115 protein-coding genes and 2 pseudogenes (1 of these 117 running past the window's edge) are annotated in these 115,343 nt (G+C 50.7%); 58 read left to right on the top strand and 59 right to left on the bottom strand.

The window, feature by feature from the left end; all coding sequences use genetic code 11:
* Nucleotides 1-1,280: the 5' portion of an NBR1-Ig-like domain-containing protein gene (locus IPG80_RS03955; protein WP_345102955.1), read on the bottom strand. 799 nt of this gene lie to the left of the window's left edge; only the first 1,280 of its 2,079 coding nucleotides appear in the window; the start codon lies at nucleotides 1,278-1,280; the stop codon falls past the left edge of the window.
* Between the two features lie 241 nt (nucleotides 1,281-1,521).
* Here IPG80_RS03955 and dinB point away from each other — a divergent pair, with 241 nt between their 5' ends.
* From dinB to IPG80_RS03925, 6 genes are all read left to right on the top strand, one after another.
* Nucleotides 1,522-2,682 carry a DNA polymerase IV gene (gene dinB / locus IPG80_RS03950; RefSeq protein WP_345102953.1) on the top strand — a complete coding sequence of 387 codons (1,161 nt, stop codon included), beginning with the start codon at nucleotides 1,522-1,524 and terminating at the stop codon, nucleotides 2,680-2,682.
* Nucleotides 2,683-2,758: 76 nt separating this feature from the next.
* Nucleotides 2,759-3,715 (top strand): YafY family protein, encoded by a 957-nt coding sequence (locus IPG80_RS03945; RefSeq protein ID WP_345102951.1) that lies wholly within the window; start codon nucleotides 2,759-2,761, stop codon nucleotides 3,713-3,715.
* Entirely contained in the window at nucleotides 3,709-4,215 is a 507-nt protein-coding gene (locus IPG80_RS03940) for a ClbS/DfsB family four-helix bundle protein (RefSeq protein ID WP_345103251.1), read from the top strand. Before IPG80_RS03945 ends, IPG80_RS03940 begins: the two co-directional genes overlap by 7 nt.
* 15 nt (nucleotides 4,216-4,230) lie before the next feature.
* Complete coding sequence (locus IPG80_RS03935) at nucleotides 4,231-4,878, top strand: GyrI-like domain-containing protein (protein ID WP_345102949.1); 648 nt, start codon at nucleotides 4,231-4,233, stop codon at nucleotides 4,876-4,878.
* Nucleotides 4,879-5,055: 177 nt separating this feature from the next.
* A complete protein-coding gene (locus IPG80_RS03930) occupies nucleotides 5,056-6,309 on the top strand; it encodes a diguanylate cyclase (protein WP_345102948.1) in 1,254 nt (417 codons plus the stop codon).
* Between the two features lie 59 nt (nucleotides 6,310-6,368).
* Nucleotides 6,369-6,557 carry a PspC domain-containing protein gene (locus IPG80_RS03925; protein ID WP_345102946.1) on the top strand — a complete coding sequence of 63 codons (189 nt, stop codon included), beginning with the start codon at nucleotides 6,369-6,371 and terminating at the stop codon, nucleotides 6,555-6,557.
* A gap of 38 nt (nucleotides 6,558-6,595) precedes the next feature.
* On the opposite strand, the gene IPG80_RS03920 is transcribed toward IPG80_RS03925, so the two are convergent.
* From IPG80_RS03920 to IPG80_RS03895, 6 genes are all read right to left on the bottom strand, one after another.
* Nucleotides 6,596-7,501 carry an ABC transporter ATP-binding protein gene (locus IPG80_RS03920; protein ID WP_345102944.1) on the bottom strand — a complete coding sequence of 302 codons (906 nt, stop codon included), beginning with the start codon at nucleotides 7,499-7,501 and terminating at the stop codon, nucleotides 6,596-6,598.
* On the bottom strand, nucleotides 7,502-7,939 hold the full coding sequence (locus IPG80_RS03915) for an SRPBCC family protein (protein WP_345102942.1): 438 nt from the start codon (nucleotides 7,937-7,939) through the stop codon (nucleotides 7,502-7,504).
* Nucleotides 7,940-7,956: 17 nt separating this feature from the next.
* Nucleotides 7,957-8,895, bottom strand: a complete 939-nt coding sequence (locus IPG80_RS03910) for an ABC transporter ATP-binding protein (protein WP_345102940.1) — start codon at nucleotides 8,893-8,895, stop codon at nucleotides 7,957-7,959.
* Between the two features lie 66 nt (nucleotides 8,896-8,961).
* Entirely contained in the window at nucleotides 8,962-10,272 is a 1,311-nt protein-coding gene (locus tag IPG80_RS03905) for an efflux RND transporter periplasmic adaptor subunit (protein ID WP_345102938.1), read from the bottom strand.
* 36 nt (nucleotides 10,273-10,308) lie between these two features.
* Nucleotides 10,309-11,439: an ABC transporter permease gene (locus tag IPG80_RS03900; RefSeq protein ID WP_345102936.1), complete on the bottom strand. Its 1,131-nt coding sequence runs from the start codon at nucleotides 11,437-11,439 to the stop codon at nucleotides 10,309-10,311.
* A 3-nt stretch (nucleotides 11,440-11,442) separates the two neighbouring features.
* Nucleotides 11,443-12,051: a TetR/AcrR family transcriptional regulator gene (locus IPG80_RS03895; protein ID WP_345102934.1), complete on the bottom strand. Its 609-nt coding sequence runs from the start codon at nucleotides 12,049-12,051 to the stop codon at nucleotides 11,443-11,445.
* 95 nt (nucleotides 12,052-12,146) lie between these two features.
* On the opposite strand from IPG80_RS03895, the gene IPG80_RS03890 reads away from it, so the two are divergent.
* The 6 genes from IPG80_RS03890 to IPG80_RS03865 all read left to right on the top strand — a co-directional run bounded on the left by IPG80_RS03890 (nucleotide 12,147) and on the right by IPG80_RS03865 (nucleotide 18,294).
* Nucleotides 12,147-13,421, top strand: coding sequence for an MFS transporter (locus IPG80_RS03890; RefSeq protein ID WP_345102932.1), 1,275 nt, complete (start codon nucleotides 12,147-12,149; stop codon nucleotides 13,419-13,421).
* A 19-nt stretch (nucleotides 13,422-13,440) separates the two neighbouring features.
* The gene (locus IPG80_RS03885; RefSeq protein ID WP_345102930.1) at nucleotides 13,441-14,628 is read left to right on the top strand and encodes a Xaa-Pro peptidase family protein; all 1,188 of its coding nucleotides are present in this window, start codon (nucleotides 13,441-13,443) and stop codon (nucleotides 14,626-14,628) included.
* 162 nt (nucleotides 14,629-14,790) lie between these two features.
* Nucleotides 14,791-16,344 carry an acyl-CoA carboxylase subunit beta gene (locus IPG80_RS03880; RefSeq protein WP_345102928.1) on the top strand — a complete coding sequence of 518 codons (1,554 nt, stop codon included), beginning with the start codon at nucleotides 14,791-14,793 and terminating at the stop codon, nucleotides 16,342-16,344.
* 9 nt (nucleotides 16,345-16,353) lie between these two features.
* Entirely contained in the window at nucleotides 16,354-16,683 is a 330-nt protein-coding gene (locus tag IPG80_RS03875; RefSeq protein WP_345102926.1) for an OadG family protein, read from the top strand.
* A 52-nt stretch (nucleotides 16,684-16,735) separates the two neighbouring features.
* On the top strand, nucleotides 16,736-17,164 hold the full coding sequence (locus IPG80_RS03870; protein ID WP_345102924.1) for a biotin/lipoyl-containing protein: 429 nt from the start codon (nucleotides 16,736-16,738) through the stop codon (nucleotides 17,162-17,164).
* Nucleotides 17,161-18,294, top strand: a complete 1,134-nt coding sequence (locus IPG80_RS03865) for a sodium ion-translocating decarboxylase subunit beta (protein WP_345102922.1) — start codon at nucleotides 17,161-17,163, stop codon at nucleotides 18,292-18,294. The genes IPG80_RS03870 and IPG80_RS03865 overlap by 4 nt, the downstream gene beginning before the upstream one ends.
* Nucleotides 18,295-18,350: 56 nt before the next feature.
* Here IPG80_RS03865 and IPG80_RS03860 read toward each other — a convergent pair whose 3' ends face one another.
* Nucleotides 18,351-18,857 carry a DUF4231 domain-containing protein gene (locus tag IPG80_RS03860; protein WP_345102920.1) on the bottom strand — a complete coding sequence of 169 codons (507 nt, stop codon included), beginning with the start codon at nucleotides 18,855-18,857 and terminating at the stop codon, nucleotides 18,351-18,353.
* Nucleotides 18,858-18,950: 93 nt separating this feature from the next.
* Here IPG80_RS03860 and IPG80_RS03855 point away from each other — a divergent pair, with 93 nt between their 5' ends.
* From IPG80_RS03855 to IPG80_RS03830, 6 genes are all read left to right on the top strand, one after another.
* Entirely contained in the window at nucleotides 18,951-21,047 is a 2,097-nt protein-coding gene (locus tag IPG80_RS03855) for an acetate--CoA ligase family protein (protein ID WP_345102918.1), read from the top strand.
* Between the two features lie 35 nt (nucleotides 21,048-21,082).
* A complete protein-coding gene (locus IPG80_RS03850; RefSeq protein WP_345102916.1) occupies nucleotides 21,083-21,370 on the top strand; it encodes a DUF1330 domain-containing protein in 288 nt (95 codons plus the stop codon).
* Between the two features lie 109 nt (nucleotides 21,371-21,479).
* Nucleotides 21,480-22,304, top strand: a complete 825-nt coding sequence (locus IPG80_RS03845; RefSeq protein ID WP_345102914.1) for a serine hydrolase — start codon at nucleotides 21,480-21,482, stop codon at nucleotides 22,302-22,304.
* 59 nt (nucleotides 22,305-22,363) lie between these two features.
* Nucleotides 22,364-23,161 carry an MOSC N-terminal beta barrel domain-containing protein gene (locus IPG80_RS03840; RefSeq protein WP_345102912.1) on the top strand — a complete coding sequence of 266 codons (798 nt, stop codon included), beginning with the start codon at nucleotides 22,364-22,366 and terminating at the stop codon, nucleotides 23,159-23,161.
* Nucleotides 23,161-23,409, top strand: coding sequence for a hypothetical protein (locus IPG80_RS03835; protein WP_345102910.1), 249 nt, complete (start codon nucleotides 23,161-23,163; stop codon nucleotides 23,407-23,409). Before IPG80_RS03840 ends, IPG80_RS03835 begins: the two co-directional genes overlap by 1 nt.
* A 230-nt stretch (nucleotides 23,410-23,639) precedes the next feature.
* Entirely contained in the window at nucleotides 23,640-24,668 is a 1,029-nt protein-coding gene (locus IPG80_RS03830) for a hypothetical protein (protein ID WP_345102908.1), read from the top strand.
* Nucleotides 24,669-24,674: 6 nt separating this feature from the next.
* On the opposite strand, the gene IPG80_RS03825 is transcribed toward IPG80_RS03830, so the two are convergent.
* The 17 genes from IPG80_RS03825 to IPG80_RS03745 form a co-directional block, all read right to left on the bottom strand.
* Nucleotides 24,675-25,646 carry a D-cysteine desulfhydrase family protein gene (locus IPG80_RS03825; RefSeq protein WP_345102906.1) on the bottom strand — a complete coding sequence of 324 codons (972 nt, stop codon included), beginning with the start codon at nucleotides 25,644-25,646 and terminating at the stop codon, nucleotides 24,675-24,677.
* 48 nt (nucleotides 25,647-25,694) lie between these two features.
* The gene (locus tag IPG80_RS03820) at nucleotides 25,695-26,072 is read right to left on the bottom strand and encodes a GxxExxY protein (protein WP_345102904.1); all 378 of its coding nucleotides are present in this window, start codon (nucleotides 26,070-26,072) and stop codon (nucleotides 25,695-25,697) included.
* Nucleotides 26,073-26,115: 43 nt separating this feature from the next.
* Nucleotides 26,116-27,246 (bottom strand): peptidoglycan bridge formation glycyltransferase FemA/FemB family protein, encoded by a 1,131-nt coding sequence (locus tag IPG80_RS03815; protein WP_345102902.1) that lies wholly within the window; start codon nucleotides 27,244-27,246, stop codon nucleotides 26,116-26,118.
* The gene (locus IPG80_RS03810; RefSeq protein WP_345102900.1) at nucleotides 27,246-27,971 is read right to left on the bottom strand and encodes a peptidoglycan bridge formation glycyltransferase FemA/FemB family protein; all 726 of its coding nucleotides are present in this window, start codon (nucleotides 27,969-27,971) and stop codon (nucleotides 27,246-27,248) included. Before IPG80_RS03810 ends, IPG80_RS03815 begins: the two co-directional genes overlap by 1 nt.
* Nucleotides 27,944-28,231, bottom strand: coding sequence for a hypothetical protein (locus IPG80_RS03805; RefSeq protein ID WP_345102898.1), 288 nt, complete (start codon nucleotides 28,229-28,231; stop codon nucleotides 27,944-27,946). The genes IPG80_RS03810 and IPG80_RS03805 overlap by 28 nt, the downstream gene beginning before the upstream one ends.
* Nucleotides 28,228-30,078 carry a nucleoside-diphosphate sugar epimerase/dehydratase gene (locus tag IPG80_RS03800; RefSeq protein ID WP_345102896.1) on the bottom strand — a complete coding sequence of 617 codons (1,851 nt, stop codon included), beginning with the start codon at nucleotides 30,076-30,078 and terminating at the stop codon, nucleotides 28,228-28,230. Before IPG80_RS03800 ends, IPG80_RS03805 begins: the two co-directional genes overlap by 4 nt.
* Before the next feature lie 107 nt (nucleotides 30,079-30,185).
* The gene (locus IPG80_RS03795) at nucleotides 30,186-31,109 is read right to left on the bottom strand and encodes an NAD-dependent epimerase/dehydratase family protein (protein WP_345102894.1); all 924 of its coding nucleotides are present in this window, start codon (nucleotides 31,107-31,109) and stop codon (nucleotides 30,186-30,188) included.
* A complete protein-coding gene (locus IPG80_RS03790) occupies nucleotides 31,110-32,552 on the bottom strand; it encodes a sugar transferase (protein ID WP_345102892.1) in 1,443 nt (480 codons plus the stop codon).
* On the bottom strand, nucleotides 32,545-33,552 hold the full coding sequence (locus IPG80_RS03785) for a glycosyltransferase family 2 protein (RefSeq protein WP_345102890.1): 1,008 nt from the start codon (nucleotides 33,550-33,552) through the stop codon (nucleotides 32,545-32,547). The genes IPG80_RS03790 and IPG80_RS03785 overlap by 8 nt, the downstream gene beginning before the upstream one ends.
* 48 nt (nucleotides 33,553-33,600) lie before the next feature.
* A complete protein-coding gene (locus tag IPG80_RS03780; RefSeq protein WP_345102888.1) occupies nucleotides 33,601-35,007 on the bottom strand; it encodes a HAMP domain-containing sensor histidine kinase in 1,407 nt (468 codons plus the stop codon).
* Nucleotides 35,008-35,044: 37 nt separating this feature from the next.
* Nucleotides 35,045-35,725, bottom strand: coding sequence for a response regulator transcription factor (locus IPG80_RS03775; RefSeq protein WP_345102886.1), 681 nt, complete (start codon nucleotides 35,723-35,725; stop codon nucleotides 35,045-35,047).
* Nucleotides 35,726-35,728: 3 nt separating this feature from the next.
* A complete protein-coding gene (locus IPG80_RS03770) occupies nucleotides 35,729-36,109 on the bottom strand; it encodes a RidA family protein (RefSeq protein WP_345102884.1) in 381 nt (126 codons plus the stop codon).
* A gap of 145 nt (nucleotides 36,110-36,254) precedes the next feature.
* Complete coding sequence (locus IPG80_RS03765; protein WP_345102883.1) at nucleotides 36,255-36,779, bottom strand: hypothetical protein; 525 nt, start codon at nucleotides 36,777-36,779, stop codon at nucleotides 36,255-36,257.
* A 167-nt stretch (nucleotides 36,780-36,946) separates the two neighbouring features.
* Nucleotides 36,947-38,614: a CapA family protein gene (locus tag IPG80_RS03760; protein WP_345102881.1), complete on the bottom strand. Its 1,668-nt coding sequence runs from the start codon at nucleotides 38,612-38,614 to the stop codon at nucleotides 36,947-36,949.
* A 76-nt stretch (nucleotides 38,615-38,690) separates the two neighbouring features.
* Nucleotides 38,691-39,797 carry an o-succinylbenzoate synthase gene (gene menC / locus IPG80_RS03755; protein WP_345102879.1) on the bottom strand — a complete coding sequence of 369 codons (1,107 nt, stop codon included), beginning with the start codon at nucleotides 39,795-39,797 and terminating at the stop codon, nucleotides 38,691-38,693.
* A 55-nt stretch (nucleotides 39,798-39,852) separates the two neighbouring features.
* On the bottom strand, nucleotides 39,853-40,368 hold the full coding sequence (locus IPG80_RS03750) for a zinc ribbon domain-containing protein (RefSeq protein WP_345102877.1): 516 nt from the start codon (nucleotides 40,366-40,368) through the stop codon (nucleotides 39,853-39,855).
* Between the two features lie 50 nt (nucleotides 40,369-40,418).
* Complete coding sequence (locus tag IPG80_RS03745; RefSeq protein ID WP_345102875.1) at nucleotides 40,419-41,726, bottom strand: DUF3048 domain-containing protein; 1,308 nt, start codon at nucleotides 41,724-41,726, stop codon at nucleotides 40,419-40,421.
* Nucleotides 41,727-41,796: 70 nt separating this feature from the next.
* On the opposite strand from IPG80_RS03745, the gene IPG80_RS03740 reads away from it, so the two are divergent.
* The 9 genes from IPG80_RS03740 (at nucleotide 41,797) to IPG80_RS03700 (ending at nucleotide 53,816) form a co-directional block, all read left to right on the top strand.
* Nucleotides 41,797-43,338, top strand: coding sequence for a hypothetical protein (locus tag IPG80_RS03740; RefSeq protein ID WP_345102873.1), 1,542 nt, complete (start codon nucleotides 41,797-41,799; stop codon nucleotides 43,336-43,338).
* Nucleotides 43,339-43,953 (top strand): hypothetical protein, encoded by a 615-nt coding sequence (locus IPG80_RS03735; protein ID WP_345102871.1) that lies wholly within the window; start codon nucleotides 43,339-43,341, stop codon nucleotides 43,951-43,953. It begins immediately after the preceding gene.
* Nucleotides 43,950-45,350 carry a proton-conducting transporter membrane subunit gene (locus IPG80_RS03730; protein WP_345102869.1) on the top strand — a complete coding sequence of 467 codons (1,401 nt, stop codon included), beginning with the start codon at nucleotides 43,950-43,952 and terminating at the stop codon, nucleotides 45,348-45,350. The genes IPG80_RS03735 and IPG80_RS03730 overlap by 4 nt, the downstream gene beginning before the upstream one ends.
* A gap of 50 nt (nucleotides 45,351-45,400) precedes the next feature.
* Nucleotides 45,401-46,591, top strand: a complete 1,191-nt coding sequence (locus IPG80_RS03725; RefSeq protein WP_345102867.1) for a hypothetical protein — start codon at nucleotides 45,401-45,403, stop codon at nucleotides 46,589-46,591.
* Nucleotides 46,592-46,669: 78 nt separating this feature from the next.
* On the top strand, nucleotides 46,670-48,544 hold the full coding sequence (selB, locus tag IPG80_RS03720; protein ID WP_345102865.1) for a selenocysteine-specific translation elongation factor: 1,875 nt from the start codon (nucleotides 46,670-46,672) through the stop codon (nucleotides 48,542-48,544).
* Between the two features lie 6 nt (nucleotides 48,545-48,550).
* The gene (locus IPG80_RS03715; RefSeq protein WP_345102863.1) at nucleotides 48,551-50,608 is read left to right on the top strand and encodes a PAS domain S-box protein; all 2,058 of its coding nucleotides are present in this window, start codon (nucleotides 48,551-48,553) and stop codon (nucleotides 50,606-50,608) included.
* 10 nt (nucleotides 50,609-50,618) lie between these two features.
* Complete coding sequence (locus IPG80_RS03710) at nucleotides 50,619-51,290, top strand: SOS response-associated peptidase (RefSeq protein ID WP_345102861.1); 672 nt, start codon at nucleotides 50,619-50,621, stop codon at nucleotides 51,288-51,290.
* A 1-nt stretch (nucleotide 51,291) separates the two neighbouring features.
* Entirely contained in the window at nucleotides 51,292-52,566 is a 1,275-nt protein-coding gene (locus IPG80_RS03705) for an MFS transporter (RefSeq protein WP_345102859.1), read from the top strand.
* A 53-nt stretch (nucleotides 52,567-52,619) separates the two neighbouring features.
* Nucleotides 52,620-53,816, top strand: coding sequence for a M23 family metallopeptidase (locus IPG80_RS03700; protein WP_345102857.1), 1,197 nt, complete (start codon nucleotides 52,620-52,622; stop codon nucleotides 53,814-53,816).
* Between the two features lie 123 nt (nucleotides 53,817-53,939).
* Here IPG80_RS03700 and IPG80_RS03695 read toward each other — a convergent pair whose 3' ends face one another.
* Nucleotides 53,940-54,884 carry a kelch repeat-containing protein gene (locus IPG80_RS03695; protein ID WP_345102855.1) on the bottom strand — a complete coding sequence of 315 codons (945 nt, stop codon included), beginning with the start codon at nucleotides 54,882-54,884 and terminating at the stop codon, nucleotides 53,940-53,942.
* Between the two features lie 371 nt (nucleotides 54,885-55,255).
* Between IPG80_RS03695 and IPG80_RS03690 the strand changes: the two genes are divergently transcribed.
* Nucleotides 55,256-56,155, top strand: a complete 900-nt coding sequence (locus tag IPG80_RS03690; RefSeq protein ID WP_345102853.1) for a site-specific integrase — start codon at nucleotides 55,256-55,258, stop codon at nucleotides 56,153-56,155.
* Between the two features lie 19 nt (nucleotides 56,156-56,174).
* On the opposite strand, the gene tilS is transcribed toward IPG80_RS03690, so the two are convergent.
* The 4 genes from tilS to IPG80_RS03670 form a co-directional block, all read right to left on the bottom strand.
* Nucleotides 56,175-57,635, bottom strand: coding sequence for a tRNA lysidine(34) synthetase TilS (gene tilS, locus IPG80_RS03685; RefSeq protein ID WP_345102851.1), 1,461 nt, complete (start codon nucleotides 57,633-57,635; stop codon nucleotides 56,175-56,177).
* Nucleotides 57,635-58,039: a methylmalonyl-CoA epimerase gene (mce, locus tag IPG80_RS03680; protein ID WP_345102849.1), complete on the bottom strand. Its 405-nt coding sequence runs from the start codon at nucleotides 58,037-58,039 to the stop codon at nucleotides 57,635-57,637. The genes tilS and mce overlap by 1 nt, the downstream gene beginning before the upstream one ends.
* Before the next feature lie 28 nt (nucleotides 58,040-58,067).
* On the bottom strand, nucleotides 58,068-58,667 hold the full coding sequence (locus IPG80_RS03675) for an SGNH/GDSL hydrolase family protein (protein ID WP_345102847.1): 600 nt from the start codon (nucleotides 58,665-58,667) through the stop codon (nucleotides 58,068-58,070).
* 201 nt (nucleotides 58,668-58,868) lie between these two features.
* Nucleotides 58,869-59,816 (bottom strand): phytoene/squalene synthase family protein, encoded by a 948-nt coding sequence (locus IPG80_RS03670; protein WP_345102845.1) that lies wholly within the window; start codon nucleotides 59,814-59,816, stop codon nucleotides 58,869-58,871.
* A 145-nt stretch (nucleotides 59,817-59,961) separates the two neighbouring features.
* Here IPG80_RS03670 and crtI point away from each other — a divergent pair, with 145 nt between their 5' ends.
* From crtI to IPG80_RS03615, 11 genes are all read left to right on the top strand, one after another.
* Nucleotides 59,962-61,488 (top strand): phytoene desaturase family protein, encoded by a 1,527-nt coding sequence (crtI, locus tag IPG80_RS03665; RefSeq protein ID WP_345102843.1) that lies wholly within the window; start codon nucleotides 59,962-59,964, stop codon nucleotides 61,486-61,488.
* A gap of 13 nt (nucleotides 61,489-61,501) precedes the next feature.
* Entirely contained in the window at nucleotides 61,502-62,821 is a 1,320-nt protein-coding gene (locus IPG80_RS03660; RefSeq protein ID WP_345102841.1) for a B12-binding domain-containing protein, read from the top strand.
* A 6-nt stretch (nucleotides 62,822-62,827) separates the two neighbouring features.
* Nucleotides 62,828-63,613 (top strand): DUF1295 domain-containing protein, encoded by a 786-nt coding sequence (locus tag IPG80_RS03655; protein WP_345102839.1) that lies wholly within the window; start codon nucleotides 62,828-62,830, stop codon nucleotides 63,611-63,613.
* Nucleotides 63,614-63,695: 82 nt separating this feature from the next.
* Nucleotides 63,696-64,976, top strand: coding sequence for an MFS transporter (locus tag IPG80_RS03650; RefSeq protein WP_345102837.1), 1,281 nt, complete (start codon nucleotides 63,696-63,698; stop codon nucleotides 64,974-64,976).
* A gap of 20 nt (nucleotides 64,977-64,996) precedes the next feature.
* Complete coding sequence (locus tag IPG80_RS03645; RefSeq protein WP_345102835.1) at nucleotides 64,997-66,472, top strand: NAD(P)/FAD-dependent oxidoreductase; 1,476 nt, start codon at nucleotides 64,997-64,999, stop codon at nucleotides 66,470-66,472.
* Nucleotides 66,462-67,130 (top strand): hypothetical protein, encoded by a 669-nt coding sequence (locus IPG80_RS03640; RefSeq protein ID WP_345102833.1) that lies wholly within the window; start codon nucleotides 66,462-66,464, stop codon nucleotides 67,128-67,130. Before IPG80_RS03645 ends, IPG80_RS03640 begins: the two co-directional genes overlap by 11 nt.
* Nucleotides 67,127-68,479 (top strand): deoxyribodipyrimidine photo-lyase, encoded by a 1,353-nt coding sequence (locus tag IPG80_RS03635; protein WP_345102831.1) that lies wholly within the window; start codon nucleotides 67,127-67,129, stop codon nucleotides 68,477-68,479. Before IPG80_RS03640 ends, IPG80_RS03635 begins: the two co-directional genes overlap by 4 nt.
* Nucleotides 68,479-69,441 carry an alpha/beta hydrolase gene (locus IPG80_RS03630; protein WP_345102828.1) on the top strand — a complete coding sequence of 321 codons (963 nt, stop codon included), beginning with the start codon at nucleotides 68,479-68,481 and terminating at the stop codon, nucleotides 69,439-69,441. Before IPG80_RS03635 ends, IPG80_RS03630 begins: the two co-directional genes overlap by 1 nt.
* Entirely contained in the window at nucleotides 69,438-70,727 is a 1,290-nt protein-coding gene (locus tag IPG80_RS03625) for a cytochrome P450 (protein ID WP_345102826.1), read from the top strand. The genes IPG80_RS03630 and IPG80_RS03625 overlap by 4 nt, the downstream gene beginning before the upstream one ends.
* 56 nt (nucleotides 70,728-70,783) lie before the next feature.
* Complete coding sequence (locus IPG80_RS03620; RefSeq protein WP_345102824.1) at nucleotides 70,784-71,578, top strand: lycopene cyclase domain-containing protein; 795 nt, start codon at nucleotides 70,784-70,786, stop codon at nucleotides 71,576-71,578.
* Entirely contained in the window at nucleotides 71,575-71,949 is a 375-nt protein-coding gene (locus IPG80_RS03615) for a PPOX class F420-dependent oxidoreductase (protein ID WP_345102823.1), read from the top strand. The genes IPG80_RS03620 and IPG80_RS03615 overlap by 4 nt, the downstream gene beginning before the upstream one ends.
* A gap of 242 nt (nucleotides 71,950-72,191) precedes the next feature.
* Here the strand turns inward: IPG80_RS03615 and IPG80_RS03610 are convergent, their stop codons facing one another.
* The 22 genes from IPG80_RS03610 to IPG80_RS03505 all read right to left on the bottom strand — a co-directional run bounded on the left by IPG80_RS03610 (nucleotide 72,192) and on the right by IPG80_RS03505 (nucleotide 94,755).
* The gene (locus IPG80_RS03610; RefSeq protein WP_345102820.1) at nucleotides 72,192-73,550 is read right to left on the bottom strand and encodes an MATE family efflux transporter; all 1,359 of its coding nucleotides are present in this window, start codon (nucleotides 73,548-73,550) and stop codon (nucleotides 72,192-72,194) included.
* A gap of 116 nt (nucleotides 73,551-73,666) precedes the next feature.
* Nucleotides 73,667-74,596 (bottom strand): glycosyltransferase family 2 protein, encoded by a 930-nt coding sequence (locus tag IPG80_RS03605; protein ID WP_345102818.1) that lies wholly within the window; start codon nucleotides 74,594-74,596, stop codon nucleotides 73,667-73,669.
* Nucleotides 74,593-75,651, bottom strand: a complete 1,059-nt coding sequence (locus IPG80_RS03600; protein ID WP_345102816.1) for an AI-2E family transporter — start codon at nucleotides 75,649-75,651, stop codon at nucleotides 74,593-74,595. Before IPG80_RS03600 ends, IPG80_RS03605 begins: the two co-directional genes overlap by 4 nt.
* Complete coding sequence (gene thrC / locus IPG80_RS03595) at nucleotides 75,614-77,026, bottom strand: threonine synthase (protein WP_345102814.1); 1,413 nt, start codon at nucleotides 77,024-77,026, stop codon at nucleotides 75,614-75,616. Before thrC ends, IPG80_RS03600 begins: the two co-directional genes overlap by 38 nt.
* Nucleotides 77,027-77,183: 157 nt before the next feature.
* The gene (locus IPG80_RS03590; protein ID WP_345102812.1) at nucleotides 77,184-79,979 is read right to left on the bottom strand and encodes a molybdopterin cofactor-binding domain-containing protein; all 2,796 of its coding nucleotides are present in this window, start codon (nucleotides 79,977-79,979) and stop codon (nucleotides 77,184-77,186) included.
* A gap of 88 nt (nucleotides 79,980-80,067) precedes the next feature.
* Nucleotides 80,068-80,937, bottom strand: a complete 870-nt coding sequence (locus IPG80_RS03585) for an FAD binding domain-containing protein (RefSeq protein ID WP_345102810.1) — start codon at nucleotides 80,935-80,937, stop codon at nucleotides 80,068-80,070.
* A 98-nt stretch (nucleotides 80,938-81,035) separates the two neighbouring features.
* Nucleotides 81,036-82,664, bottom strand: coding sequence for an ABC transporter ATP-binding protein (locus tag IPG80_RS03580; RefSeq protein ID WP_345102808.1), 1,629 nt, complete (start codon nucleotides 82,662-82,664; stop codon nucleotides 81,036-81,038).
* Nucleotides 82,665-82,678: 14 nt separating this feature from the next.
* Nucleotides 82,679-83,743, bottom strand: a complete 1,065-nt coding sequence (locus IPG80_RS03575; RefSeq protein WP_345102806.1) for a BMP family protein — start codon at nucleotides 83,741-83,743, stop codon at nucleotides 82,679-82,681.
* A 93-nt stretch (nucleotides 83,744-83,836) separates the two neighbouring features.
* Nucleotides 83,837-84,769, bottom strand: coding sequence for an ABC transporter permease (locus tag IPG80_RS03570; RefSeq protein ID WP_345102804.1), 933 nt, complete (start codon nucleotides 84,767-84,769; stop codon nucleotides 83,837-83,839).
* A complete protein-coding gene (locus IPG80_RS03565; RefSeq protein WP_345102802.1) occupies nucleotides 84,766-85,899 on the bottom strand; it encodes an ABC transporter permease in 1,134 nt (377 codons plus the stop codon). Before IPG80_RS03565 ends, IPG80_RS03570 begins: the two co-directional genes overlap by 4 nt.
* Before the next feature lie 54 nt (nucleotides 85,900-85,953).
* Entirely contained in the window at nucleotides 85,954-86,685 is a 732-nt protein-coding gene (locus tag IPG80_RS03560; RefSeq protein ID WP_345102799.1) for a GntR family transcriptional regulator, read from the bottom strand.
* 185 nt (nucleotides 86,686-86,870) lie between these two features.
* Nucleotides 86,871-87,869, bottom strand: a complete 999-nt coding sequence (locus IPG80_RS03555; RefSeq protein ID WP_345102797.1) for an ABC transporter permease — start codon at nucleotides 87,867-87,869, stop codon at nucleotides 86,871-86,873.
* Between the two features lie 7 nt (nucleotides 87,870-87,876).
* Entirely contained in the window at nucleotides 87,877-88,914 is a 1,038-nt protein-coding gene (locus IPG80_RS03550; protein WP_345102795.1) for an ABC transporter permease, read from the bottom strand.
* On the bottom strand, nucleotides 88,907-90,400 hold the full coding sequence (locus IPG80_RS03545) for an ATP-binding cassette domain-containing protein (RefSeq protein WP_345102793.1): 1,494 nt from the start codon (nucleotides 90,398-90,400) through the stop codon (nucleotides 88,907-88,909). The genes IPG80_RS03550 and IPG80_RS03545 overlap by 8 nt, the downstream gene beginning before the upstream one ends.
* 74 nt (nucleotides 90,401-90,474) lie before the next feature.
* The gene (locus IPG80_RS03540; RefSeq protein ID WP_345102791.1) at nucleotides 90,475-91,563 is read right to left on the bottom strand and encodes a BMP family ABC transporter substrate-binding protein; all 1,089 of its coding nucleotides are present in this window, start codon (nucleotides 91,561-91,563) and stop codon (nucleotides 90,475-90,477) included.
* 460 nt (nucleotides 91,564-92,023) lie between these two features.
* A complete protein-coding gene (locus IPG80_RS03535) occupies nucleotides 92,024-92,167 on the bottom strand; it encodes a hypothetical protein (protein ID WP_345102789.1) in 144 nt (47 codons plus the stop codon).
* A gap of 10 nt (nucleotides 92,168-92,177) precedes the next feature.
* Nucleotides 92,178-92,789: a hypothetical protein gene (locus tag IPG80_RS03530; RefSeq protein WP_345102787.1), complete on the bottom strand. Its 612-nt coding sequence runs from the start codon at nucleotides 92,787-92,789 to the stop codon at nucleotides 92,178-92,180.
* A 57-nt stretch (nucleotides 92,790-92,846) separates the two neighbouring features.
* Entirely contained in the window at nucleotides 92,847-93,068 is a 222-nt protein-coding gene (locus IPG80_RS03525; protein WP_345102786.1) for a hypothetical protein, read from the bottom strand.
* Between the two features lie 64 nt (nucleotides 93,069-93,132).
* Nucleotides 93,133-93,492 carry a hypothetical protein gene (locus IPG80_RS03520; RefSeq protein ID WP_345102784.1) on the bottom strand — a complete coding sequence of 120 codons (360 nt, stop codon included), beginning with the start codon at nucleotides 93,490-93,492 and terminating at the stop codon, nucleotides 93,133-93,135.
* Between the two features lie 173 nt (nucleotides 93,493-93,665).
* Nucleotides 93,666-93,878, bottom strand: coding sequence for a hypothetical protein (locus IPG80_RS03515; protein ID WP_345102782.1), 213 nt, complete (start codon nucleotides 93,876-93,878; stop codon nucleotides 93,666-93,668).
* 28 nt (nucleotides 93,879-93,906) lie between these two features.
* Nucleotides 93,907-94,428, bottom strand: a complete 522-nt coding sequence (locus IPG80_RS03510) for a hypothetical protein (RefSeq protein WP_345102780.1) — start codon at nucleotides 94,426-94,428, stop codon at nucleotides 93,907-93,909.
* 63 nt (nucleotides 94,429-94,491) lie between these two features.
* Nucleotides 94,492-94,755 carry a hypothetical protein gene (locus tag IPG80_RS03505; protein ID WP_345102778.1) on the bottom strand — a complete coding sequence of 88 codons (264 nt, stop codon included), beginning with the start codon at nucleotides 94,753-94,755 and terminating at the stop codon, nucleotides 94,492-94,494.
* Between the two features lie 971 nt (nucleotides 94,756-95,726).
* Between IPG80_RS03505 and IPG80_RS03500 the strand changes: the two genes are divergently transcribed.
* From IPG80_RS03500 to IPG80_RS03490, 3 genes are all read left to right on the top strand, one after another.
* Entirely contained in the window at nucleotides 95,727-96,182 is a 456-nt protein-coding gene (locus IPG80_RS03500) for a hypothetical protein (RefSeq protein ID WP_345102776.1), read from the top strand.
* Nucleotides 96,183-97,972: 1,790 nt separating this feature from the next.
* Entirely contained in the window at nucleotides 97,973-98,839 is an 867-nt protein-coding gene (locus IPG80_RS03495; protein WP_345102774.1) for a class I SAM-dependent methyltransferase, read from the top strand.
* Between the two features lie 316 nt (nucleotides 98,840-99,155).
* Nucleotides 99,156-99,503: a hypothetical protein gene (locus IPG80_RS03490; RefSeq protein WP_345102772.1), complete on the top strand. Its 348-nt coding sequence runs from the start codon at nucleotides 99,156-99,158 to the stop codon at nucleotides 99,501-99,503.
* Nucleotides 99,504-99,775: 272 nt separating this feature from the next.
* Here the strand turns inward: IPG80_RS03490 and IPG80_RS03485 are convergent, their stop codons facing one another.
* The 6 genes from IPG80_RS03485 to IPG80_RS03460 all read right to left on the bottom strand — a co-directional run bounded on the left by IPG80_RS03485 (nucleotide 99,776) and on the right by IPG80_RS03460 (nucleotide 102,863).
* The gene (locus IPG80_RS03485; RefSeq protein WP_345102770.1) at nucleotides 99,776-100,102 is read right to left on the bottom strand and encodes an AAA family ATPase; all 327 of its coding nucleotides are present in this window, start codon (nucleotides 100,100-100,102) and stop codon (nucleotides 99,776-99,778) included.
* 62 nt (nucleotides 100,103-100,164) lie between these two features.
* Nucleotides 100,165-100,449, bottom strand: coding sequence for a hypothetical protein (locus tag IPG80_RS03480; protein ID WP_345102768.1), 285 nt, complete (start codon nucleotides 100,447-100,449; stop codon nucleotides 100,165-100,167).
* A 9-nt stretch (nucleotides 100,450-100,458) separates the two neighbouring features.
* Entirely contained in the window at nucleotides 100,459-100,719 is a 261-nt protein-coding gene (locus IPG80_RS03475) for a hypothetical protein (protein ID WP_345102766.1), read from the bottom strand.
* A 31-nt stretch (nucleotides 100,720-100,750) separates the two neighbouring features.
* Nucleotides 100,751-101,089 (bottom strand): hypothetical protein, encoded by a 339-nt coding sequence (locus tag IPG80_RS03470; RefSeq protein ID WP_345102764.1) that lies wholly within the window; start codon nucleotides 101,087-101,089, stop codon nucleotides 100,751-100,753.
* A complete protein-coding gene (locus IPG80_RS03465) occupies nucleotides 101,086-101,718 on the bottom strand; it encodes a hypothetical protein (RefSeq protein WP_345102762.1) in 633 nt (210 codons plus the stop codon). The genes IPG80_RS03470 and IPG80_RS03465 overlap by 4 nt, the downstream gene beginning before the upstream one ends.
* Before the next feature lie 32 nt (nucleotides 101,719-101,750).
* A complete protein-coding gene (locus IPG80_RS03460; protein ID WP_345102760.1) occupies nucleotides 101,751-102,863 on the bottom strand; it encodes a hypothetical protein in 1,113 nt (370 codons plus the stop codon).
* A 40-nt stretch (nucleotides 102,864-102,903) separates the two neighbouring features.
* Here IPG80_RS03460 and mnmA point away from each other — a divergent pair, with 40 nt between their 5' ends.
* The 16 genes and pseudogenes from mnmA (at nucleotide 102,904) to IPG80_RS03380 (ending at nucleotide 114,776) form a co-directional block, all read left to right on the top strand.
* Nucleotides 102,904-103,695 carry a tRNA 2-thiouridine(34) synthase MnmA gene (mnmA, locus tag IPG80_RS03455; protein ID WP_345102758.1) on the top strand — a complete coding sequence of 264 codons (792 nt, stop codon included), beginning with the start codon at nucleotides 102,904-102,906 and terminating at the stop codon, nucleotides 103,693-103,695.
* A 740-nt stretch (nucleotides 103,696-104,435) separates the two neighbouring features.
* A pseudogene (gene lepA / locus IPG80_RS03450) lies at nucleotides 104,436-106,235 on the top strand (translation elongation factor 4).
* Between the two features lie 310 nt (nucleotides 106,236-106,545).
* On the top strand, nucleotides 106,546-107,394 hold the full coding sequence (locus IPG80_RS03445) for a DHH family phosphoesterase (RefSeq protein ID WP_345102756.1): 849 nt from the start codon (nucleotides 106,546-106,548) through the stop codon (nucleotides 107,392-107,394).
* A gap of 242 nt (nucleotides 107,395-107,636) precedes the next feature.
* Nucleotides 107,637-108,239, top strand: coding sequence for a hypothetical protein (locus tag IPG80_RS03440; RefSeq protein ID WP_345102754.1), 603 nt, complete (start codon nucleotides 107,637-107,639; stop codon nucleotides 108,237-108,239).
* 12 nt (nucleotides 108,240-108,251) lie between these two features.
* Entirely contained in the window at nucleotides 108,252-108,563 is a 312-nt protein-coding gene (locus IPG80_RS03435; protein WP_345102752.1) for a hypothetical protein, read from the top strand.
* A gap of 244 nt (nucleotides 108,564-108,807) precedes the next feature.
* A pseudogene (locus tag IPG80_RS03430) lies at nucleotides 108,808-109,098 on the top strand (ribonuclease HI family protein); the annotation flags it as partial.
* 11 nt (nucleotides 109,099-109,109) lie between these two features.
* Nucleotides 109,110-109,439: a pilus assembly protein PilM gene (gene pilM / locus IPG80_RS03425; RefSeq protein WP_345102750.1), complete on the top strand. Its 330-nt coding sequence runs from the start codon at nucleotides 109,110-109,112 to the stop codon at nucleotides 109,437-109,439.
* Complete coding sequence (gene pilM, locus IPG80_RS03420; RefSeq protein ID WP_345102748.1) at nucleotides 109,436-110,239, top strand: pilus assembly protein PilM; 804 nt, start codon at nucleotides 109,436-109,438, stop codon at nucleotides 110,237-110,239. The genes pilM (IPG80_RS03425) and pilM (IPG80_RS03420) overlap by 4 nt, the downstream gene beginning before the upstream one ends.
* Before the next feature lie 612 nt (nucleotides 110,240-110,851).
* Nucleotides 110,852-111,118 carry a hypothetical protein gene (locus tag IPG80_RS03415; protein ID WP_345102746.1) on the top strand — a complete coding sequence of 89 codons (267 nt, stop codon included), beginning with the start codon at nucleotides 110,852-110,854 and terminating at the stop codon, nucleotides 111,116-111,118.
* Nucleotides 111,119-111,337: 219 nt separating this feature from the next.
* The gene (locus IPG80_RS03410; protein WP_345102744.1) at nucleotides 111,338-111,913 is read left to right on the top strand and encodes a prepilin peptidase; all 576 of its coding nucleotides are present in this window, start codon (nucleotides 111,338-111,340) and stop codon (nucleotides 111,911-111,913) included.
* A 1-nt stretch (nucleotide 111,914) separates the two neighbouring features.
* Nucleotides 111,915-112,172 (top strand): hypothetical protein, encoded by a 258-nt coding sequence (locus IPG80_RS03405; protein WP_345102742.1) that lies wholly within the window; start codon nucleotides 111,915-111,917, stop codon nucleotides 112,170-112,172.
* Nucleotides 112,169-112,567, top strand: coding sequence for a hypothetical protein (locus tag IPG80_RS03400; protein WP_345102740.1), 399 nt, complete (start codon nucleotides 112,169-112,171; stop codon nucleotides 112,565-112,567). Before IPG80_RS03405 ends, IPG80_RS03400 begins: the two co-directional genes overlap by 4 nt.
* A gap of 46 nt (nucleotides 112,568-112,613) precedes the next feature.
* Nucleotides 112,614-112,880 (top strand): hypothetical protein, encoded by a 267-nt coding sequence (locus IPG80_RS03395; protein ID WP_345102738.1) that lies wholly within the window; start codon nucleotides 112,614-112,616, stop codon nucleotides 112,878-112,880.
* A gap of 42 nt (nucleotides 112,881-112,922) precedes the next feature.
* A complete protein-coding gene (locus IPG80_RS03390) occupies nucleotides 112,923-113,417 on the top strand; it encodes a hypothetical protein (protein ID WP_345102736.1) in 495 nt (164 codons plus the stop codon).
* Nucleotides 113,418-113,565: 148 nt separating this feature from the next.
* Entirely contained in the window at nucleotides 113,566-114,312 is a 747-nt protein-coding gene (locus IPG80_RS03385; RefSeq protein WP_345102734.1) for a hypothetical protein, read from the top strand.
* Complete coding sequence (locus IPG80_RS03380) at nucleotides 114,249-114,776, top strand: hypothetical protein (protein WP_345103250.1); 528 nt, start codon at nucleotides 114,249-114,251, stop codon at nucleotides 114,774-114,776. Before IPG80_RS03385 ends, IPG80_RS03380 begins: the two co-directional genes overlap by 64 nt.
* 236 nt (nucleotides 114,777-115,012) lie before the next feature.
* Here IPG80_RS03380 and IPG80_RS03375 read toward each other — a convergent pair.
* Nucleotides 115,013-115,343 (bottom strand): hypothetical protein (locus tag IPG80_RS03375; RefSeq protein ID WP_345102732.1); only part of this gene is annotated, 331 nt, incomplete at its 5' end.

The raw sequence follows: 115,343 nt of genomic DNA, 5'->3' as shown, positions 1-115,343 counted from the left end.
GGTACGCCGGTATTGCTCTTTAACTTCCAATAACCGCGGTAGGTTCCAGCGGTGGTGGGGGAAGTCAACTGCAGAGTGATATCCACGGTCTGACCCGGTGCAACGGTCGTAGGAATGAGCGCAGAGTCGGGTCCGCCCATCTTTTCGCCGGTATCAAACATGATGCTGTAATTCGTCCAGGTACAAGTACCGACATTTTTCAAACGCCAGGTCTTGTTGAAACCAACGCCCGGTGCAAAGGTTGTGCCATCGGGTACAGTGGCATCGGCTACAAATTGGGCACGGTCACAGGAATTCGGCTGTACGGTGCCGGTTTTGGTAGGAGTGGCGGTTGGCGGAGTACCGGTTACAGTAGGCACAGGTGTGGTTCCGCCTCCTGCACGCGAAATGATCGGGTTGACCCACAATGCACGGTCACCCGTTGGTGACCCATAAGCTGAAACCACAAGAATGAAGGAAACATCTTGATTGGCAAGTTTGCTGAGGTCAAGGCTGACATTGTAAGTCATGCCTTCGTATTTCTCGCGGAAGGTCCACAAGGTGGTTTCAGGTCCGCCGTTGGCTTTGTAATAAAGAGTGTACGCCACATAACAATTGGTGGCGCCGTTCTCACAACCAATGGTTGCCTGGAAGCGATCTCCCGACTGCACACGGAAGTTGGGGTAAACAGCCTTGACATAACCATTGGTTACGTTGTTCGGTGCGAAGAGCAAACCTGGCTGAGAAGAGGTCACGCCGGTTTCAAGTTTCGGAGCCGACTGACTCAACGCAAAGCCGTTGGCATTGCCGTCAGTACCTGGGAAGGTGAATGACCCTGCTCCACTCGACCATGCAGCCTTGGGGGCTTCAGCGGTGAAGTCATAAGCGGTCCCTGTGGTAGAAGATGTCACTTGAATTTCCACCCAGAATGATTTCTGGGCAGTGGCACCAATACCGAAAACACCGCCGCTATTGCTCTTGAATTTCCAGTAGCCAAAATAATGCCCGGCAGCGCTGGGTGCGGTCATATCCACAGTGATATCCACGGTCTGACCGGGGTTCACGGTGGTCGGCAAGGCAAGCGAGGCAGGTGCGCCCATGCGTTCGCCGCTATCGAAGATCAGCGAAACATCATTGCTATTCCATGCACAAGTGCCGATGTTCTTCAGCCGCCAGGTCTTTTTGAAAGTTGCACCTGCTGAAAAGTTCGTTCCATCTGGAACGGTAACATCCGCGACGAACTGCGCCCAATAACAGGTCGCAGCACTCGCGGTGGATGTCCCTCCTGGGGCCAAGGTCATTAGGACCGCCAGCAGGAGCAAAGTCGATATAATTCTTAAGACTGGTCTCATTTCTTCCTCCATCAAGTCAATTCGGTGTATGGACGTAAAGATTCAGCGAAAAGTTCCGTTTTGACTATACGCTCCACTAGTATAACTTTTCTTTAATAATTGTTCAATAATGAAATCAAAACAATTTCGTAGCCAATTATTCCCATTTTTCCGGCTCCTACCCAAAATCTGGCTGCCTTATAATGGGAGAATGTCCCGCACGATCCTGCACCTCGACCTGGACGCCTTCTATTGTTCCGTCGAAGAAATTCAAAACCCACAGTTACGCGGCAAACCTTTTGCCGTGGGCGGCAAGCCCGACGAACGCGGCGTTGTGGCATCCTGTTCGTATGCCGCCCGGGCACTTGGCATCCGCAGTGCCATGCCCATGTCGCGTGCGGTGAGGCTGTGCAGAGACTTGATTATTGTACCCGGCAGACATCATTTATACGGCGAATACTCTGAGAAAGTAATGGAGAAACTGCGGGATCTGACTGCGCTGGTCGAACAGATCTCCATTGATGAAGCCTTTCTCGACATCTCCGATATTCAAGCAGATAAAACCCGCATCGCCCAAACCCTGCAACTGTCCATACGTACCGAGCTACATCTCCCTTCAAGTGTTGGCATTGCTTCCAACAAACTTGTGGCAAAGATCGCCACTGAGGTTGGTAAGAAGTCAAGCAAAAAGAAGAATGAGCCGCCATTTGGGTTTACCGTTGTCCCTGTAGGTGACGAAGCTCAATTCCTCGCACCCCTGCCTGCGGATATGCTCTGGGGCGTGGGACCCAAAACAAATGCAAGACTCGCTGAACTAGGCATTCACACAATTGGTGATATTGCCTCGTGGCCAGAAAAAGAATTGGTCAGCCTCTTCGGCGAAAACGGACGCGACCTGTGGCAGCATGCCCATGGCATTGATAACCGTCCCGTCAGCACCGAATCAGAGACCAAATCCATCAGCCAGGAAACCACCTACAATGTGGATGTTAGTGATGAAAAGACTCTTGAAAAAACGCTGCGCGAACAAGCCAGAGATGTAGCACGCCAATTAAGAAAAAATGATCTGACAGGCAAAACCGTCAAAGTAAAACTACGCTGGTCTGACTTTACCACCATTACGCGCCAAACCACCCTGCCCACTTCCACGGATAATGAAGACGAGATCTTCCATGCTGCTGTGAAATTGATGAAAGCCGTCCGCAAGCCGAATCAGCCCGTGCGGTTGATCGGAGTCGGCGTCAGCGGAATTGGAGCTCCGGTACGTCAACTCAGCTTATGGGACGTGGGAAGCGAAAAATCCCGCAAGCTGCAAGAGGTGGTGGATCAACTTCAAGACAAGTACGGGAAAAGCATCATCAAAAAAGGGTAAAAACGTCGCTGGAATTCCCTGCGGGTATATGTCACAATATGACATATACCCGTTTTATATTTAACCAGGATGAACCATGACCAACGTCGCTACACGCCTACTCACACTGATTACTTTATTGCAAAACCAACCCAATCAAAAAGCCAATGAACTGGCAGATAAGTTGGGCGTCTCCCTGCGTACCGTCCACCGCTACTTTGCCATGCTTGATGAAATGGGCATCCCAGTCTACGCCGAGCGTGGACCGTACGGCGGGTTCTCGCTGGTACGCGGATATAAACTTCCGCCACTCACCTTTTCACTCGAAGAAGCCGTGGCAGTTTATCTCGGCACAGACTTGATCCGCGAAACCTGGGGTACGTTGTATCAAGATGCTGCACGCAGTGCGCTGGCAAAAGTTGAGAACATCCTGCCGGATGAACAACGCGCAGAGATCCAATGGGCGCGGCGATCATTGATCAGCACCAACCTCTACCGCGCCGAACTCGCCAGCCTCTCACCGGTGATGGAGAAACTGCGCCAAGCCACCCGCGAACGAGTGCAGATCTCCATGCAGTATCAGGGGCTTGTGAAGGAAAATCAGCAAAGACGAAAAGTAGACCCGTATGCTTTGGTGTTTCGTTCTGGCTGGTGGTACTTGGTAGGGCATTGCCATCTACGCAAGGCAATACGCACCTTCCGCGTCGACCGAATCCAAACGTTGAAAGTGCTCACCTCTGCCTTTGAATATCCCATAGATTTTGATGTACAGGTCTATCTGCAAACGGAGTTCAAGAATCAGCCTATCATCCGTGCCCATTTGCGCTTCGTGCCAGAAGCGGCGTTCATGGTCAAAAGCAATCTTTCCATGTGGGAATCAACACACGAGAACAAAGACGGCAGCATGGATGTAACCCTCACCGCACCCGACCTACCCTGGCTGGCATCCATGACCTTGAGTTTTGCCAATTGGGTCACGGTGCAAGAGCCGCCGGAATTGAAAAGTTTAGTACAGGAGTGGGCGCAAGCCACTCTGGAAAGATATAAATCATAGGAGGAATATATGCCCAAGCCAACAACCAAAAAGAACTGATCGAAAGCGCTCAACAAGAACGGGAGGCTCTGGAAGAACTGCTGGCGGCATTGACACCAGAACAATTGACTCAGCCCAATACGATCAGTGAATGGGCTGTCAAAGATGTAATGGCACATCTCATTGAATGGGAAGCCATGGTCATGCAGTGGTACGAGTCCGGTAAAAAGGGCAAAACTCCTGCAGTGCCTTCTGCTGAATACAACTGGGGACAACTACCCGCTCTGAACCATGCCATCTTCGTCAAACATCGTAATAAATCGTTGGCTGAAATTCAAAAGAGTTTCAAAGCATCTTACAAAAAGATTCTCAAAACCATCGAGAGCATCCCTGAAAAAGAATTGTTCACCCGCAAAATCTACTCGTGGACGAATAACAATCTGCTCGCGGCGTATTTCATCTCTGCCACCAGCAGTCACTACCGCTGGGCGCGGACCACGATCCGAATAGCAGTCAAATAACAAAAGGATAAGACCATGAAAATTCTAGACTTGAAAAAACAGTACAAATCGCTCTATCAACCCTCGGCAAAGAAAATTGAAACCGTGCAAGTGCCGAATCTGCAATTTGCCATGATCGATGGTGCCATTGAAAAAGGCTCAGAACCGGGCAAATCACCCTCGTTTGCTCAAGCTACAGAGACCTTGTACAGTCTGTCGTATACGCTCAAATTTATGTTCAAGAAACGCACGGCTAATGCCATCGACTATCCCGTCATGGCGCTGGAGGGATTGTGGTGGGTGGAAGACGGCTTCTTCGATATCACCGTCAAAGATAACTGGTTCTATACGTTGATGATCATGCAGCCGGAGATCGTCACACCGGAAATTTTCGAGGAAGCACGTGAGCAAGTCCGCAAGAAGAAAGGCGAAAGCGAAATGCTCACCCAAGCGCGGCTGACACACTTCGAGGAAGGCTTGTGCGTACAAACCATGCACATCGGACCATACGCGACCGAACCTGCTACCCTTGACCGCATGCACGAGTTTATGACAGAGAGCGGACTGAAAGATAGAGTGGGACCCCTTGGCGGAAAACATCATGAAATCTATATCAGTGATCCACGCAAAGCTGCGCCTGATAAAATGAGGACGATTTTGAGGCATCCTGTCTTGAAAATTTAACCACGAAGACCGCAAAGCTTTGCGGTCTTCGCATCAAAAGATTCTTATTATCTTGAAGGAAGAAAATACAAATAAAATATCATTCCAATAAACTGATTCCTCATCATAATCGTGTACAATAATTTAAACGTTAATTTATCGGTAAATGTTAGAAATGTGCGATTGAATGATTTATAAATGAATGAGTTCGAGAACTTCTTCAATCTCTCGCTAGATCCCATGACGATCGCCGATGTCAACGGGAAAATATTACACGCCAATTCCGTCTACACGGCCATCACAGGCTGGACGGTGGAAGAGCTAAAATCCAAATCTTATTGGGAACTGATTCACCCTGAAGATTTTGAGAAAGTGCGAGGCGCGATAAAGACGCTCACAGCGGGTCACCCTGTCTTTGCACTGGAATACCGTTTCTTGTGCAAGGAAGGCTCCTACAAGACCTTTATTGCCAATGTTAATCGCGATAAAAATAGCGGGTATCTGTATGCACTAAGCAGGCTCAAAGAAGGTCAGATCATTCCCTATATTATTGTGGCAAATACCGCTCCTGTAGCCGTGATCATCATCAACACAGCCGGGGTTATCTTCCACGCCAATCGCCTGGCAGAAACCATGTTCGAATATGAAGCGGGCGAACTGGCCGGAAAATCCATCGAGAATCTCATCCCGGCTCGTCTGCGTGAAAAGCATCAAGCCAATCGCCGTGAATATCAAGCCGCCCCAACCAACCGTCCCATGGGGTCGAGCCTGAATTTAAAAGGGTTGAAAAAAAATAATTTCGAGTTTCGGGTGGATATCTCCCTAAATCCACTGTTCGAATATGGAGACCTTTACATTGCTTGCTCCATCCTTGATGTTACTGAGAAATTCAATACAGCAAAACTGGCAAGCAACCTCGAACGGGAAAACCAACGGTTGGTGCGGCTAGCCCAACGCGACCCATTAACTCAGGCGTACAACCGTCGTGCAATGGAGGAACTTTTCCCAAAGATCGCCGAAGACTGTAGAGAGAACAGCCGGAGCATTTCTGCGATCATGCTGGATATTGATCATTTCAAAAAATTCAACGACTCATATGGGCACCAAACCGGTGACGAACTACTTAAACAACTTGCCAGTCTTGCCCAAAAATTTATACGAGAGAACGACATCCTTGTTCGGCTTGGCGGCGAGGAATTCTTAATCATCATGCCGTTCTGCGAGCAGACTCAGGCAGTGGAAGTGGCGGAACGCTTGCGTATATCACTTCCGAACAACGACCTTAGCCAACATACTTTTACTGCGAGCTTTGGTGTCAGTACCTATCGTTTCGATCACGGTCCACTGGCACCCCTTGAAATACTGGGCGAATTGCTCAAAGAAACAGACGAAGCCTTGTATCAGGCAAAAGCTTTAGGTAGAAATCGTACCCAGCATTTTTCAGATCTATGACCCTGCAACCCTTTTCGTTTTCATGCGTAAAACAAACAGACAAACGAAAGGAGCAAAAAATGAGCGACATAAAAACTCTCACGCGGAGCAGGTCCAATCGCATGGTCGCGGGTGTGTGTGCCGGTATTGGCGACTACCTAAAAATCGACCCGACCATCATCCGTCTGTTATTTGTACTGGGGTTCTTCACCTTCCACGGTGCCATGCTGCTGGTTTACCTCATTATGGCGATCGTCACGCCGGAATAATAAATCAGAAGGTCACGCTTGAAGCGTGACCTTCTGATTTAACGAGCCAGCGTGAGGAAGACATCTTCCAACGTTGCTTCGCCTTTTTCAATCCTTTCCACTTGGATCTTTTTCTTCTTTAGCAGGCTTAGCAATGCCTCTTCCTTGACGTTGGAACTGATCACGCGCAAGTGATCGCCAGCCAACCCGACGCGTTCCACACCGGGCACATCATGTAGTATCTCCAGCCCTTGTTCAAGCGGATGCGCAAACACTTCCCACACATCGCCTTTGATGATCGATCGTTTCAAATTAGTGGGCGTATCCATTGCCAATAACTTACCGTCACGCATCACGCCCACACGCTCGCAATATTCGGCTTCGTCCATGTAATGGGTAGTGACGAGGATGGTCACGCCGCTCTCGGCGAGTTGATAGATCAAGTCCCAAAAGGTGCGGCGCGCAGTAGGGTCTACGCCGGAAGTAGGCTCGTCAAGAAAAAGCAGTTGAGGTTTATGAACAAGCGCGATCCCAAGCGATAAACGCTGGCGCCACCCTGTGGAAAGGTCCCTTGTCAGCGTATGTTCATGCCCGGTGAGCCCGACCAATTCCAAGGTCTCCTTGATGCGGGTTTTATCCGTAATACCGTACACGCCGCCATAGAAGGTCAAGTTCTCATAGGTAGTCAGGTCATCATATATGGCAAACTTTTGCGACATGTACCCCACCCGCGAGCGGACTTCTTCACTCTGACGGTAAACATCGTAACCAAGGACAGTCGCTTCACCTTCACTGGGCGTAAGCAAACCAAGCAGCATACGAATGGTGGTGGTTTTGCCGGATCCGTTCGGACCGAGATAACCGACGATCTCGCCTTTATTTACTTCAAAGTTGATGTGATCGACTGCAACAAAATCACCAAAACGGCGCGTGAGATTTTCAACGTAAATAACCGGTAATGACATTTACGCTCCCTTTTCCAGTGCATCTTTCAAGCGGGCAAGGTTGCCTTCCATCATCGATTTGATTTGCCCCGTCATGACTCCTTCAGCAAGTTTGAAGATGCCACCAGGGTTCCCCTGTGCATTCAAACTGACCTTGGTGCCTGTGCCCACTGTTTTGAAAGACAATGTCAGGTTTACTTGCATCGGTCCGGCATTCACTTGAAAGCCGCATTTGGTATCTGGTTCATGGGCAGTGATCTGCATTTCGCCTTCGATACGGCGCCCCATCATTTCACCAACCGTTTTGAATTTCGAACCGACTCCCACCGCACCAGACGAAACCTGTTCCAAACTTACAACGGCAGAGTTCCACTTGGACATATTATTAGGGTTGGAAACGAAAGTAAAGACATCCTTCATGGGGCGGTCGATCAAAACACCAAAGTCTAGGTTGATCATAGGATTTTCCTTTTTTGTTACTGGTCAGACAAGGCGATGAATACATCTTCAAGCACAGGCGGAACAGAGCGAAGTTCATCCACATGCCCGCTTGCTTTTTTAATCTCGGTCTTCAAGCGTTTCAGGACAGCTTTCGATTTTCCGTCACTGACGCGAATATGCAGCCGGTCTCCAAAGGCTTGAACATCTTCCACATCCACATCCTGATGAGCCACACGCCGGAGTATGTTCAACGGCGAGCCGCGCAATTCAAGGATGCGCTCATTCAGAAGCGCGCGTAAATTGTAGGGCGTATCTTCAGCGATGATCCTGCCATTCTTCATAAACCCAACCCGATGGCAGCGTGAAGCTTCATCCATATAGGGAGTGGATATGATGACGGACACGCCTTCACCCACCCGTGAACCAACCAGCTTGATGACCAATTGCCAGAAATCCTGGCGTGTGACGGGGTCCACCCCGGTGGTGGGTTCATCGAGCAAGAGCAAGCGCGGGCGGGTCACCAAGGCTGATGCCAGCCCAAGTTTTTGCTTCATGCCGCCGGAAAGTTGACCGGCGCGGCGGTCTTTGAATTTTTCCAAGCCGACAAAATCCAGGATCTCCAAGGAGCGCGGCAGCCATTCTGAGGAGGAAAGACCACGGATCTCGGCGAAAAAACGAATATTCTCAAGGACGGTCAGATCTTCATACATGGAAAAACGCTGCGAAAGGTACCCGATGGTTGAGCGCGCCTGTTCGGTTTGTTTCAACACATCGTACCCGCAGACGTTGACCGCACCCGCATCAGGCAGCAATGCGCCCACGAGTAAGCGCAGCGTGGTCGTCTTGCCTGCTCCATCTGCGCCAACGAGTCCATAGATCTCACCGGCAGGGATATATAACGAGACTCCGTCTACAGCATGGTTGGCACCGTACGATTTTTTTAATCCAGTTGCATTAACTAGATAATCATCCATAATTTCTACCTTCAACTGGTGGTTTCGATACGCTCCGCAAAGAACGCGGAGCTACTTAACCACCGATTATTCACTAATAAAGATCACATCCGCAGGCATACCAGGTTTGAGGCGTCCTTCTGCATCTTGTACACTGAGCTTGATGGCGAACATGGTGGCGCTGCGTCCTTCCACGGTCTGCACATTGCGCGGGGTGAATTCAGCTTTGCCCGCGATCTGGATCACGCTAGCGGTAAAGGTCACGCCAGAGAAGGAATCCACGGTCACTTCGGCAGTCTGCCCAAGTGAAATCTCGCCATAACGATTTTCGGGGACATACACGGTAATGGTCAAATCGGAGAGATCGCCGATGGTAAGGGCAGCCGCACCCGGCTGGACAAATTCACCTGGTTCAACATTGCGAGTAAGGATGACGCCATCCATCGGAGCGTTGATGGTTAGCTTGGCAACCTGCGCATCGACCAACGCCAGACTGGCTTCTGCCTGTGCAAGCGCAGATTTCGCCTTATCCAATTCTTTTGCCAGAGCGACCACAACCGGAGATTGCTCACCGGTTTGCAGGGTCAGCAGGCGAGCATAGGCGGCATCGTATCGTTGCTGGGCAACAAATACTTTTCCGCGGGCATATTCAACATCGGTTGCCTCATCGCTATTCATCAGATCGTTGTAGGCTTCTTCGGCATCGTCCAGGCGGGTAAGGGCATCATCGTAATAATCCTGCGCTGCATCACCCAAACCGCCGCTATCTGCTGCTTTGGAAGCCTGATCCTTTACCTGCTCGGCAACCACAAAGGCTGCGCGGGCATCCGCAAGGTCTTGCTCGGCTTGAAGGTAATCGGAGTTCTTTAAGTCGGTGATCACCTTTTCTAGATTGGCGTTGGCAGAGTCTATTTCTGCCTTGGCATCTTCGAGTTCCGCTTGAGCCGCAGTAATTTGCGCATCCTGTTCAATGTACCAGTTCGGCTGGTCGAATTCACTGGGAGCGCCCACCTGCCAATCTTTTGCTCGCTGTGCAGACTGGGCAGCAAGAGCCGCTTCGAGCGCCTGGTCGTATTTGGTTTGAGCAGCTGCGAGGGCGGCGTTGGCAGAGTCTACTGCGGCGGCGGCAACGGCTCGTTGGGCAGTCAGCAGGCTTGGGTCAAGGTTAAGAAGCGGTTGTCCTTTCGTCACCGATTCGCCTTCATCGGCATGGACATCGGTCACCTTGCCAGCTGTTTCCGGGGCAACGTTGACGATCGTGGCTTCAATGGTGCCAGAGGCAGTCAATACGCTAGTGTTGTCGCCCTTAAGGGAGCGAAAACCAAAATAGGAAAGGGTGCCAATAACAAGTACGGCAATGACAATTCGAACAGGAAGAGGGGGAAGTTTAGGTTGCATGAAAAGACTCCAGAGTTGAAAGTTACTAATTGAAGATTAATCGAGACGTTTTCTAAAGCGCAGTGCGGCAATACCCATGATGACAATGCCAAAGATGGTGAGGGAAATGATCTCACCTTGAACAGCGACAAAGCCGACTCCTTTGAGCATGAGCGCGCGGATCACAACGAGGTAATAACGAAGCGGAATGGCAAACGAAACGAACTGTAAAAATTTTGGCATCGCCTGCACCGGGAAGAAAAATCCGGAGAGGAAGATCATCGGCAAATTGAACATCATTACGGTCAACATGGCTTCCTGCTGGGTATTGGCGATCGTGGAAGCGAACAAACCAATGCCAAGGCTGGACATCAGGAACAACCCCGACGCCAAAGTGATCAGCCACAAGCTTCCGCGTACAGGCACATCAAACACCAGATGTCCAACAATAAGGATCTCAAAAGTTTCCACGAAAGCAAGGATGACGTAGGGAAGCAGCTTACCAACGATCAATTCCCACGAGCGGATCGGCGTAACGATGAGCTGCTCGATCGTACCGCGCTCACGCTCGCGGACGATAGTGGTCGCGGTGAGAATGGTTGTGATGAAGGAAAGGATCATACCGATCACACCGGGGATCATGAAGTATGCCGATTGAAAATCGGGGTTGTACCAAACCTGGGTGCGTACTTCCACTGGCGGAGTAGGTAGAGAAGCGGCGCCGCGCAAGGCAAATTGACTCTCCTGCACTTTGGTCGCATACGATTGACCGATGAGCCGCGCCGTGGAAAGCGCAGTTGCACCCACGCTGCCATCGGAACCATCCAGCACAAACAGGACTTGCGCTTTGCCGTCCAGAACCTGAACATCGTAATCAGGCGGAATGACCAACACAGCGCGAATAGCACCGGACTCGATCAGTCTTTGATATTCGTCTGTAGAACCGACGTAATAATCAATGCGGAAATAATCAGCGGCACGGAAGGCATCCAGCAGCTCGCGTGATTGAGCGCTCTGGCTTTGATCCAGTACAGCGATGGGCACATTCTTCACGTCAGTAGTAGCAGCATACCCAAGCAAAAACAACTGAATGATGGGCATGACGATGATCAGCGCCAGCGAGCGCGGGTCACGAAATATCTGCGTGAACTCTTTGCGGACAATAGAAACGATTCGGGTATTAAACATACATCAAGCCTCTGATTTAACAATGCCATGCATGTACACATCCACATAGGCATCGATGGGATTTTTCGGCATCAACTTATTTAGCGTGGAATTCGATATGAGCAAATCGGTGATCATGTACGAAACGACCATACCGATAAATGTTCGCATTAACAATACTGGGTTGGTCACACGCAGGTTTTTGCGGGTTTTAATAATACGCTCGAAGACCGGCAGTAATTTGGGTCCGATCTCCTTGATCAGAACAGCGCCGTGCGCGCCATTGAACTCGGCGATCTCGATCATCATCAATTTAATGTAATACGGCTGAGAGGCTAATTCCTTGATAACGACTCGCGCCGCATGACTGAGAAAATCCTCCAGTGTCTCCCCTTCTGCCTCAAGAATAAGGGGCAGGATCTTTTTATAGGGATGCTTATCAACAATAATAGCTTCAAAGATCTCTTCTTTACTTTTGAAGTGGTTATAGATACCTCCGAGTGCCAATTCAGCATGTTCCGCGATCTGCCGCATGGATGTGGCGTGATAGCCCTGCTCCATAAATAACTCGATGGCAGCATCTTCAATCGTAAGGCGGGTACGTTCACCCTTGGTGTGAGTTTCTTCGGTCATCAAATCTCCGTAAACGAACGAACGTTCGTTTTTATTTTAGACCAAGATGGGACTGTTTGTCAAGACCCAAACTTGCCATAAGGTAAAATCCTTTTATGCTCTCTCCACTCGAAAAAGATGTTCGTCAAAACCTGAAACACAATCTTATTGTTAACCTTTCAGATGGTGCGACTTTTGGTATCGCGCTTGGCTTTGCCTCTTTTGGCACGATCCTGCCACTTTTCGTCGCTACCATGACAAATTCCGCCACTCTAATTGGTCTGGTACCTGCAATTCATTCAGCAGGCTGGCTGCTCCCGCAACTGTTCACCGCCAGCCATGTTTCCCGCCTTCGAAAATACAAGCCTACCGTTCTAATGACAACCATTCATGAACGCGTCCCCTTCCTAGGGCTTGCGCTTGTGGCATTTCTCTTAAACCGCATTGGCACGAACGCAGGACTGCTGCTCACTTTTCTGTTACTCATCTGGCAGGGATTGGGCGGGGGTATTACTGCCAACGCCTGGACCTCCATGATCTCCAAGATCATCCCCCCCGACTCACGCGGCACGTTTTTTGGCATGCAGTCAGGGTTGGCAAACCTCTTCATCAGTATGTCTGCCATTGGAGCCGGATACCTCCTAAGCGCCTTCGCCTCACCGCTGGACTTTATCGCTTGTTTTCTTATTGCCAGCCTTTTCTTCACTGTCAGTTGGTTCGCCCTGGCTGCCACCCGCGAGCCGGAAGATACAGAGAAATTCATTCCCGAAGAAAAAACCCACTTTTGGGACGACGCAAAAAAAGTCCTCAACCGCGATACGAACTTCAACTGGTTCCTAAGCGCTCGCATCCTTTCGCAATTCGCCACCATGGGATTCTCGTTCTATATCATTTATGCCCTGCGTGAATTTAATATGACCGAGGTTGTAGCCGGTTATCTCACTGCCACACTGACGATCTCGCAGACCATTGCCAACATCGGCATGGGCTGGCTTGGTGATCGCATCGGGCACCGCATCATGCTCATCACTGGAGCAATTGCCGCTGTTCTAAGCGCCATTCTTGCATGGAATGCAACATCCATTCTCTGGTTCTATCCGATCTTCGTCCTGACCGGCTTGACGAACGTCTCACTATGGACCATCAGCATGACCATGACTGTGGATTTCGGCACCGAAGCCGAGCGTCCTATTTATATCGGTCTTGCACAAACTCTCACCGCTCCAGCCACCATTATCGCCCCCATCCTCGGCGGCTGGATCGTGGACAATGCAGGCTTCCAGCCCACTTTTGTTATCTCCACCGTCCTTTCGCTCGTAATGCTAGGCATTTTGCTCTTCCTCGTCAAAGACCCGCGTAAGATCAGACCAATCGTAAATCTACAATCGTAAATCGTAAATTGGAGTCCTCATGTCCCTCATTCAAGAAAAAGTTAATCAGGCTATCGAAATTCTCAAAGAGCAAGATACCGACCTCTGGCTTACTTTTGTCCGTGAGACCAGCGGCGTGCGCGACCCAGTACTGGATTTTCTCATCGGCGAAAACGACCTGACCTGGCATTCAGCCATTCTGCTAACCCGCAAAGGTGAAAAGATATTCATCCTCGGTAATCTCGAAAAAGATACAGCTGAACGAATGGGTGTTTATTCCGAAGTCATTGGCTACGATAAATCCGCAAAAGAATTACTGCGCGATACGATCATCCGCCTCGCTCCGCGACAAATAGCAGTTAACACCTCCCGTAACAATGTCCACGCGGACGGCTTGACCCACTCCATGCACGAAGAACTGCGAGATTATCTTGCGGGCACGCCCTACGCAGACCGTCTCATCAGCGCCGAACCAGTCATCAATGCTATGCGCGGACGGAAAACTCAAACCGAATTAGCCCGCATTCAAAAAGCGGTAGATATCACCAATAAGATTTATGAAAAAACCTTCGCCTTCATCAAAGTCGGCATGACCGAGATCGAAGTTGCCGATTACATGCATGCGCTCATGAAAGAATATGGCGTCGGCTATGCCTGGCCCCACGAGAACAATCCCGCCGTCAACTCCGGTCCCAACTCTCCCATTGGGCACAACGGACCGACGGACATCCGCATTGAGCCGGGTCATGTCATCCACTTTGACTTTGGCGTGAAATACGAAGGCTACTGTTCCGACATACAGCGTGTGGCATACGTCCTGCGCGAAGGTGAGACCGAGGCTCCACTCGAAGTGCAGCGCGGATTCATCACCGTCCGCACGGCGATTGAGCAATCTCGTGGTGCAATGAAGCCAGGCGTCACCGGTAATTCAATTGATGTTATTTCACGCGAAGTTTTAACCGACTCTGGTTACCCCGAATATATGTATGCGCTTGGTCATCAGCTTGGGCGTGTCGCCCACGATGGCGGCGCGTTGCTGGGTCCGTTGTGGGAGAAGTACGGCGACTCACCCAACCAAACATTGGAGATCGGGCAAGTCTATACGATTGAGCCGGGCTTGGCTGTCTCCCAGGGATATATCGGACTCGAAGAGGATGTCGTCCTCACGAAAGAAGGTGCGGTGTATATTGGTGAGCCACAAAGAGAGATTGTGCTTATCGGACGATAGCAGAATCAACTTACAGTGTAGCAAAAAGCCTGCAGCCCCGAAGCAACCCCAAACAAAAGAGGAGGCGGATTATCCTATTTCCTATATGACCTCCATCACTAGCTTGTCTGACATCCAATGTTATACTTTCGATTGTGAAATTTTTCACCTAAAGGATAAAACATGACCCAAGAAGACCCAAGAATTTTGGAATTGCGGCGAGTACGTGCGAAGGCGAAGGAAGGCGGCGGTGAAGATCGTAACGCCAAGCAGCGTGCCAAAGGAAAGATGACGGCACGCGAACGCGTTGAGGCATTGCTTGACCCCGGCACGTTTAACGAGATCGAACCGTTCATCACTCATCAAGGCGATGAACTGGGATTGCTAAAAGATAAGTTTTACGGGGATGGCGTCATCACAGGGTACGGACAGATCAACGGGCGGACAGTTTATCTATATTCACAAGATTTTACAATTTATGGCGGAACGCTAAGCGAGATGCAATCGCATAAGATCTGCCGCGTGATGGATTTAGCAGTTCGTAATGGCGTGCCATTCATTTCACTAATCGACTCAGGCGGCGCGCGTATTCAAGAAGGCGTGCGTTCGATGGGCGGTTATGCAGAAATTTTCCGACGCAATGCACAATACTCCGGCGTGGTGCCGCAAGTGAGTGTCATGCTCGGACCGTGTGCGGGCGGCGCAGCCTACTCCCCTGCTTTGACCGATCTGGTCATCATGGTGGAAAAACAATCGTTCATGTTTTTGACAGGACCCGATGTGATCAAAGCCGTGACAGGTGAAGTGATCGACGCTGAGTCGTTGGGCGGTTCGGTCGTGCATAACTCTGTCAGCGGAGTAGCACATTTGAGTGTAGTCAGTGAAATGGCAGCGTTGGAGATGGCGCGTAAATTCCTTTCCTATTTACCTTCTAACAATGTAGAGAATCCGCCCTATGTACAGCCCAGCGATGAACTCTCGCGTATGGATGAAGATCTGAATCACATCATTCCGCTCGAAGCGAATGAGCCGTATGTCATGCATCAAGTGATTGAGAAGATCATCGATAACGGAACTTTTCTCGAAATTCAACCCGATTGGGCTCGCAATGCAATTGTAGGTTTGGCTCGCATCGGCGGGCATAGTGTGGGTATTGTGGCACAGGAACCTGCAATCATGGCGGGCGTGATCGACATCGACGCGGCAGATAAGATGACGCGCTTCGTGCGCATGTGCGACTGCTTCAACATTCCGTTGGTCACCTTCGTTGATTCACCCGGCTTCCTGCCCGGCATCGCACAGGAACATGGTGGCATCATCCGGCATGGCGCGAAACTGCTATATGCCTACTCTGAAGCGACGGTGCCAAAAATCTGCGTGATCACTCGCAAGGCATATGGCGGCGCGTATGTGGTTATGTCTAGCAAGTATCTCGGAACCGATGTCACTTATGCCTGGCCCTCGGCAGAAATTGCAGTGATCGGCGCAGAAGGTGCTGCAAATATTCTGTATCGAAAACAGATCGAAAGCGCGGCTGACCCACTCGCCGAACGCAAACGCCTCGCCGATGAATATCGCGAGAAGTTCAACAATCCGTATTATTCCGCTTCCACAGGTTATGTGGATGACATTATTGAGCCACGCGAATCGCGCCCAAAGATCATCGCGTCGCTTTCTGCCTTACGCGACAAGTACGCACCCGCGCCGCCGAGAAAACATGGGAATATTCCGGTGTAAGTGAATCATATGAATGACTTCACGCTCTCCCTCCAAATCACCGCCCTCGGCATGGGACTCGTCTTTGGTGCCATCCTGCTGCTGTGGTTGATGATGGTTATCTTAACTGCACTCACTGCGGATAAAGAATCCGCTTCTGACTCAGCCGAAGTTGATTCGCCCACCCAAGCAGACTCGAAGCTGCAAGTGGCTTTGCTCGCTGTAGCGATGGCGTTGGCAGAACAAGATGCTTCGTCTGCGCATCCGTTGGAAGAACCGCCTACGGCGATCGTCTCGGCATGGCAATTGGGCATGCGTACCAGACAGATGTCTGAAAAAGGAAATTTCAGAAGGCACTAGCAAGGTAGACCTCCGAGGTCTTAAAGACCTCGGAGGTCTCTTCGGAGACTCAATGAAATATAAACTTAACGTCAATAACCAAAGCTATGAAGTTGAGATCGAAAATATCAACGCGCGCCCGGTCGTGGTGACGGTAGATGGGCAACGGTTTGAGGTCATGCCTGAAGCTGGCAACCAAGCCCAAGTCAAGCCAGAAGCGGATGTAAAAGTGGCGACCAAATCTGTTGCGCAGAGTCCGACTGCGGCGGTAAATCTGCCTGGTAGTGGGAATTCCCTCAGCGCACCTTTGCCGGGAACCATCGTTGAGTTATTTGTCAAAGATGGCGACACTGTGGCGGCAGGACAGGTGGTGTTGGTGATCGAAGCGATGAAGATGAAGAATAGCATCCGCTCGACGCGCGGCGGCACGATAGAAAAAGTATTGGTGAGCCAGGGACAAAGCGTGGCGCACAAACAAGCGTTGGTGGAGTTTGCAGGATGAACCTCGGCGAGCTATTACCAGAGTTGTTAAAAGGCTTTTCAAATTTCACCTTCGGCAATGGCGTGATGATCTTCGCTGCGTTGGTCTTGATCTATCTCGCTGTTTTCAAAGAGATCGAACCGGTATTGTTATTACCGATCGGCTTTGGCTGTTTGCTGGCAAATATTCCACTGGCAGGCATGACCGCCGCTGAAGGCATGACTAAAGTCATCTACGATGCGGGTATCAAAACAGAATTATTTCCCCTTTTAATTTTTATCGGCGTGGGTGCCATGATCGACTTCTCGCCTTTACTCGCGCAACCACGCATGGTCTTGCTCGGCGCGGCGGGACAGTTCGGCATCTTCGGCACGTTGATATTGGCAATCGCGTTGGGCTTTCCGCTCAACCAAGCCGCATCTATCGGCGTGATCGGCGCCATCGACGGACCGACTTCGATATTTGTGGCAAGCAAACTCTCACCCGAATTGCTCGCGCCGATTGCGGTGGCGGCGTATTCCTATATGAGTTTGATTCCCATCATCCAGCCGCCATTGATGCGATTGCTGACCACGAAAAAAGAACGCTTGATAAAAATGGACTATGCGCCCAAGCCCATCTCCAAACGAACATTGATCTTCTTCCCTGTCGTGTTGACTCTAACGGTCGGCTTACTCGTACCCGAAGCAACTCCGCTGATCTCGATGCTCATGTTGGGGAACTTATTGAAAGTCTCCGGCGTGGTGGATCGACTCAGCAATGCCGCGCAGAATGAGATCATCAATATCGCCACGCTTTTTCTTGGTCTTGCCATTGGCTCGACCATGAGTGCGGCAGCATTTTTAAATTTGGATACCGGCAAGATCATGATCCTCGGCTTATTCGCCTTTGCATTAGACACTGTCGCAGGCTTGCTATTTGGAAAATTGATGTCGGTTATCTCCGGTGGAAAGATTAATCCGCTCATCGGTGCGGCAGGCATCTCCGCCTTCCCTATGGCGGGACGTCTCGCCGCAAAAACCGCCAACGACGAAGACCCGGATAACTTCATCCTCATGCACGCTATGGGAGCGAATACAGCCGGTCAATTAGGCAGCGTCATCGCGGGTGGAATTTTGCTTTCGGTGGTCAGCAAGATACTTGGGTTGTGATCAATTCAGGGAAATAATCATTACGGGGCGGAAAACAGTCCGCCCCGTTGCTTTTTCTAACCAGAGGATGAGTTTTGATCCTTCGGTTTAACCTCGCTATCCAGCACTCGTTCGAAGAAGTTACTGGTTTCCTCAAGTACAAGATTATTCAGCGTATCCAATTCCTTTACCAGATCGCGTTCTTCAGGCTTGGTCGCCAGGAAACGGTCACGTTCCTTTTCGAGGCGTGTGCCGTTGAGAACCATATCCCGCCAGGTAGCACCCCAATGAAAGTTCTGCCCCAAGCCATTGATAACGGTCAATGTGGCAGCAATGGCAGGCGTTGCTACGGCAAACAAAATGCGCAGCCACGCCGGTTCCTGCACGAATTCCGCCGCAGAAATGGATGACACAAGCGTCACAAGAGCCCCAAGGATAATCGTCCATGCTCGATAACGTTTAAAGGAGTTTTTATTACTGCGGCTCGCACTCCAATAATATTGGATCTTGCTTTCATATAGGTCTAACACATATTTATCATCGATCCTGGTAACAGTCTCTTGTTTCGTTTCTAATTCAGCCATAGAAATCTCTCCTGTTGAGTATGTATTTATTATCGCACTTTTTTTCATAAATTGCGCCTGAAATTTTAGAACTGAGTGTGGTTTAATAACCATATGCAGTTGACACTTCTACCCTTCTTTCAGCCCAAAGGCGTGGTGATTATTGGTATCTCAACCTCGCCGGAGAAACTTGGCTACGGAGTTACCCGTAACCTCATCCAAAGCGGATACAAAGGCGCGATCCATCTCGTTGCCCAAAAGAGCGGCGAAGTTTTCGGCAAAAAGATCCACACCAGCCTGCAAGAAATTCCCGATCCTGTTGAGCTGGCCATTCTCATCATCCCCACCCAAGTCACCCCACAAGCCATCGAAGATTGCGGCAGACGCGGCATCCAAGCAGCAGTGATCGTTTCTGCAGGGTTCCGGGAAGCAGGCGAAGAAGGGGCAAAGCTCGAACAGGAATGTATTAAGGTTGCTCAAAAACATGGTGTACGCTTGCTGGGTCCCAACTGTATTGGCACCATCGATACGCATTCCCCTCTCGACACAACCTTTCTCCAACCGCCCATGCCTGAACAAGGCGGCATTGGTTTCATTTCACACTCCGGCGCTTTTGCCGCCGCCATCATCGACTGGGCACGCGGGCAGGGTTTTGGATTTTCACGCATTGTCAGCCTGGGTAACCAAGCCGACGTGAACGAGACCGATATGCTGCCCATGCTTTCAAACGATATCTCCACCAAAGTCATAGTGATGTACATGGAAAGCATTTCAAACGGCAAACGTTTCGTGCAAACCGCGAGTGAAATCACAAAACACAAACCAGTCATCGCACTGAAAGTTGGTCGTTTTGAAGCGGGGCAGAAAGCCGCCGCCTCTCACACTGGCGCGCTTGCCGCATCTGATACGGCATTTGATGCCGCCTTCGAAAAAGCAGGCGTTCTCCGTGCCGAAACCGCCGAGCAAATGTTCGATTGGGCACGAGCATTAGAAAATTGTCCATTGCCAAAGGGCAACAAGATCGGGATTCTCACCAACGCAGGCGGACCCGGCGTCATCGCCGCCGATTCGCTCGAGCACCACGGCTTGGTCCTTGCCCAACTGGCAGATACAACGCTACAAGCTTTATCTGCCATCCTCCCACCCGCAGCCAATATCCACAACCCAGTGGATATGCTCGCTTCGGCATCACCGAGCCAATACGCAGAATGTTTGAACATCCTTTTGCAAGATAAAGGCGTAGACGGTGTAATGGTAATCCTGCCTCCTCCGCCAATGTTCAAAGCCGAAGAAGTGGCAAAAACAGTTAACGAGGTCGTCAGTAAGTTTGAAAAACCAGTAGTGATTGCATTGATGGGTTTAACTCTGGTTGAGGATGCACGCAACAAATTCCAAGAAATGCTGATACCGACATATCCCTTCCCGGAACGAGCCGCGTCGGCATTGGCGGTATTGGTAAAAAGAGCTTTACACGATAGACGACCGACGATGGATGATGGTTTTCTGGTCAATGGTCTATCGTCTATCGTCGGGCTATCAACCGACGAGCTCATGCAAACCTACGGCATCCCCGCTGCACCCATCAAACTGGCACATGACGAATACGAAGCTATTCAAATCGCGAATGAATTTGGGTATCCCGTCGTGATGAAGATCGCATCACCAGATATTTTTCACAAGTCAGATGTGGGCGGGGTATTGTTGAATCTTAAAGATGCGCAGTCGGTCAGTGCCGGGTTTATACAAATGGTCAAAAATATCGCAACGCTGTTTCCACCCATCCGCATTGACGGAGTTCACATCCAGCGACAGATCCCCGAAGGGCAGGAAGTGATCGTGGGCATGGTGCGTGACCCACAGTTCGGTCCGCTGATGATGTTCGGCTCGGGCGGCGTGGAAGTGGAAGGGCTTAAGGATGTGGCATTCGCTTTGGGTCCGCTGGAGCAGGCTGAGGCGGAGGGGATGATGCGTAAAACATGGGCTGGGAGAAAGCTCAAGGGCTTCCGCAGCATCCCGCCAGTAGATGAGGAAGCGGTCAAGGATGTCCTCATCAAATTATCACAGCTGGCTAAAGACCATGAAGAGATCAAAGAGATCGAGATCAATCCACTGCGGGTGCTTGCAAAAGGTGCAGTGGCGGTGGATGTAAGAATTAAATTCGACGCTCGACCACCGACCATTGACCGCGGTCTACCGTCGGTGGTCGAGTAAAGTGTATTAATCAAAAACAAAAACAGGAGCATGACATGACAGCATTTGTGATCTTGGATATTGAAGTAACAGACCCGGTAAACTATGAAGGCTACAAACAACTCGCGGCTCCGACCGTGGCACAGTATGGTGGAACGTACGTGGTGCGCGGCGGACACGCGGAAAACCTCGAAGGTGACTGGGAGCCAAAACGGATCGTCGTTCTGCAATTTGAAAGCGTAGAGCGCGCCAAGGCATGGATCAACTCACCGGAGTATAGCGAAGCACGCGCCTTGCGACAAAAATATTCCATTTCTAAAGCCATTGTTGTAGAAGGGGCTTAAGAACTTTGTCACTCTGAGGTCGCGTTCTTTGCGACCGAAGAGTCTCTTAGTGCTGCGTAGAGATCCTCACCGCACTGCGGTGCGCGTGTCGCTACGCTCAGGATGACATATGAACCAAATTGAAAAATTCACTACAGGGTTCGAAGGCAAGACCATCAGTGTGGCAGTGCAAGACCTAGAAACGAGCAAAGAAATATTTATCAATGCCGACGTGAGCATGCACCCCGCCAGCACGATGAAAGTGCCTGTAATGATGGAGGTGTTACGTCAGGCAGAGGCGGGTTTGCTTTCGCTGGATGAACCGTTGAAAATTTTCAACTCGTTCAAAAGCATCGTAGATGGCAGTGAGTTTTCATTGGAAGAAGCAGACGACTCAGACAAAACGCTGTACGCAAGAATAGGCGAAAGTGAAACCATCCGCGAATTGAATCGACTGATGATCATCCGTTCGTCGAATCTTGCCACGAATTTATTGATGGAGCGAGTCACCTGCGCCCGGGTGGATGCTTTCATCAAAGAACTCGGCATTGATAACATGACCGTCATTCGCGGGCTGGAAGATAAAAAGGCATATCGGCTTGGCATGAACAATGCAGCCAGCGCGCGTAGTTCCACACAAATGATGACGTTGATCGCCGAGGGCAGGGTCGTTTCGCGCAAAGTCTGTGACGCGATGATCGAGGTGATGTTCGGGCAGGAGTTCAATGAGAGCATCCCCGCCCTGCTGCCCACCGATGTAAAGGTCGCTCACAAAACAGGCTGGACGGGCGACTTCTTCCACGATACGGGCATTGTCTTCCCGTCAAACCGCAAGCCGTACGCCATTTCGCTATTCACGCATGGCTTCCCTGAAGATAATGAAAATCAGGCACATGGGTGTATGGCAGAGGTGTCGCGGATGATTTATCAGGAACTAATCGACGATAGACCATAGACGATGGTTTTATGGTTTTATGGTCAATGGTCTATCGTCCATCGTCTAAAGGAATCTAAATGATCACAGTCTCCACTCTTACTTACTATCCCATCAAAGCCTGCCGCGGGTTCGACGTGCCTGCGAGCAATGTCCAACGTATGGGGCTTGAACATGACCGGCGCATGATGGTCGTCACACCAGACGGCGAGTTTCTGACTCAGCGTGAGTATCCGCGTCTGGCGCTGGTCACGCCTACCCTTAAGAATGAGGCGGTCACTTTATCCGCGCCTAATTTTGAATCCATTCAGTTCACGGTTCAATCTTCCGGCACGCCCTCGCCTGTCAATATCTGGTCAAGCAGCGGCGTGGATGCCATCGACCAGGGCGATGAAGCCGCGATATGGTTCTCCGATTGGCTCGACACCTCGGTGCGCCTCGTTCACATGGCAGATGGTTTCAAGCGCAAACTAAATCCGAGCTACGCAATCAATGCAGATGACCACACCGGATTTGCAGACGGCTATCCGATTCTGATCATCTCGGAAGAATCGCTTCAGGACTTAAACTCGCGGCTTGATTCAACGCTGCCGATGAATCGCTTCCGCCCGAACCTTGTGGTGAAAGGCTGTGAACCTTTCGCAGAAGATACGTGGAAGCGCATCCGCATCGGGGATGTGGAGATGGCGCTGGTCAAGCCGTGTCCGCGCTGCGTGGTGACAACAATTGACAAAGAAACGCTGGCGAAAAGCAAAGAACCGCTCAAGACCTTGAGCGGCTATCGCAATCACGAACTTGGCGCGATCTTTGGGATGAACACGATTCCCTTGAACGAAGGAAAAATTGAAACTGGAATGACCATGGAGATCTTGGAATAATGAATTTTATCGACATTCTCGGCTGGGTCGGTTCGGCAACGTACTTGATCGCCTTCGCACTAAACTCTGCTAAAAAAGTGACGAGCGACTCATTTACCTACCAGGGCATGAACATTGTGGCAGGCATAATCATGACGTATTACACCTTCAATCATGGCGCTTATTCAGCAACCGCGCTAAATTCCATTTGGGCGATCATTGGGGTTGGCACACTTGTTAATAAACATTGGAATAATAATCAATCTTAGTAATCAATTTCCTGTCGACCATGAGATATTCAATAAAAAATATATTCGGTGCGCCTTATCACTCTATTGATATTTGCGGCTTTTGCTTGGTTGAAATACTTTATCAGTCAACCAAACAATAAAAATATGCCGCCGATTTCCATCTGCAAAAACTTCATGCAGAGATCCGAGAATTGCAGTAAAAGTACAATACTTTTCAGTTTTACTGAAAACCTAGTCAAGGATCGACAATGGAAAACAACAAATATATTATTACTGTAGATCTTGATCTTCCCCCTTTGCAATCTGGGGCAGAACCTTATTTTGCTTATTCAAAATTCCCTGCGGGGCATAATTTCAAAGAAGAATTAATAACATCATATCGCCGTTTGCGTGCATTATTGAAATGGGCACGCCATGCTGAAGTTATGATATTAGACAGTGTGAGCGGTCGATTTCATCCAGACTTAATAGCTTGTATTTTCATGCATAACCTCAAAAAACGTCCACTTATTGTACTGACGGGTGACATGTGGAACAGAGGTGATACCCTAAAATACTTTATTCAAAAAACATTGATCCACTTGGCAGATCCACAAATCCAGAGATATGTAGTCCATTCACTTGGGGAGGAAAAAATCTTTGCCCAATTATGGGGCATTCCGAAATATAAAGTACGAACATGCATATACAATTACACACTCACTGACAAAGAAGTCAGTTCTATTTCCATAAAAACCAGCGGCTATATTTTCGCAGGTGGTGACCCAGCTAGAAACTATAATCAACTCCTGAGCTGCGCACGCCTATTACCACTTCGTCAATTTATTATTGCCACACACACACTAAACGGACGCAAAGATATCCCCTCCAACGTTAAAATTATTCAAGCGTCTCACGCGGACTTTATCCGATTAATGGGCGAATCTGATATGGTCGTAACACCTCTTGCTTCTGGAAGAACAAGGGCTGCCGGTCAACAGACTTATCTCAATGCCATGCGTTTGGGGAAAATCGGTATTGTAAACGGCAAAGATGTACTTGGTGTAACAGATTACATTCACGACCACATCAACGGGATCATCACTGATGACACACCAAAAGGACTTAGCGAAGCAATTGAATGGGTATACGATCCTTGCAACCTAGATGCAGTAAAGAAAATCAGGGAAAATGCGCAGAAATCAATGAAAAAGTTTTCATACGAACGTTACATCCGAACAATGGCTTCGATAATTGAAGAGTTAGTAACAAATGTTGGATCGAAAGAAATCGCTTAAAGGTCTTTAGATTTTTACTACATCCTGCGAATACTTATCTGCAAACAAAGCGGGTTGACCGCCAGTATGCCAGAACAGAATTGTCTCATCCTTCTTGAAAAATCCCTTGCGAATGAGGTCAATCATCCCCGCCGCGGCTCTACCCGTGTAGACGGGATCAAGCAATAAGCCTTCGTGCTTGGCAAAAAGATGAATCGCCTCGCGTTCGCCTTCCCCAAAGACACCATAGCCTGCCTGACAGTAATCTTCAGTCGCAAGCACATCATTGCGCGAGAAATTGATCCGCTCGCCGAGCTTTTCACTGGCGCGTGAAGCGAGATCTGAGACGTGTGATTTCAATTCTTCTTCGGGTTCATCAATGCTAATTCCCAGCACCTTACCTTTGTATCCAAACAAACGCTGACCCAACACCAACCCAGCATGAGTCCCACCGGAGGATGTGCCGAAGACGATCCAATCCGCGCGGACGTTTTGCTGCATGAATTCTTCCATCGCAAAGGTATACCCCATTGCACCAGTCGGGCTGGAACCGCCGTAAGGAACTAAATACGGTTTCTTCCCTGCGGCGAGGGCATCGTCAAAGGTCTTTTGCAGGGTTTGGTCGCGGAAGGCGCGATCTTCAACAGTGATGATCTCCGCACCGAAAAGCTGGTCGAGCAGGAAATTTGCCGTGGCTTGTTGCGGCTTGGTACCTGTCAACACCAATTTGCATTCAAAGCCATAGCGCGCCGCAGCGGCAGCCGTCTGACGGCAATGATTGGACTGCATCGCGCCGCCCGAAATGAGCAAGTCCGCGCCTTGTTCACGCGCTTCGGCAATCAGGAATTCCAATTTACGGGTCTTGTTCCCGCCGAATGCCAACCCGGTCTGGTCATCGCGCTTGACGAAGATACGCGGTCCATTTAGGGCTTTGGATAAGTTGGGCAGTTCTTCAATAGGGGTGGGAAGATGGGCGAAGTTTAAGCGAGGGGTTTGCATAGGGACTCCTTTTTATTTATCCACGAAGCACACAAAGTACACGAAGGGTTAGACAACAAATCGTTTCCATTCAAGTTTTGTATCGCTACCAAAGTTTATCAAGACACCTACTTTATAACCAGTAGCTTTTAGGTAGTTAATCACTTGAGAAGACTCTCTGCCTGTCAAGCTATCCAAGGCTTTGAATTCAACAATGATTTTCTCAAAGCAAATCATATCGGCAATGTATTCTTTTTTAAGGATATGCTGTTTATAGTGGACTTGCAAAATCTTTTGTGGAACAAATGGAATACTTCTGGATGCGCACTCAATTTCCATAGCTTCTTGATAAACTGGCTCCAAAAAGCCCGTCCCCAAAATAGTGTGTACTTCCATCGCCGCTCCAACAATTGCATACACTTCATCTTTGTAAATCAATTGAGACATAAAACCTCCCAAACTTCGTGTCCATTCGTGTTCTTCGTGGATTCTATTCTAATGCTTGCTTTGTCTTTTCCTTGCCACGAGAGCGCATGAAATTCAACACACGCGGCATGACATCTGAATACATCGAGTACCAGAATTTACTGGGAGCAAAATCATACGCGCCGAGCGTCCGCACCACTTCACCGCCCAAGCCTTCCTTGAAACGATACACGCCCCACATTGAGTCGCTTTCATCGAAGACATCCGGCGCACCCCATAGGTCGTAGGTCAGGCAGCCATGCGCCTTGGCGTGTTTCATCGCCGCCCACTGCAAAAGATAGGTCGGCATTTTTTCACGGTGCTTATCCCGCGACATGCCATAGACATAATATCCACGCCCGGCGAACATAAAGAGAAATATTGCCGCCACCGCTTCCCCATCCACTTCGGCAATGAGAGGGACCGCGGACGGCTGACCGTTGACCGCTTCTTGCATAAATAACTTCCAGACGGTCATGTAATATTCTTCATCGCGGATCACAAAGCCATCCCGAACTGATGTTTCGGCGTACATCTTATACAACGCGGGCAAATCCTCAACTGTGCCTACGCGCACAGTGACGCCTTTCTTCTCAGCCAGACGAACGTTGTAGCGTGTCTTCTGCTTCATGCGCATGAGAATATCTTCTTCGCTAGCAGATAGATCGACCATGACTGTATTGCGGAACTGGATCTGGTCGGATGACTCCACCCAACCCCTGCGCTTCAAATCGGACATCACAGCCTGTCCGCTGTTTTCTGTGACCTCATCCACGCTGGCAGGGACTCCGCGCCCCAGCACCACATCGGGGTCAAGTTTCAGGAAGATCGCACCCTGTTTCTTCGCAAAGGATTGCAGATCGTCCAAGACGCGCTTGCGAAGGGACTCATTCGTCCAATCCATGAGCGGACCTTTGGGAGCGTAGAAAATGGAAAAGCGACGGAAGGCGGTACGTTTTAGGATGAGAGCAGCGGCAACGACCTTGGTAACTAGTAATTGGTAATTGGAGGATACAGAAAACTTCCCATCTTCCGTCCAGATAGCATAATAGGGAACCCAGCCATACTTCGCTTTGACTTGTCCCCATTCAAAGGTTTGCAAGAAATGCGGATCGGGAAGTTTTGAAATGATCTCGTTCCAGATATTCCCAGTCACTATTCTCTATTCCCAATAAACTTCAAATATGCCCAATACAACAGCGGATTGTAAACTCGATCCAATGCCTGTGCCGCGCGTTTGAGCTGACCGCCAAAGCCGCGCTTGAAGCGATAGACGCCCCACAAGCCATCATGTCGCGACTCGAATTGTGCTTCGAGGGTCTCTTCGTTCTCGTCAGGGACGCCCCACAGGTCATACTCTGCACATCCACGCGCCTTTGCCCAGCGGATGGCTTCCCATTGCAAAAGATAGGTCGGCATACGGTTGCGTTCTTCGTTGTTTGACGCACCATACACATACCAGGCACGTTTGGCATTTGCAAAGACCATTAACGAAGCCAACGGTTTGCCTTCATATTCAGCGACGAGCAGTTCACATGTCCCTTTCGGGTTGAAGAGTTCATACGCACGTTGATAGTATTCTTTTGAATGCACGCCAAAGCCATCGCGCCCGCCGGTGACAGTCATCATCTCGTGAAAGGCGGCGACATCATTCCATGCGCGGACGGTCACGCCTTTTTTCTCCGCAAGGCGGATGTTGTAGCGGCACTTGGGTTTCATACGCGCCAAAATATTCTCTTCGCTATCGTTAATATCAAGTGTTATTGTGCGAGGAGGTTGGATGTTATGGGGAGAAATGCGGAATGCAGAATGCAGAATGCGGAATGCGGAATCCCATGAGTCGGGTTCGATTTTCAGAAATATGGCACGATTCTTTTGCAAATGAAATCCACTTCGCGCCAGAACTGGTCACTGCCTTCTGCCCACTGCTTACTGCCTACTGCTTTTGGCATATACCCGATCGTGAATCCCAGCGGCAAGTGGCGGAAAAGAATCTGCGCACCTGCATCCCCTGAAATAATGCGGACGGGTTTCCAGCCAAAATCCTTTTTCAGTTCGCCCCACTCGCCCATCTGTAGGAGATGTGCGTCGGGGAGCTTTGTCAGAAATTGATTCCATTCGGTAAGCGTGACTTCGGTCATTGTTGCACCGAGCCCGAGGGTAGGAAATGGTTGATGGTCTGGATCAGGTCATCGGTCCGAGAATGAAGCGCGAGGTCTGAGAGTTTATCCAAGGTTTGAGCGAGCGCAGCACCGTCCACATGTTCCTCTTTCGACATGCGGAAAATTTCCGAGTGTTGGGTGCGTTCAAAATCCACGCCGTCTTCGAGTAAATCCTCACGTAGTTTTTCGCCGGGGCGAATACCGGTAGTTTGAATATCGATATCGCGATAAGGTTCAAGACCGGAGAGACGAATGAGGTCTTCGGCGAGATCGAGGATGCGAACCTGCTCGCCCATGTTGAGCATGAAAACCTCGCCGCCCGTGCCCATGCAGGCGGCTTGCAAAACAAGATGCACAGCCTCGGGGATGATCATGAAATAACGATACATATCGGGATGTGTGATGGTGACGGGTCCGCCGCGCGCGATTTGATTTTTGAAGGTGCGCACGACACTGCCGCGACTGCCAAGCACATTACCAAAACGCACCACCGAATATGGCAGGTTGTTGCGCTGGGCTGTATCAAGGACAGCCATTTCAGCAAGACGTTTGGTGGCACCCATTACGCTTGCAGGACGAACGGCTTTATCGGTGGAGATGAGCACGAGTCTTTCCACGCCATGCCTGACCGCTGTTTCGACGACGTTCTTCGTGCCGAGCACATTGTTCGTGACCGCCTCTTCGACATTGGCTTCCATCAGCGGAACATGCTTGTGCGCCGCCGCGTGAAAGACAACTTGCGGCTTATGTTGGTTGAAAACTTTTTCAATACGATTCAACTCGCGGATATCTGCAATGACCGCCTGAATGTTGAGCGAAGGGAAATCGTTCTTGAGTTCCTGCAAAGCTTCGAAGATGCTATTCTCGCCGTGACCAAGCAAGACAAGTTCGGCAGGGTTCCAACGCGCGAGTTGACGGCAAAGTTCACTGCCGATCGAGCCACCCGCGCCAGTGACAAGAATCTGCTTACCACCGAGTGTCGCACCAATGAGATGGTCGTCAATTTTCGCGGGTTCGCGACGGAGCAGGTCAGTGATATCCACTTCACGCAGACGGTTGACGCTGACCTTGCCGCCGAGCAGTTCATAAAAGCCAGGGATAATGCGGGATGTAATTCCGCGCTTGCGGCATTCATCGTTGACGAGGCGGATGATATGCCCCGGCGCGGAGGGAATGGCGATGATAACCTCGTTCACCTGCTTGGTGTCGAGAGTCTTTGCGAGTTGATCGATCTTGCCGATGACAGTCACGCCATAGATGTTGTGATTCTGCTTGGCAGGGTCATCATCAAGAAAGCCAACGGGGATGAGATTCAATTGGGATGTCTTCTGCAATTCACGCACAACAAGTGCGCCCGCATCACCTGCACCAAGGATGAGAGCATGACGAGTCTTGGCATTTGCCTGCGCCGTAGATTGCTCGGCAAGAATGCGCAGGACAAAACGCGATCCGCCAATGAGAATAAGCGAGATGAGCCAGTCAATGCCGAGAGCGGAACGTGGCATGCCCGGCTGAATTAAGTTGAAGTAATACAGAACGACCATTACACCGGAGGTCAGCACCGAGGCGGTGGAAACAGCAATCGTGATGAGCCGCAATTCATTTGTGCTGGCGTAGACCCACAGGCGGCGATATAAACCAAAAAAATAATAAGTTGGAATTTTGACAAGCAACGCTACCGCACACATTACCAGCGCGGCGGGGAAATAGAACGGTAGCTCGCTCACATCCAGCCGTAACGCAAAACTGCCCAGCACCGAAACGATGGTGAGGGCAAGGTCGCCGATTAAGACGAAGCGGTTGCGAACGTGGGGACGGGAAGACATTTGGAATGTAGAAGGGTGAATGAGGAACTTGGTAATTGGTAATTAGTAATTGTCAAACACATTAATAACGAATTACCAATCTCTAATCTCTCTTTACTACTTGCCATTTACGAATTACGCATTACTTCTACAGCCTCTTTCAAGCCCTCTGCCAAAGTCACTTGCGGTTTGTAGCCGAGCATATCCATGATCTTCTTGGGTGTACCAATGGAGCGATAAATATCTCCAGCGCGTGGTTCGGCATGGACGTGCTTGGGGGCGTTCGGGAAGATTTGGTAGAGGATATCGAGCAAGTCGAGCAGACGAGTTTCGACACCCGTACAGACATTGAATATCTGTCCCGGCGCGGCGGGATGTTCGGCGGCGAGCAGATTGGCTTGCACCACATCGCGCACATTGACCAAGTCACGGCTCTGACCGCCATCGCCAAAGATGGTAATGGGCTTGTTATCCAGTATGCGGCGAATAAAGATCGGCACAGCGGCAGCGTACATCGAATCCGGTCGCTGGCGTGGACCGTAGACGTTGAAATAACGGAGAGCAACTACTTCAAAATTGAAAGATGAAGTGTAGAGTTGACCATAGAGCTCATCCACACGTTTGGAGGTGGCATACGGCGACAACTGTCGCAGAGGCGTATCTTCTGAAAGCGGATACGCTTCCGAGTCACCGTACACGGCAGCACTAGTGGCAAAAACGGCGCGTTTCACTCCTGCCTTGCGGGCGGCTTCGAACAAAATAGAAGTTCCGGTTACGTTGACATCAAAACATTCCTGCGGTTTTTCCATCGACTCGGGAACCGAAACAAATGCCGCCTCATGGAAGATGATATCCATGCCACTGACCGCTTTGGCGACTGCATCGGCGTCACGCAAGTCCCCTTCGATGAGTTCGACATCCAAACCTTTGAGGTTCTCGCGCTTGCCAGAAGAGAAGTTATCAAACACGCGGACGGTATCTCCGCGCTCAAGCAATGTACGTGAAATGTGCGAACCGATGAAGCCCGCACCGCCAGTGACTAAATATTTCATTTATCTACCTGTCCTTCTTAATACTGTGCCAATGGTTCGTAATACGATACTAAAGTCCATGTTCAATGTGCGATGCTTAATGTAATAAAGGTCATATTCAAGTTTTACGAATGTTTCCTTTACCGTTGCAACATACCCATAATTGATCTGCGCCCAGCCTGTGAGCCCCGGCTTTACCAGAAGTCGGGCTCGATAATATGGGATCTGTTTCTGATATTCAGCCACCAACTCAGGTCGTTCGGCACGCGGACCGACTAGACTCATCTCGCCGCGCAGCACCGTCCAAAACTGCGGCAGTTCATCCAGACGGGTCTTGCGTAGGAAGTTGCCCACTCGCGTCACTCGCGGGTCATTCTCAGCTGCCACTTTAGCCTGTCCATCTGCCTCGGCATTCTGGCTCATAGTACGAAACTTGAGAATATTAAAAAGGCTTGCACCTTTCCCCAACCGCGGCTGGGAATAAAATATAGGAAAACCCGTCTCAAGTACGATGGCAAGTGCAATGGGTGGAAGCAATAAAATGAAGATAAGCGTCCCCACAAAACCGCCGAGAATATCCATACTGCGTTTCAACAATTCATACAAACCATGCACACGGACCTGATCCACAAACGAACGGATGACCCAATCCGTCTCAAGGTGTTCAATTGGCACCCGCTGGGTCAGTTCTTCGTACATGATCGGCATACGCGTCACTTCAATGCCGCGTTCTTGAATATCCAAAACGGTTTGGAAGGTCTCACCCTTGATCTCCCCTGTGATCGCCACCACCACATCCGAGATACGGTATTCCTCGATAAGATCGAACAGATGCTCGCTGTCGCCAAGCACACCAAAGCCATGATAAGACTTATTCCGTTTGGCAGGGTCATCATCGATAAAACCAATAATTAGAAATGGAGGCGGGTTGAGCTTGCGATACGCCTCCACCAAAGTCCTTCCGGCTTTACCAGCTCCAACTACAAGTACACGGCGCATCAAGCCGGACGAGGTGTACAGTCGAATATAGACGGCACGCCAGCCCAGGGTCAGGAATGAAGCCAGCACGAGAAAAGCACCAATGGCAATACGAGGGAGTGAATTTGGGTCGGTGTTGATCGTAAAGAGGAGCGAATACCCCAATAAGCCAACCAAGGGGGCCACCGCAATCCCGCGCAGGGTTTTACGCCAGTTCGAGGCAGTATGGATCTCATACGAGTCGATCATCAAGAGCAGCCATACCAACGGCAGGACGTAGAACCAAAACGGTACTTCGATCTGAATGATGCGTTCGGCAACATTACGCTTGAGTCCGCTTTCGACCAGACGGAACAGGGAATATTGATACCAAAAAAAGATAGCGCCGCCCATCCCGGCAACGGATGCTATAAAATCCCCAAGCAACAAGACAGTGCGTTGTTCGCTGGGTCTTAAGCGTAGTGACGGACGATAAATATCAGCCATTCTTGAACATGCTCGTGATACCACTCCATAAGAAACCAGCCCCCCATGAGATGTGCATGGTCGTTATGGCAAGCGGTAACCCCCAGATCAAAAACCCTTTCCTTTTCTTTAGCGCCAGTCGCAAACCGGCAGCCCCCAAGACAAAATAATAAGCGAATACCTGCAAAGCAAGCAGGATTTGTGCGATCGTCAACCCCAAGGATAACACAATCAACGCCAGCAAAATGAGTACGAACACCGGAGGTAACGCCTGCCGCCAGCGCAATGTATGCGGATAGCGTTGCAGCATTTTAAATTTCCAAAACCCGTAACGCCAATATTGAGCTGCAAGTTTTCCAAGTGTGCTGCGCGAAAAATAAACAGAACGAATGGCAGGGTCAAGCCAGACTACTCCGCCCGCTTCACGCACGCGTGTATTGAATTCATAATCTTCATTGGAGAGCAGGGTTTCATCAAACCCACCGATCTTTTCGATCAGGCTGCGGCGAAAGGAACCGAACGGGACGGTGTCCACGGCTCCCGCCTTGGCATTGAGCCGATACATCGCATCGCCCACACCCAATGGATGCGCCGCCGCAAATGAGATCGATTCCGCGATCCACGTATCCGCGCCAGGGTGGATTTCCCAGACGCCGCCCACATTATCGCCTTTATCAGATTGATGTGCCTCAACACAGCGCTCCACATATTCGGGAATGGGCATGGAATGGGCATCCAGCCGGATGATGATCTCGCCTTTGGACTCACGAATCGCTTGATTTACCCCGGCAGGAATGGTCTTCGCCTGATTATCCACGACCCGAACCGCCAGATCAGCATGTTCCTTCTGAAACGATGCAATGACCGCACGCGTCCCATCACTGGAAAGACCATCCGAGATCACAACTTCCAGCTTATTCAATGGATAGGTCTGCGAGCGCAGAGCCGCCAACAGCTTGTAAATTGTGGCTTCTTCGTTATAACAGGGAATTATGATCGAAACAAAAGGATGATCTGGCATGGGTTGTACAAGATTTCGCCGCCATAAGAGGCGGCGATGGATTTTTAGTCATTTTTTACGTACGGTCTGGGTTTTTTCTGGCGGAGACAATGGAAGGAGAACTTCCATTGTAGTGCCTGCACCCTCGCGACTTCGGACAGTAATTCTACCACCATGTGCCGCCACGATCTCGTGCGCGATCGCCAATCCCAGCCCTGCACCGTGTGTTTCGCCCCCCTTACGTGCCGGGTCTACTTGATAGAACCGCCTAAAAATATAAGGCAGGTCTGCTTCAGGAATCCCGGCACCCGTGTCTGTTACAGTAATACACATTCCATCCATTTCAACCCGAGCGGCAAGAGACACCGTTCCGCCTCGCGGGGTGAACTTGAGCGCATTGTCGGTCAGGTTTGTGAAGACCTGCGCCATTCGGTCGCCATCGGCGATCAGCGGCGGCAGGTCAGCAGGTATCTGTAATTCGATCTTCACTTCTGCGCGCTGTGACTGGGGTGTGAATTTCTCTTGAATGGAAGTTAACAACACCCGCATGTTCACGGCAGACATTTTCAAGTCAGCTGTCCCGGCATCCAACTTGGCAAGGTCGAGTAGATCGAGCACCATACGGTGCATCCGTTCAGATTCGCCAAAGATGACCTGTGCCGCTTTTTGGCGGGACTCGTCTGTATCCGCTGTGCCGTCCAACAATGCCTGGGCAAAACCTTGAATGGAAGTGAGCGGCGTTTTCATTTCATGCGAGACATTTGCCACGAAATCGCGCTGCGACCGTCCGCTTGCCTGCACGCGTTCCAGCATTGAATTGAATGCCCGCGTCAACTCCTGGACCTCATGCGGACCCGCCACTTCAACAGGCTTTACCTCCGCCGAAGGCATTTCCCTCGCCGCATTAACAACCCGTTGCAATGGATTGGCGATCCATCCTGAAATGAGAAACGCCACAACCAGCGAAAGCAACAAGGCAATAATGCCGCCACTCCAAATGATGGGCATAAAATCGTCGCTGACAATATTCAAAATGGATATACGTGGACGAGGCGTGGTCACCATCAGGAACGTACCATCCGGCAGTTTCTCAATCGAATATAACCACGCGTTGCCATTTTCATCCCGCACAATGGGAAGAGTGCGCAGAACCCGTCGATTTTCAGGGAATGCCAAAGCCGTCTCACCGTTAAAAGCGCTATCAAAGGTAACTTCGCGGTTTTTCGAAAGCAAGATCACCCGTACATTAAAAGTGCGAGCACTGCGTTCAGCAAGAGTGGACAGCGGCGGAGACTGGTCTTCTTTTGAACGCTCCGTTATTACACTTTGGACAGCTTTCAATCTTTCCGTCGTTTGCCGGTAAAGCAATGGGTTTTGGAACAACGACACAAACAAAACAATCGTCACAACACTCAATGCTGTGACGACAATGAAAGCATAACTTAACCAAAGGCGCGAACGCAGGGACGAGATCATAAGGCAACGCGAATTTCACACGAGAAATACGGCATGGTCAAACGACAAACTTGTATCCAACACCAGTGACTGTTTCGATCTTCACACTGCCGCCTTCCAGCTTTTTGCGAAGGTGGGCAATATGTACATCCACAGTGCGAGTCTGTCCATAGTAATCAAAACCCCAGGCGATCTGCAACAATTGCTCGCGGGTGAATACGCGCCCGGGTTGCTCTGCCAGCGTGAACAAAAGGTCAAATTCTTGGGCACGTAAGTCGAGGGTCCGTTCAGCGAGGCGGACTTCCCTCGAAACAGGGTCGACCATCAGGTCACCGCGATGCAGCGGACTGGTATCTGTCGTCTTTTTGGGTTCGCTCCGGCGCAAGATCGCCTTGACACGCGCGGTCAATTCGCGGGGATTGAACGGCTTGGTCAGGTAATCGTCTGCGCCAAGTTCAAGCCCGAGAATCTTATCGATATCCTCATCACGTGCAGTGAGCATGATGATAGGAACTTGATCGCCAGCCGATCGCAGCCTGCGGCAAACGTCAAAACCATCCAGCCTGGGCAGCATCACATCCAACACAAGCAAAGCAGGCTTATGTTGTGCAACTGCCTCCAGGGCAGATTCGCCATCGCCAGCTTCGTGAACACGATAGCCTTCGCGCTCCAGATACATTCGTGCAAGTTGAGTGATGGAAGGCTCGTCATCCACGAGCAGGATCAATTCAGAAGGCATGAGTTACGCCAGAGCAACACACTCGATCTCAACCAGCGCGCCTTTGGGCAACCCTGCCGCTGCAATGGTCGTCCGCGCGGGCGGATTTTCATTGAATGCTTCGGCATAAATGGAATTCATCTTCGCAAAATCATTCATGTCTTTGAGAAAAACGGTGGTCTTTACCACCTTGCTTATATTGGAACCAGCGGCTTCCAAAACATTGGTCAGGTTGGCAAGCACCTGCCGGGTCTGCTCTTCAATGCCGCCGGAGACAAGTTCCATGGTTGCGGGGTCGAGACCCACCTGTCCGGCTGTGTACACCAGGGTGCCAATATGAATGGCTTGCGAATAGGGTCCGATTGCCTTGGGTGCCTTATCAGTATAAATAACACGCTTGTTCATGATTTCCTCGTTTCAAATGAATGGATGTAATCGTTGTATTTTAATACAGAATATCTCAATACCTGCGAGGAAACCGGGGCGATATATATTGGCACTTGCAGAGGTTGATCCCCTACAAGTGCCTGAAATTATAAAAAGCTGAAAATCAATCGTCTTTTGACTGCTCCGGCTTATTCGCATCACGGAAGGCTTTTATAGCTTCACTCAATGCCTTAAACGAGCCACCCATCGCATCCTTGACTACCTTCATCTGCGTGCGGACTTCCTTTAGGGTAGCTTGCGCCTGTTGTGCATCGGTGACCTTGCCATCCGCATCGAAACCGGCATGGGTGTTGATAGTACTTCCGATCGCATCGTATTGCGGCTTGGCAGCCAGCAGGGCAGTTTCATAGGCGTCCAATGCCGATTGTAAATTTGAAACATCCTTGCCGCTATCAGCAGCCTTATCGATCATGGATTGGAACTTGGCAATATGAGCCTCGGGGTCTGCAAACGCTTTGCCGGTACGGTCATACACTTTTAGCAAACGCGCCCAAGCCTCTTCCAGTTTTTCATTCGCAACAACCGGCGGGTTCTCATCCGCAGCAAACGCGCTGGTGGCAGGCAAAGCGGCAAAAGTGAGAGCAACGGCAAGCAACGCCATCATGATCTTTGAAATTGTATTTTTCATCGTAAGCCTCCTTTTAGGTTACGCTGAGATTTTAGGGTGTGGGAGTTAGAACAGTATGGCGTGGTTGTAAAAAAGTTGTAAATTCGACAAAATAAAAGGCACAGATAAACACGTAAAGATAGCGTTTATCTGTGCCTACGAGACTCTTATATCCGGGCTGATTGGAACTAGGGTTTAGGCAATGCGATCGGTGTCAAGGTCACGGTCGGTTCAGGAATGGGAGTCGCTAACAACTCCGTCCAACCGCTATATGAAAAATATTCCGAGAGGAACTGCGTGCGCTCACGCTCATTCATCGGGCGCGGACGGGAGAAATCTTCCAACATGGCAGTCAATAATTCCACGCCAAGGTATTTACCGTCGTAAAAAACATGCCGATCAATAAATTCGCGGCGGGTTTCATCGATCACTGAGCCATCGGATAATTCATACGTCATCTGGTCAAAGAATAGATTCCCCAGACCAAAATGAATGAAGGCGTCTCCACGGAATTCCATAAGGTGCGCATGATGGGCCTGACTGCCGCTCACAATGGTGGAGCCTGCATCTGCCACAGCATGAAAGCCCTCTTCGTGCTGATAGCATGGACCGTAGTGATAGCACTCTTCATGTTGAAAAGTGAAGATAACCATATAGCCTTGCGCCTTCACATCTTGAACCTGTTTCGTGAAGAACTCATAATCGCAATTCGCCGCACCTGGGCGGATGTCCGTAGCCTTTACGAAAGTATAGGAAACTTTTCCGTTACAACCCATGAACGCGATCTTGTTGCCGTTCACTTCCAGTAAAACTGGCTTGCGAGCTTCTGTTTCGTTCGCACCGCCACCGTAATAGGGGATTTTATTATCTGTATATGTCTTCAACGTATCAAGCATCGCTTGTGCACCGCGGTCGGCGAAATGATCACCGGTCAACTCCACAATGTCGGTACCTACATATTGAAGCAATTCAAAATACTTTGGGTCACTACAAAGGATGAAGTTCTTATATCCGGGTGTCGGGTAGGGGCAACTTGGATCAAATGCCACTTCGTTGCTGATATGCAGAACATCAGCATCATGCAGCCAGGTATAGACCAACTCACCTGGGCGTGTGACGCCTTTGGTCTCCATGGTGAAAGCCGTCGCACGCACCAACGCGGTCACTCCGGTTAAAACCACTGTGGCGAGCTTCGAAGCATCACGGTTCGATGCAGGCAGCGTGACCGTCGAGTTTGCAATACCAAACGTCACTTTCAACGGATATAAACCCGCATCAAATTCCTTGTGCAGCGGCGACTGCCCATCCACCGTCAACACTTTCCATTTGGGCTGAATCTCCTCGAACGGAATGATTGCCGGGCTAAACGGATTTTTCCATGCCTCATCCAATATCTGCCCGGAAGCCACGACTCGCACCGCGCCTGAAGCGGGCTGACCCCACAGGGCGGTCAACGCCTGCAAGGTGGATTCTGCCATGAGCAACGGCTGACCAGTTCCGGTTAAGGATGAACCGTCTTTCCAAGCGGCGGTCAGTTCTGCGGACGAGACGCCATCCATCACAGTTGGAAAAGGCACAACGAGTGCATAGATCCAGAGCGAACCATTGTCGAGGACTTCCAGTTTTTGAGTAGCAAGTTCAGGAGAATCAACAATCGGCAGCCCGATCTGTTTTGCGGTTTCGCGAAGAACATCGGGCACCGCAGGGCTCACCCACAGGGCGTCTGCAACAGGTGCTTGTGTAGAAGTTGGCGGGACAACAGAAGGCTCGACAGGTACGACTACGGGTGTTTCGGTGGCAGTTGTACACGCCGAGAGCAAAAGAGCAATAATGAAGAGAGTTGAAAGTTTTTTCATTCGATTTCCAAAACAAAAGTACGAAGCGGTGAGCGCCTCGTACTTATAAACTTAAAGGCTTAAACGGGCGTGAGCGCTAGTTTACTACTACTTTTGCCCGTGTGTAGGACTTGAGAGCATCCTCATCTACAGTGACACCCAAGCCAGGTCCGGTGGGAACGGTAATAGTGGAATCAGAGTTGAGCACGAAGCGTTCATGAGTGATGTCGCGGGTGTAATAGCGGTCAGAGGCGGAGACATCACCGGGAAGGATAAAGTTAGGCATGGAAGCCAAAGCGAGGTTCGAGGCGCGACCAATGCCGGTTTCCAACATACCGCCGCACCAAACGGGCATGTTGCTCTGCTGCGCGATATCATGCGTCATAACACCCTGGCTCAATCCTCCAAGTCTGCCTGCTTTGATGTTGATGATCTTGCAGGCTTTCATCTCGATGGCGTATCGTGCATGGCGCGGCGAGATGATGCTTTCATCGAGACAGACGGGCGTATTGAACTTTGCCTGAAATTTGTGATGATCCCAGATATCATCTTCAAACAGCGGCTGTTCGATCAACAGCAAGTTCAGATCATCCAGTGGTTTGAGGCGGTCAGCATCGTCCATAGAGTAGGCAGAGTTCGCATCCACTTGCAGGCGGATGTTCGGGAATGCCTTGCGAACGGCTTGTGAATCGGCAACGTCCTTGCCGGGTTTGATCTTGATCTTGACACGGGCATATCCATCATTAACAAAACCGGTGACAGTTTCGACAAGTTTTTCAGGCGTGGCTTGAATACCTACAGAGACGCCCACTTCCACCTTATCACGCACACCGCCAAATAACTGCTTGAGTGATTTGCCTTCACGCTTGCCGATCAGGTCCCAGAGCGCCATTTCCACGCCTGCCTTGGCAAGGTGATGCCCACGGATGCTGACCATGCGTTCTTGAAAATCGAGCGCATCCTTAATATCCTTGCCAAGGATGAGCGGGGTGATGAAATCCTTGAGAATGTGCATGGCAGTGGTGACTGTTTCATAGTTGTAGCCGGGATTATCCGAGGCAACACACTCGCCGTAACCGGTCAATCCTTCGGAACGGATCTCGATGATAACGGCTTCGCGCTCAACTGCACGCCCAAATGAAGTTTCGAACGGAGCGATGAGCGGCATGGAAATGTTGTGGAACGTGATGGATTCGATTTTCATGGGATCTCCTAATAATAGACCCGAAGGGTCTTGAAAACCTTTCGGGTCTGAGTCTTTAGTTGGGGTTGCCTTGTTCATCAGTGACCTTGATGCCGCGCAAGGCATCGTCGATACTGGTGGCTTCGAGGCGCACGCCGGGCGCGGGGGTCCCGCAATACGGGCAGATATTCCAGGGCAATTCCATCAACTTCGAGCAATTGTGGCAGGTCTTCTTTAGTTTGGTATGGCAGTTCGGGCAGATCTGCCAATCTTCCTTGACACGGCGCTCACAACCCGGGCAAAGCGGCAGGTCTTCCAGCGCTTGTAACAAGGCTTCTTCTTCCAGTGTGCGTTGATATTCCTCTTCCAACGTACGCGGCGGGCGAAGAATGAGATAAACCAGTACACCGGGTAAGTTTAATACCGCCACCAACAGCGCAGAGAGCGTCTGAACCAACGGGTCGCGGGCACGGGCGCGGATGTCACGATATGTCCACACCACAAGACTCACCCACAAAGCAACAAGAAACGCACCTGCAAAAGCAGTCAACACAAGGGTGAGGTTGGCAATAAAGACGGGATCAAAGGTCATGAGAGCTCCGGAGTGAGTTCATTTTAATGCATAAATACTCGTCAGGCGAGCTACGGTGTCGCAAATTCAAAACGCCATTCGCTGCCATTTTGAATTTGTTTTGAGGTAACGCCCATCACTTGATAGAAGGTCTGCCCGGGACGCATATAAATGGGAATGCCATCCAACGTAGTAAGTAAAATGGGTTGGTCAATGGCAGTGCGATTCCAACGCGCAGGGATAGCAACCCCGTCTCGAAAGACATAAGCATCGCCAAAATCGATCAGAGAAGGATTGTAAACCTCATCTTCAGCTTGATTCTGGTTGGTAAAAATATAAGGCACAAGCAAAACAACTACATTTTCAGCAGTGACAGGCTGCTTGGTGTAATCATCTGTGAGTGGTTCGTAAACTTCCACTTTGCGAGGCGGAACCAGGTCTTTAGATTCCTGATAGCGGACATAAACCCGGTTGACAGGATCATATTCCCAGTAATTGTAGTTATAGACTGAATAAAAGCTATAAATACGTGTAACGCTCAGCAGGCTTTGCGGGATCGCCTCCGAAAAGAAACCGCCGCTGATGGTCTGCGGGGAGTTGTCAAGTCCTTTTTTGTTGACACAGGCTTCCCATTTGGTTGGGTTGAAGAATACATTGTTATACGATTCGCGTTTGTAATGCCCAATGAAATACGGTGGGCAATTTCCGATCCCCACTGAGATGAGCAACGAACTGATATCCAATGTATTGAAATATCCCATTTCGCGCGGGTCGGCTCCTTTGAACATCAAAAATGAGTGATACATGCGGGCGATGTTTTCATCGAAATATCGTCCTGAACGAACAGGTCCAACCCGTTCGCTGACATAATCATTGCTATGAAAAACAGCGATAAAGCGGGTATCCCCCCATTCGATGTAGTATTCATACACCACATCGGCAAGGGTCAACGAAGATTGCGGGCGGACATAATCAGGCGAGTTCGCCACTTTGATGGCAAGCGGTCTACGTTGCAGGAAGGCAGGATCGGTCACAGGCAGACCCGTCAATGGATTATAGAGCGCTACTCCGTTCACATCGACGAGAGGAGCGGCGTCAACAGGCACAGAAATATCCTGAGAGTTAATCAACTTGGTTGGATAAGGCGTAAAAGTTGCAGCCACCTGAGGTGTGCTCAAAGCAAGGTAAGGATCAGGAGAAGCCACAGCTTGCGGTTGAAACGGCGTCGGGGTTGAAAAATATTGAGATTGAAGTGGAACAGTTGTCGGGTCTGGGGTGGAAGCGGGGGCTGCAGGAGCAGCACATGAAACGGCGAGGAAGAAAGTGAAAAAGTAAAAGGAGATTCCGTGCCGATGAAGTTGGTGGTTTTTATCCATCATGGCAGGGATTGTACCAAACACACGATGCAGAGGCACGTCAGTAATAATACTGATACAATTATGATCTCCCATGTTGATCTTGGTTACCTGTCTTTTGCTTTTTATCACGGCTCTGGTGCTGACAATTTTGCGTGCAACCCAACCAAACGCACGCTACGCCTGGCTTGTGGCTTTCAGCGGCGCAGTCGCTGCTTTTATCAGTGTTTTTTTCTGGCTGCTGCAAATGCCATTCCAGTTAGATCTGCCCGCCTGGCAGCCGAAAAGTTTATTCACCACATCTGTATTGTTCAGTGCAGATGGAATTTCCTGGGCGCTTGCACTAAGTGTTACTGCGTTAACTGTAGCGATCATGGCAACTTCTGTCACTCGCCCGGTCTTTACGAACTCACTCTCGTGGGCAGGTATTCTCACCTTGACCGGCACAGGTGTATTAGCGGTAACCGCCAATAATCTCCTAACCTTGTTATTAATGTGGGCATTCCTTGACCTGACAGAATTGTTCTCTCAAATCAGTTCAGTGAATGCAAAGAGTAGCGAGCGGGTTGTGATCTCCTTTGCAACGCGCATGCTGGGGCTTGAACTTTTGTTATGGTCTGCCATTGAAAGTTTCGCAAATGGCAGTGCCTTCTCGTTTCAATCCATGCCCTCCAATGCTGGAATTTACCTGGTCATCGCTGCCGGGCTGCGCCTTGGTGTATTACCGCTACACCTGCCTTATGCGCCTGATTCAAACCTAAGGCGCGGGCTTGGCACTGCACTGCGTCTGATCGGTGCCATATCCACTCTAAGTGTATTGGGGCGGGTACAAATCGCCCAAACCGGCGTCACCTCCATTTTGATGATCCTAACATCGGTCGCCGGCATCTATGGCGGTTGGATGTGGCTGCGCGCGCCCGAAGAACTAAACGGCAGACCCTATTGGATGATCGGCATTGCCTCACTGGCAGTGCTTTCCGCCGCAAGCGGGAATCCCATTGGTACAGTTGCTTGGGGATGCGCCATGATCCTCGTAGGCGGTGCACTCTTTCTCACTTCCATTCAGGATCATCGTTTGAACCGCGCCTTACTAATTGGAGTGTGGAGTCTTTCCACGTTGCCTTTCTCATTAACCGGCGGAGCCTGGCTGGGGAGACTGGGTTTTGTCACTCCATTCGCTATAGCAACACAAGCCTTGTTAATGGCGGGGTTGGTGCGGCATACATTACGCGCAGGCGGATCCGAAACATGGGATGAGCAACCCGGCTGGGCAAAAACAGTCTACCCGGCAGGCATTATCCTTCTACTAGTTACCCAGCTCTTATTAGGTTTCATTGGCTGGGATGGCGCTTTGCAAACCGGAAGCTGGCTGCAAGCCCTATTCGCTTCACTCCTGACGATGGGCTTGGTCTGGGGTGCCAGGCGTTTTCGCATCTTCAATCCGGTTCGCGCCCATTGGGTCACTGCAACAGGTGCAGGTGTGAACAGCTTGTATCAATGGCTCTGGTCCTTATATCGCGGTTTGGCAAGGCTGGCACAAACCATCAATATCTCACTAGAAGGTGAGGGCGGTGTGATGTGGACACTGCTCTTCCTAATCCTTTTTATCTCGATCATCGTCGAGGGGATTCGCTAAATGTTTGTAGAAATCGTTTCATGGGTGGCAGTCGGGCTATCTGTTCTAACCACTGCCACAATTCTAATCAGTCGTGACTGGCGCGTCAGCTTGGGCTTGCTGGCACTTCAATACCTCACCGTATTCTGGCTGGTCACCCGTCATCTACCATTCGCGATGGGCTCCGTCAAATTGATCTCGGGTTGGATGGTCGTTGCGATTCTCGGCATCACCCGCCTCGGTCTTACCGAACTCGAACAAAATGATGAAGATTCATTCTATCTTCGTAGCACTGCCTTTCGCATGATATTAATGAGCATTGTCCTAACCGTCGCCATTGGCGCAGCACCACGCATCGAAATCGCCATCCCCGGGCTGGGGTTACCCGTCATTGCTGGGGGGTTGATCTTAATCGGCGCAGGTACCGTACATCTTGGCATTACTGGCGATCTTTTACGCGTAGTACTTGGACTTCTAACCCTGCTTTCCGGTTTCGAGATTTTATATGCCGCTGTTGAAAGTGCGATCCTTGTCACTGGACTTCTGGCTGCGATCAACCTAGGACTGGGCATTCTCGGAGCATATCTACTCATGGCGGGCTCCGTTCCCTTGATAACGCCGGAGGATGAACTATGAGTGCTCCTGCAATTTGGATCATCCTGCCATTTATCGCTGGTGTACTGATCATCTTTCTACTTGGCGAAAAATACGCGGCGTATGTTGGCGGCGGAATATCCGTCATCCTTTCGTTAATTGCCCTGTTTATTCCAATCGACACCGCCCTACTCCTTGGGTCAGTTTCTTTAAAAATTGCCCCCGCCATTGAAGTCTTAGGTCGTAGTTTTGCGTTCTCAACCGCAGATGGTCCCTTGCTTGCCGTCATTTACGGACTGGCTGCCTTGTGGTTCTTCGGCACCGAAGCCTCCGGCACTGCCAATCGATTCGTCTCGCTGGGGTTGATGATCATCGCCCTGTTGACAGCTTCCATCGCTGTTGAACCCTTCCTTTACGCAGCACTTCTTCTGGAAATGGCAGCCATGCTGGTGGTGCCATTGCTCGTTCCGCTTTATCAAAAGCCAGGGCGTGGCGTGGTGCGTTTCATCATCTACCAGACCCTTGCCATGCCCTTTATTCTTTTTTCAGGGTGGATGCTTGCCGGTGTGGAAGCCAGCCCAGGAGACTTGGGCACGACTATTCAAGCAGGCGTGATGCTCAGCATGGGGTTTGCTTTCCTCTTTGCTATTTTCCCTTTATATAACTGGATCCCTCAATTAATGGAGGAGGCATCTCCTTACTCAACGGGCTTTCTGTTGTGGGCGTTGCCCACCTTCACGGTCATCTTTGCACTTGGATTTCTCGACCGTTACACTTGGTTAAAGAACACGCCCCAAATATCCAATGCCATTCTGTTCGCAGGTGTGATTATGACTGCCAGCAGCGGCATATTTGGAGCACTTCAGCGTCACTTGGGGCGTATCCTCGGGTATGCCGCCATTGCAGAGGCGGGCTTACTCCTGGTTGCTCTTGGCTTGCAATCTTTTGAACTTGTCAACATTGTTTTCCTCATCCTCATTCCACGTGGGTTGGAATTAAGTGTCTGGGCGCTTGCACTATCGATCATCAAACGCCATGCCTACCCTTTAAAATTCAGTGATATTCAGGGATTGGCGCGGAAATATCCTGTTGCAGTGTTTGCGCTGCTAATTGCACATTTTTCCATGGCAGGGTTTCCGTTGCTGGCGGGGTTTCCATCCCGACTGGCGGTCTGGCAGGAGCTATCATCGCAATCGCTGGCTGCCTCGTTTTGGGTTTTTCTAGGGCTGTTCGGATTGTTGATCGCAGCGGTCCGCACCATGGCAGCCTTTGTCATGGCTGATAAAGAAGATGTGAAATGGGAATGGAACGAATCCTGGGTTCAAACCGCCATGCTTGGGATCGGTACACTCGGATTGCTTATTCTGGGGCTTTTTCCGCAGGTGCTACAGCCATTCCTCACGAACCTCCCTGTTTTATTCGAACACCTCAGTCAATAATCCCATTTTGCAAGAGGGTATAATTTAACGCATTAGGATATGGAGCCCTTATGGAATTTGAACAGATCGTCAAACGCCTTGAATTTCTGGATAAACAACAACGCGAAACCAAGGAAACCCTTGCCTCCCTCAAAGAGAATCTAGCATCCTTTGAAACGACGGTAAATGCCGTCTCGAAACAGATCAAGACCCTTAGCAAGCAGGTCACTGATATCACACCTGCCTCAAAGCGTGTAGATCAATTCGAGACCATGCTTTCAAAACAACGCTCCGACCTGATCAAAATGATCGATGAGAATGAAAAAGCGCGGGTCAAGGAAGATAAAGAGACTGCAAAAAGATTGCAAAGCGAGCTTACCGAACTTAATAAAGCTGTCATTCAGTTACGTGCTGCCACCAACACAACTGAACTTAAGAAAATGATCAAGGAACGCGGCGATGAGATCCAGCGCGCACTCACCAATATTGCCGACCTGAAGCTCTCGGTGGATGAGACCCGCCGCTCAAATGAAGATGTTCGGCATACCATGCTCGCCAATGAAGAAACGCGCAAGAACGACCTTAAACGCATCGCAGACTTACAAGGCGAACTAACCTCCCTGCGCAAACGAATTGATGAGAACCGCGAAAAGTCAACCATTCAAGGCGATACCATCCGCAACATAGAAACCCGCATCACTGAACTGCTTGCCTCCGAACTCGAACGAAAACAAGCCCAATCCACCTTCCTCGACCAACAGCGTATCGCCCAGGTAGATCGGGAACGTGGATGGAAGGACTGGCAGGAAAAATTCGTCTCCTTCCAAAAAGAGGCGGAAGCACTGGATGTACAGATCCAGAAATTAGATGAAACCCTGCGCAATGCAAAGAAAGCGCAAGATACATACGTGGAACTCAACACCAAACTTGAGCGCCGCATCAATGAAGTAACCGAGATGCAGCGCCTCGCTGAGGAACGCCTGCGCCAGGAGTGGATCAGCTTCAAAGCAGATGACCAAAAACGCTGGACAGGATACAGCCTGTCTTCTGAAGAATCCTTCCGCGATATTCGCAAAGAAGTACAGAAATATGAAGGCAGCATCTCAACGATCAATGAAGTCACTCAGGTCATGCAAGATCAACTTCACCAAACCACCGATGTTTCAGAAAAGCAGCTTCAAGAAATGATGAATGTCGTCCATGAATGGATGACCTCCTACCAGCGCATCATGGGACACGGAAAAAAGACAACTAAAAAATAAGTAAAATAAAAATGGAGACCGTATGATCTCCATTTTTATTTTCTCGGTCTGCTATTAAAGTGTGGTTAAATTGAATATATGAGAGTTATCGGTACAGCAGGGCACGTAGATCACGGCAAATCCACGCTTATTGAAGCGCTGACAGGCACACACCCCGACCGTCTAAAAGAAGAGAAAGCCCGCGAGATGACCATTGAACTTGGCTTCGGCTGGCTTACCCTCCCCAACGGCGAGGAGCTTGGTATTGTGGATGTCCCCGGTCACCGCGACTTCATTGAGAATATGTTGTCCGGTGTCGGCGGAATTGATGCGGCAATGCTGGTCATCGCTGCAGATGAAGGCATCATGCCTCAGACCAAAGAGCATCTTGCCATTCTGGATCTTCTCCAGATCCCTGCCGGGTTGATCGTTCTGACCAAGACAGATCTCGCCTCCGACTCTGACTGGCTTGATCTTATCGAAGCAGACATTCGCACCGCCGTGAACAGCACCATCCTAAAAGATGCCCCGATATTACGCGTTTCAGCAAAAACCAATAAAGGTCTCACAGAACTCACTCTCGCACTCGAAAACCTTCTGAAAGACAAACCCTCACGCCCCGACCTTAACCGCCCGCGCCTGCCGATTGACCGTGTTTTCACCATCAGCGGGTTTGGAACTGTCGTCACTGGCACCTTGAGAGATGGAAGTTTTTCCGTTGGTGATGATATCGAGGTTTTGCCGAATAGCATACAGGGGCGCATCCGCGGGCTGCAAACCCACAAAAAGAAAGAAGAAAGCACCACACCTGGCTCACGTACGGCGGTCAACATCTCTGGTGTGGATATGGAACAGATCCGCCGCGGCGATGTACTTGTTCACCCGGGACAATATCAAGCCACCCGCCGGATCGATGCGCGTTTCAAATCATTAAAAGATATCCTTAAACCCCTGGCTCATGGGGACGAAGTAAAGTTCTTTGTTGGGGCGAGCGAGACGGTTGCCACTCTGCGTTTACTTGGCACAGAAGAACTTAAAGCAGGCGAAGAGGGTTGGATCCAACTGGAACTGCGCGACCCCATCGTCACTCTACGCGGCGACCGCTATATCCTGCGTAGACCTTCACCAGGTGAAACATTGGGTGGCGGCGCGGTGGTGGACCACCAACCGAAAGGCAGGCACAAACGATTTGATGCAAATGTGATCAAGTCGCTGGAGTCACTGGCTCAAGGCTCACCTGCCGAGATCTTATTTGAAGCAGCCCTGGCTTTGCAGATTGCACCAGTTAAAGAGATGTTCGCAAAATCTCGTTTGGAGGCAGCCATTGCAGAAACTGCCTGGCAGGAATTGTTACAAAATGGGCAGGTCCTTGTGCTGGACGATTCTACTCTGGCTGTTGCTCTGCCCTATTGGAACACCATCGAGAGTCTGGCTTTGAAACGGGTCGAAGAATATCACGGACAATTCCCACTGCGACGCGGCATTCCACGTGAAGAATTGAAGAGTAAATTAAAACTTGCGCCGAAGGTTTTCAACGCCGTCCTTACGTATCTCATTTCTCATAATACGGTCCTTGAAATACGCGGAGCAGTTTCCAAGCCGGAGCATGAGGTCCACTTTGATGGGCAGGATGCCCTCAAAGTCCAAGTATTGAGGCGGAAGTTCGAAGCAAATCCATTCAACACGCCCAGCGTTAAGGAATGTCAGGCAGAAGCAGGTGAAGAAGTCGTCAGCGCGCTCATCGAACTGGGCGAGTTATTGCCCGTCTCGCAGGAAGTTATCTTTCGCAAAACTGATTATGATGAAATGGTCAGACAGATCGTAATTGCCATTCAACAGAATGGGCAGATCACGCTGGGGGAAGTTCGTGACATGTTCAACACCTCCCGGAAATATGTGCAAGCATTGCTGGAATATTTGGATGCCACTGGCACCACCATGCGTGATGGAGATGCAAGGAAATTAAGGAAGTAAAACGAAATGATGGCATGGTTTGGCAGGTTTCTACACCCTCCCACTTTTGATGACGATCAATTGGATCATCAGGCATATTTGCTCAATGTCATCGTTTTGGGGCTGATCATAGTTCCCCTGCCATATTTGGCATACACCTTGTTTTTTTCACCGCAAGGCGCCGGACGGGCACTTGCCCAGGCAGGGGTCAGTGAGGCGATTAATCTTTTTCTCTTGTTCCTTTTACGACGCGGACACGTCCGCACTGCATCCATACTGCAAGTAAGTGCCTTCTGGCTCTTCTTCACAGTCTCGGCAGTGACAGGCATCGGAGTGCAAGGCGAGTCATACATGCTGGGGTATCCGCTCGTGATCATGATCGCTGGAATATTGCTGGGGTCAACGGCTGCCCTGACCACAACAGCGCTCTCGCTGGTCGCCGGGCTAGGGATGGTTTATGCCAGTGAAACCGGGCTGCTCAATTCAAACATCGTCCGTCCTGTATTTCTCACGTGGGTACTTAGTTTTGCTATCTTTCCCATGAGCGGGTTATTGCAATATCTTTCTTCACGCATAGTGAACAAAGCGCTAAAGCGCGCTCGCGTAAGCGAAGAAAAATATAGACTGATCTCAAAAGTCAGTTCAGATTATGCCTTTGAAAGCAAGGTTAACGAAAACGGGGAAGCAGAAACCATCTGGCTGGGGGGGGCTTTTGAAAAAATGACCGGATACACCTCAGAGGAGTATATTTCAGCTGGAGGTTGGTATGCACATATCCACCCGGATGATCTTGAAAAAGACTCTCAGGATATGCAAAACCTTTTTAACAATAAGGATGTTCTAGGGTCTGAGATCCGCACGTATACAAAGTCCGGCGAGATTCGCTGGGAACGGGTGTATGCCCACCCCATTTGGAATGCAGAAGAGAACCGCCTGACCGGCATTCTAGGGGCAGTACAAGATATCACCGAACAAAAAGTAGCCGAAGAAAAACTGAGAGAAACACTGCTTCGCCAGAACGCCATCCTAAACAATATTCCCGACATGGCATGGTTGAAGGATATCAACAGCCGCTATATTGCCGTGAATGAACAATTTCTGCGAGTATGCGAATTGAAAGAAGAGGATGTCGTTGGCAAAACCGATCATGAGATCTGGGATCCCAAATTCGCCGACCTGTATCGCATTGACGATCTCGAAGTCATTCAGAGTGGCATTCGCAAAACTGTGGAGGAATTTCAAAAAGACAGCAAAGGCAGGGAATACTGGGTTGAAACGACCAAAACGCCGATCCGCAATGAAAAAGGTGAAGTGATCGGTACCACCGGAATTGCCCGCGAAATCACCGAACGCAAATTGGCAGAGATCGAGCAGGAACACCTGATCACCGAACTTGGTGCAAAGAACGCAGAGTTGGAACGTTTCACCTATACCGTATCACACGACCTCAAATCGCCGCTGGTAACCATCACCGGCTTCCTCGGTTATATCGAACAGGATGCCCGTGCCGGAAAGTTTGACAGCTTCTCCCGCGATATCAATCGCATCCGGCACGCGGTAGACAAAATGCAGCATCTGCTCAACGATCTGCTTGAAATCTCCCGTATTGGGCGCATGGTCAATGAACCTGTGGAAACTGCCTTTGGTGAGATCGTGAGTGATGCGATCACGCTGCTTGATGGTTCGATCACGAAAAAACACGTTCAAGTTGATTTCGCCGATCAGGGTCTTATTGTTTATGGGGATCGTACCCGGTTGATGGAAGTACTTTTGAACCTCATCGAGAATGCCGTAAAATTCATGGGCGATCAACCCAAGCCCAGGATACGCATCGGCTCCAGCAAAAACCAACAAGGTTCGCCGGTCTTTTTTGTGGAAGACAATGGTATAGGCATCGAACCTCAGTATCAGGATCGCATCTTCGGGTTATTCAACAAGCTCGACGCCAACACGGAAGGCACCGGCATTGGGCTTACCCTCGTCAAACGGATCGTCGAGATCCATTATGGCAAGATCTGGCTAGAATCACATCCAGGCAAAGGCACCACTTTTTATTTCACAATCCCGGGTCCTGCCAAAAAATAAAGGAGAAAACATGTGCGGACGATTTACCCTTACAGTTGATCCTGCCGATATCTCAGATACGTTCGGCAATTACGAATTCCCGACGCAGTTCGCCCCGCGCTTTAATATCGCCCCCTCTCAACCTGTGCTAGCCATTCCAAACAATGCAAAAAATAAAGCCGATTTTTTCATTTGGGGTTTGATCCCATCGTGGTCCAAAGACCCCTCCATTGGAAATAACCTTATCAACGCACGCGGCGAAACCGTCGCAGAAAAACCGTCGTTTCGTGGCGGCTTCAAATACAAGCGTTGCCTGATCCTTGCCGATGGGTTCTACGAATGGAAAACCCAGCCAGGTGAAAAAAACAAGACCCCGTATTTTATCCACATGCAAGACCGGAAACCTTTCGCCTTTGCTGGTCTGTGGGACGAGTGGCAATCGCCCGATGGCGGCGCCCTGCGCACTTGCACCATCATCACCACCGAACCAAATGAGTTAATGTCATCACTTCACAACCGAATGCCAGTGATCTTGAATCCATCAGAATACGACCTCTGGCTGGACCCTGCGCCGCAGACTCCCGATAAGCTGCTTCACCTCATCAAGCCTTTCCCCACTGAACGCATGTCCGCTTACCCGGTTTCGACACTGGTCAACAAACCCGGCAATGACCGCCCTGAATGTGTTGTACCTGCATCATAGAATGTCTTCCATAAAGATCTGGCTCACCACCCGTTTCCCCGCCCTTGATTCACGTGATTATGTTCTCTTCCTCATCGGTCAATTCATCTCCGTCATCGGCACATGGATGCAAGCCACGGCACTGCCCTATCTTGCGTATCGCATCTCGGGTCGTCCGCTTGATCTGGGGTTGATCGGCTTCGCCAACACATTACCCACCTTGTTATTCGCTCTGCCCGCAGGCGTGCTGGTGGAGCGTTGGGACAAGCGTAAAGTAGTCATTCTCCTGCAAGCCGTCATGTCAGTCCAGGCATTTGGGTTAACTTACCTTGCCTTCACTGGTCACCTTGAGATCTGGCACATCCTGCTGCTGGCATTCATCTACGGGTCTGCCGTCTCAGTAGAAGTGACTGCACGCCAAGCCATGCTGATCGAACTCGCAGGAAAAGAAGCTTTGCCCAGTGCCATTGCCCTGCAAACCACAGCTTTCAACCTTGGTCGCGTCATCGGTCCGGTAGTGGCAGCCGGGTTGATCACTACCACCGGCAACGAAGGCACGGTCTTTTTGGCAAACGGAGTCAGTTATATTTTCGTTATCATCGGGTTATTTTTCGCGCGCACCCGTTTCAAAGTTGAAAAAGAAGCGGAATCGTCGGTGGGCATGCGCAATGAATTTAAGGAAGGTCTGCGCTACATCGGATCCAGTGCGCTGGTATTGTCTGCAATCCTGATGTCGGCATTGCTGGGTTTTTTCGGGATTCCGCTGATACAGCAGCTTCCCGCCATTGCACGTGACATCCTGCAACCCGGGTTGACTTCCGAGGCTTTGATCGCCGCACGCACCAGTAACTTATATATGGCACAAGGGATCGGCGCAGTGACCGCCGCGCTTATGATGGCATACTTTGCTTCGACAGATAAAAGCGCCACATTGCTTTGGGGGCAGGTACTTTTCATACTTCCGATCATTGCGCTGGGAATGACAGTCAACACAAAACTTGCCTTCTTTTTATTAATCTTTATCGGCTGGGGTACGGTCGTTCAACTTATCAGCATGAACATTATGATCCAGATCCGTGTTCCAAATGAACTTCGCGGACGGGTCTTCAGCGTTTACTTTTGGGGGCTGCAAGGCGTTGCCCCGTTTGGCAGTATTCTCATCGGGTGGGTCGCACAAACCTGGCAGGTTCAAACCGCAATTCTTGTTGGCGGGCTTGCCTGCCTGGCAGGCACGATCTTGATACGGGCGATTTTCATGCAAAAGAACAAAGCCGAACAGGGATTAGGAATGCCTTAGGGTTTTCACCCTCAACTTGACCATGTTTTTTTTACCATGTTATGATGATGCCCATGCAAAACGGATTTAAAGAAGAAGCACCCGCCCCTTCGGAAAACCAATCTGGGCAAATGCCCACACCAGCGCCGAAACGGGTATCGGTCATTACGAAATTCATGAACAGCCTTGTGAACATGGGGTTGGGCGAACCCTTGATCAAACTGGGGGTAAATTTATTTTCTGTGATCGCCATTACTTTGGTGGTGTTAATGGCGCGTACGTTCTACCGTCAAACTGAGAATACGCCCGAAGAGACAGATTCATCTCTCAGTCCGGTCGTAGAAGCGGCACAGGCAAATGCTCTCTCCAGCCTTGATATCCCCGTCACTGATGGCATCAATCGCTCTGCGCAACTACATACCACCATCCCGAACCGACCGCGCAATGAACTCACTCTATATACTGTGCAGGAAGGCGACACCGTTTTTGGTATCGCTGAAAAGTTCGGCTTGCAACCTCAAACGATCCTCTGGGGGAACTACAACATTCTTTTGGATGATCCACATTCTCTCAAAACCGGGCAGGAGTTGACCATCCTGCCAGTGGATGGTGTTTACTGGGAATGGCTTGGTGGAATTCCATTTGGCGAATGGGCGCAGTTCTATGGCGTTAGCGCAGCGGACGTGATCGAATATCCCGGCAACAATCTTGACCCGAATACCGTCGGCGATTACGAAAATGCGAACATCAAAGCCGGAACCTGGTTGATCATCCCGAACGGGAAGCGCGACTTTGTAAGCTGGAGCGCTCCATTAGGCGTGACTCGCGAAAACCCCGCCTCAGCACGCGTACTCGGAGCAGGCGCCTGTGACCCGGTCAGCGGCGGCGCTGTAGGCTACGGCTCGTTTATTTACCCCACCAATAAACATTACCTCTCTGGCTTCGATTTTTCGCCAAAGACCAATCACAATGGGCTGGATTTTGCAGGCAATACCGGAGAGGCAGTTTACGCATCCGATGCAGGCGTGATCGTATATGCAGGCTGGAATGACTACGGCTACGGCAATATGGTCATGATCGATCACGGCAACGGATTCCAGTCACTGTATGCCCACTTAAGCGCGCTAAATGTCGGTTGTGGGCAAAGTGTTGGGCAGGGCGAAGTGCTTGGAGCCGTGGGCTCCACCGGGCGATCTTCAGGATCCCATTTACATTTTGAGATCATGGCAGGTGTAAAGGTCAACCCATGGGATTACTTGCCGCCCCCTTAAATATCCCCGCGCGAACGAAATAAGAAATCCAAATATATAAGCGGATGCTGTTTTTTTACCAGCATCCGCTTATATATAACATCAAACAATGTGAGCAAAGAGGGGTTTCGGGGAAATAGGAAGCTACTCAAAACCACCACAACCCGGTTGCGAATATCGCAAGACGGACGCACTACCTACCGGCGAATGGCTATTTGCCGGGACTACGCTCCCCCCTACGATGTAAACCGAGTCTTTGAAGTTAACCGCACGGGCAAATTTTCGAGCAACAGGCATGGGGCTGACAATTTTCCAAACATTGCCATCCAGGTCCAGCCTGAACACATCTTCCAGGTTCTTCCTACGAGTTTGGGACTCGCCGCCAAATAAATAGATCCCATCACAATACAAAACTGCACCGGCTGTTCCACGCGGGTCAATCGCAGGACCAACACCCCAAGAGTCGTTCATTGGCTCATAGATATACACATCACCGAAATCTGAATACCCGCTGCGTCCACCGATCACAAATATCTTTCCATTCACATCCACGGCTGCCGGGCTGCCTTCGGCTCGCGGCAGTGGAGCAAGGTCGCGCCAGCTGTCTGTAGATGGGTTATATGCCGAATGATCAGCGAGGGTAGAGACAGAATTCCCGCCGCCAAATAAATGGATCTCGCCGTTCGAGACACTTGCAGCATGTCCTCCGCGCGGATTGAGAAGCGGCGCCGCCATACTCCAAGTTTTTGCAGCTATATCATAAACATATACCTCATTTGAGGGTGTGTTCGAAGTTGCAAAAAAGCCGCCAATTACGTAAAGTCTCTGCCCTACAACCGATGCAGTTGGGGCATTTAACCCTTCGCCAGGCAGGGTAGTTTCCAGTTTCCATTTGATTCCATCAAAAACTTCAACATCGAGAACTGGCGCGCCTTTATCATCCGTGCCAGCCAAAGCAAAAATAAGAGTATCTGAAGCAGCAACAGCATGAGCCGAACGCGGAGTTAACATGGCTGGAGCATCACTCCACTCTCCAAAAACTTCAGGTTGCGGGCTTGGGGTTCCAGATGGAGTCGCTACGCCGGACATGCTACTGCTCGTATGGGTTGAAGTGGAAGTTGACACTGCATTTGGAAGTTCCTCTGGAGAAACACACGAAAATAACGCGATGGATAATATTAATAGAAATTTGGGATATAACCGGGCTGGTGGAAAATTAACCATTATGATTTAAATGTATCATTAGTCCAGCCTGCAGGTATCCCACTTGAGAAGGGTTTAGAATAGTCGCCCGTTATTCTTTTAGACACTTGACTATTTCCGAAACATCTCAAGGTGTCAGTTTAATACAAAAGATGCTGGCTGCACAAACTTCAAGTTCGTTGGGTTGCCAGTTGACAAGCTTCCCTAAATTCGCTAAACTATACGCAAGAGTAAATACTACACGCAAGGTTAATCCTATGACAAAAAACGCCACACCCGCACACATCAGCGCAAAGACGCTGTTACCTGCCGCCATAAACGGCTGGGAAATGTTCCTGCTCGATCAGGGACGCTCCCCGAACACGGTCAAAGCATTCCTTTCAGATGTACGGTTGCTTACTCAATTCACGCCGCCCGAGCAAACCATTGGCGCCGTCACCACCGATGATCTCAATCGCTTCTTTGATTGGATGGAAAAAGGACGGGGCGTGGCATGCAGCCCCAAAACCCTTTCGCGGCGCATCACCTCCATTAAGTCCTTCTTCCGCTGGCTGCACCAACACGGCACACTTGCCATTGACCCGGCAGAGAAGGTTCTACAACGCTCGGCGATCAGTCCGCTGCCTCAGGTGCTCACCGAAGATGAATACGAATCTGTGCTGCTTATCGCAGACCGTCACCGCCGCAGCAAAAAGCCGGATTCCCGTCCTTACACCTTGGTCGCCTTGCTGCTAAGCACAGCCATTAAAAAAAGCGAGTGTCTCGGCATTCACGTCAACCACGTCGAACTGGAGAGTAAGAACGGACCTTATCTCTTTGTCCGCTACGCCAGCCCTGCCAATCGTTACAAAGAACGCAAGATCGAGCTTCAGGAAGATTGGGTGGCTTCCTATAATGAATATCTCGCCCAATACCAACCCGTCGATCAAGCATTCCCCTGGTCGCCGCGCCGGTTGGAATATCTACTGGAGGATATCGGTGAAGAAGCAGGACTCGAAAAACACCTTTCCTTTGATATGTGCCGCTGGACTTGTGCATTGCGTGATTATCAAAGCGGCATTGAGCCGGATAAGATCCGTCAAAAGCTCGGCGTATCCAAGATCCAATGGCGCGAGTTATTCATCAAACTAAAACAATTAAACGGTGAACTCAAATAGAAGAAAATCCCCAGTATTCTCAATGCTGGGGATTTTCTTCACTAGTGTTTTTTTCAGGTGGATGCTGTACCGAGAAATACAGAACTTCATTCGTATCCTCTTTTAGCCGGTGCCGGTGAGCCGGGCGGAAACCAGGTATCCAAATGATCTCATCCCCCACACACAACAGAGGCCATTGATCTCTCGCGCGTTGCGGCAATTTTTCATTCACAAAGAAATCCGAGAGCTTTTGCGAATGCCCATCCATGCCCAACGGCGAAAAATGATCGCCATGACGACGCGCCCGCAATTCAAAGGTCTCTGGCAATTCTCCCGCATCCAACCAGACTTGAAATGGATCATCGTTCTCTTCAGCTTGTTCCTTCGCCAGAGCCGTCAACCGCCAGCTTTCACATGTAAACTTCCAACCACCTGCCAGTGAAACCTGCCCGCCCAGTTGCATGAATATCGGTTCTGCGCCCGATATTTGGGGCCAGCGGTCAAAGGGAAGCTCAGCATGTGGCGCACAGATATGGATCATGCCTGATTCATGGTACATGCGCAGCCCTGCTTTCAAGTCTAGTCGTGGCGCTGCACCGGCCGAGTGAATATATTCCAGGGCACGTTTCAAGGTTTGAAAGCTGATATCCACACCCGGATAAAGATTCTGCATGGCGTGTTTGATCAGGTTGCGTTGAAGACCGACCGGCTGAGCGGTCAAGCGGCTGACATCAAAGGTGACAATCTCATCATTGGCTGAAGCCACCGTCTCCTGCCAGGCATGTTCCAATGTTTCCATGACGAATGAATAATCACCCTTAAGCGAGTGAGACATACGCAGCAAGGTCTCGCGAATCTTTGGATTGTATGTTTCGAGCGTGGGAATCAAAAGATGTCGAATACGGTTGCGCTGAAAGTTCAATGAATCATTGCTTGAATCATGTCGCGGGCGCAAGCTATTGACTGCACAATATAGAACAGTCTCCTCGCGCCACATCTCAAGCAACGGGCGCACCACGGGAATATCCGGGTCGAACGATTTGATCACCGAACGATACGACATACCTTTCAACCCAGACATGCCGCTGCCGCGCAAAAAGTGCATCAAGACCGTTTCCACTTGATCGTCGGCTGTATGCCCGACGGCAACCGCCTGTGCCTTACGCTTACGGGCAAGGTCGAACAGGAAGCGGTAACGCAATGTGCGTGCCGCATCTTCTATTGATATTTTTTTCTGCTCCGCATATGCACGCACATCTGCGCCATCAATGATACAGGCAAGTCCCAATCGGATCGCAGTTTTTTCCACCATGTGTGCGTCGCTGGAAGATTCAAAGCGGAGTTGATGGTCAAAGTAAGCGACAAGGATTGGATACCCCGCCTGCCTCAGGGTTTCCATCAGGCAAAGACTATCCGGACCGCCGGAAACACCGACGATAATCAGACGGTCTTTTTCAAGCCCGCATTCCTCCGCCAAGACTGCTTCGACCTTTGCGGACATTAGACCTGGTATAACTCCACTAGTACGCCGCCGGTCGATTCGGGATGAATGAATGCATATCGTTTCCCATCGGCTGCGGTACGCGGCTCTTCATTAATAAGACGGATGTTTTTTGATCGTAGTTGCATCATCATGCCTGCGATATCATCCACTTCCAGACAAAGGTGGTGCATACCCTGCCCGCGTTTGGCAAGGTATTTGGCAATTCCCGAGTCATCACTGGTTGGCATGACCAATTCAATCTCGGCACCAGCCAACGGCAAAAAAGCGACCTGTGATTTTTCGGCAGGGACATCGCGCAGTTCGTGTAATGTAAGTCCGAGCGCATCCCGCCAGAACGCGAGTGACTTTTCCATATCCTCAACAACAACAGCAACATGATTGATGGCTTTTATCTGTGGCATCCGTTCTCCAATTTGAGTTGAATGGATTCTACTTCAATATGCTTAATGCAACGGGTAAAGCTGATTTCGCCCATTCTGCGTACATTTTCCCAGAAGGGTGCAATCCGTCGGAAGCAATCAGGGATTTATCATTAAGTGCCATGCGCGATATGGGTGTGACATCCACATAATGAACCCCTGCTGTGTCGGCTTCCTCATGGTTAACCTTATTAAAAGCGTTAATTTCATCAGCGATCTGGGTGGTGTTTCTGCCGTACGCAAATGGCGTCACGCCCCAATCTGGGATGGAAAATACAATGACCCGCTTTGCATCCCCTCCCGCGTATTCGATGGCTTTCTGCAGTAAGAATATAAAGCCTTCGCGATATTCTTTGATATCACGCCCGCGGTATTGGTTGTTCACGCCGATCAATAAAGAGACCATATCATAGGGCGGTGTGACCGTCTCTGCCTGAATACCCTGCCAGAGTTCATCGGTCGTCCAACCGGTGCGGGCAATAATGGTGACCTCTACTGCCACCCCGTCATTGGCAAGCAAGGCGGCCAGTTGGTTGGGGAAACGTTCTGTTTCCTGCACACTTTCGCCAATGGTATAGGAATCGCCGAGGGCTAAATATCGAAAGCTCATTTGATTCTCCGGTGTGGGCTCTGGAATGGTAGAACAGCTAATGAGAAGTAAACAGAATAGGATCGCAAATTTCTTCACGAAAGTAAGTATATCAAAAGACCACGAGCCGCGACTCCATGGTTAATGGTCATATTAAATAGGCAAGGGCATGACTGCCCGGTCACGCCCTTGCGCACAAAAGAGGAGAATGATGTTAGCGTATTATAAGGAGCGGATCTTCATCCACAACGCAGGGAGTTTGGCAACTTTACCCATTGCACTGAGAGAAGCACGACGGGAAAAGACATCATAATCATGCTTTTCAATATCTTCTAATATGCCCATATAGAAAATTGAGGCAGCGCCGATCGCAAGTTGGCCTTCACGTTCAAGCATTTTTACACCTTCCCAGGAAGCTGCATATAGATGGCGGGTGCGGTCGATTTGGAAGCGCATGAACTGACGCCACGCATCGGTAACGCGCCCTTCGGCAATATCTTCTTCCCGGATTCCGTATGTGACCAATTCTTCTCGCGGGAGGTACAGACGACCATTCCGATAATCCTCCCCCACATCGCGCAAGATATTGGTCATTTGCAAAGCAACACCCAGTTTGATGGCATAGGAAACCGCTTCGTGACTTTTGAAACCGACGATGTACATGCTCATTAAACCGACTGTGGAAGCAACCCCATAACAATAAGTCGCAAGATCATCAAAGGTTTGGTAACGCGATTGGGTCAAGTCGCGGGCTACGCCGTCGATCAACTGCAGGGCATAGTGACGCGGGATATGGTATCGGGTCAGGGTATCTGCCCAAGCGGAGGCAACCAGATCGTCAGTGGAGGCAGAGGCGGTATTAACCACATTACGCCAGTATTCAAGTTCAAAGTCGCGGTCTTTCTTCAGCTCAACCTCATCCACAATATCATCCACGGTACGGCAAAAGGCATACAAAGCGCGAACAGCGGAGCGTTTTTCTTCGGGAAGCAAACCTGAGGCAAAATGGAAGGACTTGCTATGCTCGGCAGTAATAACCTCTGCCTGTTTGTAAGCTTGACGCAGGGAGGCGTTACCCGCCCAATAGGAAAAGAATGGGCGCGTGGATGAATGCGGGACATGCCCCGCGAGTGACAAGAGCTGATGCTCCCAGTTTGCATGTGCTTGCATAGGTCTCTCTCCTTATTTGGTTAAGTTATTCATATTTTACTGAAATTGTCCTTTTTGTCAAGGTTTTGCAAATAAATGTATAAAACCTTGACAAATTATAGACAGAGTGTACAATACAAATACTGACCAAACAAGGAGAAATTTTATGAAACCTATTGCAATCGTGATCGGTGCGGGCATTGGCGGTATTGCAACCGCTGCCCGCCTCGCTAAAAATGGATATGAAGTGACCGTGCTGGAAAAGGAAGCCACCCCCGGCGGTCGCTGTAATCAAATCATCCGTGACGGACATCGCTTCGATATTGGTCCAACCCTGTTTCTCATGCCCGAAATTTGGGAAGAAACCTTCGCCTCAATCGGCGAAAAAATGAGTGATCACCTCGAACTGAAACGTATTGACCCGACGTATAAAGTCCATTTTGACGACGGTCTGCGGTTGGAGCTCACTTCAGATATCGGCAAAATGCAGACCCAGCTTGAAGCTGTGGATAAAACTGCTTTTACAGGGTTTCTTGGCTATATTGCCGAAGGTGCGAAGCACTACAAAATATCGGTAGAAAAATTCGTAGGGCGCAACTTCTACAATATCTTTGAATATTTCAGCCTCAAGAATCTGCCGCTCATTTTCAGCCTCAAAGCATTGGACAAACACTATACCAACACCAGCCGCTTCTTCAAGGATGAACGCTTGAAGGCTGCTTTCACCTTCCAAAACATGTATCTGGGACTCAGTCCCTACGACGCGCCTGCCACCTACTCCCTCTTGCAATATACGGAGTTGGCAGAAGGCGTTTGGTATCCCATGGGCGGCATGTACGCCGGCATTCAAGCGCTTGTCAAAGTCGCTGAAAAGCTGGGCGTGAAGTTCATTTACAACTCGCCGGTCAAGAAGATCAACGTCGGCAAGACACAGGTCGAGAGCGTCATCACTGCTGATGGCAAGACCTACACCGCAGATATCTTCGTCGGCAATGCAGACCTGCCTTACATTTACAAAGAACTTTTGCCCGATGTAAAGGAAGCCAAAAAACTCGACGAAAAACTCTATACCTGCTCTACCATTATGTTCTATTGGGGTGTAGATAAGCAATACAAGCAGATCGCGCACCACAACGTTTTCCTCGGTGGTGATTACAAGGCTTCGTTCGACCAGATCTTTGAAGGTCACACCTTGCCCGAAGTGCCGTCGTTCTACGTCCATGCACCGGCTCGCACCGATGCAGCTGCCGCGCCGGAAGGACAGGAAACGCTTTACGTCCTTGTACCGGTTGGGCACCTCGATGCTCGCAGCGAACAAGATTGGGATGCACTGGTCAACCGCGCGCGTGAAACCGTCTTTACCCGCCTCGCCAAAGAGATGGGAGTCACAGACCTCAAAGAGCACATCAAGTTTGAGATCGTGTACCAGCCCAAAGTTTGGAAAGAGCGCTTTAATCTCGAAAAGGGAGCCGCGTTCGGGTTGAGTCACAACTTCTGGCAGGTCGGTTATCTCCGCCCGCAGAATCGTCATGTCACCTACAAGAACATGTACTTTGCCGGTGCATCCACACATCCTGGCACTGGGCTGCCCATAGTGCTGCTTTCGGCTCGTCTGACAACTGAGCGGATTCTTAAAGAAAAGGGTACAATAGCTGTGCAAAAGGTGGCTAAGCCATCTTTAAACCCTGCATAACCGAGGAAGTACTATGCTCAGCAAATCCCCTGCCTTTAACCTGAAAGCTGTTTTACGCGAAACGGGACTCGCCGCAGATACTCTGCGTGCCTGGGAACGCCGCTACGGACTCCCCACCCCGCAACGCACGGCGGGCGGTCATCGCTTGTATTCGCAGTACGATATCGAAACCATCAAGTGGCTGATCGCGCGTCAGGCAGAGGGACTTTCCATTTCCCGAGCTGTAGATCTGTGGAACGAACAGATCGCCTCCAATATTGACCCGTTAGCCGCCTTGGCACCGGTGGGCATGATCCTTGCCCAGAATGTTTCTACCAACTCATCCACTGACACAACATTGGACGCCATCCGCGCCGAATGGGTGACAGCATGCATGAACTTCAATGAGGTACAGGCAGAACAGGCATTGAACAAAGCCTTCTCCATCTTCCCTGTGGAAGCGGTTTGCGTCGAAGTATTGCAAAAGGGTATGTCTGAAATTGGGACATTATGGTACGAAAATCGCGCCAACGTCCAGCAGGAGCATTTCGCTTCGGGGCTTGCCATGCGCCGTTTGGATGCTCTATTAAGCGCATCTCCAACCCCCACACGTCCACAGACCGTGGTGGTTGGCTGTCCATCCAGTGAATGGCATACCTTCACCCCGTTATTGCTCGCTTTATTCCTGCGCCGCCGCGGGTTAAACATCATTTATCTTGGAGCCAACGTCCCGGCAGATCACTTCGCAGAATCTGCCATCAAAGTGAAAGCCAGCCTGGTAGTGTTGGTTGCCCAAACCCTGAGCAGCGCCGCCCACCTTCAACATGTTGCGCTTTCATTGAGTTCACAAAAGGTTCCGGTTGGGTTTGGTGGTCGTATTTTCAACCTGCGCCCCGGCATCGTGGACTATGTCCCTGGTCAGTTCCTGGGTCCGAGCCTGGAAGGCGCCATTCAGGAGATCGAGTCTATTCTCAAGGGCATCTCCAAACCATCCAAGACAAAAGCCGCAACGCAGGAATATCTCGCTGCCATGCAGGCATTCAACGCCAAACGTGTTCACATTGAAAGCACGCTGAAACTTAGCATGCCGCCGCTCTCCATTGGCACAGAGGAGCTGGATGCGAGTGTTCATCATCTTGGCAATAACGTATCAGCGGCGCTGCAATTCGGAGATATGGAACACCTCTCCGAAGAGATGGAATGGCTCAAAATGCTGCTTAATGCATACAACCGCCCCCGGAAAGAACTGGCAGCATTTATGGAAAGCTACTCGCACGCCATCGACACGCACATCAACGGTCAGGGTGACCCCATCAAGAAATGGCTGCGTACTTACGCACTCGAAAGAACCTAACCAATCATGTCTTTCATTGATCTTTGGCTGACCGTCGGTCTCCTCATTCTTGGTCTGATGATCTTACTTTGGCTTTACAGCCTAGCGATCAGAAATTCCAGCATTGTAGATATCTTCTGGGGAACCGGCTTTGTAATTACGTTCTGGTCAGCAATATGGATAGGCGCAACCGAACTCACGACCCGAGTCCTCCTGCTCGGGATCATGGTAACCATTTGGGGGTTGCGCCTATCCGGCCATATCTTTTTTCGTAATCATGGGCAGCCAGAAGACTTTCGCTACGCGGCTTGGCGGACAGAAGCCGGGTCAGCATGGTGGTGGCGCAGTTTTTTTAAAGTATTTCTTTTACAAGGCGTTATCCTGTGGATCGTGGCGGCTCCGCTTATCGCAGTCCAAGCCTTTACACCTGCGCCCTTCAAGTGTGAATGCACCACTTACACTGGCGCAGCTCTCTGGCTGGTCGGGTTCATCTTCGAAGCCGGCGGCGACTGGCAGTTATCACGCTTCAAGCAGAACCCCGCCAACAAAGGAAAATTACTCACAACTGGTTTGTGGAGTCTCACTCGGCACCCAAATTACTTCGGAGATGCCGCCCAATGGTGGGGTTTTTACCTCATCGCCTTCACCAGTGGCGCCTGGTGGACAGTTTTCAGTCCACTCATTATGACCTTTCTGTTGATGAAAGTCTCTGGTGTAGCAATGCTTGAACGAACCCTAACCAAGACCAAACCCGGATACGAAGATTACATCACCCGCACGAATGAATTCTTCCCGTGGTTCCCGAAAAAATAACATACCTATCTTTCAACGTGGAAGCTATTAACGCAAAGTTTATCTTTGTGTGGCTTCGTGTAACTTGTGACAAAAGGAAATCATGAACAAGCGCTTACTCTCCATTATCCTGATCGTCTTCATTGACCTGCTCGGCTTCAGCCTCATCCTGCCGTTGCTGCCTTACTACGCAGAAAAATACGGCGCCACACAATTAGTAACTGGCTTGCTGGTTGCCTCTTATGCCGTCATGCAGTTGATCGGCGCTCCCCTGTTAGGACGTCTCTCTGACCGCTACGGTCGCCGACCAGTCTTGCTGGCATCCGTGTTCGGAACATTCCTCGGCTTCCTTCTGCTCGGCTTCGCAGATAACATCGGCACCGCTCTGGCAGATATCTTCAACCCACAAGCCGCCAACATCTTTGTACTTGGAATCCTTTTTCTCAGCCGTATGATAGATGGACTCACAGGCGGCAACCTTAGTGTTGCCCAAGCCTACATCTCCGATGTAACCGATGCGCAAAACCGCTCCAAGGGATTAGGCATGATCGGTGCCGCATTCGGCATGGGCTTTATCATTGGACCCGCTACCGGCGGCATTCTCAGCCAATATGGCTATGCCGTTCCCGGATTTGTTGCTGCGGCGCTGTCCTTCGCCAATCTCGCACTGATCTATTTCTGGCTGCCCGAATCGTTAACAGAAGAAAAACGCGCAGAAATGCCCGAAAAGAAGCCTGCTGTCACCCTCTCGGCATTGACCAAAGCATTGACCCGCCCATTTACCGGCGCATTGCTCACCACCCGTTTCTTTTACGGACTGGCTTTCGCTGTCTTTCAAACCATCTTTGCTTTGTACGCTTTGCAGAAATTCAACTTCCAGGCTCGTGACACTGGTTTCGTCCTCACATATGTTGGTGTGCTCGCCGTGTTCGTACAAGGCTTTCTCATTGGTCGGCTTACCAAGCGTTTCCGTGAAGACACTCTCATCCTGATTGGATGTGTACTCATGACGGTCTCGCTCGCTGGCTGGGCAGTTGCTCCCAGTGTGTTCTGGCTGCTGGTAGTGCTCGCCCCCACTGCGATCTCCGGCGGCATCCTCAATACGCTGCTCTCCTCCACGTTGACCAAAGCCGTGCAACCGCAAGAGATCGGCGGCATCCTCGGTCTGGGTGCGGCAATTGAAAGCACCACACGAATTTTCGCACCCGTTATCGGCGGTTATTTACTACAAGCCTTCGGCACTTGGTCGCCCGGTCTTTTCGGCGCAGTACTAATGCTTGGCGTTACGATCTTCATTTTCTTCACCGTTTTTAATCACCCCATCGCTACCGAGATCCGCGCCCACTCAATGCAGCAGCCCATTCCGGCACCGAACGGCGATTAAGGGTTCGGCAAGGTTTTGAAATGCCACATATCCTGATCATCGGCGCAGGCATTGGCGGATTGACCACCGCAGCACTTTTACTTAAGCAAGGTTGGCGTGTGACCGTACTCGAAGCATCCACCTATCCCGGCGGCTGTGCAGGGACGTTCTTTCATCAAGGATATCGGTTCGATGCGGGTGCCACACTTGCTGGTGGGTTTGACGCAAACGGTCCGCATACACGGCTCGCAGAAATGCTTGAGCTTGAGTGGCGGGTTTCGCCCATCCAGGACGCAGCCTGGGTCGTCCACCTGCCTGATAAAACCATCCATCAATGGGTGAACCCAACCCAATGGCGCGATGAGTACCTTAAGAATTTTCCCTATTCTGAATCGTTCTGGCACAAGCAGGAACATTTGGCAAAGATCGCATGGGATATTTCCACCCGTGACTTCCCTTTCCCGCCTGCCAACATGGACGAAGCCCTGCGCCTCCCACTCGCAGTACGGCTGGCTACATTTTCCGCCGCGCCGCATCTCCTCCGAAAATTTCGCGGGCTGCTGCCCCAGGAAACTGACGCTGAGTTCAAAGCCTTTATTGATGCGCAACTGCTCATCTCAGCCCAAGCCATCAGCGACGCCGCCGATGCGCTCTATGGCGCAACCGTTTTAGACCTGCCCCGCCGCGGCGTCGTTCACGTTCACGGCGGAATGGGTGGCATCGCTGAAACCCTCGTGCAGTGGATCCGTTCGCAGGGAGGCGAAGTGTTATACCGCCAGCAAGTGACAGCTCTCGACGTAAAAGATGGTCGCGTCACGGCGGCACACACGAACAAAAAGCTACGCCTGGAAGCGGACTTCTTCGTCGGCAACCTTACGCCGTGGGCGTTGGAAAAACTTCTCGGCGAAGCCGCACCGGTCAGCCTTCAGCGCGAAGTGAAGCGGCGCGACCTCATGTGGGGCGCCTTCGTCATGTATGCAGGGCTGGACGCTGGCATTGTTAATCAATCCATTACACATCATCAAGTTGTGATGGATGTGAACAAAAAGCTCGGAGAAGGTAATTCAGTTTTCATCTCACTCTCACCGCTTGATGATCCAAAACGTGCGCCGCAAGGCTTTCGCACTGCCACACTTTCCACGCACACCAGCGTAACAGACTGGGACAAGCTTCACCGCGAAAACCCTGAAGCATACGAAGAACGTAAAGCAAAATATGCAGAAAAGTTATTAGATGCAGCGGAACACGCGCTGCCCGGTTTTCGTAAAGCGGCAAAGTTCATCATGCCGGGAACGCCGCATACATACGAGACATTTACGCGCCGCCCGCTCGGCATGGTGGGTGGATTTCCACAAACGTCGCTGCTGCGTGCGCGCAGTCCGCGTACCGGGCTGCAAAATCTATGGCTCGCAGGCGACAGCATCTTTCCGGGTCAATCCACCGCAGGCGTTACATTGGGCGCAATGCGGGTCGCAAAACTAGTGCAGAACGAATCAAGGAGGCAGCATGTTAATTGACACTCTCCGGTACGAACTTCCGCCGGAAGGCATTACGCTATTGGGATATGTGGTGCGCCGCATGCACAAGACAGATTGGCTCGCCAAGGCTGTTGATCTTCTTTCCAGACAAAAAACAGCCGATGCGCTTGAAGCCATCGCCATCTACGCAGTTGCGTCATCTACATCCTTCGGGCACGCATACTACCAGCCGCGCTTCAATGGCGTGGGCGAAGTCATTCAAGAACGCGACCCCATCACCGGCGCAACGGTTACAGCCAAACTTGAAAGTAGCACGCCACATTATCACATCACCTATCGCGCAACCCTCAACAGCGGCGAAACGTTTTCAGGTAGCGAAAACATCCTCGGCACCACCATCGGTCTGCGCGGACTCGGCATGCCTGCGCCATCCAAATTCATATTCAACGCAGGCACATATCAAGCCGAGTTCACAGGCACACTTACCAGCGAGCTTGCCCTTTCGCTTTTCGGTAACACCAAGATCCGCGCTTATGGCTCGCTTGATTTCAAAGACAATGTTGGCAATGCCGGTCACCTCAGACTTAACCGTCAGGGGGATGCCGCCGTCAAAATTAATGACCTGCCCACGATCACACACGCCCTCGTGCGCGTAATGTGGTTGGACGGACTGAAACTCTCGCCACAACCCCTATGACCAATATCTGGTGGATCCGCCGTGACCTGCGGCTAAATGATAATGCGGCGCTTCATTCCGCGCTTGAAGCCGGTTCGGTCCTGCCGGTCTTCATCCTGGACCCGGCATTCGAAAACCTATCGCCGCGCCGAAAGAGTTTTTTGTACGAAGGTCTATCTGCATTAGACAAAGACCTACGGAAGCGAAATTCGTATCTCGTCATCCGCAAGGGCAAACCCATTGACGCGCTGCGCCAGTTGTTCGACGAGATCAAAGCAGAAGCGATCCATACCGAAGAAGACTACACGCCGTATGCGCGTGAACGTGACGCGTTGATCCAGAAACTCCTGCCTTTGAAGCTTATCCAAGGGCAGACCGTCCATCACCCAAAAATAATACGAAAACAAGACGGCAGACCCTATACGGTCTACACGCCGTATTCCAAAGTGTGGAAGGCACAGCTCAGCAAGATCAAACTGCACCCCGCACCTGATCGCATCGACTCGCCCAAGGGCATCCGCTCTGAGCTGATACCGGCATTCGAAACCAACGCGTTCTTTCGAGCAGGTGAAGCAGAAGCCTTACGCCGTCTCAAGAAATTTACCGATTCCCCCATCAGCAACTACGCCGATGACCGCAACCGCATGGACCTGGACGGTACTTCAGCCCTATCGCCATATTTGCGTTTTGGAATGCTGGGAATGCACCAGGCAGTGAATGAAGCCTTGACCGCTCAGCGTTCAACCGCAAACGCCAAAGGCGCGGAAATCTGGCTCAATGAACTCATCTGGCGCGAGTTTTACATTCAGATCCTGTATCACTTCCCCCATGTTGCGAAGACTGCGTTTAACCCGTCACTGGCAAATATTCCGTGGCGCAATAAGGCATCAGAGTATGAAGCCTGGAAACGGGGCGAAACAGGCGTCCCTGTGGTGGATGCGGCGATGCGCCAACTCAAAGAAACTGGCTGGATGCACAACCGCGCACGCATGATCGTCGCTTCATTCCTCGTCAAAGACTTGCTGATCGACTGGCGCTGGGGTGAGGCTTGGTTCATGCAAAACCTGCTGGACGGCGACCTGGCTGCCAATAATGGCGGCTGGCAATGGACGGCGGGTACCGGCACCGATGCCGCACCATATTTTCGCATTTTCAACCCGGTTTTGCAAAGCGCAAAATTTGACCCAAATGGAGATTACATCCGTAAATGGGTGCCAGAATTACAAAAAATAAATGCCAAGCAGATCCATGCACCCTGGGAATACGAGTTAAACATTGCAGGGTATCCTTCTGAACCGATCGTAAACCGGGAGATCGTTAAAGATAGAACTCTTTCTGCTTACAACATTTCAAAGGAAAAAGTACGTTGATGAAAAAAATTTTACGTGGGCTGGGAATCGTACTGGCGGTTATTTTGATCCTGGCTCTCATCGTCCCATTTCTTATTCCAGTGCCGCCGCTGGAAAATACGGTCACCGTCGAAACACTTACAGATGAAGATAGCAAGTTCATGGATGTAAACGGTGTGAATGTGCATTACAAAACCTACGGCGAGGGGCAGAAAACATTCATCCTCCTGCACGGTTTTGGTGCAAGCATTTTTTCATGGCGCGAGGTAACAGCCCCCCTCGCAGAATTCGGTACTGTCATTGCGTATGACAGACCTGCGTTTGGCTTGACGGAACGCCCGCTTGCCTGGGAAGGCGAAAGTCCTTACAGCCAGGATGCTCAAGTGGAACTTGTGATCGGTTTGATGGATGCGCTCGGTATCGAAAAAGCGACACTGGTGGGTAATTCTGCCGGAGGAACGATCGCAATGTTGACCGCATTGCAACACCCCGAGCGTATTGAAAGTTTAATTCTGGTGGATCCGGCTGTGTATGCAGGCGGCGGCGCACCGGCATGGATCCGTCCATTGCTGGGTACGCCGCAGATGGACCATGTCGGTCCATTGATCGCGCGTCAACTTCAGGCACAAGGCACGGAGTTTCTCAAAACTGCATGGCATGCCCCAAACAAGATCACGCCTGAGATTTTCAAGGGATATCAAGAACCTTTACAGGTTGAAAATTGGGATAAGGCTTTGTGGGAGTTGACCGTCTCCAGCCGCGAAAGCGGGCTGAGCGAACGCTTGGGCGAATTCAACCTCCCAGTGCTCGTCATCACCGGTGATGACGACCGCATCGTACCTACCGAACAATCGCTGAAACTTGCAGGCGAAATTCCCAACGCCGACTTGGCTGTCATCCCACAATGCGGTCACCTGCCGCACGAAGAATGTCCCAGCGACTTCATGCAAGCTGTGAAAATTTTTCTAAACGAACAGCCATGAAAAAAGCGATCTCCCCCGAGCTTGGGCGTGAAGCCATGCTGGCGCTCTTAAAAACACGTTCTCCGCTGGGTCCACTGAAGGCGATGGCAAAACACGTTGGGCGCTTCTTTCAGATCCCCATCCCGGGGTTTCGTCCATATGTAGTTTTTGGACCCGAAGCAGCCCGAAAGGTATTGGTAACAGAACGAAATAAATTACGCTGGCGTAACACCGACCCAGTGACCGATCTGCTGCGTCGCGGTGTATTGGTGACCGATGGTGATGAGCATGACCACTACCGCGAATTGATGGAGATCCCTTTTCAGCCTGCGCAACTCTCCAAATATACCGACATGATGATCTCACAAACCGAGCGTGTCGCATCCACCTGGCAGAATGGTCAAATCGTGGACATGCTGGTGGAAGGGCGCAAGATCGCCTTACTCATCATCATGCAAACATTGTTCAGCAAAGACGCCTGGAACGACATCCCAAAAATTTGGGACCCGATACTTAAGACCATTCAGTATGTTTCGCCAGGGCTATGGATCCTTTGGCGTAAAATTCCACGCCTGGGGTATGGGAAGTCACTCAAGACGATCGATGATTATTTATATTCGATCATTGATGAAAGAAGAAAAGAAGGAAGAAAAGCAAACGATTTTCTTCAACATCTCATTGATGCCGGGCTGAACAATGACATTATCCGCGACCAGATGTTAACCATGCTCATCGCCGGTCATGATACCTCCACTGCTCTGCTGGCATGGACGTTCGCCTTGCTTGGAGAGCACCCCGAAATCCTCGCAGATGTGATCAAGGAAGTTGAACAAGCAGAAGGCAAGCCTCAACTTCTGGATAACGTTATTAAGGAATCACTGCGGCTGTATCCACCGATCCATATCGGCAATCGCCGTGTAGCCGAAGACATCGAGTTTACCGAGGGCACAGTCCCTGCGGGCGAGCGCATGTTCTATTCCATCTACCTGACCCACCGCGACCCCGAAATTTGGGAGAATGCCGAAGATTTCTGCCCCGAACGTTTCTCACATGGGCGCAAAACCCCGCCGATGAGCTACATTCCATTTGGCGGCGGACCGCGTGCATGTATCGGCGCGGCATTCGGTCAGGCAGAGGCTCGCATCGTTATCGCATACCTGCTTAAGAACTTCACGTTTGAATTCACCGGTCACCCAATCCATGCTCATATGGGAGCCACCCTCGAACCCAGACCGGGCGTGAGGATGCAAGTGAAGAGAAGAGAAATAATCAGTACTCAACAAGTGATCAGTAAAAGTAAAACGTAATTTTATATAAATAGCCATCTGACTTTCAAACTATTACAAAGCGACCCTAAACTAAAATGACATACTTCGGTTTTCTTCTACGCTTTCTTGTAATTCCCATCTTTGTTTTTCTCGTCATTACATGGTGGGACAATAAAAACAACCGTCCAACCCTGGGCTTCAACAATGGCAATGCAGTATGGATCGCCATCCTTGTGCATATCGTCCTGGCAGTGGTGTACACCACACCCTGGGACAATTATCTGGTTGCCACTGGCGTTTGGTATTACAACCCGGATCTTGTTACCGGCATCGTTATTGGCTATGTTCCCATCGAAGAATATACTTTCTTTGTGCTTGAGACGATCCTTGCCGGGTTGTGGTGGTGGTTTCTGGCAAGGCGCATTGCCGAACCCGCAAAGGATTTCAAACCGAACAAGGCTGTGCGCATCGTTTCGTTTGTTATTCTGTTGGTTCTCTGGGGTATTTTCACTTATTTATTCTTCCTCGGCAGCATTGAACTGACCTATCTCTCCATCATCCTTTTCTGGGCGTTGCCTGCCATCTTTCCGCAAATGCTTTACGGCGCAGATATTCTTTGGCATTACCGCAAACTGGTTTTCACCGCAATATTTGTGCCCGGCTTATACCTTTCCCTGATGGATATTATTGCACTGACCGACACCACCTGGTCTATTTCGAAGGAACAGACCACAGGGCTCCTGTTCTTCGGCATTCTTCCAGTAGAAGAGGTGCTGTTCTTCTTTATCACCAATGTCCTCATCGGCTTCGGCATGACGCTCCTGCTTTCCAGGCTGGGCACAAAGCGCTTTGAGGATTGGAAATCAAATCAATATAGAGGTCTGCCATGAAAGACATCAAGCAATTTGAAAATCAACAATACTTGAATATAGAAACCTTCCGCAAAAACGGGCAGGGAGTAAAAACGCCGGTCTGGTTCGCGCAGGATGGAGAAACGCTTCGTATCTGGACGCAAGCCGACGCTGGCAAAGCCAAACGCATCCGCCGCGACGGTAAAGTACGCATCGCTCCCTCCACAGCTTCTGGTGACCCCATCGGCGAATGGATCGATGCCCATGCCGCCGTGCTCGACTCGCCTGAAGAAGTCAAACATACAGCGGGGCTCTTCAAGAAAAAGTACGGCTTTATGTTCAATGTATTTGGAGTGATGGGGAAAATGCGCCGCGCACAGTACATCACCATACGCGTTCAAACTGGCTAAATCCAACTCCTTGCATCGTTAAGTAGGTGATCGAAATAAATTTTAAAAAGAGCATCGTCATTGCGAGGAGGGCGCTCTTCCCGACGAAGCAATCTTGCCCTCAAGCCATGGGATTGCTTCGCCGCAAAAGGCTCGGCTCGCAATGACGAAATTCTAATTATTTTTGACCGACCACTTAGGTAAAAGCAATTTATATCAAAAACGAGACAAGTACTTGTCTCGTTTTTGATATTCGTCATCTTCTATACATTCACCAGGTCGTGAATCCATTTTCTGGAATACACCCGCCATCCACTGACAAAGGCTTTGGCAACTTCTTCCAAGCCAACCATGAGGTAAACGTAATAGACCGGCAGGTGCAGTACAAAAGCACCGACATAAGCAGCGGGAACACCGATCAGCCAGATGGAGCAGATCTCCATCACGAGCGCAAAGCGTGTATCGCCACCTGCCCGCAAGGCGCCAATAAAGGTCGAAAAGTTGAACATGCGCACCCACAACACACAGGCCATCATCAGCATCAACATGCGGACGTTATATTCGCCGCTGGGCGAAAGATCGTATAAATTCACAACCGCATCGCGCATAAGGATGACTATAGCCCCAACAGTCCATGCAGAGAGAACAGAGAGAATAACCACACGGCGCACGGTCTCGAAGGCTTCTTCTTTCTTTCCGGCACCAATGCGGTTACCAACCATCACAGCACTAGCATTACCAAGTCCCATAAAAACGACAAAGCCAAGCTCTTCGATCGTCGCATTGACATTGATGGCAGCAATGGAATCAGTGCCAATGCGGGCGTAAATGGCGTTGTAGGTAGTGATGCCTAATGACCAGAACATTTCATTGGCAAGTGCTGGAAGGGTGGTCGTTAGAACACGCTTGAAAAATGGAAAGTCAAACGAGAAAAAGGTCAACGGGTTTGCTGCAAGCGGCGTTTTTTGAGTGTAGATAAGAACAAGGAGCAGGATCAGTTCGAGGGTCCAACCAGAGGCGGTTCCAATGGCAGCGCCACGCACCCCGAGAACAGGCAATCCAAACTTGCCGAAGATCAGGATATATCCAAGGATCGTTTTGAAAACCAGGGCAGAAATGGTGGCGATTACGGTCAGTTTGACGAGATGAATGCTGCGCATCGTGGCAATGTAAGAAGTAGCGATCGCAACAGGAATGTAGGACAAGCCAACGATGCGCAAGTAGGAAGCGCCGATATGGATGACCTCTGTATCTTTGGTATACAAACCGAGAACACCCGCAGGGATAAGCGTGGCAGCAAGCGTAAATACCAGTGCAATGCCTGATGTAATAAGGATGCTCATCCCAAGCACTTTGCGGATCGGGTCTATCTCCTGCTTCCCCCAAAATTGAGCCGTAAAGATCGCCATGCCGCTGGTAAGCCCAAAAAGCAGCAGGATGAATACAAAAAATACCTGATTGGACAATCCAAGCGCGGCAATGGAGGTCTCCCCCAACTGCCCCACCATGATGACATCGATCATGTTGAGTGAAGCGTTGATGAGTTGCTGGAAGGATATAGGCAGCGCGATAGTGAGCATTTCGCGCAGGAAGGCACGATCTTTGAGAAATGAAAGGGACATGGGAGATTTAGTCAACAGACGGTAAATGAATAATAACGAGAGGCAAAAACAGTCGCGGACGCCGGTCGCGTCAGCGACTATTCAGCTCATGGTGAAATGATCAGCAAGTTAAATGATTACTCTTCAGGAGCATCTCGGACGATGTAGAGTGGTCTGCCTTTGGCTTCATCATACAGGCGTCCCACGTATTCACCCAGAATGCCGAGTGAGATCAATTGCACACCACCCAAAAAGAGGACTGAAATAAGAGTGGTTGCCTGCCCTTCAAAAAAATGAGAACCTGCAAGGCGCAATACCGCCACCACAGGAATGGCGAGAATGGAAATACCTGCAGAAACAAAACCAAAGTAAGTCGCCACTTGTAATGGGAAATACGAGAAACCGGTAATGGCATTGACCGCCAGCCGCACCATTTTCTTGAAAGGGTATTTGGTAACACCAGCAAGGCGGGCAGCGCGTTTATAGGTAACACCAATCTGCTTGAAACCAACCCAGGCAGACATACCGCGCGGGAAGCGATGCCGCTCCTTCATTTGTTTGAGCACGTTCACAACTTTTCGATCCATCAGGCGGAAATCACCAGTATCGACGGGTATCTTCACGTCCGTAATTTGATAGATCAGGCGATAGAACATGGAAGCCGTCCACAACTTGAACCAGGATTCACCTTCACGCTCGCCGCGCACAGCGTACACGACCTCGTAGCCTTCCTTCCACTTCTTTGCCAGCTCGAGGATAACTTCCGGGGGGTCTTGCAGATCAGCATCGATGATGACCACAGCGTCGCCGCGGGCAAAATCCCAACCGGCAGTGATCGCCACTTGATGACCAAAGTTACGCGCAAAGATAACCGGTCGGATTGTCTTGTCCTTTTCAGCTAATTCGCGAATCTTCTCTGTGGAACCATCCGTTGAACCGTCATCAACAAGGATAAACTCCCATGGCTCACCATGAGAATCCATTACTTCCTTTACACGGCGGTAAAGTTCGGGGAGGTTATCGATCTCGTTATAAATGGGAGCAATGATCGAATACGTAATTTTCATAGGTCTTTTTTCCGTCTCTCTTTTTTAGGCAGCCGGATGGAACGGGGTTTAAATTTTCCCGCCGGGGCTTTGAATTGTTCATCCTCACCACCAGCAAAAGGCTCAAGCCCTAGAACACGGCGGCGGAAATACTCCATCAACACTGAAACTGAAGCCATCACTGGCACGATCAATAAAGCACCCATGATACCTTCAAGAAGGGTGGCGATAAAAATGGCTATAAAGATCAGCCCTTCATTCATATGCAAGCTGCGTCCCATAATGATCGGGCGAACAAAGAAATTCTTAATATTGATCAAAACAAGATACGTGATCGCAGTAATGATCGCCACCCAGCCGTTTGACAAGGGAATCCAAGTGGAGCCTTCCAGCAACGCAACACCCACGGCAAGCGCAGCCGCGATCAACGGACCAACATCTGGCACGAGAGTAAATAACCCGGCAACCACACCTAGAACAAGGGCACCAGGAATACCAATGAGGGTCCAGGCAACTGTGAAGGCAACTCCAACTACCAACATCAAAACGATCTGCCCGCGCAGATAGGCGATCCACACATTACGCAAGCGCTGGTAAAGCTCATTCATTTCTTCGTGGTATGGTTCTGGCGCGAGATGAATCAACCAGTGACGTATTTTGGGCCACTCACTCATGAACAAATGGACACTGACGAGAATGACCAAAAACCATAAGACATTTACGGAGGTTGTTTCGAGCAGAGCCAGCGCTTCTTCGGGCAGTGGCGTTAACAAATTCCCTTGAAGATTATCCAGGCTCTCACCCAACTGTTCAAGATGGATCACATAATTACCCACCTGTATCGGGTTGGATAGGAATTCGCTCGTCTGTTGAGAAAGGTCAAGTAGATCCTGCGCCACCAGCTTGATCTCATCAAAAAAGATCGGGGTCAACACACTGGGAATGCCCACCATCACGATCAACGCCGAAAAGTAGACGAGGTTGACCGCTACAGCGCGGGAGACATTTGTTCTCTCCATCACCAGCACAACAGCCGGGCTAATTAAGTACGCCACAAACGCAGAGATCACCAGCATTTTCACAGCCTCGTGGGCATAGATCAACAATGCCACAACAGCAATAAAAACAATGATCCCCATCGTATAACGAAAGGGCAGGCTCCATCCGTTCTTTGTATTTCTCATAAGAGTTTTTTTTCACAGCCTCTAAAGTCGGCTCAATAATAGGAGCAGACTGAACCGCCTGCAATGCCGCGCGGACATCTTTGAGACCACTGCCGGTATTCATTACCAGAACGGGGTCATCGCTTCCGACCACGCCCGAGGCTACTGCTTTAACCAACCCGGCATATGCCGTCGCCCCAGCCGGTTCGGCAAAGACACCAATGGTGCCAAGCTCTGCAATGGCTTTGATAATGTCTTCATCCTTCACGGTGATATATGTCCCACCGGTCTGGGCAGCTGCCCGCACCGCACGAACACCATCTCGTGGCAGATCCACCGAAATGCTGTCTGCAATGGTATTCGCAGAAACAGGGATGATCGTTTCAGTTCTTGCATGGAAGGCATTGGCAATCGCCGCCGAACCCTCGGCTTGGACACCAATAATGCGCGGCATGTTGGGAATCCAACCTAATGCCAGCAGATCCTTGAAGCCTTTGTGAATACCGGAGATGATATTGCCATCTCCCACTGAAACAAAAATGGTTAAGGGCGGGTGATCATCCAGATCGCTATCTTGTTTATGCCAATCGCGATGCGCTTCGATCCACCATTCCCAAATTTCAAAAGCGGCAGTCTTTTTCCCTTCCACTGTGAAGGGATTGTAGCCTGTGTTACGGCAATACCAACCGAACTCGTTCGCGGCTTTCACGGTCAGGTCAAAGGCATCGTCATAGGTTCCATCGACAAGGATGACCTTTGCGCCAAAGATAAGCAGTTGCGCCACCTTTGCCTGCGGAGCAGACTTGGGCGCAAAGATAACGGCTTTTTGACCAACCGCCGCCGCCATGCCTGCCAGCGCTGCCCCGGCATTCCCAGTAGAAGCTGTGACAACGACCTCAGATTTGATCTCACGCGCACGCGTAACCACAATAGCGCTCGCCCGGTCTTTAAAAGACGCAGTGGGGTTGCGAGACTCATCTTTGAGCCAAAGGTGCTTCAGGTGTAGTTTTTCTGCCAATCGCGGCAGGGCAAAGACCGGGGTCCAGCCTGCGGCGTGTAAGGGTGTGGAATTACCTGCGGGTTCATTAACTGGCAACAATGGCAGGTACTTCCAAAGCGATTGCTCTGTCCGCGAGGTTATATCCTCAGGTTGGAACTTCTTTTTAATGATCTCATAATCGAGGATAACGTCCAGATTCCCGCCGTCCGTTGGGCAGGTATACGTAACTTGCCCGGGCAGGTATTCACTCCCACAGATCGAACAACGATAGCCATTGAATGTATTCATTGAGTTCCTCTTATCGCCTGATTTTACCCGATATGCCCAAAGACCAGAAATGCGAGAGTTGACACTGTTTCATCTTGAAAGGATGGATAAACGAAGGGTTCAAAGGCAAATTGTCTTTGAACCCTTCAGTCACACCCGATCAAACCTCTGACCTTGCTTACTTTGCTTCCCGCTCCCACAGTTCTCTTGCAATGACCTCCTGGTCTACAGGAAGCTTATCGAAGCGCACACCGACCGCATTGTAGATGGCATTGGTGATGGCTGGTGTGGTTGGAATGCTGGAGATTTCACCAACCCCTTTGGCTCCGTATGGACCTGCGGCAATAGGGTGTTCAACAATAATGGCGGTGATCTCCGGAGTAAGCATGATACCCGGCACACGATAGCGCGCAAGACGGTCTGTAACCACATTGCCGTCTTCTACGATAAAGTCTTCAGTGAGACAGTTACCCAACCCCATCATCACGCCGCCTTCCACCTGCCCCTGCAACCCTAGTGGATTGATCGCCATGCCCACATCGTTGGCAGAGACCACTCGCAGCACGCGCACTTCACCGGTACGTTTGTTCACTTCCACTTCGGCGGCTTGTACTCCGAACGAGAAGGCAAAGTGCATGTCACCGCCTGTGCCGAGCGGCTGGGTCTTGGGCGCTTCATATTCATAACGGACACGCGGCTGCTGCCCCATTGCCAGCATTTCTTTGTACACTTGGGGATACGTTAACACATTCCCGTTGACTCGAACCACACCCTCTTCAAAGCGAATCTGCTCCGGGCGCACATCAAATTTTTCTGCCAAGGAAGCAGATATCTGATCACGTAAGGTTTTTGCCGCATAGCGGGAAGCATTGCCCGTCACGAACGTCTGGCGGGATGCAGTGGTGGGTCCGCCATTGGGCGTCAGGTCAGTATCCATCACCAACACACGGACTGCTTCCGGGCTGACACCTAATTCTTCGGCAACGGTCAAACGCATTACGGTCACCAGCCCCTGTCCCAGTTCAGCTGCCGAGCTGCGCACCTGGAAGGTGCCATCTTCATATAGTTCCACATCCGCGCCGGAAATATCAGGAGCACCGCCGCCCAAGCCGGTGTTCTTGTATGCCGATGCAAAGCCCCAGGCACGCACCAGGTTCGGGTTGGTCGCATCAACTTTCGGGGTGAAGGGAGCGGGGTCAAATATCCGCATTTGCGCATTGACACGGTCAATACATTCCGTCAAGCCGACCGACTCTTTCAATTCCTGTCCGGTGTTCGTTACACTCCCTACATGCAATGCGTTCATGCGGCGCAATTCAACCGGATCGATATTTAATGTTTCGGCGAGTTTATCCATCATGGTTTCAACGGCAAATGCAGATTGAGTCACGCCAAAACCGCGGAAGGCTCCCGCGGGTGGATTATTCGTGTACATGGCATAGCAATCGGCACGCACATTTTCAATATCATATGGACCGGCAGAATGCGTGGTGGCGCGGGTCATCACTTTCTCTCCAAGAGATGCGTATGCGCCGGTATCGCCATAGAGTTCAGTTTCTGCTGCAACCAGCCTGCCGTCTTTCATTGCGCCGAGCTTGACTCGAATCTGTGTGGCATGCCGTTTGGGATGGACAAGCAAACTTTCCTGGCGATCAAACAACAACTTGACCGGTCGCCCGGTAAGATTGGCAAGCATGGCAGTATGGATCTGTCCCATTACGTCTTCCTTGCCGCCAAAACCGCCGCCCATCAATTGACCGACAATTCGAATACGCGACTCGTCCCAGCCCAACACACGCGCAACCTGAGTCCGGTCTTGGTATGGGATCTGCGAACCGACATAGATCTCCATACGCCCATCTGCAAGCGGCACAGCAATGCTGCACTCCGGTTCGATAAAAGCATGGTCAGTGGTCTGTGTATGAAAAGTATGCTCAAGGATCACATCTGCCTTGGCAAAACCCGCATCCATATCACCTTTGCGAACCTTGATATGTTTCAGTAAATTTCCTTTTTCATGGATCTGGGGAACATCTGCCTGGCGCGCCATGACCGGGTTGGTAATGACCGGTTGAAGGTCGAACTCCGCCTCAATCAACGCCGCAGCCTGGTCGGCGATTTCCTGGCTTTCTGCCGCCACCACAGCGAGGGCATCACCAACGTAACGTACACGCTCCCCCACACCGACCATGACGGGCCAGTCGAAGATGACCAGCCCATGATTCTTTTCCGCGGGCACATCCTCAGCAGTGACCACTGCCGCTACGCCTTTCACCGCTTTGGCTTTGGAAACATCCAGTTTCTTCAAAAAACCATGCGGGATCATGGCACGTTTGACCTTGGCATATAACATGCCATCAAATTTCAAGTCGTCGGTATAAATGGCTTGCCCGGTAACCTTTTCCACGGCTTCAGGACGCAGATGCATACGACCGACCGTTTTATGTTCATGAACAGAGTCTGGAATATGAGTCGGTCTTTGCACAGGCTCGCCAGTGCGTAAAGCTTGGGCAGCTGCAATGATGGCGTTCTCGATGGAAGGATACCCCGCGCAACGGCAAAGTGTATCTTTCAATGCAAAACGAATATCTTCACTATTGGGGTTTGAGTTACGTTTGAGCAGAGCATATGCCGTCATGATCTGACCGGGAATGCAGAATCCGCATTGGACGGCGCCATGCTCTACAAAGGCTTCTTGCAAGGGATGTAATTTCATCTCTTCGTGAACACGCTGGGCAAGCCCTTCGATGGTGACAATGGTCTTGCCATCCGCGCGCGCAGCCGGGTAAACACAGGACATCATTGGCTCACCATCCACGAGGACGGTGCATGCGCCGCATTCGGCTTCTTCACAGCCGATCTTCGTACCGGTCAGCCGCAGCCGTTCTCGCAGGAGAGTAGATAAGGTTTCACCGGCAAGAGACTCAACTGAATATTGTTTGCCATTAACGTTAAGGGAGATTTGATTGGTCATGATTTAATTTTCCTGTGAGGTCAGGTAGTTTTTACAAAATGTACTACCTGTTCTTTTTCAATTCAGCAAATAGTGCGCCTTATAATAATTATGCCCTATCCCACGCAGTGTAAAGCACATCTTTGAACAAACCGCCAATGATGTGTCGGCGATACTCAGCGCTGGCTCTGCGGGCAGAGTCACGGAATTTGGCTTGCGCAAGCAAGGCATCAACACTTTTGTTGTAATTTTCTTCGGTTAGGGATTTTCCGCGCAAGGCGGCTTCGGCATTCGTGGCACGGAAGGGAGTAGAACCGCCCGGTCCGACAGCGATATGAATGTCTTTAACTTCATCTCCATTACGCTCAAGCCAGACACTGCAATTTAAAATAGGCAGGGCAACTCCCTGCGGTCGCATAATACGCTTGAAACAGGATGCTTGATGAGCAGCGGCAAGCGGCACATGAAACCCGACAATGATCTCTTTAGTCTTATCAATGGCAGATTTGCCAGGTCCGGCAAATAAAGAAGTGAAAGGAATTCGACGTATCCCCAAGTCGTTCGCTACTTCTGCAATGGCTTCCAAAGCGGTAAGAGCAATGGTCCCATCGGCAGCAGGCAGGGCATGTGCGACATTGCCGCCAAGAGTGGCGGTATTGCGGACTTGCGGTCCGGCGATCAAGTTACAGGCTTCGACCAGGGCTTGGGCGTGCGTTGCAGTGAGCGGGTCCAGCGCGACGCGGTTGACTGGGACGGCAGCACCGATGAAAAGGGAATTTTCCCTTATTTCCAGCGCAGTCATCTCATGGACAGAGGTCAGGTCAATTAGTGTGTGAACGGGAGAATGGCGTCCCTGTTTCAGGTCAAGTATCAGATCGGTGCCGCCTGCAATCGGCATGGCAGAACCGGGTGCTGACGTAAGGGCTTGCACAGCCTCCGCAACAGAGACGGGACGTTTGTATTCCTGCCAAAGGTTCATAGGTGGTGTCCTCTTTCTGCTGGACGGCGGCACTTTTCGATGAGCATTCGCTCAACGCCGCTGGTTTTACAGCGACCACCGAACCGATGGATATTTTTTTATTTTACAACAACGCTCTCATCCAGGTGAACACCCGCCATGAGCAAACCAAGTTTTTCAGGCGTGGCTTGATCGCGCGGGACGATATCCATAACACGCCCTTCATAAAGGACGGCGATACGATCAGAGAGAGCGAGAATTTCATCGAGGTCTTCAGAAATAAGCATGATGGCAACGCCTTTGCGGCGCTGTTCGAGCAATTGCTCACGGACGTATTCAGTTGCCCCGATATCCAGCCCGCGGGTGGGCTGGGCTGCAATGATCACACGCGGCGTGCGGTAAATCTCACGCGCAAGTACCACCTTTTGAATATTGCCCCCAGAGAGGTTCTTCGCCAGGGTTTCACGCGAAGGGGTTTTTACGTGGAAGTTCTTGATCAGTTCATCGGCATGCCGGGAGATTTCACCAAGGTTTAGAAACCCCGAACGGGAATAAGGTGTCTTTTCGTGTTCGCGCAAGATCATGTTCTCGGCGATGGTGAATTCCTTGATAACTCCATCGCGCATGCGTTCTTCAGGAATGTAGGAAAGCATCCGGTCGGTAAGAGCGGCAGGAGAAAGCCCGGTGACATCCTTGCCTTCGAGGAAGACCTGCCCACCAGTCACTTTCCGCAACCCTGCGATCGTTTCTGCCAGTTCACGCTGTCCGTTGCCAGATACACCTGCAACACCTAAAATTTCACCGGAATGAACGTCGAAGGTCACACCGCGTAAACCGGGTGTACCACGATCGCTGCCGCAAGATACGCCTTTTACCTCAAGACGCGCTTCGCCGCGCTCCACGTTGCCGCGATCTGGGGTGAAGCCGACTTCGCGTCCCACCATCCAGTTGGCAAGGTCTTGCTTGGTGATCTCTGAGGTTGGGCGAGTGCCGATCTTACGTCCATCACGCAGCACAGTCACGCGATGGCTGATCTCGACCACTTCATGTAATTTATGAGAAATGAAAATAAGTGCATGCCCATCCTTCACCATTTGCCGCATGATGACGAATAACTCGTCCACTTCCTGCGGGGTGAGCACAGCCGTCGGCTCGTCGAGGATGAGTAATGCCGCGCCGCGGTATAAGGCTTTGATGATCTCTACGCGCTGCTGCTGACCCACGGATAACTGCCAGACATATGCGTTCGGATCGATACGCAGACCATAGATATCTGCAAGTTCCACGATCCGCTTTGAGACCTGATCCAGATCGGTTAACAATCCCCGAGTAGACGGCAGACCGAGTGCCACATTTTCTGCCACGGTCAGGGTTGGCACCAGCATAAAGTGCTGATGGATCATCCCAATACCCAGATTAATCGAGTCATTGGGCGATGCAATAACAACGGGTTTACCATTCAAAAGGACTTCACCTTCATCCGGTTTATACAAGCCGTACAAGATCTTCATCAACGTGCTTTTTCCTGCTCCGTTCTCGCCCAATAGGGCATGAACTTCGCCGGAGCGCACATCAAAATCGATATGATCACTGGCTAACACACCGGGAAAGCGTTTGGTAATGCCGCGCATTTCCAGGCTGTCGATCCGGGTACGGCCCGAAGGGAGCTTGTTCGCTTGATCCGTCATAGCGTCATCCTCATGAAATTCCAGAATGGCTTCGGAAGCTGGTTCAGCTTCCGAAGCCATTATTTGATTACAGGTTACGGCAGGGTGATCGTGATGGTGCCGTCGATAATTCCCTGAATAGTGGACTCAGCCAAAGCCTTGGCATCATCGGGCAGGGCATAATCGGTGTTGAATTCGACAACTTCGCCGCCATTGGCGAGATCAGCCTTGAAGGACTGTCCGCCCAGGGTACCGGCATCGATCAACGCAAGCATTTCGTGGAGGGCAACTTCCCAATGATAGACCTGGCTGGCAACCACAATGGTCGGTGCAAGGGAGGTCTGATTGGATTGGGTACCAAACCACAAAGCACCAGCTTCTTCTGCTTTGCCGATCGCGCCTACAACCATCTGAGCAGAACCGGTCATTACATCTGCACCAGCGGAGATATGAGTCGTCGCCGCTTCAGAGGCAAGCGCCACGTCCGAGAAAGAGCCGATGTAGTTCACGTTCACAACGGCTGCCGGGTTGGTCGCCAACACACCAGCTTTGAATCCATCCACATAAAGTTTCGCATCGCCCACTTCGATGGGTCCTACAACGCCGATGGTTCCAGATTTGGAAAGGGTCGCAGCCAACACGCCGTTGACGTAGCCGCCTTCCTGTGAAGCCGCTTCATACGCGAAGATATTGGGTTGTCCAAAGGTTTCAGCGGTGGTGCCCCAGGCAAAGCTGGTTTCGGGGAAGTCAGGAGCGATCTCCTGCAATGAGGAGCCGTATTGTGAACCATGCGCGATCACAAGGTCGTAGCCCTGTGAAGCGTAATCGCGGATCGCCGCAGCGGCATCATCCACAACGAACATGTTCTCGGAGTACACGATCTCGAACATCTCAGGTCCGCCCATTTCTTCTTGAATGCGCATCAGGGCATCGTACATGCTCTGGCTGAACGCAAGATCATTGATGGCACTCGGCATCACCACAGCCACGCGGAAGGGTTCCGCAGGGGCAGCTTCGGTGGCTGCTTCAGTAGCAGCGGCTTCCGTCGCCGGAGCTTCAGTGGCTTCAGCGGGGGCTTCGGTAGCGGCGGGAGCACCACAAGCGCTCAGCACGAGTGAGAGCGCCACGATCAGGGTCAAAATCCAAGCAAACTTTTTCATCATCTTCTCCTATTGTTTATGGAACGAATTGATTTTCAATTTGAACACGGACGTTGAAGTACACTTTCGATTGAGCTGCCTCCTTACCGGGATTCAACTTTCCCGCTCAAAAGGTTTGGATAAAGCCGATGGAGAACGCACCCTGGAGACGGTCGCGACCAACACCAGAATTGTCAACACATACGGCATCATGACCGCAATATCAGATGGGATGGGGATACCCAGCACCTGGATCCACAACTGCAAAGAATTAACCATGCTGAAAAGCAATGCACCGCCCAACACACCAGCAGGTTTCCAGCCGCCAAAATAAACCAACGCCACGGCAATAAAACCAAGTCCGCTGGTCATGTTCTGTTGAAAAACATTTAGTAACGCGATCGAAAGCGAAGCCCCCGCAATACCTGAAAGAATGCCGCCCAGGGTTATCGTAAAGTAACGCACCCGCGCCACATTCACGCCGAGAGAGTCGGCTGCATCAGGATTCTCACCCACCGCGCGAATCTTCAAACCAAGCGTCGTCTTATTCAAAACGAACCACGCCAGCGGCACAAGCAAATATGCGCCATACACCAAAATATTCTGGTTGAAGAGGATTTCACCGATCCCTGGAATTTCACTCAAAACAGGGAAATAAAGCTTCGGGAACCCCTGCACGGTCTCCACTGTTCCCATCAAACGCTGGAAGAGTAATTCGCTCATTCCCAACCCGAAGAGATAAAACCCAATGCCGCTGATCCCCTGTTGGGCATGCAGGTTTACAGTCACGAATGCCATTGCCAGCCCCATTGCCGCACCGACAACAATGGCAGCCAACAACCCAAGCCATAAGTTTCCCGTTGTAAACGCCACGTAGAATGCCGCAAAACAACCAAGCAGCATCTGTCCTTCCACACCTAAATTCAACACGCCACTCTTTTGGCTGAACGTTTCACCAATGGCGGCATACAAATAAGGAGTTGCCAAACGGATACCCGACGCAAGAATGCCGATCAATACCGTGGTGGATAAGAGGTCTGTGATCATTGATTCGCCTCTTTCTGGACTTGATTCTGATCCTGTTTCGATGGTGCTTCCGCATCTGGAGCTGCCGCCATTCGGCGTCGCTGCCTGCGCCTTCGCCAGATCTCACTGCTCACCACAAAGACAACCACCAGACCGTTCAAGACTGTGATCAACGCCGAAGGAACCTGCACCATCCTCTGCATCTTATTCGCCCCTACCAACAATGCGCCAAACAAGATCGACGCCGGAATGGACCACAACGGATGAAGCTGCCCAAACAACGCCGCCACGATCCCATTGAAACCCGCTGACCCCGTAAAACCCGAAGCAGACCCGTCCGTGATCATGCGGTAGTTAACACCATACACTTGCACCGCACCAGCCAACCCAGCAAAAGCACCGCTCAACAACAAAGCCAACACCATATAGCGCGGAACCTTGATCCCCGCATAACGAGAGGCATGAGGGCTTTGTCCTACTGCACGGATGCGATACCCAAGTGTGGTACGCCATAACAGAATGTAAACCAAAACAGCCAGAATAACGGCGATCAATGCACCTGCATGTAACCGAGTAGGCGCCAAACGCGCCAGATGAAATGCATCTTCAAGCCGCGCCGTCTGTGGGATCTTGGAAGCCAACTCTGCCTGTGAAGGATCGATCATTGGTCCGCGCAGCAGGAAATTCATCAACTGCACAGCGATGGCATTCATCATCACCGTGCTCAAAATTTCATTAACGTTGAAGTACGCCTTGAGAACGCCCGGTATACCACCCCACACCGCGCCGCCCAAAAAACCAGCGAGCATTGCGAGGGTGATCACCAACCACCCGGGCAGACCGGTAAAGGTCAAACCGATCCATGTCGCCAGTACCGCACCAATAATCATCTGTCCTTCGCCGCCGATATTGATCACATCACCGCGGAAAGAGATACAAATACCCAATGCCACCAGGAGCAATGGTGTAGCCTTTACCAGAGTTTCGGCAAAAGCATTCGTACTGCCAAATGCCCCATCCCACAAAGCGGCGTATGCCTCAATAGGGTTAACCTTAAGGACAAGCAACATCAGTGCTCCCACCGCCAACGCCGCCAATGTGGCGAGGATCGGCAGTAGTGCGTCAATCAGAGTTTCAAATCGTAATCGCATCAAGATATTCCTCACAGGCGCTGGATTTTGGTTTAACCGGCACAGATCCGTGGATCAACTCCACGTCTGTACCAAACTCAAACGCAGGACTGAATCGTCAAAATTGTTCACACCATATGCAATCGGAAGATTGTTCATACCGTAAAAAGTCACATCCAATTGCAAGATCGCTCTTTCTGCCTTGCCCCCCAAATGCTTAAGTGCGTCTGCACCGATCAGTGTTGAACGAATATCGGTTATGGCAAACGCAATTTTCTGATGGAAATAATTATTGAAAATATCCCGAATGTGAAGTCCCCCATCCACCTTATCCAATGGCTCGCGCAGCAAGGTTGAAGGTATGGCATTATCCGCCAAAATGACCGCACGTTGGTCGGCACGAAAAACACGCTGAAAATGGATCAACTCATCGCCGGGCTCAAGTGCAAGCACAAGCGCTTCTTTTTCAGTGGCAGGTTTACGCTCGATCGAAATCAACTGAATGGACGATTTATACCCATTGCCCTCGATCAGCTGCACCAAATCCCACAGATTTCCAAATTGCGCACTAGCTTCCTTTATACGTGCATTGACAAAGGTACCATTCCCCTGTTTACGAAGGATCATGCCATTGGCAGCCAATTTGGCAAGCGCTGTCCGCACAGTGGCGCGGCTTACACCCAACTCGTCCGATAGTTCACTCTCCGAAGGAATGCGACTTCCAGGCGAATAGGTCCCGTCCCGAATGCGTTCCAGGAGGATCTCATCGACTTGATTGGATACGGTCCGTGTCTGAATGAGATTCATAAGTAGGTTTATGGTAAGAGGATAGTCGTCTGACGTTTTTGTACAATATTACACAAGGCTGTTCAAGTGACATTCATCCTAGTTTAGAAGTGCTCGGATGTGACAAAAGCGACGGACAAAAAAACACCCCGCAGGAAACCTTCCACGCGGGGTGTTACTTCATTCAACTGAGCGAAGCGCTGTATTTAATCCCTCTCGAAAGGAACGCCCAACGCTGCCGGGGGCGATGCCCGCATGGCTCGCAACACCTTGGCGGTAACCTTACGTGCATTCTCGGGCATGGCAGCCAGTGTACGTTCCACCCATTCCGCATTGCCAATGTTGACTAACAATAGGGTTAGGATCATCAATGGGAAAGGTGCAACCTGTAAAACCTGCGAAGGTATTGTGGTTAACACAGGCTGCAAAACCAGACCAAGCCATTGCAAGAAGGCGAATAAATAAGCGCCAAACGCTGCACGGGCAGGGTTCCAACCGCCAAAAATGGTGATGGAAAGGGCGATCCAGCCAATGCCATCCAAGCCGGAGATCGTACCCATCCACCCGGCACGGACGCCGAGAGAATAGGTTGGACCCGCCAGACCAATCAACGCACCGCCAACAACCGTATAAACATATCGCATCACATTGACGTTCGCGCCGCGGATATATGCCGCAGCCGGTTTCTCGCCAATGCCTTGCAGCATCAAACCGGGGCGGGTACGGTAGATCCATAACCAGGCAAGGAAAATGGCAATGTAACTGAGATAGGTACTAAATTCCTGGCGGAAAAATAATGGTCCCAGAACGGGAATATCACCGATGATCGGAATTGGAAGTGCCTGCAAACGTGGACCTGGGACCCCCATGAATGGATTTCCAAGGAAATAAGCCAGGTCGCGACAAGTCAACGCCAGCACAAAGCCGATCGCCACCTGCGATTGCTTAAGCGTGATGCTGGCAAATGCCACAATGAGAGCAACAAGCGCGCCAATGAACATTCCGGCAAGAAAGCCAAGCAGCAGGCTGTCTGTTTTATATGCCACGGCAAATCCGCTCATGGCGGTTAACAGAATGGTGCCATTCATGGAAAGGTTGATGACCCCTGCACGTTCTGAGAGGGTCTCCCCCATCACCGCAAAAACGATGGGAGCCGCCGCGGCAAGCACGCCCGCCAAACCAACAAGAAGGGTTTCCTGATTCATAAATGCCTCATGCCTTCTTCACGAATTTTTGACGAACGCCCTCGGTGAGCAACACAAAGAGCACTAAAATACCCTGTAACACGCCGGAAAGAGACGAGTCCAGTTTCAAAACAATCGGGAGTTGAATGCTACCGATGTTCAGCGCCGCAAAGAAAAGCGCCACGGGTACAGCCCAGATCGCCTGATAATTAACCAGCATCGCCACCATCAAACCAAGATAACCGTATCCACTGGAGATGGCAGGAATGAGGCGATGATAAACCGCCGTCACCTGCAATGCTCCGGCAGCCCCGGCAAGCGCACCGCAGATAAGGAAAGAGTATAGGGAGTATTGCCAGGTGGGAATGCCAAGCAGGTACGCTGCGCGGATATTTTTCCCCACTGCCTTGATCTTCAAGCCGAAGTATGTGCCTTGTAAGATGAAATATACGATCACAATGGCAACGATCGCAATGGCAAGCGCCCAAGGGCTGATGCGGAGATCTGGCAGTTGCGGCAGAGAGAAGGTGTCTGGAAAAGGTTCTGTTCCACTCATGGATGCAACCCCTTCCCGCTTCCACGGGCCAAAAATAAGATACAGTGTCAATGCGGTTGAAACAAAGTTCAAGCCCAATCCGCCAAAAATCTCATTGACACCGCCAAAGGTTTTCAACATTCCCGCCAATGACGCCCATAAAGCGCCAACGATCATTCCGCCTAAAATAGAAAGCGTGATGATGATCGCAGGTGATAATGTGCTATCCACAAATTGACGCAACACCCAGACGGAGCCGATGGCACCCAGCACGATCTGACCTTCCACGCCGATATTCCAGAGCCCTGCCGAAAACGTGACAAGCAATCCCGCCGTCACCAACAGCAATGGGACAAAAGAAACCAGCACTTCGGCGAACTTGCGCATTGAGCCGATGGAACCGGTCAACATATTCTTATACGCATCCACAGGAGAAGCGCCGACAGCCACAAGGATCAACGAGACGAAACCCAGAGCAAGCAGAAAGGCTGCCAGTTGGAAGATGAAACCTCCAGCTTTAGACTTAAGCATTCGAGCCTCCTTTTTGAGGCCAGCCCTTGCCGCCGATCAATTGTCCTAGTTGCTCCACAGTAGTAGTCGCCGCATCAATGGGTTCTGACACCTTGCCGCTGAAAAAGACCAGAAGACGATCACTATACTGCAAGACTTCCTCCAGGTCAGATGAGATAAAAATGATCGCCGCGCCGTCCTGTTTGCAGCGGTCTTTGAGTTTGCTCCAGATATAGATGACCGATTCAATATCCAAGCCGCGGGTGGGGTGTTCAAGCAAAACCAAAGAGAGCGGCGTTTGGAGTAATGCCAATTCTGCACGCTGTTGGTTGCCGCCCGAAAGAGACTCCACTGTACTCGTGGGTGTGCCGCGGATATTAAAGGATTTGATCCGGTCTTCTGCCAATTTTTGTCCGGCGGCCCGATCAATGAATACACCTTTCGGCTCTTCTGCAAGGACAAAGTGATCTGTCAGGCTCAAGCCTGGGACCAAACCTTCTTCTAACCTTGCGGCGGGCAGAAAGTTGACGCCATCGTGTTTGAAGGCATGGTAGGGTTTCCCGGTCAGGTCTTTTCCCTTTAGGAGAACCTTGCCACCCACCGGGCGGACAAGCCCTGCACATGCGCGGATGAACATGCCTTGACCGGAACCTTCCAACCCGGCGAGACCCACGACCTCACCAGCACGCAAGTCCAGACTCACATTCTTGATCTTCAAACGCACATCTTCAAGTGAAATATCTTGAAGAGAAAGTACAGTGTCCCCCGTCTTGGCAGGCTGACGCTCACCGAGCGTCACTACCTTGCCGAACATCATCTCGACCAGTTTGGCGGTATCGAATGGCGGCTTCATTTCGCCAACCAATTCGCCTGCCCGCAGCACAGCGACCTGATTGCAGAGGAATTCAACATCCTCCAGTTTGTGTGAGACGAAAATGATGGTCATGCCCTGCTCTGCAAGTTTTTTGAGCGTGGCAAATAGTTTTTGTTTTTGAGAAGCACTGATTCCCGTGGTGGGTTCATCCAAAATAAGCACACGCGCACCCATCCACAACAGACGGATGATCTCCAACTGTTGTCGTTCGCCCACGGTCAGGGCATCTACATAATTATCGGGGTCAAGGGAAAAATCGAACTGTGTGGCAAGATCTGTGAAATCCTGCCGGGCAGAGGCGCGATTCGGAAAAAGACCACCCGAACGCCCCAGCAAAAAATTATCAAGAACGCGCATGGGCGGAAAATCCAGCGGGTCTTGATGCAACATACCCACGCCAACATGGATCGCATCAGCGGGAGATTGAATGACGACGGATTTACGATCGAGGATAATCTCGCCGCCAGAGTCGGCTTGGATAAAGCCAGAGAGGACTTTCATCAACGTGCTTTTGCCTGCGCCATTCTCTCCCAGAATCCCCTGAATCGTGCCGGACTGAATGACGAGGTTGATACCCTTATTCGCGTACGTCTTGCCAAAGTGCTTGTGAATGTTCTTAAGTTCGACGTTCATGGTCGGTGCGGGTCCTCCATGATGATTAATGAATGTAGGGGCGAGGAAACCTCGCCCCTACAAAGGGAACTACGTTATTCGGAAGCGCTCAAGCCTTCCATGCCTTCGAGCAGTTGCGGCAGGTACCAAACTTGCTGGTCAGAGGCAACTTCACCGTCGGCGAGGTAGGCGGTGCCATCCTGCAAGTTGATGGGACCAGACCAGAGGTTCAGCCCACCAGCGAGTTCGGTGATGAATTCATCCAACACGGCGGCGTCATCTTCAGCCAATGCGGGACCCTTCTCAAAGCCAACAATGGAAGTATCGGGGTTGTTGATATCAGCCCAATCAGGACTTGCCCAAAGGAACTGAGAAGACCATGAACCATCCTGAGCGGAGGTAATTGCCTTCACGTACTCCGGACCCCAATTGAAGTACGGAACACCGATACAAACTTCGGGAGCGGCTTCACAAGCAGCTACATAGTCATAGGCAACGCCAGAGACATTCTTGCCTTCAGCCTTGAGTTTCGCGGCTTCGCCAAGGTTGACGGGGTTATCAATACCGGAGATAACCACATCGTAATCGGTGGTGTAGAAGTCATTGGAAACCTGAACGGGGTCGAGGGTCACGCCAGGGATGTTGAACCAGAAGCCGATCCAGGTAACTTTGAATTCGAGGGAAGCGGGATCACCACCAGCCTTCTCATGGCAATACTTCGCGCCAAGGTAGGCAGAGGCTGCCAAGCGGCGGGTTTCATCGTTGATCAACGGTCCAAGATAACCGATCTTATGGGTCTCGGAAGCGAGAGCGGCGGCACAACCAGCCATCATCTTGCCGTATTCCATGCGTCCCATGATATTGGTCAGGTTCGGCATGGCTTCAAACGCCTTGCCATCGGACCAGACCTGATCGCCGGAAGCCATGATGACATAAACATCAGGGTGAGCTTTGGCAAAAGTGGTGGAAGCATCTTTCATATCATCCGAGTTGAAGATGACGAGCTTCGCGCCCTGGGCAACCAGTTCTTCAGCGAGCTGGTCGGGGGTGGTGCCGGGGCGGTCGGCGGGGTTGACCTTGTCCAGATAAAGCATGGTCGCGCCGAGGTTTTCTTCCACATACTTGCCGGCTTCGTAGTGAGCCTGACTCCAGCCGTTGTCGTTGTACGGACCAACGAGCAGCATACCGAAAACGAAAGGTTCGGCAGCAGCAGCTTCAGTGGCGGCAGGTGCCTCAGTGGCAGCAGCGGGGCTTCAGTGGCGGCAGGCGCCTCTTCAGTCGCAGGCAGGCTGACCACCACAGGCGGAAAGAACGAGCATCAGTGCCAACGCCAAAACGGCGAGGCGGGCAAAAAATTACGCATATTTCTTCTCCTTTTGAAATATATTTGTCTTGACAAGCCAAGGGAGGTGAAATTCTACGAAACCTTCCTCTAAGTTGTCTAAACAATTTTACCAAACTAATTCATTCGTGAAGAAAGTAACAACGCATTTTTAAGGTAAGCATCCAAATTCGTTTTGAACATCACTTATCACAGAAATTTGCTCTTGCGTACCTTCGGTTTCACGCTCGATACGCGCCCATAAATTGCACAATAACGGACCAACATAATTCTTTGAGATCTTGTACGATGCTTCGACAATTCTACCGCTTTTTCCAATCACCTTTATGAGCGTACCCTTCGATGAAAACGAACCATTCCAGCGGGTCGTTAGGGTGATCGTTCAGGGCGAACGCCACATCGCCCAAACGGGTAACAGTTTCCCAATCCCTTTTTTGACGTGCCAACTCGGCCTGCTCAAAATAACACCAATCCGGCTCCTGCGCGCCTCGATAAAACTGACGAGGTAACTGGTTCTGTTTCTCGAACAGGATCACACTCTGATCTGAAGCCCAGGCCGCATCGCGCACCGCAGGCGGCAAGTAGACGATTATCCACTTCCACTTCCGGGTCGATTACGCGGAAACAACCCGGCGGCTCAAAATTGACAACGAGAATATTATCAGTGTTGCCATGAAAGGTCGGACCAATGTAATACAACTGGTGCGGCTGTCCAGGGTCCAAGCTGGGGAGGGTTTTGCCAACACGAATGGATGCAAAATAAAGCATCACATTCATTTCACCGGGCGGGCTATATATCCAGTTTAATGGTCCCGTCAATGAATTATCAGAGTAATATGTCACTGGAATGTCATTGGAAAGCAAGATCGTGCCCTTCGCCAAGCCCGGAATGCGCTCACTCATTTGTGTGAAGAGTTCCTGCTGCGTTAGCCAGTCACTGCGATACACCTCTTCAAGTTGGAAATGACGACTGCCAGCAAAGCCGACCAACAGTGCAACCAGGATCATTTGTGCACGCGGGGTCCTGATCAGTGCGATCATGCTTGCCAGCAAAATGCTTGGAGCCAAGCATAAAGGGCAGCATAAAACGATCCAATGAGAAATTGAACTGCGGCACAACGCCGATCAACCAGACCGACCCGCCAGAGAGACCCCAGAAGACCAAGCCGATCCAACCGGCTTGTTTGGCGAAACCATTCCGCTGGCATCCTCTGCCTGGAACGCGAAGAGATAGGTTCCAGTGAAGAGAACGCTCAAGAATAACAGGACCAACATCAAAGACAGAGTGAGCGGTCCGAAATCAGTCATCCCAATGGTGAGAATGGGCAAGAGCCAGGCTTCGAACACAGTCCGCCAAAAGCTCAAGAGGATTTGGTTGAAGAAGAACAAGAGCCCGCGAAAAAGTCCGCTTTTAATTTATCGAGCAGGACATAGGGATAACTGGCATTTTGGAATTGAAAAAGAACATTCTCCAGAAAGTGACGCCCAGAAAAATGGTAAAGTACGGTAGGAAGTAAAGAATTGCCTTCTTTGTCCGTTCTTTAAAATGCCTGGCAGGAGTTGAAAAAGATGAACAGCCGCCCAAATTCCAGGAAGTAAAATACTCCATCGTCAACAAGTTGACAGCAGCAAGCAGGTATGAAGCTATGAAGTACAACCAACGCCGCTTCTCGTCTTTGACGGCAAGGATGGAAAAGTAAATGGAAAGCAAAAACGCCGAGAGCACAATGTAAAAATGGCTGTACATCAAGGCGATGAATTGCTGTCCCATGCCGGGGTGAACTAGAAAAAAGTAAACTTGCCCACAAGGCGGGTTTGGGATGTGCCGGGTAAAGCTCCCGCAGGATCTTCCATAACAAGACCGCTGTTACCCAACGCAGGAGGATGGCAAAAGTTGCCAGATCCACGGGTTGGGTCCGATGATCGGCAAGGTCAATTGATAGATCATCCCCAAAACGGACGGCTGGTGGTAAAGGTTTTTGTCAACATGGCTGGACCGAGCCGGTAATGGATCCACGCCCAGGGGAATTCATCCCAATAAAAACCACGTTGCCAAAAGAACAAGGCATAAGTAAAAACGGCAATAAACAGCAGGAACCAAACCGTACTACGCGGTGTAAAGGTGATGGAATTCAGACGGTTGGTAATTTTTTTCATGAAATCAATACAGACGTAGGTCACGCTGTCAGCGTGACCTATAGTTTACGGAACGATCTGAGTTCCTGTTTCGCCTTTCAATGCACGCCCAATGCTTTCGGGGTTGGTGATGAGGCTTCCTTGCCGCCATTTTCAAGGTACCAGATGGCTGCTTGAATTTTCGAGCCATTGAGCCCTTTGCGAAGTGCTTGCCTTCTTCAAGATAAGCCTTGGCTTCTGCCACGGTCATCTTTTCAAGCCATTTTTGTTCTGGTTTGCCAAAATTTATGGCTACACGCTCAACCGCTGTGGCGATCAGGAATAGATCAGCTTTTAGGGCTTGAGCAAGCAGAGAGGATGCAAAGTCTTTATCGATGACGGCTGCAGTACCAACAAGCTCGCCGTCGCCGCGGTCAATCACGGGGATTCCGCCGCCGCCAACCGTGATCACGATCTGTCCGGCGTCGATCAATGTTTTGACGGCATCAAGTTCAACGATCTCTTTGGGCAATGGAGAGGCCACCACCCGCCTCCAGCCACGTCCGGCATCTTCGACCACAGACCAACCCATTTCTTTTCACGGCGTTTGGCTTCGGCTTCATCCATGAAAGAGCCGATGGGCTTGGTAGGCTTGCTAAATGCCGTGTCGTTTTTGTCGACCAGCATTTGGGTGACGACCGTTGCAGCTTTTCGGTTGACCTTGCGTTTTAAAGAATTCATTTCGGAGTGCCTGCTGGAATTCGTACCCGATCGCGCCTTGCGAATCAGCACCGCAGACATCCAACGGGACTTCATGCATTCCTTCAGCTTTTGCTGCGATCTCTGAACGGCGAAGAATAAACCCCACCTGCGGTCCATTGCCGTGTCCGATGGCAAGATTCCAGCCTGCTTCGATCATATCGACGAGATGGATGGATGTCCCGCAGGGGCGGTTTCCTGATCTTCCCGTTATCGCTTTTTTTATCGCCTTGCCCCCTGCCCTCAGCCAGCGATTATGGCGAGCGGATTAACCGTGCTTAGTACGGCGCTGGTCCATCAGTACCAAATGATGATTACATTGATTAACAGCCGGTGCCTGGTCGTCAAAGAAGATGATAACCCCTTAATAACCGTTTTTTCGATGCGCAGCGTCGCCGCATTAACAGATTCGGAGGGATTGGCAACACTTTTTCACTTCCCGGCCTTCGATGCTCGTACGCCGTCACTCTGGCGTTGGTGCGCGTCGTGGAGGCTCCAAGAGCTGTCGTTTGTGGTTGCTGCTCCAAGTGCCCTGGCTGGTCAGAGCCTTTTCTTTAATGTACTTCAGACGATGAGCTGGCTGCCGGTGAGCCACAAGAGGAGTTACCAGCTCCCCAATTGGCCTCGTCCTCATGCTCCAACCCGTCCTGGGTGGCTCCAGTCCCCAACGCGGACAGCGCTGATACGCCTCGGAATCTGCCAGTCTGGAAACGTATCGTCAGGGTGAACAGCGTCCCCGTCTTGACCACGAAAACACGATTGTCCACTTCGGCCAAACAAATTTCCGCAATGAAGTGCTTGAAATTGGTATTAAGACCGACACCGCCGCCGCACGTCTACGTGATTGGTAGGACAGGTATGGGCAAGACGACCCTTTTGGAGAACATGCTTTTAGCGGATATTTACGCTGGTCATGGTTGCTGTTACGTGGATCCACCGGTGATACCGCTGAGAAGATTTTGGATTGCATTCCGGCGTGGCGTATTAATGGCGTCGTCCACTTTAATCCATCAGATGAGCACCGATTGCTTTCAATATTCTGAAGCAATTGGTCCGACCCAAGAAGAACTTGGTGGCTAGCCCTCTCATGTCGGTCTTTAAAGATCTGGGAGGAACGTGTGGAGTGCGCGTGTGGAGTACGATTTTGAACAACACTATTTTAGCGCTTTTGGATACTCCGGGAACCACCATGCCTGGTGTGAATCGCATGTTGTCGGACAAGATTACCGTTTAGAGATCGTTAAAAACATCAAAGATCCCATCGTTAAGCAGTTCTGGGTCCAGGGTTTGCCGCTTATTGCTAAGTTTGCTACGGAAGCCGTAGCGCGATTAAACAAGATCCGGTCAATTTATTTCGTCCGAGGTTATTCGCAAATCGTTGTTGCGCAGGCAAATTCTTCCATCAATCTTCGGGAGATCGTGGATGGGCAAGATCTTCAATTATCAACCTTTCAAGAGGTCGAGGGGTGGAGATGCTCGCCTCTTAAGGCGGCATGCTGCATCACTAAAATGCAGGTTGCGCCCAAGTGGAGCGCAGTCAGCATGCCAGAAAAAAGAGCGCCGCGATTTTTATCTCTACGTGGATGAATCCGAAAACCTTGCCGTCGATTCCTTTGCGAGCAATCTTTCCGGGGCTCGTAAGTATCGTTTAGGTTTAAACATGGCTCACCAATACATTAGCAGCTGTCGAACCAGTGCGTGATGCCGTTTTCGGTAACGTCTGGTACGATTATCTCGTTCCGCGTGGGTAGGATGAGTTTCCTAGAAACTGAGTTTGCGCCGCGCTTTACCGCCAACGATATTTCTAAACCTGCCAAACGCTATCCCCTCCAAGCTAATGATCGACATGTTGCTAGTCAACCATTTTCAGCGCTACTTTGCCGCCGATTGCCCAGCGTACTGGTTCCATGGAGAAGGTTGTCCAGCAGTCGCGCGAGCGTTACGGTGGTAATCGTCAACAGATTCAGGGATAAGGTCGCCGTTTGGAGCGGCTTCGGTCAGGAACGACGTTGATGAAAAAATGGCTGAGGTATCAAAAGGCCAGGAAAGAGGCCAAGAAAGAGCGCTACATGCATGAGTACACCTGCCCGCGCTGCGGGCACCGTCTTTAAGTTGCCAATTGAACTTGATCGTTCCCGGCCAATTTATTGGCGACCTGTAAGCCAATCATCAGATTCCGAACGTCAAAGGCGTGGCGGCAAGCCAAGTGGCGGAGGTAAGGGTGCACCACCTAGTGGTAGCGCTAAGCCAGGCGGGGGAGGCAGTGACCGTTCCGTGATCGTCAACCGCAGCCAGTGGTCACGCGTCCGCCATCCGTGCGTGATGGTGAGATTGTGGTTAAGCCAGCTCCTGTCGGCGAAAAAGTGCGTCGCTTGCTGATCTTGGTAGTAACAAAATGCCGGTCAAGAAGCGCCAAAGCCGCAGGCTCCTAAGATTGATCAGCCTGTTCAGCGAGCGGTCAAGCAGGTATCACCAGCACCAGCGCGACCACAGGCAGAACAACCAAAGGTTGAGGGCTCCACAGCCGCCAGCAGCTACCTCGAGCGCCAAGGTTGCCGTCTTGCCAAATGAACGTATTACCTTTTAGGTATGACAGTCCTGCAGGCAGTGGTTCTTGGCGTGGTACAGGGATTACCGAGTTTCTTCCTGTCTCAAGCTCGGGGCATTTGCTTATTGTGCCAGCGCTTTTAGGGCTGGCCAGAGCAGGCGCTAGCCTTTGATGTTGCTGTTCATGTTGCTACGCTTATTGCCGTCATCGTGGCGCTTAGAGAAGATATTTGGCACGTTAGTTCGCGAGCTGTTAAAAGTGCTGGGCCAGAGCGCAGCTTAATTATCAAGATCATCATCGCCACGATCCCAGCCGCCCTTGTCGCCTTCGCGCTTGGTGACCTTCTTGATCTGGCACGTACGCCACTTGTTGTTGGCGTAGCCTTGATCTTCTGGGGTGTTCTTCTTGGTGATGGATTACTTTGCCAAAGGCCGTAAGTCAACGCTCATTGCTCAGACTTCATGGCGAGATGCGATCCTCTTGGGCATTGCTCAAGCGCTCGCGCTGATCCCGGGGACGTCACGTTCCGGGGTTACGGTCACAACTGGTTTAGCGCTCGGATTATCTCGAGAAACTGCCGCGCGCTTTCGTTCCTACTAGCCATTCCCGCCATTGCTGGCGCTGGTCAGCTGACCACGATCGACTCCATACAAAACGGACTCGATGTTGAAATGCTACCTTTGATCGTGGGTTTCCTTAGTGCTATGTTCTCGGGACTGCTAGCGATTCGTCTGTTCTTGTATGTTGCCAAGCACGCCTCGCTCATGAGCTTTGCTGTGTATCGGGTGTTTGTTGGAATTCTTATCCTTTGGTGGTTCATGTAATTTGTATGTTGACTCGCGAAATAGCTCCCTGGGTAGATTACGCTCTGCTAGATTCTGGTAACGGCGAGAAGCTCGAGCGTTTTGGTGATGTCATTATGATTCGCCCTGATCCGCAGGCCATGTGGCCGCGTGAGGGTCGTAAAGAATGGGAGAGCGCGCATTTAACATACAAGCGCCAGGTTCGAGAAGGCGAGTGGCTTGTAAAGCATGAGGTACCACCTATGTGGACGATCGGTTGGGAGGATTTAGTGTTCCGCATTCGTCCAACGTCCTTTAAGCACACTGGCCTGTTTCCTGAGCAAGCAAGTAACTGGCAGTGGCTACGCAAGCACCTGAAGCCAGGCATGCGCGTTTTAAACCTGTTTGGATACACCGGCGGCGCCTCGGTAGCGGCAGCTAGCGTTGACTGTGATGTCACGCACGTTGATGCCAGTAAGCCAGTTGTCACATGGGGTCGAGAAAACCTTGAAACCTCAAACTTGCAAGAGAAGAAAGTCCGTTGGATTGTTGATGATGCGCAGAAGTTTGTGGCTCGTGAAATTCGTCGTGAAAGTAAATACGATGTTATTTTGATGGATCCACCAGCCTTTGGTCGTGGGCCAGAGGGTGAGGTGTGGCAATTTGAGGATCATCTTGCTGCGCTCCTTGCCGGCTGTCGTCAGCTTTTGAAGGAAGAGTCAGGAATGCTCCTCGTGAACGCCTACTCACTCGGTTTTCCAGCGCTCGCCGTTGAGAATATTGTTAAGACCACCGTGCCACAGCTACGATCGAAAGCGCTGAACTCACGCTTGAGGAGCAAACGCAACGTAGATTTCTGCTCCCAACCGGCGTCGTCGTGCGCGCCACTTGGTAAGCATGCGTATTCTCTTTGAAGACAATCACCTCATTGCCGTAAATAAGCCCCACGGCATGCCAACCCAAGGCGATTCATCTCAAGATCGTGATCTTTTGAATTGGGTAAAGGATGACATCAAGGTGCGTCACAATAAACCAGGCAATGTTTTCGTCGGTCTTCTTCATCGTTTGGATCGTCCGGTTGGGGGAGTGGTGCTATTGCTAAAACAAGTAAGGCCGCTAGTCGGCTATCCGATCAAATTCGTCGCCACACCGTTGAGAAGGTGTATTGGGCAGTGGTTGAGGGTGTGCCAAAGCAGCCAAAGGGAAGTGTGGTGCAGTGGCTTGTGAAGGATGAGGGCAAAGAATATCGTTACTGCTTTTGATGATGAGGTACCAGGGTCGCTCAAGGCAGAGTTGACCTACACAGTTTTACAAACAAAAGATCAGCTATCAATTGTTGAAGTGTATCCAAAAACTGGCCGACCACATCAGATTCGGGTGGCTATGAAGTCTCTCGGTACGCCGATTGCAGGAGATGCTAAATACGGTGCCTCACTCAAGCTACTTGCTGATGATGGTGGCCCAGCGATTGCGCTTTTTGCTCGTTCATTTGGTTTTGAACACCCCATAACAAAAACTCGGCAGACCGTGGTTGCCGAGCCTTCGCTTGCCATCTATCGTGATTTTGAACGAGGTTGAACTTTGCGTTGCGTGGTCCATTGGTCAACAACGCTTTTGACGTCATCAATAGTGACCGTGTCTTCAGCGGTTGAAGCCGCGGCGTGTATCACGCCTAAGGCTTTGCCATGTTGATGGTCAGGACATTCAATCGCAACTTTGGCAGAGGCTTCGTCGATAACGTCAATCGCCTTATCAGGCAGAAATCGGCCAGTGATCTTTTCTGATAACGTGATCGCAGCTTCCAGTGTCTTGTCAGGAATTTTAACGCCATGAAAAGCCTCATACGCTGGTCAAAGAGATTGCAGCATGTGTAGAGCTTGTTTTGCTGTTGGTTCGTCCACGAGCACCGGCTGCAGTCGACGATCAAGTGCTGCATCTGGGTGTATGTACTCTTCGTACTCATCCCAGGTAGTTGCGCCAATGATCTGTAAATCACCTCGGCTAAGCGCTGGCTTTAAAATATCACTAATATTCACTGCACCCTCCGTGCCCTTGGCTTGTTCCAGGATGTGGATCTCATCGATAAACAGAATCGTCGTGCGTGGCGCCTCCTCTAGAGTTTTAAGGATCTCACGCAAACGCTGTTCAAGTTCGCCACGGTATTTGGTGTCACTCATGACAGCGGGCTAGATCAAGAGATAATACACGTTTTCCGACTAGTCCTTTTGGGACATCTTCATCAATAATACGTTTTGCTAATCCGTGCACAATAGCGGTTTTGCCAACACCTGGGGCTCAAGTAGCAGCGGTTGTTCTTTGTTCGTCTCATGAGAACATGAATAACCCTGTCAATTTCTTTCTCACGACCATTAAAGGGATCAAGTAATCCTTGAGCCGCCTGGGCCGTAAGATCTGTGCCATAGGCGTTACTAATAACGCCCTTGCGCTTAATGGACTGGAGGAAAATCAAAACAACAAAAACCAAAGCCGCGATCCCAATAACTGAAATGACGGCTTCCTCCATAGTAAGAAATTATCGACCGTAGCCCGGCACGTTGTATCCAGGTGTTGGTGTGTTGTATCCAGGCGTTGTTGGCGTATAACACGGTACTTTGATGTAGCCAGAAGGGGCGTTATAGCCGGGAACAAGACAGGTATTGTTACAAGGAACTTTAATATAGCCAGAGGTGCTATATCCCGGAACCCGACAAATATCACCAGAATATGGCTTAAAACGAATGTTGAGTAAGTTCGGACGGATCGTAAGAGCCGCCGCCGCCGCTGCCAGCATCATGGCACCTCCGACAGCTACAACCGTACTTGTCTTAATTATCGCTTTCGTTTTGGTTACCTTCCGCATAGCGTACAAACTCAAATAAATGAATGTCACGTTGAATAAGCTGATACTGTTCACATTCTACCTTAAGTTGATCGATAAAATCAGTTGACCATGGCCAGTAGGTGTGAATAACGACATAGATACGATCGATATCAGTTTTTTCAAACAGCGCCTCGATCGGGTCTGTTGAGCCGCTATAAATAAGATCGGTATAGTACGGATATAATTTTCCTCCGGTTGGAATGGCGTACCACAGTACAGATTCGCCTTCAAAATTGTGATAGGCCGCAAAGCCAAACTCCTGTAGCGCCGCTGCGCTGGTCATCTGATTTGATAAGACAAGATAGTCATCGCCCCGCTCATAGCTTCAATAGTGTGAACTGCCGCTATATCAGCAGCGCTCACGCTCGGCGAGTAGGAGGCGGCCTTGGCGTTGTATTGCGGATAGCTAAAGTACCAAGACAGCGTGATGGTCGCCGCTAGTAGCGAATAGCTAGCGCGTATCGCCCTGAGAAGTGGTGATATTAGTAGCGCAAGAATCGGAGCAGCACCTAGGTAGAGCGACTGCAGTAGACGCAGCGCAAACTCATGTTGTTCATGGGCGATGATGTCTTTGTAAACAAAGAGCGTTGACGTGAGATAGATAGTCGCAAGCGTGCTGAGAATGAAGATGAGCCACGGGATGGTTGATGGATAGCGTTTAGCAAGAAATAATGAAGCAATAGCGGCAACGACGATACCAAAGACCGGTTGCCAGTAGCGGTGCCAATAGATGAGATGATATGAAAATTTAATCAGCGGACTGTAGCCAGGAAAGGGGTTAGCAAATAGAATTTTAAAGCCATGAACATTTGCAATCAGTGCCCCGAGGTCAATGCGAACACCATTACTGTGTTGATAGATCGCAAGTAGGAGTGGTAGCGCGATGGCATTAGCAATGAAGAAAAGAATCAAGACAAGAATTTTACGAGAAACTGTTATCTGTCTTAGATATAGGTAGCTAGCGGCCAGTAGAATAAGGGTCGCGCACCTAAAAGGGGGTGAAATAAGCATGAGACGCTAGCAAGCAGCAGCATGACTAGACCAGCACTTCTCGTGTGTGTAAGTGGCGCAAGAAACAGCGCTCCAGCATAGATGACATAGGTAAAGGTAAATGGAACGGTGAAGGTGAAGAGCATGAACGGAATAAAAAGTGCTAACGCCCACCCAAAACGTGCCGCAGGCTCTGGTAACTTCCAGCCGTCACGCAGACCAAGATAGGCGGACCAAGGCAGGAAAATCGAGGCCAGTAGCGGGAGGATCCAGATGTCGATCAGGTTAATCGGCAGTCTGGCAAGAAAGTGTAGGCTACCAATGAGCGCATACTGACCGCTATACAAAAAACGTTGCGGATAGATGAAACCATCATTAATAAGGGCTGTCTCAGCGGCCCGGTGAATGAAGGGATCAAAGCCAAAGCCTACTCCGTACACAAAGCATGAGAGCGCAACCGCGAGAAATGTCTGCGAGCACGCTGGCCAGATCCAAGCGGTGTTTGTCTGACGTTGTAGGGCAAGTACGCCCGCGGTACCAATAAAGAAGAAAGCAAAGTTCGTAGGTGGAAAGATCATCCACGGCGTAATCAGCGCTCCATCATATCGGCTAAGAATAAGAAGCAGGAGGACGGTTGCTTGGCTAAAGATAGTTCCTGCTAGCACCAGGCGTTCATTGCCGCTTAGCGCTAAGAGGTTATGAAAGGATAGCGTGGGCACTGAGAAGGGTTTAGTATTTTTTCCAAGTAACACCAAAGCCATTGTCATAACTAATAGCAGCAGTAGGGTGCTATGGGTGGTGACACCAATTGTGAAATAAGTGCTAAGCGTTGCGAATGTTAGGCTAGAGAAGATAGTGATTCCGGCCAGAAAGATTCGCAGATCACGCTGCGGCACACGCTTAAAGATCGAACGGCAAAGAATGACAAGAAACCCAAAGAGCCAAGTCGTAAAACCTAACGTCGCAAGTGGGGGGAGATGAAAGAGCGAACCGCTGCTCGTAGCGACAAAACCGAGGGCAACGATGACGGCGGGAGACAGGAATTCGAAAAACGCATAGCTTCTCAAGGGTTGGCAGGAAGATATTTTTTGCGTATACTAGCACGTTATGAGCAACACTCGCGTTCTTCTCAGGCTAAGTGGCGGCGTCGACAGCAGCGTGTCGGCGATTTTGTTGTTGCAGGCAGGGTATGAGGTGATTGGTGGCTTCATGAAAAATTGGAGCGATGGTAGCGATGGGCCGGAGTGTTCCTGGCGCACCGAGCGACGTGATGCGATGCGTGTTGCTGATCAACTCGGTATCCCATTCCACACTTTTGATTTTGAAGCTGAGTATCGACAGCGTGTCTACGAATACATGATCGCTGAGTACAAAGCTGGTCGTACGCCAAACCCTGACGTACTGTGCAATAAGTACATGAAGTTTGATCTCTTCATGAAAGAGGCAGATAAGCTTGGTTGTGATTTTGTGGCCACCGGTCACTACGCTCGCAAAGTCGTTGATGAACAGGGAGTAGCGCATCTTTTAGCTGGCCTCGATCAAAACAAGGATCAAACCTACTTTTTGTGTCAGTTGAATCAGGATCAGATCCGTCGTTCACTTTTTCCGATCGGTGATTTAGAGAAAACCAAGGTTCGCGAAATCGCGCATGAGGCAAAGCTCGTCGTCGCGGATAAGAAAGATAGTCAGGGTATTTGTTTCGTTGGCAAAGTCGAGATGCAAGATTTTCTTGAGGCACGCATTGCGCCACACGACGGCAATATCGTGACAACGGATGGTAAAGTGCTCGGTCAGCATCGTGGTTTTGAGTTTTATACGATCGGCCAGCGTGAAGGTTTAGGCATTGGTGGCGGAACCCGCTGTACGTTGTTGATCGCAAGCCAGAGACAAACGAGGTAGTTGTGGCGCTTGGCGATGAAGATCCAGCTCTCTACAAGTCAGAACTCACCGCTACTCCCGCCAGCACGCCGCCCCGCCGACTGTTCTTCACTCTTCCCACCCCCCAACGCCGCCCCGACCGCCGGCCCCCCCCCCCCCCCCCCTCAGCGCGCCGTCGCCCCTGGCAATCTCATGCTTTTACGTGGGGAAGAGCCATTGGATCAGGATTGCTGGTCGAGGTGTTCCCGGGAAAAATTTTGCCACCGTCGACTATAACGTTCCGTCCCGAACCTCAACAAAGCATCACGGCCCGCGGCCGCTACCGCCAAAACACTCGCCCTCCATGATCGACATGGAAAGATTCTTTGAAGAAATCCTACGGACTCCCAGCTAGCTGTAAAATTTTTCGATAGACGGTAGCGAAGGTGATTACCAGCCAGTGACAGTGGCCAGATCTCGTCGCGTATTAGACAACCTCGACGATCATTGGCGGGCGGATTTTACCACCCCCCATCAAGCCGCAATTTTATTACGGCATGAGTAAGGCGCCCGCTTTTCGCCGGCAATAAGCGCATTGCCGTTGTAACGCTTTGACATTCTCGCCGTCAAACAACAATTCCGTTGCCCAGAGTGCTCGAGCTAGTCGGAGGTTGGTTCAAAGAGTAATAAGGATGAGATGTCATCCAGGATAGATTTCTCGAAAAAATTGCGCACAGTTTTCAGAAGCCGAACTAGAGTAGACGTCACTGAAAAATATAATATTGGGCCCTGGTCCCCAAGAGCGCATTCGCAACTTCTGCATTATTGCTCACATTGATCACGGAAAATCCACACTTTCCGATCGTCTTTTGGAGTTAACAAAAACCGTGGAAAGCCGCCAGATGAAGGATCAACTCCTTGATTCCATGGATATTGAGCGGGAGCGCGGTATCACGATCAAGCTCGCCCCGGCGCTCATGAAATGGACCAAAGATGGCACGGAGTACACGCTGAACCTGATCGATACTCCAGGGCATTGACTTCAACTACGAAGTATCGCGTTCGCTCGCCGCTGTTGATGGCGCTGTTTTACTTGTCGACTCAACCCAGGGCGTTCAGGCACAAACCGTCGCTAACCTCTATTTAGCAATGGAGGAGAATTTGGAGATCATCCCGGTTTTAAACAAGATCGATCTGCCAGCGGCTGATGTGCCGCGCCGTAAGGCTGAGCTCATGAAACTTATTGGCTGCGGAAGAAGACATCTTAGCGGTCTCCGGAAAAACTGGCGAGGGCGTGCCAGCGCTACTTGATCGTGTAATCGAACGCGTGCCACCACCGGTTGGTGAAGCTACTGGTGCTCCGCGTGCTGTCATTTTTGATTCCGCCTACGATGATTACAAAGGCGTTGTTGCCTACGTGCGCGTTATCGACGGTAAGTTCAACAAGCGCGACAAGATTCGCATGGTCGCAACGGACGCTGAGGGCGAAATCTTAGAGCTCGGCGCTTTGAAGCCAAAGTTTTCTCCGCTTGAATATTTAGAAACCGGTCAGATCGGTTACATTGTTACTGGCTTGAAAGACATTCGTGCCTGTCGCGTGGGCGACACCATTACGGTGGACGGCAATGTTGTGCAGCCGCTTGAGGGTTACCGTGAAGTTCGCCCGATGGTCTTTGCTGGCGTCTTCCAGCCTCCGGCGACGAATATCCAGAGCTTCGTGAAGCGATGGATCGTTTAAAGTTGAACGATGCTGCGCTTGTCTATGAGCCTGAGCATTCACCAGCGCTTGGTTACGGTTTCCGTTGTGGATTCTTGGGCATGCTGCACCTGGAAATTCTCAAGGAGCGCTTGAGTCGTGAATACAATCTTGATCTTGTTGTTACTCTCCATCCGTTGCTTACCGTGTCTTCATGAACAACAAGCCCGGAGAATATCATGTTATTAAAGGCGCACTTGATCTCCCGGATCCCGGCTTAACTGAGCACGTTGAAGAGCCATGGGCAAAAGTGGATATTATTACACCAGCTGACTACATCGGTAACGTCATGTCACTTTGTCAGGAGCGCCGTGGCGTGTATCTGAATACCGAGTACCTATCAGAAGGTCGGGCCATGTTGCACTACGAGATTCCACTCTCAAGCCATCATTGTGGACTTTAACGATCGTCTAAAGGTTGCCACTGCCGGTTACGCGTCACTCACTTAGGAGTATTCACCCGTGAAGCTGATATTGTGAAGCTTGATATCGCCGTTGCCGACGATCGCGTAGATGCCTTTGCAAGTTTGGTCTACCGAGAAGATGCGGAGCGCATTGGGCGACGTGTACTCGAGATTTTGCAAGAGAGCATTCCGCGTACGCAATTCGTTATCAAACTTCAGGCTACGGTTGGTGGTAAAGTAGTGGCCGGTGAACGGATCAGTGCACTACGTAAAGATGTGACCGCAGGTTTATACGGCGGTGACGCTACCCGTAAACTGAAACTTCTTGAAAAGCAGAAGAAAGGTAAGAAGAAGATGATGAGCATGGGTGTTGGCAAGGTTGATATTCCAGGTGAGGCTTATCTAAAAGTATTAAAGAGATAGTATGAACGTGCACGAAAAACGTCGTAAGCGGCTGATGGCGGTTCTGGCCGGGCTTATCTTGTTCTCCATGATTATCTCCATGGTTGCCTACTCATCTTTCTAAAAGCGATCATAATCACTTGTGTTTGAAACACTCAGGGCTAAAACTTGGTCCTGAGTGTTTTATTTCTACAGTAAAGTCATCCCCAGTGACTCCTAACAAAATACCACCCACTTTTAGTATGCTTCTCTTTGTGAGGATTGGGGTCTTGAATTTGTGGCGTATTTCTAGGAAAATCATAGCAATACGTTAAATACTAAGGCGATTTCTGTGTCCAAAGTCTGGTCAATCGCGCCCCGAGTCTCACAAGACATCGTGGCGCATCTTTTGCAAAGTCGCGGCGTTCAAGAAGCCGAGGTGTTTTTACACCCGGATTGGGAGCGCGATACCTATGCGCCAGCAGTTTTTTCGGCCATGGAGCAGGCGGTTGATCGCGTCCTTTTTGCGTTAAAAAATGGGGAAGCGATCGTGATTCACGGGGACTATGACGCTGACGGCGTTTCCGGTTCAACGCTTCTCTACACCGCACTTCGTGATATTGCTGAGCGTTTACATTACCCTTTTGCGGTGAACGTCTTCTTGCCAGACCGCGAACAGGATGGTTACGGCGTAGCCATGCATACGGTCGACCGCTTAGGCGCTGAAGGCGTGAAGGTACTCATCACCGTTGACTGTGGTATTGCCAACGGCCTCGAGCTTTGTCGTGCTAAAGAGCTTGGCATGGATACCGTAGTTTGCGATCACCATCAGATGGGCGAACATTATCCAAGTGACGCGATCGTGTTACACCCGCTCGCCCCTGGCGAGTCGTATCCAAACAAGGTGCTGTGCGGAACTGGCGTCGCGTTTAAGTTTGCGAGCGCCTTATTTATGAAGGCGCGCACACTTGGCGCTAACTTTCCTGAAGGCGTTGAAAAGTGGTCACTTGATCTTGTCGCGGTCGCAACCGTGACCGACGTCATGCCGCTACTGGGCGAGAATCGCGCCCTCGAATATTTTGGTTTAAAGGTACTGGCCAAAACCCGCCGTCGGGTTTGCGGGCGATCATGGATATCTCTGGCACCGATCCTGCGACCGTTGATACGCAAGGCATCGGCTTTCGCATTGGTCCACGTTTAAATGCCGCGGGTCGTTTAGCCTCAGCAACGCTCGCCTTTAATGTGCTTGCGGCTACAGATGATACGTCGGCTCGCCTTGCTGCGCTCAAGTTAGAGAAGCTAAATCGTAACGCCAGGCGGTTTTCCAGACGTCCTACGCTGTAGCAAAAATCCAAGCCGCTGAACTCGCTAAAACGTCGCAAGTACTCGTAGTTTACGATAAAGATTGGCTGCCGGGCATTGTCGGCCTTATCGCAGGTCGGCTTGTTAACGATTTCAGCTTGCCGGCCTTTGCTTTTACAAGTGTTTGGCGATCATGTGGTCGGTTCTGGTCGTAGTGTTGGCGGTTTGCATTTAGTGCAAGCTATGGATGCCTGTGATCATAATTTGTACGTGAAGCGCGGTGGTCACCCCCAAGCCTGCGGCTTAACCCTTAAGGGTGAAGAAGAGGTGGGGAAGTTTCGCCATGAAATCAATACCTATGCCGCTGACTTCTTTGGCACTGCCGGCGTCGTTGATAAGCTCAACATTGATGGCGAACTCGCGCTTGCCGAGGCTACTCTCGGACTCGCTAAAGAAGTACAAGCGTGCGCACCGTTTGGTGAAGGCAACCGTCAGCCAGTCTTTGCCACCCTCAGCGCTAAAGTGATCGACGCTGTCCCGATGGGGGCGAGTGGTTCACATCTGCGTTTACAGGTTCGCGATAAATCCGGCTCGCAAGCTAAACTGATCGGTTTTGGCTTTGGTGACCTTGGTTCATCACTCAAAATTGGTGAGGAGCTCGATGTTGCTTATGAGCTTGGTGAGAATATCTGGAATGGCCGCACTGAAGTACAATTGCGTCTTGTTGATGTTCGACGCGGATAAAATAATCGTCTTATGCAAATAGAAATTCGTCGTTTACGTGATGATGTTCCAATGCCTGAGTATAAAACTACCGGCGCTGTCGCTTTTGATCTAACAGTCATTGAGGGGGCTACCCTGGCTCCGGGGGAACGTACACTTTTACCAACCGGACTTGTCATGCGGGTTCCGGAAGGCCACGCCTTAATTCTCGCCTCGCGTTCAAGTAATGCCAAGAAAGGTATTCGTTTAGCAAACAGTGTCGGCATTATCGATCAAGACTATTGTGGTCGAGAGGATGAGTTGCGCATTGCAGTGCATAATTCAGAGCGAACAATACACGATTGAGAAATATGATCGTATCGCGCAAGGGCTCATCGTTCCAATTGCGCGCTACGTTTATGGAGCCAAAAGACTGGGACGGATCAAATCGGGGAGGCTTTGGAACAACTGGTTAATCTATGAAAAAGAGGTCTTCATGTTTTCCAGATGGGGGAGCACGCGGTAATCCAGGCAAAGCCGCTGGCGCCGCTGTTTTATATGAGAAAGATGCTAAGGGTGCACTAACTCTTGTGGGGAGGCATCGCAGTATTTTGATCACGCCACCAATAACGTTGCCGAATATACTGGCATTGTCGTTGGTTTAGAAAAAGCGCATGAACTTGGTTACACGGATGTGGTTGCCAAGATGGATTCAGAACTGGCGGTAAAACAGTTGAATGGGGAGTATCGTGTGAAAAATCCAGAGCTCGCTAAACTCTTCCTCAAAATCCATAATCTTAAAACGCATTTCCGCTCTGTTTCCTTTACCCACATTCGCCGGGCAGAGAACGCGGCCGCTGATGCGCTCGTGAACAGGGTAATTGATGCGCACGTGCTATAATTAAGCCATCTATGGGTCTCTTTGGTGGTAACAAAAACGCAGAGGAGCAGTTTGTTGGCGTGGTTGGCGTTGATATCGGCACTTCCGGTATCAAAATGGTCGAATTAACCCCAGAAAAGGGTCGGCCAAGGCTTTCAACCTACGGTTATTCGGATGAAAAGACGCCGTCACCGATTGCGCCGCAATATATTGAAAACCCGGAGGCGGCCGTCGAGGTTCTACGTTCTGTTTATAAAGACGGACGTTTTCGGGCTACTAAAGCCGTTGCCGCCTTGCCAGGCTCAGAGGTGTCGCACGCTATTATCACACTCCCAGTCCTCGCTCGGCTAAGGAGGATTTGAAGCCGCTCATTGAGGCGCAGGCTCGTAGTTCTTACCACTTCCACTGGAGGATGATTTTAGATTCTCAGATTTTGGATAAAAATCTTTTACCAAAAGATGAAAAGTCCGTAGCTGCTCAGGCTGATCTTGAAATGGCTTCCGGTAATCGTAAGTTTATCCGGGTGCTTGTGACCGGTGCGCCTAAAACCCTCGTCACTAAGTACGTCGCGGCTTTTAAAGCAGCTAAGCTGGAGCTTACCTCTTTAGAAACTGAAGTTTTTGCGGTCACACGTTCGCTTGTTGGTAAAGATAAGTCGCGCATCATGATTGTTGATATTGGCGCCCATCGTACAAATATCACCATCGTTGACCAAGGCGTGCCGTACTTGTCACGCGGCATCCGCTCTGGTGGCGCTGCCATTACTCAGGCGCTTGCGAGCGGCATGAATACCGCCTTTGATGAAGCTGAGAGCATGAAGCGTGATCTAGGCTTTCGCCAAGATGCCGGCTTACCAAAACCGCTCGAGGAAGCCTTAAAGCCGATCGTTCATGAAATGAAGTACGCTATTCAGCTTTATGCCGATCAAGAGTTCCATGAGAATAAAACGGTTGAAAAGGTAATTCTCACTGGTGGTTCGGCGCTACTGCCAGGTCTTGTTGACCACTTCGTGCGTGAGCTGGGCTTGAATGTGTACATTGGTGATCCTTGGGCACGTATCGCTTCACCGGTTGAAGCGCGTGGTGTTCTTGACGAGGTCGGAACACGTATGGCAGTGGCGGCTGGCTTAGCCTTGAGAGCCTTTGATACGGACAAAACGTAACTATGCCTCCGGGAAAACCGGGAATATTTTTAGCGATGTGACCGTCGGTTACGCGATATTCTTGCGGAACGTTTTTCGCTTGAGGTTGGCGTAGTCAGGGTGGCGATAGTTTTCTTGATATCGAACGCAAGGCTGCCCGCTTTCGCCCTACCGTGATTGTCGTCGATTCACAATGCGTTTCTAGTGTTACCGATACCATTAAGCGTGCACGTTCGCTGCCAACGCTTTTGAAAACTCACATCTGGTTTACGCACCAGTGATGTCGCGGGAACAGATCGATGCCGCCCTAAAGGCTGGAGCTCAAAGCGTTTTGCTGGCTGCTCACATCACTGCTAAGGATGTAATTAACGCTGCCAAAGACCTGTTAAAGCCAGGTCGGGTATAATAGCCGCATATGCAAAGGATGGAAGTATTGATCGTCGGGTTACTCATCGGCACGATCGGGCTAGTCTCAGGGCTCTCGGTTATGGGAGCTCGAGCTCGTTTGCAGACGTTACGCGCTTAGCACACGTGCGTGAACTCCAGATGGGGCTTGAATTCTCATTTGCTAACCGCGGCACCTATCCAGTGGTTACTACGCCGATCGCTCTTGGTGAGGCACGTACCATCTGTTTGAACGCGAGCGGTTTCAATCCACCCTGCGGTGAGAATGAAGTGCCATACATTGAGTTCGTGCCAGCGCCACCAAGTTCCGGCCTGTCTGGCAAAGCTTCATGTGACGGCGTGCGCAACGGTTATTGTTACACCTCTGATGGGGAATCATTCCGCATCACTTTTGAACTTGAAAAAGCCAACCGTCAGCTTGGTCTGCCAAAGGGCGTCAACTGCGCTACGGAAAATGGCATAACCCCTGGCGTTTGTCAGGCCTTTACACAGTAGTATGTTGCCAGGCATCGCCATTCCACTAGCAGCAGTTCTCGGTCTTTTTGCTGGCGGTTTTGCGAACTCCCGGCATCATGCGCACCAAAGAGACGCTGTCGTTCACCGCCAATCGTAAGTGTTCAGTATGCGCTCATCCTATGCATGGGCACGATACTTTACCAATCGTGGGCTACCTCGGTTTACGGGGTCGCTGCCGTAATTGTAGGCCGTTATTCCATGGCAGTACCTCCTGACGGAAGTCGCCATGGCTGGTTTATTGCGCTCTTTGCCTGGCGAGCTTTTACGCTCTTTGGCGCTCCGGTTGAGGTTGAAGCCTCGGAGGCCGTACTGTTGTTTGCTCGTGACGCAAGCGTGAGCTTCTTTCTCGTTCTGATTTTCATGTTTGATTGGCGAGCAAGCGTTATTCCTGATCGCTTGAGTATTCCCGCCATGTTTGTGGCACTTCTAGCCAACATCTTGCTCGGCATTCCGGCCGCTGAGGTGCTGCTTGGTGGTTTACTCATCGGTTCCTTCTTTGCCATGCAGTTCTTCCTGACACGCGGCCAATGGGTTGGCGGGGGAGATATTCGCATGGGGCTCCTAATGGGTTTCTTGCTTGGTCCGTGGGTTGGCATTGCTGCCTTACTTTTGTCTTACATTTTCGGAGCGTTGGTCGGTATCTTCCTGATTGCTACTGGTCGCCGTCAACTCTCAAGTCATGTACCGTTTGGCACCTTCATGGCGATCGCTATCCTTATCTGTATGCTGGCGGGCGCGCCAATTGTTAACCTCTACATTGACGCCTTAACGTAGTATGGAGAAAACGCTCGACAATGAGCGAGGGGCACCTCTTGTTGAAGATCAAGAGGTGCTTTTAGAAATGCCAGAAGCTCCAGAAGAACTCGTAGCTCGCGTTGATGTCATGAATGAGTCAGAGGCTAACGAATTTCATGGTGCCTTCGTTGAAGAGTTACCCGCAGCAAGTGATGACGGCATTGAAGAATATGATGGTGATTTTGAAGAGATTGATAGTGAAGTCGCTGAGCGTTTTGGGCTGAGGGCGAGCGCATGACCAAAGAGCAGCTCATGCGGCGCATGTCGTTAGCCGAGCGAGCCGCAGAGTCGTCGCACAAGGTGCTAGCCACGCTTGATCTTGATTCCAGGGAAAAGGCGGTTGAAGCGGCGCTTGGTCTTGTGCCAATGTTGAATTTCCTGCAGGGCGTTACCGGTCAGCGTATCAAGGTCGATGGTGGCGTACGCCTTGAGCCAATGAAAGCCGGTGAGCGCGTGGTGGCGATGGTTTCAGACCTGATGCCAGTACCAGGTACCGGATTCGTACTGGAGCGCGCGTACCAGCAGGCAGTTAAGCGTGGCCTTGATGACCGTCTGCAGCAGGCAGCTAATGAAGTGAGTATGAGGGTGGCTTTACAGCCAACCGTACAATCCCTGCTGCGTTCTTTTACCTAATATGACAAGTCCTAAAGAATTAGCTCACCTCTTAGCGCACAGTAAAATGGCAACTGCTGAAAAAGAGTATTGGGCTGAACTTGTACCACTCTTGCCAAAAGAGATGCGCGAGGAATTTGCCGGCCTCTTAACGGCAGAAGAGGCGGAGCGCAGGCGTTTCGCCGCCCGCCTCAAATCAGAAGTCGCCAAAAGTCGTGATCAGAAAAAGATCGAGGAATTGCGTCAAAAACTCCGGGAGGAAGTAGCTTTAATAGCCAATAAAACAGCCTTTTCCGTTGACAAAAGGCTGTTTTGTGTTATAATATTTGGTTAGGATGTAAGCGTTTGTCGTTCTTTTTACCGCTTGGAGGTACCCGTGAAGAAGTTCATCTCCGCCCTCGTCGCCTTCACCTTTGTCATATCCGCCGCTATCTTCTTCGTGAAGATGAACGTAGACGAGCGTATCGAGGTCATCATCGAGAAGGACGCGAGCTGGTGCGACGGCAAGGAGTGGCAGGTGTGGCTCGCGCACAACGACTACTACGAGGACGAGGAGGTTTTCGACCTCGAGGTGAGCGATCCGGACGACGCCGACAAGCTCGAGGGCAAGATCAAGCTTGTGGATGGCGAGTACTGCCTCCAGGGCTGGTGTGATAGCGACTCGGACGGTAATGTCTGGGACGCCAACACCTGGCTCATGGAGTCAACGGTGGAGGGTGTGCGCATGAGCTTCCGAGAGCATGTGCGCAGCCTCGAGATCGGCGGCCGTGCGTACTCCATCTCGACCGCAATCAACGCAACCCCGGACGCTGGTGCCTGCACGCGCCCGAGCTCGAGTGATTTTAACCTCATCTGCAATATCGACCTGTAGGTCGGTTGCTCAGGTGACGTGAGCGCTTTGTTTCACCTTCGGGTAGAAACAAGGCGCTCTTTTGCTTTTTAATACTCCCTCGGCCGTAGCCCGGCCACGGGCGAGGCCTACTTCCTACTCACCACTCCCTTTGCTACAATCGCCCTATATGATCCGCGCCGAGGCAAAAGAACGTATCTCAAAACTAAGGGAGTTGATTGACCACTATCGCTATGAGTATCACGTCAACGATACCCTTGAAGTGTCTGAAAGCGTCAGTGATTCGCTGAAGCACGAGCTCTACACCCTTGAACAGCAATTCCCAGATCTCATCACCCCAGATTCGCCAACTCAGCGTGTTGGCGGTAAGCCGCTCGAGAGTTTGCCAAAATCCCACGAAAGCCTCATGCTCTCTATGGAGGAGGTTTTTTGTCAGCAGAGATTGAGGCCTGGGAAACGCCTTCGTAAACTTAATGACGACCGTGCTCCGAAGTATTACGCCATGTACAAGATCGATGGCTTAGCGGTCTCGCTTGTGTACGTTGATGGCGTTTTGCAAAGCGCTGCTACCCGTGGCGACGGGCAAGTGGGGGAGGATGTCACCTTGAACGTCAAAACGATCGAATCGGTGCCGCTATCATTGCGTACACCATCCGCTGATGATTTGAAAAAGATCGCTGAGGACTTCGGCCTATCGTCAGAGGTGCTTAAGGCCGCTACTGATCGCCGGGGTCGGCTTGAGATTCGAGGCGAGGTCTACATGCCAAAGAAAGCCTTCACCAAGATGAATGCTGAGCGTCGAAAGCGCTGTGAAGAAGAGTTTGCTAATCACGCAATGTTTCGGCCGGCAGTATTCGTCAGCTTGATCCAGCGATTGCCGCTAGTCGCCCACTCGCATTCTTTGGTTGGCGTTTAGAGTCTGATCTTGGTCAAAAAACACAAACCGCCGGTACCCAAATCCTGAATGCCTGGGGCTTTAAGCTAAGCCCGGGTCAACACTGTTCATCGCTACAAGAAGTGCAAGAGTTTTTTGATGCCACCCAGAAAAAGCGCGACAAGTTAGATTTTTGGATTGATGGCATTGTGGTTCGCGTTGACGACAACCGAGCCTTTGAAGACTTTGGTGTTGTCGGAAAAACACCACGCGGCCTCGTTGCCTATAAGTTCCCACCAGAAGAGGTGATAACGCGTGTAGAATCAGTTGATTGGTTCGTTGGCCGTACGGGTGCGCTCACGCCGGTCGCGAACGTTACAGCGGTCTTCGTCGCTGGCACCACGGTCACGCACGCTACCTTTCACAACGCCGACGGATCGAGCGCCTCCCGGCTCCAGGGTCGGCGATACCGTCGTGCTCACCAAAGCCGGCGACATTATTCCTAAGATCATGTCGGTCGTAACTAAATTGCGTACCGGCAAGGAGCAGGCACAGTAGCGCTACCAAAAAAGTCTCCCCAGTTTGCGGCTCACCGGTTGAGCGCGTCGAAGGTGAAGTTGCGCTTGTTTGTACCAACACCGATTGTTACGCTAAAGAACGCGAGCGCGTGCTCTACGCTGCGCGCGCCTTTGCTATCGACGGCTTGGGCGACAAAATTGTCGAGAAACTTCTCGAGTCTGGTTTAGTTAAAACCGCCCCAGATATTTTTAGACTTACCAAAGATGACCTGTTGACCGTTGAAGGCTTTGCTGATCTCTCGGCCGCCAAGCTTATTGAAGAGATTGCGCGCCGTACGCAGATTAATCTTGATGATTTTATTGTCGCCCTCGGTATTCGTCATGCTAGGAGCGCAAACCGCCTTCACTCTTGCTTCAACTTTTGGCACGATCGAGGCACTTGCCTCCGCCTCACTTACCGAGCTGCAAAATTCCCCAGACGTCGGTGCCGTTGTCGCTCGGTCGCTACACGATTTCTTTACGAGTAAAAACGGCCAGCAGATGCTTGTTGATTTT

This window comes from Candidatus Villigracilis vicinus, from assembly GCF_016702885.1.
Taxonomy (GTDB): Bacteria; Chloroflexota; Anaerolineae; order Anaerolineales; family Villigracilaceae; genus Villigracilis; species Villigracilis vicinus.
Note: the sequence above shows the minus strand (reverse complement) of the source record. Positions and strands in the feature narration are given on the sequence as shown.

What these genes read in the sequence shown, in the direction of transcription:
- IPG80_RS03770 (WP_345102884.1), bottom strand. Translation starts at nt 36,109, where the DNA reads ATGAACAAGCGTGTTATTTATACTGATAAGGCACCCAAGGCAATCGGA.
- IPG80_RS03895 (WP_345102934.1), bottom strand. Translation starts at nt 12,051, where the DNA reads ATGACCGAAGAAACTCACACCAAGGGTGAACGTACCCGCCTTACGATT.
- IPG80_RS03700 (WP_345102857.1), top strand. Translation starts at nt 52,620, where the DNA reads ATGCAAAACGGATTTAAAGAAGAAGCACCCGCCCCTTCGGAAAACCAA.
- IPG80_RS03385 (WP_345102734.1), top strand. Translation starts at nt 113,566, where the DNA reads ATGATCCGCGCCGAGGCAAAAGAACGTATCTCAAAACTAAGGGAGTTG.
- IPG80_RS03395 (WP_345102738.1), top strand. Translation starts at nt 112,614, where the DNA reads ATGGCAACTGCTGAAAAAGAGTATTGGGCTGAACTTGTACCACTCTTG.
- IPG80_RS03490 (WP_345102772.1), top strand. Translation starts at nt 99,156, where the DNA reads ATGAGGGCAAAGAATATCGTTACTGCTTTTGATGATGAGGTACCAGGG.
- IPG80_RS03555 (WP_345102797.1), bottom strand. Translation starts at nt 87,869, where the DNA reads ATGAATCAGGAAACCCTTCTTGTTGGTTTGGCGGGCGTGCTTGCCGCG.
- IPG80_RS03695 (WP_345102855.1), bottom strand. Translation starts at nt 54,884, where the DNA reads ATGTCCGGCGTAGCGACTCCATCTGGAACCCCAAGCCCGCAACCTGAA.
- IPG80_RS03705 (WP_345102859.1), top strand. Translation starts at nt 51,292, where the DNA reads ATGTCTTCCATAAAGATCTGGCTCACCACCCGTTTCCCCGCCCTTGAT.
- IPG80_RS03625 (WP_345102826.1), top strand. Translation starts at nt 69,438, where the DNA reads ATGAAAAAAGCGATCTCCCCCGAGCTTGGGCGTGAAGCCATGCTGGCG.
- IPG80_RS03610 (WP_345102820.1), bottom strand. Translation starts at nt 73,550, where the DNA reads ATGTCCCTTTCATTTCTCAAAGATCGTGCCTTCCTGCGCGAAATGCTC.
- IPG80_RS03865 (WP_345102922.1), top strand. Translation starts at nt 17,161, where the DNA reads ATGAACCTCGGCGAGCTATTACCAGAGTTGTTAAAAGGCTTTTCAAAT.
- IPG80_RS03850 (WP_345102916.1), top strand. Translation starts at nt 21,083, where the DNA reads ATGACAGCATTTGTGATCTTGGATATTGAAGTAACAGACCCGGTAAAC.
- IPG80_RS03835 (WP_345102910.1), top strand. Translation starts at nt 23,161, where the DNA reads ATGAATTTTATCGACATTCTCGGCTGGGTCGGTTCGGCAACGTACTTG.
- IPG80_RS03725 (WP_345102867.1), top strand. Translation starts at nt 45,401, where the DNA reads ATGGAATTTGAACAGATCGTCAAACGCCTTGAATTTCTGGATAAACAA.
- IPG80_RS03520 (WP_345102784.1), bottom strand. Translation starts at nt 93,492, where the DNA reads ATGGGACAGCAATTCATCGCCTTGATGTACAGCCATTTTTACATTGTG.
- IPG80_RS03405 (WP_345102742.1), top strand. Translation starts at nt 111,915, where the DNA reads ATGGAGAAAACGCTCGACAATGAGCGAGGGGCACCTCTTGTTGAAGAT.
- IPG80_RS03600 (WP_345102816.1), bottom strand. Translation starts at nt 75,651, where the DNA reads ATGCTGGTGATCTCTGCGTTTGTGGCGTACTTAATTAGCCCGGCTGTT.
- IPG80_RS03640 (WP_345102833.1), top strand. Translation starts at nt 66,462, where the DNA reads ATGTTAATTGACACTCTCCGGTACGAACTTCCGCCGGAAGGCATTACG.
- IPG80_RS03565 (WP_345102802.1), bottom strand. Translation starts at nt 85,899, where the DNA reads ATGCGATTACGATTTGAAACTCTGATTGACGCACTACTGCCGATCCTC.
- IPG80_RS03515 (WP_345102782.1), bottom strand. Translation starts at nt 93,878, where the DNA reads ATGAAAAAAATTACCAACCGTCTGAATTCCATCACCTTTACACCGCGT.
- IPG80_RS03545 (WP_345102793.1), bottom strand. Translation starts at nt 90,400, where the DNA reads ATGAACGTCGAACTTAAGAACATTCACAAGCACTTTGGCAAGACGTAC.
- IPG80_RS03630 (WP_345102828.1), top strand. Translation starts at nt 68,479, where the DNA reads ATGAAAAAAATTTTACGTGGGCTGGGAATCGTACTGGCGGTTATTTTG.
- IPG80_RS03860 (WP_345102920.1), bottom strand. Translation starts at nt 18,857, where the DNA reads ATGGCTGAATTAGAAACGAAACAAGAGACTGTTACCAGGATCGATGAT.
- IPG80_RS03945 (WP_345102951.1), top strand. Translation starts at nt 2,759, where the DNA reads ATGACCAACGTCGCTACACGCCTACTCACACTGATTACTTTATTGCAA.
- IPG80_RS03605 (WP_345102818.1), bottom strand. Translation starts at nt 74,596, where the DNA reads ATGAAAATTACGTATTCGATCATTGCTCCCATTTATAACGAGATCGAT.
- IPG80_RS03885 (WP_345102930.1), top strand. Translation starts at nt 13,441, where the DNA reads ATGTCCCTCATTCAAGAAAAAGTTAATCAGGCTATCGAAATTCTCAAA.
- IPG80_RS03635 (WP_345102831.1), top strand. Translation starts at nt 67,127, where the DNA reads ATGACCAATATCTGGTGGATCCGCCGTGACCTGCGGCTAAATGATAAT.
- IPG80_RS03690 (WP_345102853.1), top strand. Translation starts at nt 55,256, where the DNA reads ATGACAAAAAACGCCACACCCGCACACATCAGCGCAAAGACGCTGTTA.
- IPG80_RS03645 (WP_345102835.1), top strand. Translation starts at nt 64,997, where the DNA reads ATGCCACATATCCTGATCATCGGCGCAGGCATTGGCGGATTGACCACC.
- IPG80_RS03400 (WP_345102740.1), top strand. Translation starts at nt 112,169, where the DNA reads ATGACCAAAGAGCAGCTCATGCGGCGCATGTCGTTAGCCGAGCGAGCC.
- mce (WP_345102849.1), bottom strand. Translation starts at nt 58,039, where the DNA reads ATGCCACAGATAAAAGCCATCAATCATGTTGCTGTTGTTGTTGAGGAT.
- IPG80_RS03780 (WP_345102888.1), bottom strand. Translation starts at nt 35,007, where the DNA reads ATGATCTCGTCCCTGCGTTCGCGCCTTTGGTTAAGTTATGCTTTCATT.
- crtI (WP_345102843.1), top strand. Translation starts at nt 59,962, where the DNA reads ATGAAACCTATTGCAATCGTGATCGGTGCGGGCATTGGCGGTATTGCA.
- IPG80_RS03855 (WP_345102918.1), top strand. Translation starts at nt 18,951, where the DNA reads ATGCAGTTGACACTTCTACCCTTCTTTCAGCCCAAAGGCGTGGTGATT.
- IPG80_RS03795 (WP_345102894.1), bottom strand. Translation starts at nt 31,109, where the DNA reads ATGAAATATTTAGTCACTGGCGGTGCGGGCTTCATCGGTTCGCACATT.
- mnmA (WP_345102758.1), top strand. Translation starts at nt 102,904, where the DNA reads ATGAGCAACACTCGCGTTCTTCTCAGGCTAAGTGGCGGCGTCGACAGC.
- IPG80_RS03750 (WP_345102877.1), bottom strand. Translation starts at nt 40,368, where the DNA reads ATGACCTTTGATCCCGTCTTTATTGCCAACCTCACCCTTGTGTTGACT.
- IPG80_RS03650 (WP_345102837.1), top strand. Translation starts at nt 63,696, where the DNA reads ATGAACAAGCGCTTACTCTCCATTATCCTGATCGTCTTCATTGACCTG.
- IPG80_RS03900 (WP_345102936.1), bottom strand. Translation starts at nt 11,439, where the DNA reads ATGTTTAATACCCGAATCGTTTCTATTGTCCGCAAAGAGTTCACGCAG.
- IPG80_RS03765 (WP_345102883.1), bottom strand. Translation starts at nt 36,779, where the DNA reads ATGAAAAATACAATTTCAAAGATCATGATGGCGTTGCTTGCCGTTGCT.
- IPG80_RS03550 (WP_345102795.1), bottom strand. Translation starts at nt 88,914, where the DNA reads ATGCTTAAGTCTAAAGCTGGAGGTTTCATCTTCCAACTGGCAGCCTTT.
- IPG80_RS03870 (WP_345102924.1), top strand. Translation starts at nt 16,736, where the DNA reads ATGAAATATAAACTTAACGTCAATAACCAAAGCTATGAAGTTGAGATC.
- IPG80_RS03775 (WP_345102886.1), bottom strand. Translation starts at nt 35,725, where the DNA reads ATGCCTTCTGAATTGATCCTGCTCGTGGATGACGAGCCTTCCATCACT.
- IPG80_RS03570 (WP_345102804.1), bottom strand. Translation starts at nt 84,769, where the DNA reads ATGATCACAGACCTCTTATCCACCACGGTATTGATCGGCATTCTTGCG.
- menC (WP_345102879.1), bottom strand. Translation starts at nt 39,797, where the DNA reads ATGAAAATCGAATCCATCACGTTCCACAACATTTCCATGCCGCTCATC.
- IPG80_RS03845 (WP_345102914.1), top strand. Translation starts at nt 21,480, where the DNA reads ATGAACCAAATTGAAAAATTCACTACAGGGTTCGAAGGCAAGACCATC.
- tilS (WP_345102851.1), bottom strand. Translation starts at nt 57,635, where the DNA reads ATGTCCGCAAAGGTCGAAGCAGTCTTGGCGGAGGAATGCGGGCTTGAA.
- IPG80_RS03805 (WP_345102898.1), bottom strand. Translation starts at nt 28,231, where the DNA reads ATGACCGAAGTCACGCTTACCGAATGGAATCAATTTCTGACAAAGCTC.
- IPG80_RS03875 (WP_345102926.1), top strand. Translation starts at nt 16,354, where the DNA reads ATGAATGACTTCACGCTCTCCCTCCAAATCACCGCCCTCGGCATGGGA.
- IPG80_RS03825 (WP_345102906.1), bottom strand. Translation starts at nt 25,646, where the DNA reads ATGCAAACCCCTCGCTTAAACTTCGCCCATCTTCCCACCCCTATTGAA.
- IPG80_RS03495 (WP_345102774.1), top strand. Translation starts at nt 97,973, where the DNA reads ATGTTGACTCGCGAAATAGCTCCCTGGGTAGATTACGCTCTGCTAGAT.
- IPG80_RS03840 (WP_345102912.1), top strand. Translation starts at nt 22,364, where the DNA reads ATGATCACAGTCTCCACTCTTACTTACTATCCCATCAAAGCCTGCCGC.
- IPG80_RS03740 (WP_345102873.1), top strand. Translation starts at nt 41,797, where the DNA reads ATGTTGATCTTGGTTACCTGTCTTTTGCTTTTTATCACGGCTCTGGTG.
- IPG80_RS03915 (WP_345102942.1), bottom strand. Translation starts at nt 7,939, where the DNA reads ATGATCAACCTAGACTTTGGTGTTTTGATCGACCGCCCCATGAAGGAT.
- IPG80_RS03590 (WP_345102812.1), bottom strand. Translation starts at nt 79,979, where the DNA reads ATGACCAATCAAATCTCCCTTAACGTTAATGGCAAACAATATTCAGTT.
- IPG80_RS03785 (WP_345102890.1), bottom strand. Translation starts at nt 33,552, where the DNA reads ATGCCAGATCATCCTTTTGTTTCGATCATAATTCCCTGTTATAACGAA.
- IPG80_RS03475 (WP_345102766.1), bottom strand. Translation starts at nt 100,719, where the DNA reads ATGATGCTGGCAGCGGCGGCGGCGGCTCTTACGATCCGTCCGAACTTA.
- IPG80_RS03715 (WP_345102863.1), top strand. Translation starts at nt 48,551, where the DNA reads ATGATGGCATGGTTTGGCAGGTTTCTACACCCTCCCACTTTTGATGAC.
- IPG80_RS03745 (WP_345102875.1), bottom strand. Translation starts at nt 41,726, where the DNA reads ATGATGGATAAAAACCACCAACTTCATCGGCACGGAATCTCCTTTTAC.
- IPG80_RS03655 (WP_345102839.1), top strand. Translation starts at nt 62,828, where the DNA reads ATGTCTTTCATTGATCTTTGGCTGACCGTCGGTCTCCTCATTCTTGGT.
- IPG80_RS03580 (WP_345102808.1), bottom strand. Translation starts at nt 82,664, where the DNA reads ATGGCTTCGGAAGCTGAACCAGCTTCCGAAGCCATTCTGGAATTTCAT.
- IPG80_RS03735 (WP_345102871.1), top strand. Translation starts at nt 43,339, where the DNA reads ATGTTTGTAGAAATCGTTTCATGGGTGGCAGTCGGGCTATCTGTTCTA.
- IPG80_RS03660 (WP_345102841.1), top strand. Translation starts at nt 61,502, where the DNA reads ATGCTCAGCAAATCCCCTGCCTTTAACCTGAAAGCTGTTTTACGCGAA.
- IPG80_RS03710 (WP_345102861.1), top strand. Translation starts at nt 50,619, where the DNA reads ATGTGCGGACGATTTACCCTTACAGTTGATCCTGCCGATATCTCAGAT.
- IPG80_RS03480 (WP_345102768.1), bottom strand. Translation starts at nt 100,449, where the DNA reads ATGGAGGAAGCCGTCATTTCAGTTATTGGGATCGCGGCTTTGGTTTTT.
- IPG80_RS03435 (WP_345102752.1), top strand. Translation starts at nt 108,252, where the DNA reads ATGCAAATAGAAATTCGTCGTTTACGTGATGATGTTCCAATGCCTGAG.
- IPG80_RS03820 (WP_345102904.1), bottom strand. Translation starts at nt 26,072, where the DNA reads ATGTCTCAATTGATTTACAAAGATGAAGTGTATGCAATTGTTGGAGCG.
- IPG80_RS03890 (WP_345102932.1), top strand. Translation starts at nt 12,147, where the DNA reads ATGCTCTCTCCACTCGAAAAAGATGTTCGTCAAAACCTGAAACACAAT.
- IPG80_RS03410 (WP_345102744.1), top strand. Translation starts at nt 111,338, where the DNA reads ATGGCAGTACCTCCTGACGGAAGTCGCCATGGCTGGTTTATTGCGCTC.
- IPG80_RS03560 (WP_345102799.1), bottom strand. Translation starts at nt 86,685, where the DNA reads ATGAATCTCATTCAGACACGGACCGTATCCAATCAAGTCGATGAGATC.
- IPG80_RS03470 (WP_345102764.1), bottom strand. Translation starts at nt 101,089, where the DNA reads ATGACCAGCGCAGCGGCGCTACAGGAGTTTGGCTTTGCGGCCTATCAC.
- IPG80_RS03935 (WP_345102949.1), top strand. Translation starts at nt 4,231, where the DNA reads ATGAAAATTCTAGACTTGAAAAAACAGTACAAATCGCTCTATCAACCC.
- IPG80_RS03920 (WP_345102944.1), bottom strand. Translation starts at nt 7,501, where the DNA reads ATGTCATTACCGGTTATTTACGTTGAAAATCTCACGCGCCGTTTTGGT.
- IPG80_RS03675 (WP_345102847.1), bottom strand. Translation starts at nt 58,667, where the DNA reads ATGAGCTTTCGATATTTAGCCCTCGGCGATTCCTATACCATTGGCGAA.
- IPG80_RS03485 (WP_345102770.1), bottom strand. Translation starts at nt 100,102, where the DNA reads ATGAGTGACACCAAATACCGTGGCGAACTTGAACAGCGTTTGCGTGAG.
- IPG80_RS03760 (WP_345102881.1), bottom strand. Translation starts at nt 38,614, where the DNA reads ATGAAAAAACTTTCAACTCTCTTCATTATTGCTCTTTTGCTCTCGGCG.
- IPG80_RS03505 (WP_345102778.1), bottom strand. Translation starts at nt 94,755, where the DNA reads ATGATCGAAGCAGGCTGGAATCTTGCCATCGGACACGGCAATGGACCG.
- thrC (WP_345102814.1), bottom strand. Translation starts at nt 77,026, where the DNA reads ATGAATACATTCAATGGCTATCGTTGTTCGATCTGTGGGAGTGAATAC.
- selB (WP_345102865.1), top strand. Translation starts at nt 46,670, where the DNA reads ATGAGAGTTATCGGTACAGCAGGGCACGTAGATCACGGCAAATCCACG.
- pilM (WP_345102750.1), top strand. Translation starts at nt 109,110, where the DNA reads ATGGGTCTCTTTGGTGGTAACAAAAACGCAGAGGAGCAGTTTGTTGGC.
- IPG80_RS03800 (WP_345102896.1), bottom strand. Translation starts at nt 30,078, where the DNA reads ATGTCTTCCCGTCCCCACGTTCGCAACCGCTTCGTCTTAATCGGCGAC.
- IPG80_RS03790 (WP_345102892.1), bottom strand. Translation starts at nt 32,552, where the DNA reads ATGGCTGATATTTATCGTCCGTCACTACGCTTAAGACCCAGCGAACAA.
- dinB (WP_345102953.1), top strand. Translation starts at nt 1,522, where the DNA reads ATGTCCCGCACGATCCTGCACCTCGACCTGGACGCCTTCTATTGTTCC.
- IPG80_RS03730 (WP_345102869.1), top strand. Translation starts at nt 43,950, where the DNA reads ATGAGTGCTCCTGCAATTTGGATCATCCTGCCATTTATCGCTGGTGTA.
- IPG80_RS03905 (WP_345102938.1), bottom strand. Translation starts at nt 10,272, where the DNA reads ATGCAACCTAAACTTCCCCCTCTTCCTGTTCGAATTGTCATTGCCGTA.
- IPG80_RS03620 (WP_345102824.1), top strand. Translation starts at nt 70,784, where the DNA reads ATGACATACTTCGGTTTTCTTCTACGCTTTCTTGTAATTCCCATCTTT.
- IPG80_RS03910 (WP_345102940.1), bottom strand. Translation starts at nt 8,895, where the DNA reads ATGGATGATTATCTAGTTAATGCAACTGGATTAAAAAAATCGTACGGT.
- IPG80_RS03930 (WP_345102948.1), top strand. Translation starts at nt 5,056, where the DNA reads ATGAATGAGTTCGAGAACTTCTTCAATCTCTCGCTAGATCCCATGACG.
- IPG80_RS03925 (WP_345102946.1), top strand. Translation starts at nt 6,369, where the DNA reads ATGAGCGACATAAAAACTCTCACGCGGAGCAGGTCCAATCGCATGGTC.
- IPG80_RS03615 (WP_345102823.1), top strand. Translation starts at nt 71,575, where the DNA reads ATGAAAGACATCAAGCAATTTGAAAATCAACAATACTTGAATATAGAA.
- IPG80_RS03510 (WP_345102780.1), bottom strand. Translation starts at nt 94,428, where the DNA reads ATGGGTTGGTCTGTGGTCGAAGATGCCGGACGTGGCTGGAGGCGGGTG.
- IPG80_RS03585 (WP_345102810.1), bottom strand. Translation starts at nt 80,937, where the DNA reads ATGAACCTTTGGCAGGAATACAAACGTCCCGTCTCTGTTGCGGAGGCT.
- IPG80_RS03540 (WP_345102791.1), bottom strand. Translation starts at nt 91,563, where the DNA reads ATGCTGCTCGTTGGTCCGTACAACGACAACGGCTGGAGTCAGGCTCAC.
- IPG80_RS03575 (WP_345102806.1), bottom strand. Translation starts at nt 83,743, where the DNA reads ATGAAAAAGTTTGCTTGGATTTTGACCCTGATCGTGGCGCTCTCACTC.
- IPG80_RS03880 (WP_345102928.1), top strand. Translation starts at nt 14,791, where the DNA reads ATGACCCAAGAAGACCCAAGAATTTTGGAATTGCGGCGAGTACGTGCG.
- IPG80_RS03830 (WP_345102908.1), top strand. Translation starts at nt 23,640, where the DNA reads ATGGAAAACAACAAATATATTATTACTGTAGATCTTGATCTTCCCCCT.
- IPG80_RS03670 (WP_345102845.1), bottom strand. Translation starts at nt 59,816, where the DNA reads ATGCAAGCACATGCAAACTGGGAGCATCAGCTCTTGTCACTCGCGGGG.